We start from the raw sequence: 113,316 nt of genomic DNA, 5'->3' as shown, positions 1-113,316 counted from the left end.
GACCGCAGCGTCAGCAGCCATGTTGCTGGTGGGCTGCACCCCGGAGGAAGTACCCTCCGGCAGCGACCCGATGCCGAGCTCCGGCCCCCCGCCTTCCTCCGCGGCCGGCAGCGCACCCACCGGAAGTGCGGTTCCCGGGGCAAAAAGCCCGCTTTCCGTGCCGGAAGGAGATGCGGGGCTCACGACGGCGACCGTCACGTTCGCGTCCGGCGGCACCGAGATCAGTGGTTATCTCGCGCGGCCGGACTCCGGACAGTCCGGTCCGGCGGTGATGATCTGCCACGAAAACCGAGGGCTCACACCGCATATCCAGGACGTTGCGCGGCGTTTCGCCAAGGCCGGCTATGCTGCGTTGGCCCTGGACCTGCTGAGCCGGGAGGGCGGGACCGCCAGCCTCGACTCCGACGCAGTCTCCGGAGCACTCACCCGTGCAGGGGCCCCCCGCCACGTTGCGGACTTCGCGGCGGCTTTGGAGTACCTCCAAGGGCAGGTCTTTGTGGACCCGGAGCGGATAGCCATGAATGGCTACTGCTTTGGCGGCGGCATCACCTGGCAGGCGGCGACGGAGCTGCCCGGCCTGAAAGCCACCGCCGCGTTCTACGGACCCGCCCCGGACCTGACCAAGGTTCCCTCAATCAAGGCAGCGGTGTTCGGCGTATACGCTGAACGCGACCAGCGGATCACCGGGGCCATGCCCGCCCTCCGCGATGCCCTGGCAGCGAACAACATCACGCATCAGATCACCGTTTATCCCGGCGTCGACCACGCCTTCCACAATGATACGGGCGAGCGCTACAACGAGGCTCAGGCCACGGCAGCCTGGAACGACACCTTGGCCTGGTTCAAGCAGCACGTCTAAGCGTTGCAGCGAGTCCAGGGGACAAACATTTTAGGCGCTGCCCACTTCCGGAGCCCCCGGAGTCGGCTGTGGATACAGCCCCCGCGGGTAGTCTTGAGAGATGAGAGCTGCAGCAGAAACCACGCTGTCCTTCGAGGGCCGGTTCGCCCGCGACCTCGAAGAGCTGGCCGTTCCCTGGCAGGCGGAGGAGGCTCCGGACCCGCAACTTCTGGTCCTGAATGAGCCGTTGGCCGCTGAGCTGGGCCTGGATCCGGCTGAGCTTCGCACTCCTGAAGGGACGCGCCTGCTGATCGGCAACCTGGTCCCGGACGGTGCCACTCCTGTTGCCCAGGCTTATGCGGGCCACCAGTTCGGCGGTTACTCGCCGATTCTGGGCGACGGCCGGGCACTGCTCCTCGGGGAAATCACGGACGCCCGCGGGCGGCTCCGCGACGTTCATCTTAAGGGTTCCGGACGCACACCGTTCGCCCGCGCGGGCGACGGCCTCGCCGTCGTCGGCCCAATGCTGCGCGAGTACCTCGTCAGCGAGTCCATGCACGCGATGGGGATCCCCACCACGCGGTCCCTCGCCGTCGTCGGGACAGGGCGGGCGGTGCAGCGCGAAACGATGCTGCCCGGGGCTGTACTCACCCGGGTCGCGGGCAGCCACCTGAGGGTGGGGAGTTTCCAGTTCGCCAGGGTCAATGGCGACACTGAACTCCTCCGCCGCCTTGCCGACCATGCGATCGGCCGCCACTATCCGGCAGCGGCCAAGGCTGCACACCCCTATGTGGCTTTCTTTGATGCTGTGATAGCCGCCCAGGCGTCGCTGGTTGCTCATTGGATGCTGGTGGGGTTTGTTCACGGTGTGATGAACACGGACAACATGGCCATCTCCGGCGAAACCATCGACTACGGTCCCTGTGCCTTTATGGACGCCTTCAACCCGGCCGCCGTGTACAGCTCAATCGATCAGGGCGGGCGCTATGCCTACGCCAACCAGCCGCTTATTGCCGAATGGAACCTCACCAGGCTCGCCGAGGCACTGTTGCCCCTGCTCCATGAGGACCAGGAGCAGGCTGTTGCCATGGCCGTGGAGTCGCTCGGCGCCTTCCGCGGGGAATACAGCGCCGCTTGGCTGGCCGGGATGAAGGCCAAGCTCGGGCTGGAGGCGGCGGCCCAGGACGACGTGGTGGCGCCGCTGGCCAACGAACTCCTGGCGATGCTGGCGGAAGGGGAAGTGGACTACACGTCGTTCTTCCGCAGCCTCAGCTCAGCAGCCGGTGGAACCACTGAAGCTGTCAGTGATTTGTTTGTGGATCCCGCAGCGTTCGAGGCCTGGGCTGAACGCTGGCAGGCGCTTGCTCCGGACGCGGAACCCATGAACCGGGCCAACCCCGTGTACATCCCCCGGAACCACCTGGTTGAGGAGGCCCTCGCAGCAGCCACGGCCGGGGACCTTGGCCCCTTCAACCGTTTAGTAAATGTGCTGGCGGATCCGTATACGGAGCGGCCTGGCCTTGAGCGATATGCCGGCCCCGCGCCGGAGGACTTCGGGAGCTACCGGACTTTCTGCGGGACCTGACAAAATCAGCGGACGGCGGCGGCGGGGCTGCTTGAGGCTGCCCCGCCGCCGTTCGTTCCGGCTGGGATCACGCTACGCGGACGAAGGATGCTCCCGTGAGCCAGCTGATGGAGTGGACTTCGGTCTTGAAACCGTCCACGCCGCCGCTGACAACCTGGCCGTTGCCGGCGTAAACGCCCACGTGGCCGGCCGTGATAACCAGGTCACCGGCGGCCGGGGCCCCCACCACGCTGCCGTACTGGAAGAACTGGCCGGGGGCCAGGTCTCCCACACTCTTACCGACCGAGCGCAGTGCCTTCTCCACCATGGCGGTGCAGTCCTGCTGGATTCCCACCTGTGAGTAGGCGGACGCCAGGATGGCGGAGCCTGCTGCACCGGACGGAGCCGCGGCTGCAGGAGCTGCCGGAGCTGCCGGTGCCGCGGTGGACGCCAGCCGGATGCCGGTGTTGGTCGGGGCGGCCGGCGCAGCGACTGCCTGGGCAGGTGCCGGCGCAGCGTAGCCGGCACCAGGAATCTGGATCTGGTCGCCGGGGTAGATGATGGCAGTGATCGACAGGCCGTTGGCGGCCAGGACGTCGTTGAGGGCAACACCGTTGGCGGCGGAAATAGCGCCCAGCGTGTCACCCGAAACGACGGTGTGGACGTTGCCTGCTGCGGGAGCCGTGGCGGCTGCCGGGGCGGCAGCGGGTGCGCTGGCCTGGCCCTGGACGTTGGTGCTTCCGGCCGTGTCAGGGCCGTGGACGCCTGCCTGGGCTGCGGTGCCGGCACTGAAGAGCATTCCGGACGCGGCCACAGCGATCAGGGCTGGCCTGCCGATGGTGCGGGCGTGTGCTTTAGCTGTCGAAGACAGGCCTGTCAGCACAATAGAGCGGTTTGCAGCGGCACGATGGCGTGCGGAAGTGGTGTTCTTGGACATGGTTGATTGCCTCTCCCATGCCTGCGGGGTGAGCTGTCGGGTTCGGGTCGGAGACACCCGGCCGGCAACGCTTCCGTCAAGGACGGAGCGCTATCGACTTAACCCCAAGGCTTCCTTCGAAGCCGTGGAAACGTGGTTCCCCCGTCCCTGCCAGTTATGAGCTGGGGTCCCGGTTCAGCGGCAGGGCTCGGCATACTGACGGGAATGTCCCGGCTTTGAACCGGGGCACCGGACGACCATAACCTCTACTCGCCGGCAATGTCACATTCCGGTAACGGAATGTAAGCGGTAGAAGTGCCTCGCTTCTGCGCCTGCTTGAACACCTGACCGTCACGATGTTGCAGGTCAGGGGCGGAATGCCTTATATGCCGGGTAGGCTCACAAACTATGTCGCGTTTTCTCCAAAAAGTGAGGCTGCCTGCCATTGCAGGAACCTTGGCGCTGGCCTTTGCCGCCTCGTTATCAATCTTGCCCGCCCACGCCGGCGGCGAAGCGCCACCCGGTGGGTATCCGTCGTGGCAGGACGTGGAAAACGCCAAGCAAAGTGAGGCCGGGAAAGCCGCGGAGGTCACCCAAATCACTAACCTCCTGGGAGGTCTCCAGGAGCGCGGCGAAGAACTGGGGACCGCCGCCGTCAGTTCTGCGGCCGAGTACGCGGTCGCGGAAACAGCCCTGCAGGCCGCGGGTGCACGATTGGACGAACTGACCGCCCAGACCACCCGCGCCACCGCCGAGCTGGCACAGCACAGGAAGGACATCGGAGCGCTGGCGGCCCAGTCCTACAAGACCGGCGGCACCAATATGGGCTTCTTCGTGGCCTTGGATGCCGTGCAGACCAACAGCATCCAAGGCCTCAACATCGTTCAGATCGTGAGTGACAAGACAGCCACCCTGGTGAGTAAGGCCTCAGCTGCCGAGCGGGTGTCGCAGGCTTTGGCCGGGCAGGAGAAGGCGGCCAGGGCGGAGCGTGAGCGGTTGTCAGGAGAGGCCAGGAACAAGCTCGACGCCGCCAAGTCAGCCCAGGAAGCCACGGCCCGTCAGATCAAGGAGCAACAGGACCACGGCCAGGAGCTCACCGCACAGCTTGCATCCCTCAAAGGGACAACGGCGGCCGTGGAAGGTGAATTCAGGCAGGGCCAAGCAGCCCTCGCCGCGTACGAGAGTGCCCAGGAAGCCAAGCGCGCCGCGGCTGCCGAGCAGGCACGCCAACAGGCGGAGGCGGCTGCTGAGGCGGCCGCCCTGGCAGCCGCCCGGAAACCAGTGAACCCCGCGCCGGTGGCACCCGTTGCACCACCGCCGGCAGCACCGGCTCCCGTTCCAAGCCCGACGCCGGCTCCGCCACCCGCCGTCGTCGTGCCATCAATACCGGGCGGCGCGGTGAACGATCCGGCCGGCGCGAAGAGCTACGCCTCCGGGCGGCTGTCCGCCTACGGGTGGGGCCAGGACCAGTTCCAGTGCCTGGCCCAGCTGTGGACCAAGGAATCCAACTGGCTGACCACAGCCACCAACCCGTATTCGGGCGCTTACGGCATCCCGCAGGCGCTGCCGCCCGGAAAGCTGGGCTCTGCCGGGAGCGACTGGCTCACCAGCTACCGGACGCAGGTGGACTGGGGCCTGGCCTACATCTCGGACAGGTACAAGTCACCGTGCGGTGCCTGGAGTCATTCGGTTGCCAACAACTGGTACTGACGGCCCGCCGCGGAGGGCGGCCCGTCAGGTTCCCGGCGCCTTCGCGAATTCCGCCGCGCTGAGGAATTCAATACCCACGAAGGGCTGGTCCCCGTCCACCCAGGCGTCGTGTCCGGGCGGAATGGTGTAGGAATTGCCGGCGGTAATGCTGATGCGGTTGCCGTTCGTAGTCTCAACGCTGAGCGCTCCGGACACGCAATAACCAACATGGTTGTTCTGGCACGAGTCGGTCTGGACTACGGGCTTGATACAGTCTGACCAACGCCACCCGGGCTTGAAGGTGAAGCGTCCCACTGTGTAGTCGCCCAGGCTGACCACGTCCACTTCGGTTTTGTCCGGACGGCGCTTCTCATCCGGAGTGTCGTGGGACTTCACTGCCAGCTGGGTGACGATATTTGTAGGCATGGCGCTGACTTTCTCTGCGGGATTTGTGCCCATCAGCTGTCCGTCCCTGGCTGCCAGGCAGCATCTGAGGCGCTTACGACTGCCAGCATGCTCCTGCTGCCGGCGGTTGTCGAGCCCCTTCAGGCGGGCGCCGGGGCTAGGCTTTCCCCATGGCTGACTTCGAACGGTTCCGGCTCCTCCTCGAGGACGAGCGCGCCCGGAAACTTGCCCTGCTGCCGGCGCTCCGGGCCGATATTTCCTCGGCCAATGCGGCCCGCCAGGATTCCAATGTGGACGACGAACACGATCCCGAAGGTGCCACCATTGCCTTCGAACTGTCCCAGGCGGCCGCTCTGCTGGACCAGAGCACTTCCGGGCTGGCCGAAGTCGAAGCCGCGCTTCAGCGGATCGTGGACGGCAAATATGGGATCTGCGCCGTCTGTGGTCAGCCCATCGCGGAGGGCCGCCTGGAAGCGCGTCCCTGGACGATGTTCTGCATCAACCACGCCGCTGCCGGGCGCTACGGACGGTAAGCCATGAGCCAGAGGGTGCAGGATGCGGCGGCCTTCATTGACACCACGCTGCAGAACGAGGGCTCGTGGTACCGGGCCGATGACGTGGAAAACAGGGTTGACGGTGCCCTGGCCTCCTACGGGGCTTCAGTAGGGGCCATCCGCGGGACGGTCCGCGATGCCACGCGGAAGTTCAAAGACCTTGACCACGACGAAGTTACGGCACTCGCTTCCGTGCTTTGGGGCCAGCCCGGCCCCGGCCGGCGGCCCGTCTTTGAACGCAGGCTGGCGGCGGTGGTTCTCCTGCAGTCACGCGCTGCCCTGCTGCGCCATTCGGATTTGACCCGGGTGGAGGGGTTCATCCGTACCGCGCGGACAGCTGAGCTGGTGTCACCGCTCGTTGCAGACGTGGTCCGGCCGCTGTTGGCCACCCTGAAGGGCAAGGACAGGCAGCGCGCCGAAACTGTCGTTGGCCGGTGGCACCAGGATCCGGACGAGTGGATGCGCCACGCCGCCACACTGACGTCCGGGATCACCGCCGAGACCGCCTAGACTCAGCCCGAACCGCTTGAACTGAGGAGACAAAGATGAATGACCCCTACAACCTGGAACGCTTCGTTGAAGCCCAGGACAACTCCGGGACCTACGGCCAGGCGCTCGGAGAGCTGCAGCTCGGACAGAAGACGGGCCACTGGATGTGGTTCATCTTTCCCCAGTTCGCGGGGTTGGGTACGAGCCCCACGTCCGTCAGGTACGCCGTCACCTCGCTGCCGGAAGCGCAGGCCTACCTCAAGCACGAGGTCCTGGGCCCCCGGTTGCTGGAGTGCGCAGCGGCGATTACCACCCACGCCGGCCGGTCCGCCGCAGAGATCCTTGGCAGCATTGATGCCAGGAAACTGCAGTCCTCAATGACCCTGTTCCTGCGCGCCGCCCCGGGTGAGACCGTGTTCAAGACGGTACTGGCGCAGTTTTTCGACGGCGAGCCTGATCCCGCCACCGACGCACTCCTCGCGGAGGCCAGGGACTGATCACGCGCTGAAAAAACAACGAAATAACAACGACGACGGTGCGCCCCCCTGCTGGAGCACGCCGCCGCCGTCGGTCTTGTGTTTGCCCTCCCGTGTCAGGGCGAGGGCGTCCCGCCGTTAACGTTCAGGGTTTCGCCCACGACGAAGCTGGACTCGGCGGAGGCGAGGAAAACGTACGCCGGAGCGAGCTCGGCAGGCTGGCCGGCGCGGCCCAGGGGAGTGGACTGCCCGAACCCGGGCAGTTCGTCCTTCGGCTGGCCGCTGCTGACCTGCAGCGGCGTCCAGATGGGTCCGGGGGCCACTGCGTTGACGCGGATGCCCTGGGGCGCCAGCTGCTGGGCAAGGCCTTTGGTGAAGTTGTTGATGCTCGCCTTGGTGGTGGCGTAATCCAACAGCGTGGGGGAGGGATTGTAGGCCTGGATTGACGTTGTGTTGATGATGGTGGACCCCGCGGGCATGTGCGGAACGGCGGCTCGGGTGAGCCAGAACATCGCGTAAACGTTGGTCTTCAGCGTGTGATCGAACTGTTCATCGGTGACATCGGCGATGGATTCCTGCGCCACCTGCTTCCCGGCATTGTTGACCAGGATGTCCACGCCGCCCAGAACCGCGACAGCGGTGTCCACCAGTTCCTGGCACACCGAGGCGTCCTTCAGATCGCCGGGCACCTTGATGGCTTTTCGGCCCGCTGCCTCGATCAGGGCTGCAATCCTGGCGGCGTCCTCTTCTTCTGCCGGCAGGTAGGACATGACGACGTCGGACCCCTCGCGTGCGAACGCGATGGCCGTCGCTGCTCCAATGCCGGAATCCGCCCCGGTCACGATAGCCCTGCGCCCTTCCAGCCGGCCGGTTCCGCGGTACGTTTCCTCGCCCAGATCGGCTTTGGGCTCAAGCTCCGCGTCCAGGCCAGGCTCCGGCTGGTGTTGGACCGGCGGTGAGATTTTTTCGTAGGCCGTCACGGGGTTCCGGAAGGTGTACTGATCGGTCATGGTATTCCTCCTGTTGACTGTGGCCTCAACCGGCAGGCGGTTCGCCTGGACCAACGAAAGCTAAGCATGCTTAGGGTCCCACCCTAGGCAATGGGATGGCCCGCTGCCAACCCCTGCACGGATCGGAAGGGTCCGCCCCTGTTCCTGCTGAGCCGTCAGTCGTAATCTGGGGCTTGGAGGTGATTGCCATGGAGGCAGCGCAGGGTGACAGGATCATCGTCCACGGGAGGACCGTAGGGGCCTCGGACCGGCACGGGGTGATCCTGGAGGTGAGGGGCCAGGAAGGCCATCCACCCTATCTGGTCCGCTTCGACGACGGCCACGAAACGGTGATGTACCCCGGCGGCGATTTCGCCGTCGAGCGCGGTCACAGCAGCTGACCGTCAGCGTGCGGCGTCCGCTGCGCCGGGGCAGGGCACCTGTCAGACTGGAGTTATGGATCATTCCTTGGCTGCCACGTCTCCCGGTGCAAATCCACATGCCAGGCCCCCGCTGACCGGTCCGCGGGATCCCGGAGACGCGTGGGTGGAGGGTGCCCGCGGGAAGTTCTGGGGCAGGTTCGGTGCCGCAGGCGTTCTGGCCTATGACCCCGGCAAAGGCGTCCTGCTCCAGCACCGCGCCCTTTGGAGCCACAACGGCGGAACCTGGGGCCTCCCCGGTGGGGCGCTGCACCAGGATGAGGACGCGATTACCGGAGCACTCCGGGAGGCGCACGAGGAAGCCGCGGTACCGGCCGCGGACGTGACCGTCCTCTTCAGCTCAGTGCTTGACGTGGGTTACTGGTCCTACACCACCGTAGTGGTGCAGGTGACACGGCCGTTTGACCCGGTGATCAGTGATCCCGAAAGCCTCGAACTGAGCTGGGTTCCGGTCCCGGAAGTGCACGGCAAGGAACTGCACCCCGGTTTTGCGAGGTCGTGGCCCGAGCTACGGCCGCGGTTGCTTGACCTGTCCTCGAAGCTGTCTCAGTAGTCCTTGCCGTATTCGGCGCTGACCAGGATAGGCAGGTGGTCTGACTTGCCGCGCGGCAGGGTTTCCACGCTCTCGATGTCCAGGCCCAGGGATGTAGCAAAGTCGAAGTGGCCCTTGAAGAACTTGTACCGGGTGTAGGTGCGGCGGTCACTGAGGGACAACGCGTACCCCGTCTCCTTCATCTGGGTGTGGAGATTCTTGGTGAAGAACGGGTAGTTGAAATCGCCCACCATCAACGTCATCAGGCCGCTGCCCATGCTGAGCAGTTCTGCGTGGGCGGCGTGGATCTGCTTGCGCCGCAGTGAGTTGGATGCGGTGAGGGGTGCGGCATGGAAAGAGCCGATCACCAGCTCGTGCTGGGTTTCATTGTCCACAACACGTGTGCCGATCAGGCGCTCATGGGCAGGGGCCAACACCCTGTCGTGGAGGGACTTTTTCAGCGCGAAGGACTGCGTGTCAAGGGCAGTGAACCTGCTGGTGCGGTAGTAGATGGCAAGCCCCAGCCGGTTGCCCCTGGTGGAGTCCGCGAGATGCAGGGGCCCCAGAGTTTGGGGCAGATCGCTCGAATCGACCTCCTGCAGGCACAAGGCGTCGATATCGAAATTCCGCGCCAGGGCGAGGAGCTCGCCGCTCGCTTTGTGCTCGCGAAGGTTGTAGCTGATGACGCGCATTCTTGGAACACCTCTTCAGAGGGTTGTTGACAGGACCAGGTTTGAGTCTACCCAGCCGGCGTTCGTGCGCGCCCGCATTACGTGACGTCAGGCACAAGTCCCTGCGCCACCGGTAGAGTTAATCCTCATTCACCCGGTACCGCAGGAAGGCCCCACTTTGACCAAGGATCTGCCAGAGCTGGCTGACGGCTTCTTCTACTATCAAGCGTTGGGCGGCGGCCGCTTCCGGTCAACCATCCATGCCCAGGGTGCCTGGAACATCCACGAACAGCACATGGCGCCGGCGTCGGGACTGCTGGCCGACAGCCTGGAACGCCACGAGCCCCGCGCTGACATGCGGATGGCCCGGCTGAGCTACGAGATCCTGGGACTGATCCCCGGCGGGGAGTTCCATATCGAGACCACCACCCTTCGGCCGGGCCGGACCATCGAGCTCCTGCAGGCAGAACTGATCGCCAACGCCCGGGTGGCCATCCGGGCCACCGCCTGGCGGATGGTCACCAGCGATACCTCGGCAGTGGCAGCCATCGAGGACGCCGCCATACCCGCGCCCGATGAATGCAAACCATACGACGGGCCCAGCGTGTGGCCGGGCGGCTACATCCGGTCTCTTGAGATGCGTGCCGCCGACGGCCACCGGCCCGGTGCCGGAAAGGTCTGGCTGCGCACCGAGCACCCCCTGACGGACAAGGCGGACAGCGGAGATCTGGCCCGCCTCATCGGGCTGGTGGACACCGCCAACGGGATCGCGGCCAGGGTCCCCCCGGGAAAGGACAGCTACGCGTTCCCCAACCTGGACCTGCAGATCCACATGTACCGCAGGCCCGTGGGCGGATGGCTGGGACTGGACAATGCGGTGTCATTCGGCGCCGACGGCATCGGCCTGACCTCCACGGTCCTGCACGATCTCCAGGGCCCCTTCGGGCGTGCCGAACAGATCCTCACACTGCGCAGGACCTAGTCCAGGCCTGTTTCCTTTTTGTAGCTCCGTACCGCGTTGTGGATGGTCGGGTAGAAGTGGTCGGTGGTGAACCGGGCGGCAGCCCCGAAGCGGGTCAGCCTGTCCTTGACCGGCCCCTTCATCTCCGCGAAGACCAGGCTGATGCCCTCCTTCGCCAGTTCGTCGTCGAGCTGGACGAGTTCGTCCAGGGCCGTGGTGTCCAGATCCGTGATGGGTTCAGCGGCCACGATGACCCGCCGCACCGGCGTGGGGGCCTCGGTCACCAGGGTGCGGATGTGTTCGGTGAACACTTCACCGTTGGCAAAAAACAGCGGCGCGTCAAAACGGGCAATGACGAGGCCTTCCACCCGCTGGCCCTCCGGATGCCGGGTGATGTCGTGGAAGCCGGGAACATCGTCAAGGCTGGCAAGCTCCGTGCGGTAGGGATCCCACGCCCGGCGGACGAAGGCCATCAGGGACAGGCCAATCGCCACGACGATTCCCTCCAGGACCCCGACGAAGGCCACGCCCAGGAAAGCGGCGATGAGCAGCAACGCCTCGGTCTTGCTCATCCTGACCAGGCGGAAGAGCGCTTTGACGTCAACCAGCGATGAAGCTGCCACCATCACCACTGCGGCAAGTGTGGCGGTGGGCAAAAAGGCTGTCACTCCGGGCGCCGCCACCATAAAGACCACCACGATGGCAGCGGCCACGATACCGCTGAACTGGGTCCGGGCCCCGGCGTCGAGAACAAGGGGTGTGCGGGAGGAGCTGCCGCACACGGGGAACCCGCCGAGCAGCCCACTGGCGGCGTTGGCGATGCCCAGGGCCCCCATCTCGTGGTTCCCGTTGACCTTGATCCCGCGGCGGGCGGCGAGGCTCTTGGAGAGTGTGGAGGTATCGGCAAAGGCGATGAGGGCAATGCCCGCTGCCGGGGCAATGAGCGAGAGGACGTCGTCCACACTGATGCCCCCCAAGGCAGGTGATGGCAGGCCGGCAGGCAAAGCGCCGACCAGCGGCAGTTGTTCGGCGGTCAGGTTCAATGCTGCTGCGGCCGCGATGGACGCCGCCACCGCAACCAGCACGGCTGGGATCTTCCACGGGAGGAGGCGCCCTAGGATCATGGTCACCAGGGTGCCGGCCCCGAAGGCCAGTGCCGTGAAGTTGACATCGCCCCGGGCAACGGCGCCGGCGGTTTCTGTTAAGCGCCCCACGAGGGAATCGGAATCGACAGAGATTCCCAGCAGGCGGGACAGCTGGCTCACCATCACCGCCAGGGCAATGCCGTTGAGGTAGCCGATCCGGATCGGTTTGGACAGCAGGCCGGTCACGAACCCCAGCCTCAGGACCCGCCCGGCAAGGAGGAAGACACCGATCAGGATGGCAAGCGTGCCGGCCAGGGCCACTGCATGGTCCGGGTCCCGCCCGGCCAGGGGAAGGATTGCCGCCGCGATCATCGGCGCGAGTGACGAGTCGGGACCCAGGATAACCACCCGGGCCGGTCCGAACAGGGCGTAAAAGAACATGGGGACCACTGAGGCGTAGAGGCCTGTCACCGCTGGGAGCCCTGATGCCTCGGCGTAGGCCATGCCGGCGGGAATCAGCGCCGCACTCAGCGCGGCCCCCGCGGCAAGATCAGACTTCAGCCACGAAAGCTTGTACTTGCGCGCCACCCCAATGGCAGGGACTGCCTTGCTGATCCAGTCGCTGCGCAATCAGGGCCTCCGGAAGTAGTTGTGGTCAGGCAAGCGGCTGGTGGCCGGCAGGGGTGGATTCCTGGCTGCATTCCGCCGTTACCAGAGTGGGCAGGTGGAACCAGTTCCTGAGTCTATCCACTTGGAAGGCCAGCGCGGCCCATGGCAGGCGGCTGCCAGGTGTGTCAATGAGCCAGTGGGCTACGGCGTACCCTAAATGTGGCTTGTCTGCCGGCACTTCACCGATGTGGCTGCGGTAGAAAGGGTTCATCAGCTGCGGCCAAACGGCGTCAATGGCCGCGAACGCAACGGCGACAACAAGGAATTGCAGTATGACCATGAGGGAGCTAAGCAAGATGCTGGAGGGCCAGGCGGGACCCCGCACGCTCACCGTGGTGCGGCAGGACCGTTCACTCGGGGCCGCGCGGGACCTGGAATTTGGGCTGGAGCTGCTGAGCCAGGCAAAAGCCGGCCGCATCGGTCCCACCCTGAGGTTGTACCGGCCGGCACCCACCGTCGCTTTCGGCCAGCGTGATACCCGCCTGCCGGGCTTCGACGCCGCCGCCCAGGCCTGCCTGGACCTGGGTTTTGAACCCCTGGTGCGGAAGGCCGGGGGCCGCGCTGCCGCCTATCATGAGGGCACCCTTGTGGTGGACCACATCGAACCCCATGCCGATGCCATTGCCGGTTCCAAAAGCCGGTTCGGTTTCTTCGGCGAATTGCTGGCGCAGGCCCTGCGGAGCGTCGGGGTGCAGGCAGCTGTGGGAGAAATCCCGGGGGAGTACTGCCCGGGCGAGTTCAGTGTGCACGGCATCCATGCCGCTGAGCCGGCGCTCCGGGTCAAGCTGGTAGGCACGGCCCAGCGCGTGGTGAGCGGCGGCTGGCTATTCAGCTCAGTGATCGTGGTGGAAAATTCCGCGCCCATCCGCAGGGTGCTGACGGACAGCTATGCAGCCCTGGGCCTGGACTGGGACCCGGCCACGGCCGGTGCGGCCAATGACCTGGTCCCCGGCCTGAGGGTGGAGGATATCCAGGACGCTGTCATCGCTGCGTACGCGGGCCACGCTTCCCTCAAGGATGCCGGATTCAGCAGCTATGCCGGGGTGACCGGAGGGGAAGCGTAGCCCGCGCCGTTGTGGGGCGGGATCGCCGGGCGGGCTGTCAGTGGCCCCGGGCGATCCATTCCTCGAGGTGCGGAGCTTCCGCGCCGATCGTGGTGGTGTCCCCATGGCCCGTGCGGACCACGGTCCCGGCCGGAAGGGGCAGCAGCCAGGTCCGGATTGAATCGATGATGGTGGGGAAGTCGCTGTAGGACCTGCCCGTCGCCCCCGGACCGCCCTGGAACAGGGTGTCACCGCTGAAGACGGTGCCTTCGCCGTCGGGCCCGTCCGCCAGGTGGAAGGACACCGAACCCGGCGAGTGCCCGGGGGTGTGCAGGGCCTTCAGCTGTGCGCCGGCCACCTCGAACACGTCGCCGTGGCTGATATCGACGTCGGGATCCACTTCGGGATACACGCTGTGCCAGAGCATCCAGTCTGCCTGGTGAAGGTGGATGGGGGCCTGGATGAGGTCCCGGAAGTCACCCACTGACCGGATGTGGTCGTCATGGCCGTGGGTCAGCAGGATGGCCTTCAGGGTCCGGCTGCCCACTGCGGCGGCAACGGCCTTGGCGTCGTGGGCGGGATCGATGACAACGCATTCCTCGTCGTTGCCCACAATCCAGACGTTGTTGTCCACGTCCCACGTGCCGCCGTCGAGCGAGAATGTTCCTGAGGTGACCAGGCGGTCGATCCGGAGGCTCACAGTTCCACCACCGATCGCAGGACCGAACCGGAGTGCATCTTCTCGAAGGCTTCCTCCACCTGGTCGATGGTGATCCGCTCGGTGACGAAGGCATCCAGGTCCAGCTTGCCCTGTTTGTAGAGGCTGATGAGCATGGGGAAGTCCCTTGACGGCAGGCAGTCGCCGTACCAGGAGGACTTCAGGGATCCGCCGCGGCCGAAGACGTCCAGCAGGGGAAGCTCCAGCGTCATTTCCGGGGTGGGGACGCCCACCAGGACCACGGTGCCGGCGAGATCGCGGGCGTAGAACGCCTGCTTGTACGTTTCGGGACGGCCGACGGCGTCAATCACCACGTCAGCGCCGAAGCCGCCGGTGAGCGCGCGGATCTTCTCCACCGGATCGTTTGCGGAGGAGTCAACCGTGTGGGTGGCGCCGAGCTCCGTGGCGCGTTCCAGCTTTTTCGCGTCGATGTCCACCGCGATGATGGTGGTTGCGCCCGCGAGCGCGGCCCCTGCGATGGCAGCCACGCCGACGCCGCCGCAGCCGATGACGGCCACCGTGTCGCCGCGTTTGACCCCACCGGTGTTGATGGCGGCACCCAGCCCGGCCATCACGCCGCAGCCGAGCAGCCCGATCGCGGCAGCATCGGCGTCGGGATCCACTTTGGTGCACTGGCCGGCGGCCACCAGCGTCTTTTCGGTGAAGGCGCCGATTCCGAGGGCGGCGGACAGTTCGGTGCCGTCCTCGAGCGTCATCTTTTGGGTGGCGTTGTGCGTGTTGAAGCAGTACTGGGCCTGGCCGCGCTCGCACGCACGGCAGTTGCCGCAGACGGCCCGCCAGTTCAGCACCACCCGGTCACCCGGGGCGACGTTCGTGACATCAGGGCCGACGGCGTTGACCACGCCGGTTGCTTCGTGGCCAAGCAGGAACGGGAAGTCATCGCTGATGCCGCCGAGCTTGTAGTGCAGGTCGGTGTGGCAGACGCCGGAGGTGATGATGTCCACGAGGGCCTCACCCGGGCCGGGATCCGGGACCAGGATGGTCTCCAGGGTGACCGGGGCACCCTTGGAACGGGCTACAACACCTTTGACTTTATGGACCACGGAAGGCTCCCTTAATGCAGATAGACAGAACGGGACCAACACGGATGTTGGTCCCGTTCTGTCTACCACATGTGCGGGAGGGAGCTAGGCTGCGAGCCGGCTCTTGACCTCCGCCAGGGACGGGTTGGTGGCGGCTGTGCCATCCGGGAAGAGCACGGTGGGGACGGTCTGGTTGCCGCCGTTAAGCTGCTCCACGAGCTCTGCCGTGCCCTCCACCTCTTCGATGTTGATCTCCGTGTAGCCGATGCCCTGCGCGTCCAGCTGCTTCTTGAGCCGGTTGCAGTAGCCGCACCAGGTGGTGGAAAACATGGTGATGGTGCCGTTCTCGGGGGTAAAGTCCACGGAGCTCTCCTGAATTCGTTGAGGGGTTCGTTCCTGTCAACGGTAACCCGCAGCGGGGTATTCCCCGGTGCGGGTGGCTCCGGATGACAGTGCCCGGCAGTGATGGCAAGCTGGAGCCATGTGTGGACGCTATGTGATGGCACGTGCCGTGGGGGATCTGCTGGCGGAGTTCGACGCTCAGCTGGAAGAGGACGTGGAGCTGCCGCCGTCATGGAACGTGGCACCCACGGACGGCGTGCCCATTGTGCTGGAGCGCCTGAAGGATGATGCCACGGTGCGGCAGTTGCATGTGGCCCGGTGGGGCCTGGTCCCGTCATGGGCCAAGGATCCCGGCATTGGCGCCAAGATGATCAACGCCCGGAGCGAGACCGTGCTGGAAAAGCCGGCGTTCCGCAAGGCCGTCCAGTCCCGCCGCTGCGCCGTACCGGCGGACGGTTATTACGAGTGGAAGCAGGGCACCGGCAAAGCCAAACAGCCCTACTACGTCCACCCGGGCAAGGGGAGCGGCCTGGTGTTCGCCGGCCTGTACGAGTGGTGGAAGGATCCGTCCAAGGCAGAGGGCGAGCCCGGACGGTGGCTGCTTTCTACATCGATCCTGACGGCGGACACTCCTCCGCCCGGTGCAGAGTCCACCGTGTTCGGCAAACTCACGGCCCTGCATGACCGGGTACCGCTGCCCATGGACCGCGCCACGATGGAGTCCTGGATCGACCCGCAGATCGACGACGCCGCGTTCCTCGTGGACCTGGTCCGCGCGCACGTGAAAGAAGTGGCAGCGGACTGGCGCGTGGATTCCGTTGGCCGGGAGGTGGGAAACGTCCGCAACAATTCGCCGGAACTCATCCGCCCGGTGGAGGCACTCTTCTAAGGCGCGGGCCGTCTTAGGCGCGGGGCCCGCTAAACGATGACGTCGCCGTCGTCGTCCACTGCCCAGGTGGGGTTGTATGCAACTTCCCAGCGGAAGCCGTCCGGATCGGCGAAATAGCCGCTGTATCCTCCCCAAGGCTGGGTGATCGGCTCGGCAACCGTACTTGCCCCGGCTGCCGCGGCTTCAGCCAGGACCTGGTCCACTTCCTCCGTGCTGGCAAGGTTATGGCTCAGCGTGATGCAAGGGACCCGGCCGGGGGCGTCAACGCCTGCCTCGGCCTGCATCTGCCGGGCGTCCCACAGCGAAAGGACCAGGCCGCGGTTGACCTGGATAAACACCACGTCTCCGGGAATCTCGCGGTGGATGGGCCAGCCAAGGCCTTCAACATAGAACCGGCGGGAGGCCTCAACGCTGCGGACACCTAGTGAGATGAGGTCGACTCTGGGCTGCATGCTTCGATACTGTCAGATCATGGCGACAATACAAGGAAACGAACGGGACGCTTTGGCCGACAAGGAGCAGCTCGCTGCCGTGCGCATTGCGGTGGACGAGGTTGACGATCAAATCGTCACCCTGATCGCGCGGCGTGAACGGCTGATCCGGATTGCCGGCACCCTGAAGGGGGACGACGCAGAAGTCCGTGCTCCTGGCCGGGTGGAACGGGTTATTGAGCATGTCCGGAGCGCTGCTGAGAAGAAGGACATCGACCCGGACATCGTGGAGTCCACGTACCGGGCCATGATTTCGGGCTTTATTGAACTCGAGCTCAAGGTCCACAAAGAAACCAGCTGAGCCTTCGAAGCACTTATGCAGTGCTTCCCTTTTAGAGCGCTTCCTCGACCGGGAAGCCACCCTGGAAATCGCGGCCGTCGGCTTCGCTGAACGCCGTCATGAAGTGCCCTTTGCCAAGCCCTTGGATGGCAGCCATAGGGAAGTTTCCCGTGATGGTGTTGCCCGAATGGGTCACCCCGGACAGGTCATAGTTTTCCTCGGTGGTCTGGTCATGGCAGAACGAGTAGAAGGCGATAGCCTCCCCGTTCAGGAATTCAATACCCAGCCGTCTTTGCGAAGAATGGTCAGGACTCGACGCCACCAGTCCCACAACATACGCACCCGCCCCCGGTATATTGCCGTCGATATCAAAGTCGGCCACGAGGGTCTCGTCCTGGGCTTTGATGCTTACGTGCTTGAGGAGTGCGTCATGGGAGCTCATGGCACAATCCTGCCCTCCTGCTGGCCGTCCGTCCACCCCCGTCTAGGTTTTGCGGTGGCCCCGGCGTAGACTTCATTTATTCGAATACATATTCGAACGAATCATTGTGAACGTCTGCATCAGCCGGCTCCGGGAGGCACCCATGGGTATGTTCAGCGAGTCTGTGGACGTCCGCTGCAATCCAGCCGGTCAGCCGCTGGAGCTCTTTTGGGCCGGCCGGCACTACCTGGTGTGCGCCGAGCCTTCGCGGTGGTACGAACGCCGCCAATGGTGGGCCGAAGAAAGCCGCGCACCTCTTGGCAGCGGGCCCGGCCTGGTTGACCACGAGATCTGGCGGGTCCAGGTCCAAACTGCTCAAGGGGATACGGCAGAGCTGCTCACCCTTGACCTCACACGGCACATCGGCAGCGGCCGCTGGAGGCTGTTGCGGATCCACGACGCCCTCCAGCCCAAAACAGCATGACCTTTACGCACCTCCATGTTTCCACCGCTTTCAGCGCGCATTACGGCGTTTCCTGGCCCGACGAACTGGCCCAGGCCGCCGCCGCTGACGGCGCCACTGCCCTTGCCTGCACTGACCGTGACGGCCTCTACGGCACAGTCAAACATCTCAAAGCCTGCATGGCTGCGGGCATCGATCCAGTGGTGGGGGTGGACCTTGCGGTCTTCGACGACGACGGCGATCACCGTACCCAGCTCGCCGGGCGCGTGGTGGTCCTGGCCAGGGGCAACAACAACGGGGCAGGCTACCGGGCGCTGTGCCGGCTGGTGTCAGATGCCCATGCCCGCACCTCAGGTAAAGCCGGGGGAGCTGTGCCGGTGGCCGTCACCCGCGCTGAACTCGCCTCACGCACGCTTGATCCGAAAACCCTGAAACCGGTGCTGACCGTCCTGATCGGCCCTGATTCCGACGCCGGCCGGGCCATGGGAGGCAGGCGGTACCTGCTGCCCCGCACCCTTTTCAAGCGGTGGGTCGAGGCCATGCCTGCTGGAACCCTCGTTGCCGAGGTCGTATCCCAGCTCAGCGCCCCCGGAGCGCCCCTGAGCACCTCCCATGCGGTGCGCATGCTGAAGCTGGCGGAAGAACACCACGTCCCTGCGGTGCTTACCAATGCAGTGCGTTACTGCGCAGAGGACGGTGCCGCCACAGCGGACGTTCTCGATTCAGCCCGGACGCTCAAATCCCTGCCTGAACTTGCGGCAGAACCCCTCCTTCAGCCCAATGGGCAGGGCTGGCTGAAATCGGCAGGGCAGATGCTGCAGCTGGGCAAGGAAATCATCCATGCCGCCGGGTATGGCACAGCTGACCTTAAACAGCTGATGGCCCAGACTGAGGCGCTCGCCGATTTCTGCAGGATCGATCCGGTGACGGACATGGGCTGGAAGCAGCCGGTGGTCCCTGAGGCTTCCGTCATTGGAATAAGCCAGGACCCGCACCTGGAACTGGTGCAACGCTGCGAAGCAGGAATCGGCCGGCGCTTCCCGGGGATTTCCGGCTCTTCCCTGCAGGAGATGCGCCAACGGCTGGACCACGAGCTGGGCATCATCCTGAACCTCGGGTTCTCCTCCTACTTCCTCACCGTGGCTGAAGTGTCCCGGATGATCCAGGACATGGGGGTCCGGGCTGCTGCCCGGGGGTCAGGTGCCTCCAGCCTGGTCAATTACCTGATCGAGGTCAGCCATGTTAACCCCCTGCAGCACGACCTGATCTTTGAGCGGTTCCTGTCCCGGGACCGGGCCACCCTTCCGGACATTGATATCGACGTCGAAAGCGCTGAGCGGCACAATGTCTACCGCAGGATTTTTGACCGGTTCGGCGCCGAGCGTGTCACCCTGATGAGCATGCAGAACGGGTACCGGGCCCGCGGTGCGGTCCGTGATGCCGGGATGGCGTTGGGCATGGACGAGGGCGATGTCGGGGAGATCGCCAAGCAGCTGTGGCGGTTTTCGGCCCGGAAGTTCCGCGAAGCCCTGGCGGAGAAGCCTGAGCTCCGGGAGTTCGCCGGCAGGGTGGAGCAGCGGGACTTTACCGAAAACCAGCAGCTTGATCTGCTGGTGGACCTGACGGAACGGCTGGACCGGCTGCCCCGCCATATTTCCATGCACCCCTGCGGTGTGATCCTGGGAGACGCCACCCTCCTGGACCGGACCCCTGTCCAGCCCAGCGGACTGGGGCTGCCCATGAGCCAGTTCGACAAACACGACATGGATCCCATGGGGATGCTCAAGCTCGATGTCCTGGGGGTCAGGATGCAGAGCGCCATGGCCTTTGCCGTCCGGGAAGTGATCCGGATCCATCCCTCCAAAGCAGAGGTGGTGGCGGCAGGCAGTCATCCCACGGCCCCGGATGGAACCGGGCCGGATTACATCGCCGAGAACGGCCTGATCGACCTCAATGCTGTTCCGCTGGACGACGAACCCACGTACGAACTGATCCGCAGCACCCACACGCTGGGCTGTTTCCAGATCGAGTCACCCGGCCAGCGTGAACTGATCGGCAAGATGGCGCCGCGTGAATTCAACGACCTCATCATCGACATTTCGCTGTTCAGGCCCGGCCCGATGAAATCCGACATGGTGCGTCCCTTCCTGGAGCACCGGCACGGGTTCGCTCCGGAGGTCTATCCGCACCCTGACCTGAAACCGGTGCTGCAGGAAACCCATGGAGTCACCGTCTTCCATGAACAGATCCTCAAGACATTCGATGTGATGACCGGCTGCGGACTGGCCCGTGCTGATGAGTTCCGCCGGGCGCTTGGAAACGAAGTCCTCGAACTGAAGGTTGAAGAGTTCTTCCGCAAGGAGGCCCGGGCAAAGGGCTATTCCCCCGACGTTGTGGATAAAGTCTGGGGCACCCTGAAGGCATTCGGCAGCTTTGGCTTCTGCAAAGCCCATGGAGCCGCATTTGCCGTACCCACCTACCAGTCGGCCTGGCTCAAAACCCACCATCCCGAGGCTTTCCTCGCCGGCCTGTGGGAACACGATCCCGGCATGTATCCCAAACGGCTGCTGGTGGCCGAGGCCCGCAGGCTTGGCATCCCCATCCTGCCGCTGGACATCAACCGCAGCGACGCCGAATACAGGGTTGAGCGGGTCGCTGACGGTCCGGACAGCGGGAAGCTGGGGATCAGGCTAAGCCTGAACGGTATTTACGGCCTGTCAGGTACCGAGCTCAAACGGATTGTTGCCGGCCAGCCTTATGACTCCCTGGCGGACCTCCGGGCCCGGTCCAGGCTGAGCAAGCCGAGTATCAACAGGCTCGCCCAGCTGGGTGCCTTTGATTCCCTGCACCGGGAATCAGGCGGCGCAGCAAACCGTGCAGACCTGGTCCAGCATCTTCAGAAGCTGCAATCCGCTGGAGGAACCAGGAAGGGCCGCGACGTTATGGAGGGCCAGCTATCCCTGCCGCTGGGGGATGTGGAACTGCGGAACGTCAAGCCTGGACTGCCTGCACCCACCCTGGTGGAAAAGGTCCGGGCAGAGCTGGACCTGATGGCCATCGATGTCAGCGGGCACCTGATGGACAGCCACCGGCCCATGCTGGACAGGCTTGGGGTTACCACCGCGGACAAGCTCCTGGGGCTGCGCAACGGCACCGAAGTTCTGGTGGCTGGAGTGCGTATCGCCACCCAGACCCCGCCCATGCGTGGCGGGCGCCGTGTGGTTTTCATCAGCATCGATGACGGCACCGGCTGCATCGATTCCGTGTTTTTCCATGAAGCCCAGGAACAGGCCGGGCTCCTGTTGTTCGGCACCAGGCTGCTGCTCATCCGCGGCACCACCAGGCGAACAGGCCCGCGGGGAATCAGCCTGAGCGCCAACATGGCCTGGGACCTGAGCCGCGTGGAAACCCTGCCTTTCCCCGCGTCCCGGCCCCGGACCGCCGATGTCCCGCACCCGCTGGACGGTATCAGCCGGAGCCTGGCCATCACGGGGATGGGCGGCTGAGTGCCCGCGGGTCCCGTTGGTCGGCCTCCCGCGGAACCGATAGCATTGACGATGGCTGGCTGTGGTCCCCGTATGCCGCAAGCTATGAAGCCTAAAACTTTGAATAGGAGACACCCGTGTCAGATGCCCAGCAGATCACCCTCATCGTCGATGGCGAAGAGACCAAGGTGACTACCGGGACAACCGGTGCGGAACTCTTCTTTGAGCGCCGCGATGTTGTTGTGGCCCGCGTCAACGGCGAGCTGAAGGACCTTGACCAGGAACTGCCCGAGGGCGCCGAAATCGAGGCCGTCACCATCGGTTCCCCCGACGGCCTCAACGTCCTGCGCCACTCCACAGCCCACGTCATGGCCCAGGCAGTGCAGCAGCTGCGCCCGGACGCCAAGCTGGGAATCGGCCCGTACATCACTGACGGCTTCTACTTCGACTTCGATGTCGCCGAGCCCTTTACTCCCGAGGACCTCAAGACCCTCGAGAAGATGATGCTCAAGATCGTCAACCAGAACCAGAAGTTCGTCCGCCGGGTGGTCAACGAGGACCAGGCCCGTGAGGCCATGAAGGACGAGCCCTACAAGCTGGAACTGCTGGGCAAAAAGGACGAGGCCGCCGAAGCAGGCGAAGGCGTCAACGTTGAGGTCGGCGCCGGCGACATCACCATCTACGACAATGTGGACCGGAAGAGCGGTGACAGCGTCTGGTGCGACCTCTGCCGCGGGCCGCACCTGCCCAACACCAAGCTCATCTCCAACGCCTTCGCGCTGACCCGTTCCTCCTCCGCGTACTGGCTGGGCAACCAGAAGAACCAGCAGCTGCAGCGGATCTACGGCACCGCCTGGCCCACCAAGGATGAGCTCAAGGCCTACCAGGAACGGCTCGCCGAAGCCGAACGCCGCGACCACCGCAAGCTCGGCGTAGAGCTTGACCTGTTTTCCTTCCCGGATGAACTGGGCTCCGGCCTGCCGGTCTTCCATCCCAAGGGCGGCATCATCCGCAAGGAGATGGAGGACTACTCCCGCCAGCGGCACGTCGAGGCCGGCTACGAGTTCGTCTACACCCCGCACATCACCAAGGGCCACCTGTACGAGGTCTCGGGCCACCTTGACTGGTACAAGGAGGGCATGTTCCCGGCGATGCGCGTCGACGAGGAACTCAATGCCGACGGCACCATCCGCAAGCCGGCACAGGACTACTACCTCAAGCCGATGAACTGCCCCATGCACAACCTGATCTTCCGTTCCCGCGGACGTTCCTACCGCGAACTGCCTTTGCGGCTCTTTGAATTCGGTGCGGTGTACCGCTACGAGAAGTCCGGCGTGGTCCACGGCCTGACCCGGGTCCGGGGGATGACCCAGGACGACGCCCACATCTACTGCACCCGCGAGCAGATGAAGGACGAACTCACCAAGACCCTGAACTTCGTCCTGGACCTGCTCAAGGACTACGGCCTGAACGACTTCTACCTGGAGCTGTCCACCAAGGACCCGGAGAAGTACGTCGGAGACGACGCCGCCTGGGAAGAAGCCACCAAGACCCTTGCCGAGGTCGCGGAGGAATCCGGGCTTGACCTGGTGCCGGATCCGGGTGGGGCTGCCTTCTACGGACCTAAGATCTCCGTGCAGGCCAAGGACGCCCTGGGCCGCACCTGGCAGATGTCCACCATCCAGCTGGACTTCAACCTGCCCGAACGGTTCGAACTGGAATTCCAGGCCGCCGACGGCACGCGCCAGCGCCCCGTGATGATCCACCGCGCACTCTTCGGTTCCATCGAGCGGTTCATGGGTGTCCTCACGGAGCACTACGCCGGAGCCTTCCCCGCCTGGCTCTCACCGGTCCAGGTAGTGGCCATTCCGGTGGCCGAGACGTTCAATGACTACATGTTCGACGTCGTTGACCAGCTCAAGGCGGCCGGCATCCGTGCCGAGGTGGACACGTCCTCAGACAGGTTCCCCAAAAAGATTCGCACCGCCAGCAAGGACAAGATCCCCTTTGTCCTGATCGCCGGCGGCGACGACGCCGAGGCCGGAGCGGTGTCCTTCCGGTTCCGTGACGGCAGCCAGGACAACGGCGTGCCAGTGGCCGAGGCGGTCAAGCGGATCACAGAAGCCGTCCGCAACCGGACCAGCTAGCGGAAACGGACACAACACGGTGCAAGAGAACACAGGCGCTGGATATCCGGGCGATGCCGGCGTAACCGATGATTTTGATCTCGCGGGTGTGCCGGATGCATTCCAGCGCCTGTGGACTCCCCACCGGATGGCCTACATCAAGGGTGGCCAGCACCAGTTCAAAAACGAGAATGACTGCCCGTTCTGTGTAGGGCCCGGCCGCAGCGACGAAGAATCCCTGATCGTCCACCGGGGCAAAACCTGCTACGTGGTGCTCAACCTCTTTCCGTACAACCCCGGGCACCTCCTGGTCTGCCCGTACCGTCACGTCCCTGACTACACCGACCTGACGCTTGAGGAAACCGCGGAGTTCGCGGACATCACCCAGACGGCCATGCGCGTCCTGCGCAAAGTGGCCAACCCGGGCGGCTTCAACCTCGGTATGAACCAGGGCGTTGTGGGCGGGGCGGGGATCGCGGCCCATCTGCACCAGCACATCGTTCCGCGGTGGGGCGGCGACGGAAACTTCTTCCCCATCATCGCCCAGACCAAGGCCATCACGCAGACCCTGGACGAAGTCCGGCTGCAGGTTGCCGAGGCATGGCCCGGGGAGACGGATGCTGAATAAGCACGCGCGCGGGTTTTTTACCGCGCTGTTCTCTCCGCTTGCCCGCTGGCTCCTGAAAATCGGTGTTTCCCCTGACGCTGTAACTGTTGTGGGGACCGCCGGTGTGGTGGTTGGCGCGCTGGTTTTCTACCCTCTCGGCCAGCTTTGGTGGGGAACCCTGTTCATTACAGCGTTCATCTTTTCGGACGTACTGGACGGGATCATGGCCAGAATGCGGGACACCGGGGGGCGTTGGGGAAACTTCCTGGACTCCACCCTGGACAGGATCGCTGACGGTGCACTCTTCGCAGGCGTATCCATCTGGTTCTTCACCGGCGGTGCGGACTACGCCATCGCCGTCGCCGCCATGCTTTGCCTCGTCCTGGGCATGGTGGTTTCCTACGCCAGGGCCAAGGCCGAGTCCCTCGGGTTCACCGCCAACGTGGGCATCGCCGAGCGCGCCGAAAGGCTGGTTTCAGTCCTGGTGGTAACCGGGTTTACCGGCTTGGGGCTGCCTCCTGTGGTCCTGCTGGTGACGCTCGGACTGCTTGCGCTGGCGAGCCTTGTCACCGTGATCCAGCGCATCGTCTCTGTCCGCCGCCAGGCCCTGGCGGAGACCACCGCCACGGATTAGCACTGATTAAGCCCGCTGGCTGCGGTGGGACTAGTATTAGGACTGCCCGGTCACTGGATCCGGCAATCCGTGTGTGTGAATTTCGGCACCTCCGTGCCACTCCACGCCCGGCGAAGGTCATCTATCTACCCATAGGGGTTTTTGTGTCTACACCTGATGTAAGCAGCGAAGCCGGTTCGTCCGCGAACAGCGTCACGGGCAGCAACCGCGTCAAGCGCGGCATGGCTGAGATGCTCAAGGGCGGCGTCATCATGGACGTCGTCAACGTCGAACAGGCCCGCATCGCTGAAGATGCCGGTGCCGTGGCAGTCATGGCGCTGGAACGCGTTCCGGCCGATATCCGTGCCCAGGGCGGCGTGTCCCGCATGTCCGATCCGGACATGATCGACAAGATCATCGACGCCGTCTCCGTGCCGGTGATGGCCAAGGCCAGGATCGGCCACTTCGTCGAGGCGCAGATCCTGCAGTCCCTCGGCGTGGACTACATCGACGAGTCCGAGGTCCTGACCCCGGCCGATTACGTCAACCACATCGACAAGTGGAAATTCACCGTTCCCTTCGTCTGTGGCGCCACCAATCTCGGTGAGGCGCTGCGCCGCATCAATGAGGGCGCGGCCATGATCCGGTCCAAGGGCGAGGCCGGCACCGGCGACGTCTCCAACGCCACCGGGCACATGCGCAAGATCCGCGCTGAGATCCTCAAACTCGCGGCCCTGCCCGAAGACGAGCTCTATGTCGCGGCCAAGGAACTGCAGGCCCCGTACGAACTGGTCAAGGAAATCGCCTCCACCGGCAAGCTTCCCGTGGTGCTGTTCACCGCCGGCGGCATCGCCACCCCGGCTGACGCAGCAATGATGATGCAGCTCGGCGCCGACGGCGTGTTCGTCGGTTCCGGTATCTTCAAGTCCGGCAACCCGGCCCAGCGTGCCGCCGCCGTCGTGAAGGCCACCACGTTCTTCGATGACCCTGACGTCATCGCCAAGGCCTCCCGCGGCCTGGGCGAAGCCATGGTGGGCATCAACGTCGACGAGATCCCGCAGCCCCACCGCTTGGCTGAGCGCGGCTGGTAACAGCGCCAAAAGCAGTACGACGCCGGTCCCTCACCTTTCCTGGGTGGGGGACCGGCGTCGTTCGTTATCAGAGTTCTTAGTCGAGGCCGCGGCGCTTCAGCAGCGGCTCCAGCTTCGCGTCACGTCCCCGGAGGGCGCGGAAAGATTCCAGCGGGTCCCGGCTGTTCCCGCGGGCGAGCAGCTCCTGGCGGAAGCGCTGGCCGTTGGTGAGTGTCATGCCGCCCTGTTCGGTGAACCAGTCCACGGTTTCGGCGTCCAGCACCTCGCTCCAGATGTAGGAGTAGTACCCGGCTGCGTAGCCGTCCCCGGCGAAGATGTGCTGGAAATAGCCGGTGCGGTACCGGGGCGGGATGAGCGCATGCGCCACTCCGGCGGCTGCCAGCGCCTTCTCCTCGAAGGCGAGGGCATCGTCCGGAACGGCGGTGGCATCCAGTGTGTGCCAGGCCAGGTCCAGCAGTGCTGCCCCCAGATACTCGGTGGTTCCGAATCCCTCGCCCCAGAGCCGTGCGTCGTCCAGCCTGGCCACAGCGTCCTGTGGCAGCGGTTCACCGGTGACGTGGTGCCGCGCGTAGTTGGCCAGCACCTCCGGCCACAGGATCCACATCTCGTTGACCTGCGAAGGGTACTCCACGAAGTCCCGGGGGACTGCAGTCCCGGAGAACCGCGGGTACGTCACCTTCGAAAACAGCCCGTGGAGTGCGTGGCCGAACTCGTGGAAGGTGGTGCGCAGCTCGTCCAGTGTCAGCAGCGTTGGCTCGCCGGCGGGAGGCTTGGAGATATTGAGGTTGTTGATGACCACGGGCAGAGTGCCGAGCAGGTCCGATTGTTCCACCAGCGAGTTCATCCAGGCCCCGCCGCGCTTGGACTCCCGGGTGTAGTAGTCGCCCAGGAAAAGCCCCAGCCCGCTCCCGTCCTGGTCCCGGACCTCCCAGACACGGACATCGGGGTGGTAACCGGCGAGGTCCCCACGTTCGTGGAAGGTGATGCCGTAGAGGGAAGTGGCGGCGAAGAAGACGCCGTCCCGCAGGACACGGTCCAGCTCAAAATATGGCCGGAGAGCCTGCTCGTCCACAGCGTATTTCTCCCGCCGCACCTTGGCTGAGTAGAAGGCCCAGTCCCACGCTTCGAGAGGGTGGCCCGCGCTCTCGGCCAGGGCGGCAGCTTCGGCGTCGGCATTGCGGACAGCGGCCGGGGCCAACCTGCTAAGCATGGCCTGCACAGCCTCGAAATCGGGGGCGGTCTGGCGGTCCACCACCAGTTCCGCATAGTTGGCGAACCCCAGCAGCGCGGCCTTCTCCGCCCGCAGGCGGGCCATGGACCGTGCCAGATCCAAAACATCCAGGCTGCTGCCGCCGCTGCCCCGGCTGATGGAGGCCTCAAACAGCCGACGGCGGACGCCCCGGTTTTCGAGGGCAGCCATGGCGGGCTGGTTGCTCGGCTGGATCAGCGTCAGCAGGTATTTGCCGCCGTGGCCGGCCGCCCGGGCGGCCTCTGCGGCACTGGCGACATCATCCGCCGGCAGTCCCGTCAGCTCCTCTGCACTGTCCAGAAGCAGTGCCGCCGACTTCATGCCCTCCTTGACCCGCTGGCCGAACTCCGTGCCGAGCCTGGAGAGCTCCGCATTGATTTCCTTCAGGTGTTCCTGGCCCGCAGGATCGAGCTGGATCCCGGACTGGCGGAATTCCTTCAGGTACTCCTCCACCAGCCGGACGGACTCAGGATCAAGGCCGGAGGTATCAATCGCCGAAAAACGCTCGAACAGGGCGCGGTTGAGGAAAATATCGTCCTGGTGGGCGGCGAACCTCGGCGAGAGTTCGGTTTCCAGATCACGGATCTCATCGGTCGCATCGGCCGAAACCAGGGTGAAGAACGACGCCGCGGCCCGCTGGAGCAGTTGGCCTGCCTGCTCCATGGCCACAGCAGTGTTTTCGAAGCCGGCGGGCGCCGGGCTGGCTACAATGGCCTCGATTTCAGCCAGATGTTCCATCAGGCCCGCGTCAACGGCCTCGGCGTAATCGGAAGGGCTGACCTGGGCAAATGGCGGCAGCCCGTAGGGCAGCGGGCTGGGGCTAAGGAGCGGATTCGTCATCAGGCAAACCTTTCACACCGGCGCAGGCTTCTCAACGCGTGGAGATCCGCCCCGGGCACGGCCACCGAACCTACAATGTCGCGTATGGGGAACATAAGTGGCGGTGCCGCCCGTCGGATGCGGGCTGCGCTGCCGGCACTGACTGCCGCTGCCATGCTCGCTGCGGCACTCGCCGGCTGCGGCCTCGTGGCCGAACAGAACGGGAGCATGCCTTCCGGAGCAGCGGCCAGGGAGTCCGCCGAGGGGCGGCCCGGCCATACACCGACGGCAGTGCCCACACCAACGCCCACCCCGACGCCGGGAGCGGGTCCGGCCTGCCCCACACTGCGCTGCACCACGGTGCTGGTCACCGGCGACATGCTGGTCCACACCCAGCTCTGGCAGCAGGCCCACGATGACGCCGCTGCGGCAGGGAAGGCCGGGATGGACTTTGGGCCGCTGCTGGAAGGCCAGCGCCGGTACATCGAGCGCAGCGATCTTGCCATCTGCCACCAGGAGACGCCAGTGGCGGTGCCGGAGGGGCCTTTCTCCGCCTACCCGTCCTTCAACGTTCCACCGCAGATCATTAAGGCGGCCAAGGCAGTCGGATACCAGGCCTGCACCACCGCCAGCAACCACACGATCGACCGCAGCACAGACGGTGTCCTGCGCACCCTTGATGCCCTCGACGCGGCCGGCCTCAAGCACACCGGTTCCTACCGGACAGAACTGGAGTCGCAGGGCATCCTGATCCTGCAGACGGAGGCGGCCAGGATAGCCGTCATCAGCGGAACGTACGGCCTGAACGGACTCTTGCCGGAGTACGGCTGGCAGGTGGACCTGCTGGACGCGCCCACCATGATTGCCAAGGCGGCGAAGGCAAGGGCACTGGGCGCTGACATCGTCCTGGCGGCCATGCACGCGGGGGATGAGTACGTCAGCGAAGCCAACGTCCAGCAGCAGGAGGTGGCCCACGCCCTGGTGGACAGCGGCCAGTTCACCATGGTCTACGGCCACCACACCCACTCCGTGCTGCCGATCGAAAACTACAACGGCACCTGGATCGTTTACGGGCTGGGCAACGGGGTCACCGAGCTGTCGCCGTGGTACGTGGTCAACAACGAAGGACTGCTGGTACGGGCACAGTTCAGCCTGGACGCCGCCGGGAAGTGGTCGGCGTCGGATTTGGCGTGGGCACCCTCGGTGATCGTCCGCGATCCGTACCGCTGGTGTTCGGTGGCAGCCGATGCTCCGCAGGGTGTTTGCGCCACCCCCGAGGCTGACGCGGCAACACGTTTGCGGACCGCCACCGTGGTGGAATCCATGGGGGCCGCGGCGGCCGGAGCGCATGAGCTCCTGATCACCAGGGAACCCTGAGCGGCCGGGAACCCTGAGCAGCGGCTTCAGCGGCTTCAGCGGCTTCAGCGCGGGCGGCGGGCGGCGTGTTCGCGGGCCAGGAGGGCGAAGTGATCGTCCGGCGTGCCGGGGTCAAAGCTTCCGAACTTTCGCTCCACTGCAGTCCGGATGAGGAAGTCGGCGATGGCAGGGTTCTTGGGCAGCAATGATCCGTGCAGGTAGCTGGCCACCACATTCTTGTAGCGCGCCCCTTCATTGCCGTCCTTGCTGTTGTTGCCGGTTCCCTTGGCCACTGTTCCCAGCGGACGGACGCCGCCCCCGAGCGTCGTCTGGCCGCTGTGGTTCTCGTAGCCCAGCACTTCGCCGAATTCCGGCGTCGAAACCTTGACGTTGCCGATCAGGCGTTCGTCCGTGCCGTGGGTCTCGACGTCAAGGATGCCGATGCCCGGAATGACCGTCCCGAGACGTGTCTTGAAGAAGCGGCCGAACAGTTGGTAGAGGCCGCAGATCACCAGCATGGGCGCGCCGTCCTCAGCAAGCTCCGTCAGGGTGCCGGCACGGAGCTGAAGATCCTCCTGGATGATCAGCTGGCCGCTGTCCTGGCCGCCGCCGCCGACGACGATGTCAACGTCCGCCGGGAAGTCGTCGCCCGGGTTGTACTCCAGGAGCTCCGGCGTGTAGCCGTGCCACTGGACGCGCCGCTTCAGCACCAGGGCATTACCCCAGTCGCCGTAGATGTTCATGTCCCGCGGATAGAGCTGCAGGATCCGGATGGTGCCCTTGCTGTTGGATTCCCCGGTCATGAGACCACCTCGACTGTGGTGATTTTGGACAGCTCGCGGCGGATGGCCAGCATGGCTGTGTACGTGCAGAAAACCCGCTTAGGCTTGCCCTTGGCCTCGCGGATAAAGGCCGCCAGGGCGGGGGCGATCTCCGGGTCGACGGCGCCGATCGCCACATTGTCGTACTGCAGCCGCAGGGCCATGTCGTACGCCCGGGATCCCGTGAGCTGGTCCACGCCGCTGCTGCGGAGCGAATCAAATTCCACATCCCACAGCCAGGACATGTCCCGGCCGTCGGCGTAGTTGTCATTGATGGCGATCATGGTGGCGTAGCCGCCGGCGGAAAAGGACTTGAGGCCCAGCCGGAAGCCGCTGGGGTTCTTGACCAGCACCAGGTCCAGGGGCTGGCCGTCCACCACCAGGCTTTCGCCCCGGCCGAAGGCGGGTTCAACCTGCGAGAGTGCCGTGAGCAGGGTGCCGTGATCGGCAGTCGCGGCACCGGAACCGCAGATGCTGCGGGCGAGGGCAAGCGCGGCGGCGGCGTTGAAAATGTTGTAGACCCCGCGGAGCTTCATCGCCGTGGTGACCGTGACGCCGTCGTACTCAAAATCAGCGGTGTCCGGTCCCACCTTGCGGAGTACGACGTCGGCGTGCGGCTTTTCCGGGAGGGCTGCGGGAACGGGACTTCCGGGCGCTGCCCGCATATCGTCGTCGTTGGGGAACGTGCTCAACAGGGAATCATCGAGCCCGAAGTACTGGACCTGCTGCCCGGTCAGGGTCTCCGCAATACGTGCCACCCGCGGGTCTTCCCGGTTCAGCACCACCGTGCCGGTGGTTTTGTCCGCAACGTGCTGGAGGAGCTGGGCCGTCTTGTCGATCTCGCCGAAACGGTCCAGCTGGTCCCGCAGGACGTTCAGCAGGAGGCAGTAACGGGGCGGGACACGGTTCACGAAGTGCACGGCATGGGCCTCGTCGAGCTCCAGGACGGCCACGTCGGCATGCAGGCGGCCGCGCCAGTCCACCTCGCCCAGCAGTGCCGCGGCCACGCCTCGGGTGAAATTGCTGCCCGTGCGGTTGGTGAAGACCTTCAGTCCCTGGCTCTCCAGGAGCTCAACCACCATCTTGGTGGTGGTTGTTTTTCCGTTGGTGCCGCTGACCACGGCAACACCGTGGGGGAGGGTGGAGAGCGTCCGCTGCATAAAGCCGGGATCGATTTTTTCGACCACCAGACCGGGCAGGGCGGACCCGCCACCCCTGAGCCGGGACACCCGGCGGACCAGCTTGCCGAGCGGAACACTGATGTAAAGCATGCTCTGTAATATATCCCAGCAACGGCATGGAACCCTGCCGGGGACGGCTGTCCGGGGCCAGGCCGGGGCCGTCCGGCCATTATGCTGAATGGATGACAAACCCCCTCTCCGCCGCGTCCGCACGCGTGGGCGCAGGCCTGCGGATCGGCGTCCTGGCGCTCCAGGGCGACTTCCGCGAGCACCTGCGGGCCGTGGAAGCAGCCGGTGCCGCCGGCGTCGGAATCCGCAGGCCCGCGGAACTGGCTGGCCTCGACGGACTGATCATTCCGGGCGGCGAGTCCACTGCCATCGACAAGCTGGCCCGCGCCTTCGACCTTGCCGGACCGCTGACCGAGAGCATCCGCGGTGGCCTGCCCACCTACGGCTCCTGCGCCGGGATGATCCTCCTCGCCGATCAGATCGCCGATCCGGCCACGGACCTCTCTGGCAAACCGCAGCAGACCTTCGGCGGCCTGGACATCACGGTGCGGCGCAACGCGTTCGGGCGGCAACGGGAATCCTTCGAGACGGACCTCGACTTCAAGGGCCTCGACTTCAGCGCCACCGCTTCCGGCGTGGCTCCCGTCCACGCCGTGTTCATCCGTGGCCCGTGGGTGGAACGGGTGGGCCCCGGCGTCGAGATCCTGGCCCAGGTGGAACCGGCGGATCCGGTTCACGCGTCCCACGCGGCGAGCCTGCCGGGGACGGCTAGAATTGTTGCATTGCGTTCGGGCCACCTGCTGGCCACCTCCTTCCACCCGGAAGTGACTGGGGAGAAACGCGTACATGAACTTTTTATCCGCATGATCAGAGGAGAAGCGTAAAGCATGTCAGGCCACTCCAAATGGGCAACGACTAAGCACAAGAAGGCCATCCTCGATAGCCGCCGCGCCAAGTCGTTCGCCAAGCTGATCAAGAACATCGAAGTCGCTGCGCGCATGGGCGGCCCGGACCTCCAGGGCAATCCCGGCCTGGAACTTGCCGTCACCAAGGCCAAGAAGACCTCCGTCCCGGCCGACAACATCGACCGCGCCATCAAGCGCGGTGCCGGCCTGACCGGTGAAGTGGTGGACTACACCGAGATCATGTACGAATGCCGTGGGCCGCAGGGCTCCGCGCTGCTGATCGAGTGCCTGACGGACAACAAGAACCGTGCGGCCTCCGAAGTCCGGCTGGCCATCTCCCGCAACGGCGGAACCATCGCCGATCCCGGTTCCGTGAGCTATTTGTTCAGCCGCAAGGGTGTGGTGTCCCTGCCCAAGAAGGACCTGACCGAGGACGATGTCCTGATGGCAGTCCTGGATGCCGGTGCCGAAGAAGTCAAGGACAACGGCGACACCTTCGAAATCCACTCGGAGCCCACCGACCTCCAGGCCGTCCGCGATGCACTCAAGGAAGCCGGGATCGAGTACGACACCGACGAAGCCGAATTCGTTCCGTCGATGCAGGTCCCGCTGGACCTCGAAGCCGCCAAGAAGTTCATGAAGCTCGTGGACGCACTCGAAGAGCTCGACGACGTCCAGAACGTCTACAGCAACGCCGACCTCAGCGACGAAGTCCAGGCCGCCCTGGAAGAAGCCGAATGACCTTCCGCTTTGCGGCTTAGGGCGGTTGAGCGCCGGTGACGCTGCGCGTACTCGGGGTTGACCCGGGACTCACCCGTTGCGGCATCGGAGTGGTCGACGTCGAACGGAACCGGCGGGCCACGATGGTGGCGTTCGGCGTGGTGGGGACTTCGCCGGAGGACTCCCTGGACCAGCGGCTGCTGGTGATAGCCCTGGCCATCGACGAGTGGCTGGACCGCCACGAGCCCCATGTCCTCGCCGTCGAGCGTGTCTTCTCGCAACTGAATGTCAGCACTGTCATGGGCGTGGCGCAGGCCTCCGGCGTGGTGATCGCGGCGGCTGCCCGGCGCGGAATCCCGGTGGCGCTGCACACGCCGTCGGAAGTTAAGGCTGCTGTCACCGGCAGCGGCACCTCAAACAAGGACGCAGTGACCAAGCTGGTCACCAAGATCCTCCGGCTCGATGCCCCGCCGCGGCCTGCAGACGCTGCGGATGCCCTGGCGCTGGCCATTACCCACGCCTGGCGCGCGGGCAGCGGGGCGTCCGTTGCCACCACGGGTCCCGGCAGCCTCTCGCTGACGCCTGCCCAGCGGGCGTGGGCCGACGCCGAAGCCAAAGCGCGCCGCTCGCGGTGAATGCGGCGGCCCTTGCTAGGGTATTCGTAGATATGTTCGGATAGTCGGCTGTGCCGGCAGTTTACACAGGAGCCCGGCCTTGATCAGTTTCCTTCGCGGAACCGTAGCCCACGTAGGTCTTTCCACCGCCGTCATCGACCTCAACGGCGCAGGCATGAGCGTCAACGCCACGCCTGCGACCCTGAGCAAACTCCGCACCGGCGAGGAGGGCAAACTCTTCACTTCACTGATCGTCCGGGAGGATTCCCTCACTCTGTTTGGCTTCGCCTCCGACGACGAACGTGAAGTCTTCGATGTCCTGCTCAGCGTGAGCGGGGTTGGTCCCCGCCTCGCCCTCGCGGTGCTGGCGGTCCACGAGCCGGAGGCCATCAGGGTTGCCGCGCACACCGGCGACAGCAAGACATTCACCAAGGTTCCGGGTATCGGACCGAAGGTTGGCGCCAGGATCGTGCTGGAACTTGCCGGCAAGCTGGTGCCGCACGGCACCGCTGGTGCTGCCACCGCGGCCACACCGGCCGAGGCAGCCTGGAAGCCCCAGGTGGTTGCTGCCATGACCAGCCTGGGCTGGTCCGAAAAGGATGCAACAGCCAGCATCGACAAAGCACTGGCGGATGATCCTGAGGTTTCCTTCCGCGGCAACGTAGCGGAGATCCTGCGGACAACCCTCCGGTGGCTGGGTCAGGACGGCGCGCGGGCAGGGAACCGGGTAGGCAGCCGTGGCTGAGCCGTCCGTGGTTGCGGCGGTGGAGGAACCCGAAGACCGGGCCATTGAAGCCGCCCTCCGGCCCAAGAACCTCGATGATTTTGTAGGCCAGCACCGTGTCCGGAAGCAGCTTTCGCTGGTCCTGCAGGCGTCGCGGATGCGCGGCCGCAGCGCCGACCACGTGCTTTTCTCGGGCCCGCCGGGCCTCGGCAAAACCACCTTGGCCATGATTGTGGCGTCCGAGATGAACGCGCCCCTGCGGATCAGCAGCGGCCCCGCCATCCAACACGCCGGTGACCTCGCCGCCATCCTGTCCTCATTGTCGGAGGGCGAGGTTCTTTTCCTCGACGAGATCCACCGCATGTCACGCCCTGCCGAAGAAATGCTCTACATGGCCATGGAAGACTTCCGGGTGGACATCGTGGTGGGCAAGGGCGCCGGCGCCACCGCCATTCCGCTGGATCTTCCGCCTTTCACGCTGGTGGGTGCCACCACCCGTGCCGGGCTGCTGCCCGGGCCGTTGCGGGACAGGTTCGGGTTCACGGGGCATTTGGAGTTCTACAGCGTGGCCGAGCTTGAGCTCGTTCTCCGCCGGTCCGCCGGGCTGCTGGATCTCAAAGTGAACTCCGCGGGCTTCAGCGAAATCGCCGGCCGTTCGCGTGGTACGCCCCGAATTGCCAACCGGCTCCTCCGCCGTGTCCGTGACTGGGCCCTGGTGCACGGCATCGAGCAAATTGACGCCCGCACCGCTTCCGCGGCGCTGGACATGTATGAAGTGGACAAGCGCGGCCTGGACCGGCTGGACCGGGCGGTCCTGGAAGCGCTGATCACCAAGTTCGGCGGGGGGCCAGTGGGCCTGTCAACCCTGGCCATTGCGGTGGGGGAGGAGACCGAAACCGTGGAGACGGTGGCCGAACCGTTCCTGGTACGCGAGGGCCTCCTGGGCAGGACGCCGCGGGGCCGCATCGCGATGGCTCCCGCGTGGACGCATTTGGGCTATGCCGTCCCGGCCGGGGTTTTTTCGCAGGAGCCGCTTGATCTGTTCGAAGCCGAACCAAACAGCAGCGGGCCTGCCGACGAATGGGCACCGGACAGCCAATAGGCCCGTCCTTTCAGCTTTTCCCTTTAGACTGGGTATGACACCCGGCACGTTCGGGTCTTTGTTCCCGCCGGCGGCTCTGACCAGCCGATGCCTGCCAGGCACGATTTTCTTTCAACGTGGAACAAAGCGGACGCAGCCAAACACCCGATACGCCAGTACAGAACGGAATCTTCCCTGTGGATCCAATGAACATCGTCTTGTTCGCAATGCTCGGAATCTTTATCTTCATGATGTTCCGCCGGAACAAGAAGACCAAAGAGCAGCAGGCGCAGCTTCAGTCCCAGTTCGCCCCGGGCGTTGAGGTCATGACCACCTTCGGGCTGTTCGGCCGCATCGTCTCCATGGATGACGCCGAGAACAAGGTAGTCCTGGAGCTTTCCCCCGGAAACCTGGCCACGGTCCACCGCCAGGCCGTCACCAAGATCGTGGAGCCTGCCGTCGTTGCCGAGGACGAGCCCACGGTTGTTCCGGACGATGCTTCCTCGCTGACGGTTGGTGATGCCGGATCTTCTTCGGCTACGGCCACTCCCGCGGCCACAGCTGCTCCGACCGCCACGGCCAGCACCGCTCCCACGGCCGAGACGCCGGACGAAACCCTTAAGCGCCTCAACGACGAGGGCAAAAAGGACAGCTAGTCCGCGCCGTACGGCACGCGCTACCGATACCTTTACGGCTTGGGGATTGCCGCCGGGGGAGCATCAGCTCCCTGCGGTGGTTCTTCCGTAAATAAGAGAAAGATCTTTCAATGGCACGAACTGGCCCTAAGAAACCAGGCCTGCGGGTCCTGGTGTGGCTCGGCGTAATCCTCGCCGTCCTGACCGCCGTCCTGGCCGGCGGCACCGTTGCCGGACAGGCAAGCTGGGCACCCAAGCTGGCACTGGACCTTGAAGGCGGCACCCAGATGATCCTGGCGCCCAAGGTCGAGGGCGGTTCGGACATCAACGAAGAGCAGCTCAACCAGGCCGTGGCCATCATCCGTCAGCGCGTGGACGGCTCCGGTGTTGCGGAGGCGGAAATCAGCACGCAGTCCGGCCGCAACGTTGTGGTCAGCCTTCCCGGTACGCCCTCCACCGCCACCCGGGCCCTGATCCAGGCCTCAGCCGATATGAACTTCCGCCCGGTCATCCTGAACGGTGCCGGCGCAGCCGTGCCCGCAGAGTCCCTCACTCCTGAGGACCAGCTGCCGAAGCCCGCCGCGGAACCAGCCAACAGCAGCGACACCAACTGGATCACGCCCGAGCTCTACCGCCAGTTCGAAACCCTCGACTGTGACAACCCATCCCAGGACAAGCAGGAACGCTCCGACCCCGCCAAGCCGCTGGTCACCTGCGAGCCTGCCACTGCCACCACGCCGGCGCTGAAGTACATCCTGGGTCCCGTTGAGGTCAAGGGCAGCAACATTGTCACGTCCTCCTTCCAGCTGCAGCAGGGCTCCCAGGGCGCCGTCACGAACCAGTGGGCCGTCAACATCCAGTTTGACGACGAAGGTACCGCCAAGTTCAAGGACGTCACCCAGCGCCTGAACGAGTTCTACGTGGCCGCAGGCGGCGAGGCCGGCAACGATCCCAAGGCCCAGTTCGCCATTGTCCTGGACGATCAGGTCATCTCCGCACCGCGGTCACAGGCAGTCATCACCGACGGCCGGCCCCAGATCACCGGTAACTTCACCGAGCAGACGGCCAAGGCGCTGTCCGACCAACTGCGGTTCGGTGCGCTCCCCATCAGCTTCGAGATCCAGAGCGAGCAGCAGATTTCGGCCACCCTGGGTGGCGAACAGCTGCGCATGGGTCTCCTGGCAGGTGTCATCGGCCTGTTGCTCGTGGTGGTGTATTCGCTCTTCCAATACCGCGCCTTGGGCCTGGTCACCATCGCCTCGCTGGTGGTGGCAGGTGCCCTGACGTATCTCGCCATCGCCATCCTCGGGTGGACGGAAAACTACCGGCTCTCACTCGCCGGCGTCGCAGGCATCATCGTGGCTATCGGCCAGACCGCGGACTCGTTCATCGTCTACTTCGAACGTATCCGCGATGAACTGCGGGAGGGCCGGGGCCTGGTCTCCGCCGTCGAAAACGGCTGGAAGCGCGCCAAGCGCACGGTGCTGGCCTCCAAGGCCGTGAACCTGCTGGCCGCCCTGGTGCTCTACTTCGTCGCCGTAGGCAACGTCCGTGGCTTCGCCTTCACCCTGGGCCTGACCGCCATCGCCGACCTCATCGTCGTCTTTATGTTCACCCACCCGACGCTGCAGCTGCTGGCGCGGACCAAGTTCTTCGGCGAAGGCCATCCCTTCTCCGGCCTTGACCCCAAGCGCCTCGGCGTGGTCCCGCTTTACCGCGGGGCAGGGCGCCTCCGGACGCCGGAGGCCAAGCCCGCCGTGGTTCGGACCAAGAACACCGGCGCAGCGGCTGAGGCCGAACGCCGGATGACCATCGCCGAGCGCCGCCTCGCCGAAAAGCAGGAGCAGCTCACCGGCTCCTCCAAGGGCGCAGCCAAGGAGAACAAGTAATGTCCAGCAGCTTCGCCAATTTCGGCAACGAGCTCTACACCGGCAAGCGCTCCTACAACTTTGTGGGAGCCAAGAAAATCTGGTTCATCATCGCGGCGGTGGCGGTGGCTTTGTCCATCCTCATCCCTGTGGCCAAAGGTGGGTTCAACCTCGGCATCGAATTCCGCGGCGGTTCCGAGTTCACGGTGTCCAACGTCAAGACCACCGATGCCAACGCCGGGGAGAAGGCGGTCCAGGACGTAGTGCCTGGCGCCATTCCCCGCGTGGCGAACGTGGCCGGCAGCACCATGCGGATCCAGACCGACAAGCTCACCGAAGATGAGACTCTCAAGATCAAGGCGGGCCTGACCTCCGCCTACGGCGTTACGGACAACGAGGTGACCTCCACGTTCGTTGGACCGACCTGGGGCGCTGACGTCACCAAGCAGGCATTGATCGGCCTGGTGGTTTTCGTCCTCCTCGCTGCCGTCCTCATGGCGCTCTACTTCCGGACCTGGAAGATGTCGCTTTCGGCCATTGCAGGCATGGCCGTGACCATGTTCATAACCGCCGGCGTGTATGCGCTCAGCGATTTTGAGGTCACTCCGTCGGCGATTATCGGCTTCCTGACCGTGCTCAGCTATTCGCTGTACGACACCGTCGTGGTGTTCGACAAGATCCGCGAAAACACGGTGGATCTGTCAGCCTCCACGCGGCGCACCTTCGCCGAGGAAGTGAACCTCGCCGTGAACCAGACGCTGGTCCGCTCCATCAACACCATGATGGTTGCCATCCTCCCGGTGGGTGCCATCCTGTTCATCGGTGCCGGCCTCCTGGGCGCCGGAACGCTCCGGGACCTCTCCCTTGCACTGTTTGTGGGAATCCTGATCGGAACGGCTGCCACGATCTTTGTGGCGGCGCCGATGTATGCGTGGCTGCGGCAGAACGAACCTGAACTCGTGAAGCACGCAAAACGGGTCGAGCACCGGCGCGCCGAGGGCACTGCCCGCACGGACGCTTCGCCAGCCCCCGCAGGGGCCTGACCCCGCAATTAAAGGGCCGGCCGGCGTCGGAATACCGACGCCGGCCGGCCTTTCCGCTTTTAAGGCGCCGGTTAGAGAAGTGAACTGACGGGGAATAGACTGAGGTAATTAAACAGGTGTGAGGGGTGCTTCATTGGAAGAGCGTTCGGCGTCGGTGCCAGCGGCAGGCGGGGATGAGAATCCAGGCCACGGGCCACAGACCGGGCTTGCTGCCTCCGCACGCCCCGGGCCCGTGGTCCCGGTGGACAACTCCGGCGCACGCCCCACGTTCCCCGGCCGGCGCGAACGCACCCGCTCGCGCCTCGCCCGGCTGACGGGGTTCACGGCCGCCAGCTACTCACCCATTCTTGAACCCCTGCTCCGCACTGTCCGGGCCAACAATCCCAAGGAAGACTTCGACCTCATCCAGCGCGCCTTCGAGGTGGCCGAGCGCTGCCACCGCGGGCAAAAGCGCAAGAGCGGGGATCCGTACATCACCCACCCCGTGGCCGTCGCCACCATCCTTGCCGAACTGGGCCTCAGCGGCACCACCCTTGCCGCCGCCCTGCTCCACGACACCGTCGAGGACACCTCCTACACCCTTGCGGACCTGAAGCGGGACTTCGGTCCTGAGGTGGCCATGCTGGTGGACGGTGTGACCAAACTGGACAAAGTCAGCTTCGGCGAAGCCGCGCAGTCCGAGACGGTCCGCAAGATGGTGGTGGCCATGGCCAAGGACATCCGTGTCCTCATGATCAAGCTCGCGGACCGGCTCCACAACGCACGGACCTGGCGGTTCGTTTCCGCGGAGTCGTCGGCCAGGAAGGCCCGCGAAACCCTCGAGATCTTTGCACCCCTGGCCCACCGGCTGGGTATGAACACCATCAAGTGGGAGCTGGAGGACCTGTCCTTCGCAGCCCTCTACCCGAAGGTCTACGAGGAAATCGTGCGGATGGTGGGGGACCGCACCCCGGAGCGGGAAAAAAGCCTCAGCGTCATCCGGGACCAGATCACCGAAGATTTGCGTGCCGCCAAGATCAAAGCCACCATCACCGGCAGGCCCAAGCACTACTACTCGATCTACCAGAAGATGGTGGTCCGGGACAAAGACTTCGACGACATCAATGACCTCATGGGCGTAAGGGTCCTGGTGGACTCCGTCCGCGACTGTTACGCGGCCCTGGGCACCATGCATTCGCGGTGGAACCCGCTGCCGGGGCGGTTCAAGGACTACATCGCCATGCCGAAGTTCAATATGTACCAGTCACTGCACACCACGGTGATCGGCCCGGGCGGCAAACCGGTGGAAATCCAGATCAGGACCCACGAAATGCACCGCCGCGCCGAGTACGGTGTGGCCGCGCACTGGAAGTACAAAGACCAGCCCAACCGCACGGCAGTTGGCCCCGGCAGTCCGCGCGACGGCGACATGGGCTGGCTCAGGTCCCTGGTGGACTGGCAGCAGGAAACCTCCGATCCCGGTGAGTTCCTCGATTCGCTGCGGTTCGAGATCAACGCCCGCGAAGTCTTTGTGTTTACACCCAAGGGCGAAGTCATGGCCCTGCCGGCCGGATCAACGCCGGTGGACTTCGCCTACGCCGTCCACACGGAGGTGGGGCACCGGACCATCGGGGCCCGGGTCAACGGCAAGCTGGTTCCGCTCAACAGCGAGCTCAACCACGGCGACTGGGTGGAGATCTTCACATCCAAGGCCGAAGGCGCCGGCCCCAGCCAGGACTGGCAGCACTTCGTCAAGAGCGCCCGCGCGCGGAACAAGATCCGGCAGTGGTTCAGCAAGGAACGGCGCGAGGAAGCAATTGACCGGGGCAAGGAACTGCTGACCCGCGCCATGCGGAAGCAGAACCTGCCCCTGCAGCGGCTCATGACCCACGAGGCCCTGGCCGCGGTGGCTGCCGACTTCAAGTACGTGGACATCTCCGGGCTCTACGCCGGGGTGGGTGACGGGCATACGTCGGCCCAATCCGTCATGGAGAAGCTGGTCGAAAGCCTCGGCGGCAGCGAAAGCACCGACGAAGACGTCAGCGAAGTCAGCATCCCCACCCATGTGGCGAAGACCAAGTTCTCCGATTCCGGTGTGGTGGTGCGCGGCGTTGGCGACGTCTGGGTGAAGCTGGCCCGCTGCTGTACGCCTGTGCCGCCGGACCCGATCCTGGGGTTCGTCACGCGCGGCTCCGGCGTGTCCGTGCACCGGACCGACTGCACCAACATCTCAGACCTGAAGGACCAGCCGGACAGGATTGTGGACGTCGACTGGGCACCCACCCAGTCCAGTGTCTTCCTGGTGGAGATCCAGGTGGAGGCCTTGGACCGGAAGTCCCTGTTGTCCGACGTCACGAGGGTGCTGTCCGAGAACCACGTGAACATCCTGGCCGCCAGCGTGAACACCTCCAGCGACCGGGTGGCCATCTCAAGGTTCGCCTTTGAGATGGGGGACCCCAAGTACCTCAGTCACGTCCTCAGTGCAGTCCGGCGGATCGATGGCGTCTTCGACGTCTACCGGACCACGGGCAACAAGCGCCGGAGCTAGCAGGGCCAGCTTTTCCAGGGCGGCTTTCTTGTGGGGGACCCTGGGGGTGGCTTCGATCGCCAGGACCAGCAGGCGGAGGCGGACGTCCTTTTCCGGCCGCGCCAGCAGTCCCGTCAGGGCCGGGAGGGCGCGGTGCGCCTCCACGTGCAGGGCAATGTCCAGAGCAGTGCGGAGCGGGCTGGAGACCATGAGTCCGCCCATGCTGACGACGTCAAAAGGGCCGAGCCTGACCTCGTGGAGAGTGCAGCCCCGGGTGTTCCGAAGGCCTGAAATCCGCCGTTTCGCATCCACCAGCAGCGCCAGTTTGTCCGGTTCCGCCGCGCAGCCGTAGATCCAGGCCGCCGTCATCCGCCCGGCCACCACCCGTTGCCGTACCGCCGCGGGAACGGCATTCGCTGCTGCCCGGGCGCGCAGTTGGGGTGAAGCCGGTGCTTCGGGCAGCGTGAAGCCGTGCTGGTGGAACTGGGTCAGGATACCGTCCGCCGCCAGCGATTGAAGCTCCGGCCAAGCGAACGGACGCCCCGGTGAGTACAGCTCGGGGTATTGCGGCGGTGACGGTGTGGCCATCCGTCCATCCTGCCGCGCCTGCCCGTTAACCGCACAGGCCCGGCGCCGGTTATGTGGATAACCGGAGCCGGGCCTGGACCGCGTGGCGGCTGGTGCTAGGACAGTTCGCTGGCGGACCGCTGGATCTGGTCGAGCCAGGCCTGCCGTGCCTCGAGGGCTTCCTTGGCGGACTTGATCTTCCGCTGATCGCCCAGCTTTTCAGCCTTGGCCAGATCGTCCTGCAGGCCCGCGATAGCGGCCTCCAGCTGGGAGAGGGCGCTGTTGGTGCGCGCCTTCGTCTCGGGGTTGGAGCGCTGCCAGTTTTCCTCTTCTGCGTGGCGGACGGCGTCCTCCACCTTGCGGAGTCCGGCTTCGATCCGTCCCATGTCGGCACGGGGGACCTTGCCGGCTTCTTCCCAACGGTCACGGACGGACTGGAGTGCCTTCTTGGCGGCGGCCAGATCCCTGACGGGCAGGATGGCGCTGGCTTCGACCAGGAGGGCTTCCTTCACCGTGAGGTTGGCCGCATATTCCTGGTCGATCTCTTCGTTGGCTGCCTGCCGGTTCGTGAAGAAGACATCCTGGGCGGCACGGAAACGCGCCCACAGGGCGTCGTCGTCCTTGCGGCTGGCCCGGGGTGAGGCCTTCCACTCATCCATCAGGCGGCGGTACTCACCTGCTGCGAAACCCCAGTCCGTGGAGGAGGACAGTGCCTCCGCCTCTGAGATGAGCTTCTCCTTGGCCGTCTTGGCGGCCGAGTTGGTGCTGTCCAGCTGGGAGAAGTACGCCCGGCGGTGGCGGTCAAAGACAGTGCGGGCGGCACGGAACCGCTTCCACAACGCGTCCTCGTTGCTGCGGCCCAGCCGGACGCCGCTCTTCTGGGCGGTCTTCCAGCTTTCAAACAGCTCGTTCATCCGGGCGCTGGAGGTCTTCCACTGGATCTGCGCGGGATCCTGGCCGGAGATCTCCTCGGCCTCTGCCACGATTGACTCCCGGGCGGCGAGCTCGGCGGCGCGGACGGCGTCGTGCTCTGCCTTCTCGGACTTTTCGAGCTCCGAAATCTGCCCGGAAAGGGCATCCAGGCGGGCTTCGGCGGCGCGGAGGTCTCCCACCATGTTCCGCTCGGCCAGCTGCTCACGCAGGTGGGTGACCGTTTTCTGCATGTCCGTGCTCGGCGCCTTGGAACTGACGCGCTGCTCAAGGAGCACGATCTGGGCGACGATGTCGTCATACTTCCGTGCGAAATATCCCAGGGCTTCGTCATTGCTGACGTCGGGGTACTGGCCTACCGGGTGCTCTTCGCCGTCGAGGGTCAGAAAGACGTGACCATCGCCTTCGACGCGGCCCCAGCGGGCAGCTTCGGCCAGCGACGTGGCGGATGCGACCGGCGCAGGTGCGGCGGCGGGAGCTGCCGCTGCCGGCTTGGGCCGGGCCGCGAACGCCGCCGGTGACGGTGCGGGACGCGGTGCAGGGGCAGGAACGGCTGCAGGCGCGGGCGAAGGAACAGCCGGAGCTGCAGCCTCCTCCGCAGGGCTTTCCGCCGCCGGAGCACTGATGGCCCCGGGCTCTTCAACCTGGGCGGGGGCCTCCACGCTGCCCTGGGCCTCCGCGCGGTCCAGGGCTGTGGCCTCTTCAACAACTGCAGGCGTGGCCTGGTCGTGATCGGCACTGGCCTCGTCAACCGGGGCCGGTGTGGCCGTGCCTGCTTCAGCTACGGGTTCCTGGACTGCGCGCTCTTGTTCCACAGTTTCTTCAACCGTGGCCGGGTCAGCTGCTGCCTGGTCAACAACGGGGGCCGTTGCTTCGGTCAGGTCTGCTGCTGTTTCGTCGGATTTCTGACTGTCTGTCACCGCTAAAAGTCTTTCGCTTGGAGGGAAATACTCACGTACTGCACCGCAGCCATCAAGGCCGGGCTTCCTACTTCAGAGAAAACGAGTCTATCGTGACGGGCTGCGCAGGTGCGCCGTCCGTCGCGTTGGAACCCGGGGCAATGCCGGCGGAAGCAATGTTGGTCACCGCCTCCAGTCCGGAGGTCACCTTGCCCACCACCGTATAGCCACCGGCGGAGTCCGCCGGAATCACAGTGTCTTTATAGACAACGAAGAACTGCTTGCCGTTCCCGTAGGCGTTGTCCTGTGAGCGGGCGATGGCGATGGTCCCGGCCGGATAGGTGTTGTCAGCCGGCGTGTTCTCCAAGGGGCCCCAGGTGTAGCCGGGATCGGCGGCCGCGGTGGCCCCGCCGCACTGCAGGAGGCTGAAGGTCTCGCCGGTGGTCAGGCGGTGGCAGGCACTCCCGTTGTAGGAACCCTCGTCCGCCAGTGTTTTGAGAACCGCGGCGGCCTGCGGTGCCTTGGTGCCGTCGATCTCCAGGCCCAGCGCGTTTCCGTTGAGGGTCATTTCGCCGGTGAACACCTTGCCGGCAGCTGTGTCCGCCGCTGGAATGTTGGGTCCGTTCGTGGCCTGAGCGGACGGCGTCGCGGACGGAGCGGGGGACGCGGACGGGCTCGTCAGTCCGGCTTCCATCGCCGCGAATTCATCCTCGGTGGGGTTCCCTGCGAAGGCAGTGAGTTGAAGTACGACGGCGAGCACCACAGCGGCGGTCCCGGCACCGGCGGCGATGAGGTTGTCCCGCTTGCGCCGGGACTCCTGGTCACGCCGCAACTCGCGCTTCGCCTCCATCTGCTGGATGCGCCGTTTGGCTTCGCGGGCACCGCGTGAACTCGCCGCCAAGGATCCTCCTGTGTGTCGGGCCGTGCCTGGCCGGTTGAAGAACCGGGACACGGTTGCTGTGGGGCAGCCTTCGGGGCGCCGTCCGCCGCATTAGAGATGCAGGCGGATGGCGCATAAACTGACTGCCGCACATAAGTTTATGCATGACTGACTGGACTGCAGCCGTTCCTGGCCCGTTTCGGGGGGATTTGGCGGGCAAGTAGCGGTCACCCTGAGTAAGAGGAGAATTTCCACCATGGCACGCACAGCCTCCTTGTCCGGATTCCCCGAGTGGCTTCCCGAGGAGCGGCTGGTGGAGCTGCATGTGCTGGATACGCTCCGCAAGGTATTCGAACTTCACGGGTTCGGTTCCATTGAGACCCGGGCCGTGGAGACGGTGGGACAGCTGCTGCGCAAGGGCGAGATCGATAAGGAAGTGTACGGACTCAGCCGCCTTCAGGAGGATGAGGAGCCGGTGAAGGGCGGCAAAGCCGATCCGCACGCCCTCGCGCTCCACTTCGACCTGACGGTGCCCTTTGCGCGTTACGTGGTGGAAAACGCCGGATACCTTGCCTTCCCGTTCCGGCGGTACCAGATCCAGAAGGTCTGGCGTGGAGAACGCCCGCAGGAAGGACGCGCCCGGGAATTCACGCAGGCGGACATCGACGTTGTTGGCGATGGAGAACTGCCCTTCCGCTATGACGTGGAAATTGCCCTGGTTATCGCAGAAGCGCTCAGCGCCCTTCCCATCCCGGACTTCCGCCTCCGCATCAATAACCGGAAACTGGCCGAGGGTTTCTACCGCGGAATCGGCCTGGACGACACCGCCGGCGTGCTGCGCAGCATCGACAAGCTGGAAAAGATCGGCCCTGCCAAGGTCGCTGAGCTGCTGAAATCAGAACTCGGCGCGTCGGATGACCAAGCGCAGCTGGCTTTGAAACTGGCAGCCATCCGCACCGAAGACACCTCCTTTGTGGCCGAGGTCCGGGCACTGGGCGTCAGTAACGACCTGCTCGAGGAAGGCCTCAACGAACTCGAACAGGTCATCGATGCGGCAGTGCAGCGCGCACCCGGCAAGGTGATTGCCGATCTCAGCATTGCCCGCGGCCTGGACTATTACACCGGCACCGTGGTGGAGACCGTCCTGGTTGGCCATGAGCAGCTCGGTTCCATCTGCTCGGGTGGCCGGTATGACGCCCTGGCTTCGAAGGGCAACCGCAAGTTCCCCGGCGTCGGCCTGTCCATCGGCGTCACCCGGCTGGTCTCACGGATCCTCAGCCAGGACCTCGCCAAGGCTTCCCGCGCCGTCCCCACCGTGGTGCTCGTGGCGCTCACCAATGACGACAGCTGGGGTGCCGCGCAGGATGTTGCTGCCCAGCTTCGCAGCCGCGGCATTGCCACCGAGGTTGCGGCGAAGGCCGAGAAGTTCGGCAAGCAGATCAAGTTCGCTGACCGCCGCGGCATTCCGTTTGTCTGGTTCACGGACGACGACGGCAACCACCAGGTCAAGGACATCCGGTCCGGCGAGCAAGTGGTTGCCTTTCCGGAAATCTGGGCACCGCCGTCGGAAGATCTCACCGTTCAGGTCACCACCGTTGAGAAGGCAACGGCAGCAGCCCAGCCGGCCTGACGCATCCTAGCCCGTGCCTGACGCAGCCTGACGGCGGAACCTGAGCACCAGGAACCTGCCTGCTGCTCCGACTGCCAGGACGGCTGCCATCCCCACGACTGACGCCGGCGGCAGGGTGAAGGCCAGGAGCAGGCAGCTGAAGAAGCCCACCACGTTGAGCCATCTGGGGGCGTGGGCCGGGTGCTCCTCGAGCGTGTAGGCCGCGGCATTGGCCACCGCGTAGTAGATCAGCACGCCGAAGCTCGAGAAACCCACCACCGTCATCACATCGGTGGTCAGCAGCAGAAGCACGACGGCGGCGGCCACGGACAGTTCCGCGACATACGGAACGGTGTGCTTGCCGCCGACCCGGGCCAGCGGGCCCGGCAGATCACGTTCCCTGGCCATCGCCAGGGCCGTCCTTCCAATGCCGGTGATGAGCGCCAGTAGCGCCCCGAGGCAGGCTGCGGCCGCACCGGCCTGAACCAGCGGAGCCCCGGCCCCGAGCCGGGAGTTGACCACGGCCTCCAGCAGGGGAGCCATGGACGCCGCGAGCCGGCCGTCGGGGAGATGGTTGAGCAGGAGCAATGCCATGGCGAGATAAATGACGAAGGCGCCGGCCAAGGCGGCGAGGATGGCCCGGGGAATGGTCTTCGCGGGATCCCTGACCTCTTCGCCCAGGGTGGCGATCCGGGCGTAGCCTGCGAAGGCAAAGAACATCAGGCCGGCGGCCGGCAGCACGCCCCCGATCCCACCGGCCGTGGCAGGGCCGGCCCCCGCTCCGGCCGGATGCGGCCCGAGGATGGCGGCAGCGGCAACAAACGCAAGGGTTGCCACCACAATCCCCAGCAGGATTTTGGTCAGGAGCGCGGTGCGGGTGATGCCGAACAGGTTGACCGCTGTCAACGCCACAACAGCTGCGATGGCGATCGGCACAGCGTAGGGCGGTGCCACGTAGTATCCGAACGTCAGCGCCATGGCCGCGCAGGAGGCCGTCTTGCCGGTAACGAACCCCCAGCCGGCGAGGAACCCGGGCCACTCGCCCAGCCGCTTCCGGCCGTAGACGTACGTGCCTCCGCTGGCCGGATACCTGGCGGCCAGGGCGGCCGAGGCAACCGCGTTGCAGTACGCCACCGCACCGGCCAGGAGAACCGCGAGGACCAGGAAGTCTCCGGCGAGGCCCGCTGCCGGGGCAAAGACCACAAAGACGCCCGCCCCCAGCATGGATCCGAGTCCGATGGCTGTGGCGTCAACTGCGCCCAGCCTCCGTTGAAGCTGCTGGTGCGGTGACATTGGGGTAGGTGCGCCTTTCCAACAGGTAAACTCAGACGGGATTGTTCCCGGAACGATCCTAAGCACTTTTAGTTCTTGTTTTCCTGCTGTCTCTTTCAGAAAGGCGTGCTGTGCTGCGCACACATGACCTCGGATCCCTTCGCTCCGAGCACATTGGACAAACCGTAACCCTGGCCGGCTGGGTAGGCCGCCGCCGAGATCACGGTGGTGTCGCATTCGTGGACCTGCGCGATGCCTCCGGTGTGGCCCAGGTGGTGGTCCGTGAAGAGGAAGTCTTCCACGGCCTGCGCAACGAGTACGTCCTCCAGATCACCGGCACCGTTTCCAAACGGCCCGAGGGCAACGAAAACCCAGCCCTGGCAACCGGCCAGATCGAAGTCATGGCGGATAAGGTGGTCATCCTCAACACCTCGGATCCGCTGCCGTTCCAGATTGACGAGCACGTTGAAGTAGGCGAGGAAGCCCGGCTGAAGCACCGCTACCTTGACCTGCGTCGCCCCGGCCCCTCCCGCAACCTCCGGCTGCGCTCTGAGGCCAACCGGATTGCCCGCGAACTGCTCCACCAGGACGGTTACGTCGAGATCGAGACGCCCACGCTGACGCGTTCGACGCCGGAAGGCGCCCGCGACTTCGTTGTTCCCGCACGCTTGGCGCCGGGCTCCTGGTACGCACTGCCGCAGTCCCCGCAGCTCTTCAAGCAGCTCCTGCAGGTTGGCGGCTTTGAGAAGTACTACCAGATCGCGCGCTGCTACCGCGATGAGGATTTCCGCGCCGACCGCCAGCCGGAATTCACCCAGCTGGACATCGAAGCCAGCTTTGTGGACCAGGACGACATCATCGCCCTGGGTGAAAACATCGTCAAAGCCCTGTGGAAGCTGATCGACGTGGAAATCCCCACGCCCATCCAGCGCATCACCTACGCGGACGCCATGGCGCGCTACGGCTCGGACAAGCCGGACCTCCGGTTCGGCGTTGAGCTGACCGAGCTGACAGAGTTCTTCAAGGACACCAACTTCGGCGTCTTCAAGGCCCCGTATGTGGGTGCCGTGGTGATGCCCGGCGGTGCTTCCCAGCCGCGCCGGACCCTGGACGGCTGGCAGGAATTCGCCAAGCAGCGCGGGCACAAGGGCCTGGCATACGTTCTCTTCAAGGAAGACGGCGAACTGGCCGGTCCGGTTGCCAAGAACCTGACTGACACGGAACGTTCCGGCCTGGCCGACGCCGTGGGCGCCAAGCCCGGCGACTGCATCTTCTTTGCCGCCGGCGAGAAATCCGCCGCGCGGGCCCTGCTGGGTGCTGCCCGCGTGGAGATCGGCCACCGCACCGGCCTGATCGATCCCGGCGCCTGGGCCTTCTGCTGGGTGGTTGACGCACCCATGTTCGAACCGGCCGCCGCCGCGGTGGCTTCCGGCGATGTGGCTGTCGGTGCAGGCACATGGACCGCAGTCCACCACGCCTTCACCTCGCCCAAGCCCGAGTTCATGGACACGTTCGATCAGGACCCGGAATCAGCACTCTCCTACGCCTACGACATCGTCTGCAACGGCAACGAAATCGGCGGCGGTTCCATCCGTATCCACGAGCGCGACGTCCAGGAACGCGTCTTTGAACTGATGGGCCTGGACCGGGCGGATGCCCAGACCAAGTTCGGCTTCCTGCTGGAGGGCTTCAAGTTCGGCGCCCCTCCGCATGGCGGCATCGCGTTCGGCTGGGACCGTGTGGTGGCGCTGCTTGCAGGTGTCGAGTCCATCCGCGACGTCATTGCCTTCCCGAAGACCGGCAACGGCTATGACCCGCTGACCCAGGCCCCCGCCCCCATCACGGCCCAGCAGCGCAAGGAAGCCGGCGTCGACTTCAAGCCCCAAACCAAAACTGAAGAGCCCAGGAAGGGCGACTAGTCCTGAACTGCGCAGTCAGAAGGCTCCCCTGGAAACCGGGGAGCCTTCTGCATCGGAAAGGTAGTACGCCGTGACCGGTCCAGCCCTGGCGGAGCTTGAGGTCCTGATGGACGCTGCCTGGCCCGCCACGGACCGCGCCGAATCAGCGGGATGGGTGCTTCGCGCGGCGGCCGGCGTGACCCAGCGCGCCAACTCGGTATGGGCCCGGGATCCCGGCAGTGACCCGCACCATCAGCTGGGTGCCTTGCGGGAGGCCCGGCGGTGGTACCGGGCACGTCGGCTTCCGCTGATCTTCCAGGTGTTCGCAGATCAGCGTTCAGCTGCCTTGAATTCGCTCCTGGACGAGCAGGGCTTCACGCGGCAGTCCGAAACCCTGATTATGACCCGTGATTCTGCCGGCGCGGGCAGCCCGGAAGACATGCCATCCGGCGTCGAAATGTCCGTGACGCCGTCTGAAGAATGGCTGCAGCTCTGGTGGAGCGTTGATGGCCGGGGCGGTGCGGCCGAGCGGGAGTCAGCCCGCACCATTTTGAGGGGCTGCCCGGCACTGTATGCGCTGGTGAGGGACGACGACGGCGTTCCCGCCGCCGTCGGCCGGCTCGCGGTTCCTGACGGTGAAAGCGGTGCCGGCGGCGTTTACTGCATGGCAACGCGACCTGATCTTCGCCGTCTCGGCCATGCCCGACGGGTGCTGGCGGCTTTGTCCGCTGCGGGAGCCGCAGCCGGGACCGGCCGGTTGTGGCTGCTCGTCACCGCCCAGAACCACGGGGCGCAGGCACTCTACGCGGCAGCCGGCTTCCGCGAAGCCGGCCGCTACCTCTACCGGCAGGAACGCCCCAAGAGGCACCTGACCGGCTGTTGAGTGCCCAGGCCCCCGACTGAGAGCAAAACCACCGGCACCTCAGGGTTCGGGAACGTCAATGCTTATTCCGAAGGCTTCCCGCCGGTCCGCAGGCCCGGCGGTGCCGGCGATCATGAGCCTCTTCCCGGCGATCCCGACGGCGGAAACACTGAGGTCCTCCTGTTCGAGGGCCCTGTGGTCCAGGGGCGCTCCCGCGAACTGCCGACCGTCGGCGCTCACCATCAGAACCGGCGTGTGACGCCGTGGCAGGCCCTGGGCTGCCACCAGCACAAACCCATCGCCGTTGACAGCGATCCGGGGGAAGGCAACGTCCTGGTCAGGCGACGGAGCCTCCAGGTCCGTTCCGGGCTCCCAGGTCAACCCGTCGTCCGCACTGGAGAACGTCGAATAGCGGTCAGGTTTTCCCATGGAGCTGTGTTGTACCAGGGCGACCGTCCGCAGCGGCCCCGCCGTGAGCGACATGACACGGGCGTCCGTGTAGCCCTCAGCGTGGGGGAGCGGTACCGGCGTCCACGTCCGGGCGTCAGAGGAAACCCAAACTGATGCCGTCCGCACCTTCTCCTCCTCGACGGACCCGCCGGCCAGTACGGCTCCGCCCGGGGTCTCCGCCAACGAACCGATGTAGCGTCCCATCGATGGACTGCCTCGAAGGCCGCTGCCCTGGACATGGCTCCACGTGGTGCCGTCCTCGGAGACCGCGATTCCCGCATGGTCGGCACCATCGGCATGGAACCAGCCGGCAGCGAGGAAGCCATGACTGGAAGGCAGCAACGCCTTCACCGGAGATGCACCATTTTCAGGGCCTGCGCCGAAGATGTTGCCGGTATATTCCGACCACGCCCCGCCCCCGGGCCGCGACCAGATAGCCGGCAGGTGGCTGTTCGGTGTCCTGCTGCTGCCCAACAGCATCAGACCGCGGGGCCCGGCCGTCAGGGTGTCCAGCGTCTGGTCGTCGTCACTGACCAGGGCAGAGTAGTTGCTGAAGTCCCGTTCGCCCTCCAGCTCCCAGATGGTTGGTTGGGAACCGACCGATCCGAAGGCCAACGATTTGCCACCGCTGCTGCTGAATCCGGTGATATGCGGGTCCCGCCCGCCAGCGAGCAGCGGAGCCGCGGCCTCCAGGGCTCCATGGCGGCCGGTGATGACTCCACCGGCGTCCACGTGCCAGAGCAGGACCTGGTCGTTTCCATGCCGGGAGTCGCTGCCGGCCACCAGGAAGCCGTCGTTCACGGCAGTCACGCCGGAATAGAGGCGGAGCCCGCCCGCGGCGGGCGCAGGCAGCTGCAGTTCGGACCAGGGCTGCCCGGCCTGCTGCAGAAGTACCTTGGGCAGATCGACGCTCACCCCGCCGGCCCTTTGGGTGGCGATCGCTCCCGCAGGACCGTAGGCGACGCCGGACTGCCGGGGAAACCCCTGCGTCTGGCTGCTCCACGAAGGGTCTGCGCCCAGTTGCCATGCTCCTCCCGGGGTCCAACTGCCGGCCATGCCCACCGGGAAGTCCTTGCGAACACGGTCTGCAGGCCACGCATGCCCTGTCACCCTGAACTCTGTACCCGACCACGCGGCAGTCCATAGGCCATTACCGAGCGGGCCGACGCCCGAGCTGTCCGGACTTGTGTCCACCCAGCTGTTCCCACCGTCGGTGGAGGAGAACGCCCGGGCATACGGCGGGCGGCTGGGATGGACTTCCTGTCCCACCAGCAGCACAGCGGCTGGCCCGGCGGCCATGCTCAACGGGTGGAAGGTGCTGTCCGCCGCGGGCAGCCCCGCCGCGGTCCCATCCCGAGCGGTCCACGCTGACCCGTCTGTGCTCTGGTACAGCGTCACGGCCGTACTCGCGGACCCGCTGTGGGGCGTGGTGGCGAGGAGCCAGCCCTGGGCCGTGCCAACGATCGCGCTCAGGCTTGTGGCGGTGGTGTCAAGAATTGCTTCGGGTTGGAGGCGGAAGTCCCTCCCGTTGATGCTGGTGAAGGCGAAAACCTCGCCATGACGGTGCCCCAGCAGGAGCCATTGCCCCTCGCGGGAGGTGGGCATGCCGGCAAGTGCCATGCCCGGATCCTCGTTGCCGTCAAACAGTACCGGCAGCCAGGAAGCGCCATTGTCCGGGGAGTAGGCGGCGCGGTGACCGCTGTGGGTTGACGTGGTGATGTCAAGGACGGCGAGGACTTCCTGCCCGCGGCTCGTCATTGCCGTCAGCGAATTTCCTGTGCGGTCTTCATTCGCCAGGGCGGTGTCGATTCCTTCTGTGTGGAACGAGAGCCGGGTCCGGTCCAGCCAGCTGCCGTCGGTACAGCCGGTGCAAAGCAGTGCCAGCGCTGCCACGGCAGCCGTCAGTCTCATTTTCAAGGTCATGTCTTCCCCCGGCTTGGTTCGGGCCACGTAAACGGCCCCTGCTGGGGAGTCTAGGCAAGAACCATGGGCGGCGCTGGCGCCGGACGCCCGGTTGTGGATAACTTCCCGAGGCTGACGAACGGTATCACTGAAGTAGTTGAAGCTTCAATCAAAATGGGCTATGATATTCCCATGACGCAGACACCAGGCCTCCCTCCCGTACTCTTCCTCAGCCATGGCGCGCCGCCGCTTGCTGACGACGCCACGTGGACCCGCCAGTTGCATGACTGGTCCGGCACGTTCAGCAAGCCCAAGGACATCCTGATGGTGTCCGCGCACTGGGAAAACGCACCCGTCACGCTCAGCGCCACGCAGCGTGACCCCGGCCTGGTGTACGACTTCGGCGGCTTCGCCCAGAAGTACTACGAGGTTACGTACGACGCCCCGCAGGCGCCTGAGCTCGCAGCGGAGGTGGGCCGGCTGGTGGCAGGACACGGCCACCACGTCGAGCGTGACGAGAGAAGGGGACTGGACCACGGAGCGTACGTGCCGCTGAAAGAGATGTTCCCGGAAGCTGACGTGCCGGTTGTCCAGATGTCGATGCCCACGCTCGATCCGCAGGGCCTGTTCAACCTCGGCATGTCCCTGGCACCGCTGCGCGACCGCGGCACAATGATCGTCGGTTCAGGGTTCACCACGCATAACCTGCGCTGGTTTAACCCCGCCGGAGGTCCGGACAGCACCCCGCCGGCAGCCTCCAGCGAATTCGACCAGTGGGCCGAAGAAGCCATGGCCCGCGGGGACGTCGACTCCATCCTGGATTTCCTGCAAAAGGCCCCGGCGGCACGGGAAGCGCACCCGCGCAGCGAGCACTGGGCTCCGCTGTATGTGGCGCTCGGCGCCGCCTACGGGTCCGGAACCCTGGAGGCCAGGACGGCAATCGACGGATTCTGGTTCGGGCTGTCCAAGCGCTCCTGGACGCTCACCTGAGAAACAGGCCGTAAGAAACAAGTCAGCCAGGGTCAGTTACCTGGATCCGGATGGCGCAGGCATCTACGGCCGCCTTCCGTAGCACCGCCGACTTCGGGTCCGGCACGTCCAGGTACGCGAGCCGCGGGAGGAGTGCATAGTCCTTCAGGAGCGGGTCTTCCAGGACGAGGTCAACCAGGGTGCGGTCCCCGCCCGGTACAACGTATTCGAACGACTGGCCGCTGAACACCAGCCGGGCCTGCCCGGCCACGGCCTGCAACAAGGCATCGGCCTGATTGGCGCGGCGGCGGGCAAACCGCTGCTGCGACTGGCCGCCGGCAGCCGTCTTCGACTGCACGTACTTGGAGCCCACCTTGGACGCCACGATCAGGCCCTCACTGGCTACCCCGATCCCGTAACCTCCCCGCCGGACCAGCACAAGTCCAACCCGGCGCGGCTGGGAGGCAAGGGCTGCAAGTCTCTCCAATGCACCGCTCCCGCGCCCCGGGCGTCCATCCGCCGGCCATGGCGCCTGAAGGAGCGCACTGGCGCCGTCGGCTGCCTCGAGCCGCACGCCGTCGTCGTCCTCTCTTACCTCAAAGCCGCCGTGCGCCGCGCTGAACCGCTCCGCCCAGCCCGTCAGCCGGGGTCCCGGAACGTAGGCCGTCCGGACGGACGCCGGACGTCCGTTGCCGGCTGCAGCGTGTGCGGTCATTGCTGGACCCCTGGTGATGGACTGGGAATTGACGGACGTCCGGACGCGGAAAACGTTGGGCGAACTAGAAGTAGCCTATCTATGTGGATGATCTCTTCGGCCAAGGGCCAGGCAATGACGACGACGACGGCGACGGCCCGCCGCCGGCCGGCGGAAGCACGGCCCGCCGGAACGCATCGCCCCGCAGCCCGTTGGCGGTCCGCATGCGGCCCCGCACCCTGGACGATGTGGTGGGGCAGCAGCACCTGCTGGGCCAGGGTTCGCCGCTGCGGCAACTCGCTGCGGGCACTGACGCTGTGGGCCCGGCAGGCCCGAGTTCGCTGATTCTCTGGGGGCCGCCCGGCACCGGAAAGACCACGCTTGCCCATGTGATCGCCAAGGGGACCGGGCGGAAGTTTGTGGAACTGTCCGCAATCACCGCGGGAGTCAAGGATGTCCGGCGGGTGATGGATGACGCCCTGACGGCCCGGGACCTTTACAAAACCACCACGGTTCTTTTCCTCGATGAGATCCACCGGTTCAACAAGGCCCAGCAGGACGCGCTGCTGCCCGGAGTGGAGAACCGCTGGGTGGTGCTGGTGGCGGCCACCACCGAGAACCCGTCCTTTTCCGTGGTCTCGCCGCTGCTGTCCAGATCCCTCCTGCTGACACTCAAGCCCCTGACCGAGGCAGACATTGAGGGGCTCCTGCAGCGGGCCGTTGCTGACGAGCGCGGGCTCAACGGCAAAGTCGCCCTGAGCGCGGAAGCGCTGGCCCACCTGGTCCGGCTCTCGGGCGGTGACGCCCGGCGGGCCCTGACGGCGTTGGAGGCGGCCGCGGGGGTGGCTTTCGGCGACGCGGATGACGTTGACACGGAGGACGCTCCCGTCACTGTTGAGCTGAAACACACCGAGCGGGCGCTCGATGTGGCAGCGGTCCGCTATGACCGGGCGGGGGATCAGCACTACGACGTCGCCAGCGCCTTCATCAAGTCCGTCCGGGGCTCCGACGTGGATGCGTCCCTGCACTACCTGGCCAGGATGCTGGAGGCAGGGGAAGACCCGCGCTTCATCGCCCGCCGCATTGTCATCTCCGCCTCCGAGGACGTGGGCATGGCGGATCCCACTGCATTGCAGACTGCCGTGGCCGCCGCCCAGGCGGTCCAGCTGATCGGCATGCCGGAGGCGCGGATCGTGCTGGCCGAGGCGGTGGTCCATCTGGCCACCGCGCCGAAGTCCAATGCCGCCTATCTGGGCATCAACAAGGCAATTGCCGACGTCCGGGCGGGCCTGGGCAACGGAATCCCGGCGCACCTGCGTGATGCGCACTACCCGGGATCCAAACAGCTGGGGCACGGCCTCGGCTACAAGTACGCCCACGACTCGCCGCACTCGGTGGCAAGCCAGCAGTACCCGCCGGATGATCTTGTGGGCCGTGACTACTACGAGCCCACCGCCAACGGCGCGGAGCGGGACATTGCCGTACGCCTCGAACGGCTCCGGAAGATCATCCGCGGCGGCTGAAATGCGGGACCACGGGGAATCCTGCTAAGATTGTTCGTTGTCTGGCAAGGCACGGACGCAATCCCCAACATCCTTCAGTAATTTCTGCTGTTTGTCGGGGTAGCCCTGTGCCCAGTAGCAAAAGGCAGCGGTTGGCCGATGCTCTCCATCGTGGAGGCCAGTAACACTGACACACCGCAGATATTGGAAGGACACAAGTGGCTAACAACACTCGTGCTCGCCGTACAGCACGCCTCTCGCGTGCACTCGGCATTGCTCTGACCCCCAAGGCCGCCAAGTACATGGAGCGCCGCCCGTACGGCCCCGGTGAGCATGGCCGTGCCCGCAAGAAGCAGGACTCCGACTACGCCGTACGTCTGCGCGAAAAGCAGCGTCTGCGCGCCCAGTACGGCATCCGCGAAGCCCAGATGACCCGTGCCTTCGAAGAAGCACGCCGCACCAAGGGCCTGACCGGTGAAAACCTGATCGAACTGCTCGAAATGCGTCTTGACGCCCTCGTGCTGCGTGCAGGCTTTGCCCGCACCATCGCCCAGGCCCGCCAGTTGGTTGTGCACCGCCACATCATGGTTGACGGCATCCGCGTTGACCGCCCGTCCTTCCGCGTCGGCGAGGGCCAGCTGGTTCACGTCCACACCCGCAGCGAAACCATGGTTCCGCTTCAGGTTGCCGCGGCCGGCGCGCACCGCGACGTCCTGCCCCAGGTTCCCGCCTACCTGGACGTCAAGCTTGACGCCCTGCAGGCCCGCCTGGTTCGCCGCCCGAAGCGCTCCGAGGTCCCCGTGACCTGCGAAGAGCAGCTCGTCGTCGAATTCTACGCGCGCTAAATACCGGCAGCGTATCCAAGGAAGCCCGTGGCAAGCGCCACGGGCTTCTTTGTATGTAAGGTACTTGGGGGACATCTGCGGAACGCATCAAGGCAGCGTGCGCGGAGGTTACGGATCCACGTCAGTTTCAAGGAGATGAACGTCTATGTCTGGTGGCGATATTGCCGGCCTGATCGCGGCCGGAGTGTTTGCGCTCCTGGTGCTGCTGCTCGCTGTGCCCATCCTGAAGCTCGGCAGTGTGTTTGATGAAATCAGGACTTCCATCCGCTCCATCAGCGACGGCGCCACGCCCCTGATGGACGAGGTCACTGCCACGGTGTCAACCACCAACCAGCAGCTGAAGAAAGTGGATGGCATCGCCTCCAACGTTTCCGATGCTTCAGCTAACCTCTCCGCGCTGTCCTCACTCGTGGCTGCCACCGTGGGTTCACCCCTGATCAAGGTAGCCGCCTTCAGTTACGGCGTGCGCACTGCCCTCGCCTCCCGCAAGAAGCCAGCCGCCGCCGGCCGGCGCAGCCGCTAGAGCACCCGGAGAAACTGATATGAAACGACTTGTCTGGATGGGAATCGGCGTAGCGATCGGAGTCATCGCATTCCGAAAGGTCAGCGAAGCCCAGTCCAACCTGGGACCCGAAGGCCTCAACCGGGCGGTAGGCCGGCTGGCGGACGGCTTCTACGACTTCGCGGACGCGGTCCGGTCCGGCATGCACGAGCGTGAGACCGATCTCCGCAGTGCACTTGGCGTCGATGCCACGGCCGCTCCCTCGCGGGAAGCGGCCCGGCGCTGAACCACCGGCCGTAAAACGCGCGAGAATTAAACCAGCGGTCCGGACTTTCCGGAACGGTTCGCCGGAACTGCTGTCTGAATTAAACGCTCACGCCGCCGTGCGTGAACCAAGAAGGGTATGTAATCAGCTCATGAAGTCGCAGGAGATCACAAAGCGCTGGGTGGACTTTTTTGTCAGCAAGGGCCACACCGCCGTTCCCTCCGCCTCGCTGGTCTCCAGCGACCCCTCACTGCTGTTCACGGTGGCCGGCATGGTCCCGTTCATTCCTTACCTCACGGCCCGCGAAGAAGCGCCGTACTCCCGCGCCACCAGCGTCCAGAAGTGCATCCGCACCGGCGACATCGAGGAGGTGGGCAAGACTGCCCGCCACGGCACCTTCTTCCAGATGTGCGGCAACTTTTCCTTCGGCGATTACTTCAAGGAAGACGCCATCAAGTTCGCCTGGGAGCTGCTCACCATGAGCGTTGACGACGGCGGGTACGGCCTGCCGCCCGAGCGGCTGTGGGTGACCGTCTACGAAGAGGACGATGAAGCCAAGGAACTGTGGCTGAAGAACACCGGCGTCCCGGCTGAGCGCATCCAGCGGATGGGCAAGGCCGATAATTACTGGCACACCGGCCAGCCCGGGCCGGCCGGGCCCTGCTCGGAAATCTACTACGACCGGGGACCTGCGTACGGCGTTGAAGGCGGTCCGCTGGCCGACGAGAACCGCTACGTGGAGATCTGGAACCTGGTGTTCATGCAGTACCAGATCGACAACGTCCGCTCCAAGGACGAGTTCGACATTGTGGGTGAACTGCCCAAGAAGAACATCGACACCGGCCTGGGCATGGAACGCCTTGCCATGATCCTGCAGGGCGTCGAGAACATGTACGAGACCGATCAGGTCCGGCCTGTGATCGACAAGGCAGCGGAGCTTTCCGGCCGGGAATACACCTCGGCTGAAACGCCCGATGATCCGCACCACACGGACGACGTCAGGATGCGCGTGGTGGGGGACCACATCCGGTCCGCCCTGATGCTGATAGCCGATGGCGTGACCCCCTCAAATGAAGGCCGTGGCTATGTCCTGCGCCGCCTCATCCGCCGCGCCGTGCGCTCGATGCGGCTGCTCGGCGTGGAAAAGGCCTGCCTGCCGGACCTGCTGCCCGAATCCCGGGACGCCATGAAGGGTGTCTACCCGGTGGTGGCGACCGATTTCGACCGCATCAGCCGGATCGCCTACGCCGAGGAGCGCGCCTTCCTGCGCACCATCGCCTCGGGCACCGCACGCCTGGAGGACGCCGTCACGGAGTCCAAGGCCGCAGGCCAGCCCCTTTCCGGCGCCGACGCCTTTGCCCTGCACGACACCTATGGTTTCCCGATCGACCTCACGCTTGAAATGGCGGAGGAAGCCGGGCTCAAGGTGGATGAACCCGAATTCCGCCGTCTGATGCTTGAACAGCGCCGCCGCGCCCAGGCAGACGCCAAGGGCAAGAAGGGCGGCCACGCCGATCTCAGCGCCTTCCAGGAACTCCTGGGCCAGGGCGAGACGGTCTTCACCGGCTACTCAGATCTGGACGGGGAGTCGCGGGTCCGCGGGATCCTCAGCGGCGGCCGCCCCGTGGCACAGGCCTCCACGGGCGACAAAATTGAACTCGTCCTCGCCGAAACGCCCTTCTACGCCGAAGCCGGTGGCCAGGCTGCCGATACGGGCCTCATCACCGGTGACGGTTTTGTGGTCGAAGTCCTCGACGTCCAGCGCCCGCTGAAGGGACTCAGCGTCCACAAGGCCATTGTCCGCGAGGGCGAGATCGGCTCCGACGTCCTGGTCAAGGCTGCCGTGGACCGGGAACGCCGGCACGCTGCCGAGCAGGCGCACACCGGCACGCACATTGTGCACGCCGCGTTGCACCAGATCCTCGGGCCGGAAGCCACTCAGCGCGGCTCCTTCAACAAGGCAGGCTACCTGCGCTTCGACTTCGCCTGGGGCGAAGGGCTCAGCGCCGCCACCCGCTCCGAGATCGAGGAAGTATCCAACCTCGCCATCCGCAACAACTACCACGTGGACACAAAGGTCATGGGGCTGGCCGAGGCCAAGGCCCTTGGCGCCATGGCGCTGTTCGGGGAGAACTACGGCAGCGAGGTCCGCGTTGTGGAGATCGACGGCGCCTGGTCCCGTGAGCTCTGCGGCGGCACACACGTAGCCAACACCTCCCTCATCGGCAGCCTCTCGCTGCTGGGCGAGCAGTCCGTCGGTTCAGGAAACCGCCGGGTTGAAGCCTTTGTAGGCATGGACGCTTTCCGCCACCTCGCGGCCGAACGGGCCCTGGTGACCGAACTGACCGAACTGCTCAAGGTCCCCTCCGGCCAGCTTGCGGACCGGATTGCCAGCACACTGAACAAGCTCAAGGCCACGGAGAAGGAACTCGACCGCCTGCGGAAGGAACAGCTCTCTGCGGCTGCAGCCGGCCTGGTGGGCACCGCCAAGGACGCCGCCGGAGTCAAGGTCATCGCGCACGACGCCGGCCAGATCGGCGGCGCCGACGACGTCCGCAACCTCGCGCTGGACCTGCGCAACCGGCTCGGTTCGCAGGCGGCCACCGTAGCCGTGGCAGGTGTCAGCAACGGCCGCCCCATGATCCTGGTGGCCACCAACGAGGCAGCACGGGAATCCGGGGTTAAGGCCGGAGCCCTGGTGCGCCTTGCCGCGGGAATCCTCGGCGGCGGTGGCGGCGGGAAAGACGACGTTGCCCAGGGCGGCGGCACGGACGCCAGTAAGGTCGCACCGGCGCTTGCCGCCGTTGTGGACGCCATTTCCAGGCGATAAGGATCCAGTGACACAAGCACACGCAGCCGGCGGCTACCCCCAGGGCATCAAACTGGGTATAGACGTGGGCACGGTCAGGGTAGGCGTGGCGGTCTGCGACCGCGAAGCCATCCTGGCTACGCCGTACAAGACTCTGGATCGGAACGCCAAAAAGAACTCCGACGTCCGGGTCATTGCCACGCTCGTGGAGGAACTCGGCGCCGTTCAGGTCATTGTGGGGATGCCGCGGACCATGAAGGGCGAGGAACACGCGTCCGCCCGCATGGCAACCGACTACGCCGAACTGCTGGTGGCAGCCCTCGCCGGCCGCGGCCTTGACGTTCCCGTGAACCTGGTGGACGAGCGCCTCAGCAGCGTCACAGCCCACCGGAACCTTCACGAAGCTGGCATGAGCAGCCGGAACCACCGTAAAGTGGTGGATCAGGTTGCGGCTGCCGGTATTCTCCAGCACGCCATCGACATGCAAAAAGCCAGGGGAGCGGACGTAGGCACCCGCGTGGGCGCACCGCCCGAACACCGGCCTTCCGGAGCAGCCTCGGCAGCTGAGCGCACCGAACCCCGCCCGGAAGACCAGTCAAGATCTCAGAACACGGAAGGCTACAGTGAGCCCGTCCTATAACGGCGACGCCTCAGACACCATGGGAAACGATGGTGCCAGGCCGCTGACCCGCAAGGAACTCCGCGAACAGGAAAAGGCGTTGCAAACCGAAAGCAACGACGCCATCCCTGAGCAGGCCTACGAAACGGGTCACGACGATCCGGAAGCAGTGGAGGCACAGCCCGCTCCTGAAGCAGTGGAGGCACAGCCCGCTCCTGAAGCAGTGGAGGCACAGCCTGCTCCGGAAGCCGGGCGTGCTATTCCGGCTGTTCCTGAATCCGCCCCAACCATCGAGCACGTGGCGCCGGCGCGGCTGGAACCATCAGAGGCCCACGGCGAAGAGGCATGGCCTGAGTCCCACGGAGTCCATGATGCCCATGGAGTCCACGACGAGCATGTCCACCACGAAGACTACGGTCACCATGCGGGCTACGAAGTCCACGAGGACAGTGATCAGCACGCTGAATACCAGGCTGCTGACGGCCATTACTATGACGAACATCACGACGGATACCAGCCGGACGGCCACCACGATGTGGGCGTCATCGGAGCCGCAGCGGGGGCAACCGTAGTGCCTGGACCGTCCAAGAAGGTCCGCCGCCGCCGCCGCGTTCTCGCCCTGTTCCTGACACTTGCCGTTTTTGTCACTGCAGTTGCAATCGGGGCACAGTTCCTCAAGCCGCTGCTGGGCAACGACAAGCCCTCGGATTACCCCGGCCCGGGCTCAGGCGAAGTCACGGTATCCGTGGTGCCGGGGGAAGGCACCGGATCAATGGCCGCGAAGCTGGAAAACGAGAAAGTGGTTGCCAACGCAGACACTTTCCTGCAGGCGTTCGCCGCGTCGGGCGGCATCCTTTCGCCCGGCGACTACACCTTCAAGATGGAGATGAAAAACGCCGACGCCGTCAACGTCCTGCTCGGGACAGACAAGAGCAAGGTGATCTACTTCGCCTTGAGCGCGGGCCTGAGGATCGGCGAATCGCTGCAGGCAATCTCCGAAGGTTCGGGTGTGTCGCTGCAGCAGCTGAAGGAATTCAGCGATTCTCCGGCGCAGTTCGGGCTCCCGGCCAATGCCAAGAACCTCGAAGGTTTCCTGGCCCCGGGGGAGTACCGGTTCCCGCTGGGCACTCCAGCCAAGGAAATCCTGCAGAGCCTGGTCAAGGTCACTGTTGATGAGCTCGTGGCCCAGGGCATCACGGACCCCGCCAAGCAGTATGAGGCCGTCATTGTGGCCAGCATTGTTCAGGCCGAAGGCGGCCAGGCCGAGTACGGGGACGTCGCCGGGGCAATCTACAACCGGCTCAAGCCCAATGACCAGACCAATGGTTACCTTCAGGTGGACTCGGCTGTGACATACGGCCTCGGAACCAAAAGCTTCAACTTCACGGACGAAGAGCGCCAGGACAAGTCCAACGTGTACAACACCTACGCGAATCCGGGCCTGCCGCCGGGCCCGATCGGGTCTCCCGGCAAGACGGCAATCGATGCCGCCGCCAAGCCCAAAACCAATGACTACCTTTACTGGGTGACCATCAACCTGGACACCAAGGAGACCAAGTTCTCCAAGACGCTGGCCGAGCACAATGTCTACGTGGAGCAGTACAACACGTGGTGCACGGCCAACGTTGGCCGGTGCGCGTGAGCCCTCGGGCGGCCGTCCTTGGCCATCCGATCAGCCACTCCAAGTCGCCTGCCCTACACCTGGCGGCCTACGCCAAGTTGGGCGTTGACATCGGCTACACCGCCCTGGACGTCACCGAGCAGGAGCTGCCCGGCCTGATGGCACGGATCAGGACCGAAGAGGGCTGGCGTGGACTCTCAGTAACCATGCCGCTGAAAACGGGCATGGTGGCCGAGGTGGACGAAGTCCGGGGCGTTGCCCTGACGCTGGGCGTGGTGAACACGGTTGCCTTCGAGGAGCACCCTGGCTCGCGCCGGCGGATCGGCTACAACACCGACGTCGCCGGAATCGTCAACGCCGTGGTGAACGCCGGGGTCGCTGCAAGCCCTGACGCCGTCATTCTGGGCGGCGGCGGAACGGCAGCCTCAGCGGTCGCTGCGCTCAAGGAACTGGGCACACGGCACGCGCAGGTGTTCGTCCGCGACACCGCCCGTGCGGCGGATGCCCGTGCAGCCGCTGCCGCCGTCGGCCTTTCCATAGACGTCAGGCCGCTCGCTGAAGCCGCCGCTCCCACAGCACACGCCGACGTCGTCATTTCCACGCTCCCGCCGTACGGGGCCGACCAACTGGCCCAGGAAATCGCCGCACTGGGCGCCAGGACAGCGGGCGTGCTGCTCGATGTTGCCTACGATCCCTGGCCAAGCCGCATTGCTGCCGTGTGGCAGGATGGCGGCGGTTCGGTGGTTCCCGGGCTTGAGATGCTGCTCTACCAGGCGGTGGAGCAGGTGCGCCTGTTCACCGGTCTTGGCGAGGAAGTTAATGCAGCAGTCATAGATGTGATGTGTGACGCAGTCGGCCTTCCCCGACGGGCGATCTGAGTGCCATACGTGGCAGGATGGAAATTATGTTGCGTTGGTTGACAGCCGGTGAATCCCATGGTCCGGCTCTGATGGGAATTATTGAAGGCGTGCCTGCCGGTGTTGAAATCACCAGCGGGCAGATCGCCGATTCGCTGGCCCGCCGCCGCCTCGGCTACGGCCGGGGTGCACGCATGAAATTTGAGCAGGACGTCGTGACGATTCTCGGCGGCGTCCGCCACGGCCTCACCCAGGGCGGTCCGGTGGCCATCCAGGTGGGCAACACCGAATGGCCCAAATGGGAGCAGATCATGTCTGCTGACCCCGTGGACCCCGAAGTCCTCGCCGATCAGGCACGCAATGCCCCGCTCACCCGGCCCCGTCCCGGCCATGCCGATTTCACCGGCATGCAGAAGTACGGCTTTGACGAGGCCCGGCCCGTTCTCGAACGTGCCAGCGCCCGCGAAACAGCCACCCGCGTGGCCATGGGCACGGTAGCGTCCCAGTTCCTCAAGCACCTCGGCATTGAGCTGGTCAGCCACACCGTGTCCATCGCCAGCGTGACAGTGCCCGAAGGCCGCCCGCTGCCGGTCCCCGCCAACGTCATCGCGCTCGACGCGGATCCGCTTCGTTGCTTCGACCGCGAGACGTCCGACGCCATGGTTGCCGAAGTGGACGCCGCGCACAAGGAAGGCGAAACCCTCGGCGGCGTCGTCGAGGTTCTCGCCTACGGGCTGCCGCCCGGACTGGGCAGCTACGTCCACTGGGACCGGCGCCTTGACTCGCGCCTGGCCGCAGCCCTGATGGGCATCCAGGCCATCAAGGGTGTTGAAGTGGGCGACGGCTTCCTCACCGCTGCCCGCCGCGGTTCCGCCGCCCACGACGAAATCGTCAAGGACGCCGACGGTAAAATCATCCGCACCTCCAACCGCGCCGGCGGCATCGAAGGCGGCATGAGCATCGGAGACGTCCTGCGTGTCCGGGCCGCCATGAAGCCCATCGCTACCGTGCCCCGCGCCCTGCGCACCGTTGACGTCAGCACGGGGGAGGCGGCGAAGGCCCACCACCAGCGTTCGGACGTCTGTGCCGTACCGGCGGCGGGCGTAGTCGCTGAAGCGATGGTGGCGCTGGTGCTGGCAGAGGCCGTCACGGAAAAGTTTGGCGGCGACTCCGTAGCTGAGACCGCACGCAACATCAAGGGTTACCTGGACAATATTCCGGCATCCCTGGACTCGATTGGCCACTAGTGCCCCGGAGCAGCAAAGCCGGTGTGCCGGGTAAGAGGCCCATCGCCCTGATTGGGCCGATGGCGGTGGGGAAGTCCACCATCGGCCAGGAACTTGCCCAGCAACTGCACGTACCTTTTGTGGACACAGACGTCCTCATCGTGGAGAACCACGGCAGCATTGCCAGCATTTTCGCGGGCCGCGGTGAGCATGCCTTCCGGGAGATCGAGGCTCGGACCGTGGCGTCCGCCGTGGAGCACGCGGAAGGTACGGGCTCCGTCATTTCGCTGGGCGGGGGAGCGGTGCTGGATTCAGGAACACAGCAGCTCCTGGCCCGCTGCACCGTGGTGTATCTCGAATGCGATGAGGAAACGGTAGCCAGCCGGATCGCCCGGAACTCGGGCAGGCCCCTGCTCGCCGGAGATGGAATGACCCGCTGGTCCGCACTATTTGCCACCCGAAAGCCCGTTTACGAACGGCTGGCCGACGTCGTAATAGACGTCCGCCGCGGCTCGGTTACCGAGCTGGGACACCGGCTGAAGGTCGCCCTGAGCGACTACGCAGCCGCCAAACAGGAAGTTGAACAGTGAGCGTCGATTCAACAATCATCAAGGTCACCGGCGAATCCGCAGGGCAGAACTACGACGTCGTAGTGGGCCGTGGACTGCTGGGCAGCCTTCCGGAACTGCTGGGCGAACGCGTCCGCCGGGTCCTGGTCATCCACCCCCGGGCCCTGCGCCTGACCGGTGACGCCGTTCGGGACGAGCTGGCCGCCGCCGGCTTCACCTCCCTGACCGCAGAAATCCCCGATGCTGAGGAGGGCAAGCACATCCAGGTTGCCGCATTCTGCTGGCAGGTCCTTGGCCAGAACGATTTCACCCGTTCGGACGCCATCGTCGCCGTGGGCGGCGGGGCAGTCACAGACCTCGCGGGGTTTGTGGCCGCAACCTGGCTCCGCGGCGTGAAAGTCATCCACATGCCTACCAGCCTGCTGGGCATGGTGGACGCCTCCGTGGGCGGCAAAACCGGCATCAACACCGCCGAAGGCAAAAACCTGGTGGGCTCCTTCCACCCGCCCGCCGGGGTGCTGGCCGATCTGGACACACTCAAAACCCTGCCCCGCAATGAGATCATCTCCGGCATGGCCGAGGTCATCAAGTGCGGTTTCATCGCGGACCCGGCCATCCTGGAGCTGGTGGAACGTGATCCGGCGGCGGCCACAGACCCCGGATCGGACGCCCTGCGGGAACTGATCGAACGCGCCATAGCGGTCAAGGCCAAAGTGGTTTCCGAAGACCTCAAGGAATCCGGGCTCCGGGAGATCCTGAACTACGGCCATACCCTGGGCCACGCCATCGAGCTCGTGGAGCGATACTCCTGGCGCCACGGTGCCGCGGTGTCCGTGGGCATGATGTTCGCCGCGGAGCTTGCCCGCAGCGTGGGCCGGCTCAGCGATGCCGACGCCGACCGCCACCGGAGCATCCTGGACACCCTGGGGCTCCCGGTCACCTACCGGCGGGACAGGTGGCAGGGGCTGCTCGATGGCATGCGCCGGGACAAGAAGTCCCGCGGTGACCTGCTCCGGTTCGTGGTCCTGGACGGCATCGCCAAGCCGGGCATCCTCGACGTCCCGGACACGTCGCTGCTGTTCGCCGCTTACCAGGAAATCGCCTCCTGATGCTGGGCGACCTTGCCGGCACCGGCGACTGGCCTGAGGCAGGCTTCCCCGGCGTCCGGATCAACCCGTTGTCCCTGTTGCCGGAGATCGTCAACGAGGACGCCTGCGAGGCTGCGCTGGGTGCCTCCACGGATCCCGCGGACCGCGTATTCGTCCTGATCGCCGAGGGGCACCCGTCCGAAGCGGCCGAGCTGTTGGCAGAAGCCCGCTTCAAGGACCCGGAGTCTTTCCAGTTGCGCGCCTGCGAGGCCGAGCTGCTGCGGATCACACACCGAACCGACCGGGCCGTGGAGCTGTTCCGGCAGCTGCTGGCAGAGTCCCAGGGAACCCACCGCGAAGCCCTGGTCCTGCAGTACCTGGGCCGGGTGTACTACACGGTGGGCCACAATGCTGCCGCAGTTGAGGCCTTTGCCAGGGCGCTGGACCTGCGCGTGGCGCAGTCGGCCGACGCCGCCCTGATCTACTCTTCGACAGTGGCGCTGCAACGCGCCCGCGACGTCCTGGATCTGGCCTGCTGACTCGCCTGTCACGGCCCACGGCGTGGCCCCCGGGAGCCCACTGAAACGGGCCACCCCCGAACTACCGGTAGAATAGTTCTTGGATTTTTGATAAACACGCGCCTGGCGCCCTGTGGGGCGTGCCGGCCGGCATAGAACGTCTGACAACTGACCAGGCATTAGAAACCAGAGGAAACCAGTGGCAACCACTAACGACATCAAGAACGGCACGGTCCTGAAGCTCGAGGGCCAGCTCTGGAACATCATCGAATTCCAGCACGTCAAGCCCGGCAAAGGCGGCGCCTTCGTTCGGACCAAAATGCGCAACGTGATGTCCGGCAAAGTTGTGGACAAGACGTTCAATGCCGGACTCAAGATCGAGACCGCAACGGTTGACCGCCGCGATTACCAGTACCTGTACCAGGACGGCGCGGACTACGTATTCATGGACACCGTGGACTACGACCAAATCACGGTTTCCGGCGCCACGGTAGGCGACGCCACCAACTTCATGCTCGAGAACCAGATGGTCAATATCGCCATCCACGAGGGCAACCCCCTGTACATCGAGCTCCCGCCGAGCGTTGTCCTCGAAATCACCTACACCGAGCCGGGCCTGCAGGGCGACCGCTCCTCTGCCGGCACCAAGCCCGCAACCCTGGAGACGGGCTACGAGATCCAGGTTCCGCTGTTCGTTGAGAACAACACCAAGGTCAAGGTTGACACCCGCGACGGCAGCTACCTCGGCCGGGTCAGCGAGTAGTGAGCGCACGCGGTAAGGCCCGGACCAGGGCACTGGAAGTTCTTTTTGAAGCTGAACAGCGATCAGTGTCGGCGTTCGACGTGCTCAGGAGCCGGCGCGAACTGACTGATCAGATCGTCAACCCCTACACCCTGGAAATCGTGGAGGGCGTTGTTTCCCAGCAGACCGCCATCGACGAATTCCTGGAGACCTACTCCCAGGGCTGGACCCTGGAGCGGATGCCCTCGGTGGACCGCATCATCCTGCGCATCGGCACCTGGGAACTCCTGTACAACGATGACGTCCCGGACGGCGTGGCGGTCAGTGAGGCAGTGGCTTTGGCCAAGACGCTCTCAACTGATGAGTCGCCGTCGTTCATCAACGGCCTCCTGGGCCGGCTGCAGCAGCTGAAGCCTTCGCTGCTCGCCTAAGCGCAGCATTTCTCTTGGCAGAAAGGGACCGGCGTCCACCGCGGGGTGGGCGCCGGTCCCTTTCTGCGTTGTGGAGCTGTCAGCCCGCGACGGCGGCGCGCAGGGACACGATCCGGTGCAGTTGGTGCTGCTCTTCGGCCTGGTGCAACCCGATGTCCCGGCCGCTGAGGATCCGCTGCCTGATGAAGGCCAGCTGGGTGGCGGCATGCAGGAACGATTTCATCTGCGGCCGCCGGTTGTAGCCGGCCGCCCAATGCAACGCTGTCCGTCTGCCACGCGGCGTGGCCAGCAGCTCCACCTCGGCTGGGCTGAACCAGCCCGCGGCAGAGTATTCCAGGAGCCGCTGGCGCGTGAGCCGAATTTCAGCCACCCGGAGCAGGATGACGCCCACCACGGCCAGGACAAAAATCGGCACCTGGATGACGATGTACTCAACCAGGAACCCCTCGCCCATGCTGTTCCACCGGTTGTGCAGGATCATTGCCGGCAGCAGACCCACAAAAAATGCCACCACCGAGGCCCCTGAATGCCAGCGGCGGGCGGCGTAACCCATGATCAGTCCGGTGGTTCCGGTGAAGATGGCGTGGGCAAACGGTGACATCACGCCGCGAAGCAGGAAAATCTGCGCCAGATCGGTTGCCGGGCTTGCTGACTCTGCGATGGCCCGCCCGAAGTAGAGGATGTTTTCGGTGAAGGCGAAGCCACCGGCGATGGTGAAGGCAAAAACCACCCCGTCCACGGGACCGTCGAAGTGCTTCCGTGCCAGCAGCAGGAGCACCAGCAGGCCCAGCGACTTGGCGAACTCCTCGACCACCGGCGCCTGGACTGTGGCCATGTAGGTCTGCAGATCAGCTACGTCGCTGAACTGGAAGGTGAGCGCGAACACCGGCTGGATGAGGAGGGTGACCGCGACTGAGACGGCTGCACCCCAGGTAAAGGCGAAGAACAGGAGCCGCTTGGGTTCCGGTTCCCACCGGTCAATGGCGTGGACAGTCAGGAGCACGGCGGTCAGCGGGATCAGGGAGACAACGAACCCCACTGCGAACCCGCTGACCCCGGTGTTGGCCAGCAGGAACGGCACCACCAGGAAAAGGCTCAGGAACGCCAGGGCGGCACCGCCCACCACCAGAGCCAGGCCGGCCGAGCGCATTCCTCCGCCCGGACCGCCGCCGCCCGCCAGCGCGGGGCCAACGGAGGGAAGGGGAGCGCCGGCGTGGCCGGGAGCCGGGCGGTAATACTCCGGCTCCACCCGTCCCATCCAGCTGGGGTTGGCCTGCCCGGGAAAATATCCCTGTGATCCTGGTGACAGGCCGGGCTGGCTGGCGCGTTGACCGGCGTGGCCGGACTCGCCGGAATCGGGCTGGTGAGGGTGCATGGACATACTTGAAAGCCTATTCCGCCGCCGCCGGTGTGGTAATTTTGAAACGCAAATGATCCTTTTTTAATTCCGTCCCGTGAGGCGGGGAAAGGGGAGACAAGAGTTGACTGCTGTCACCAGCGCACCGGTTCCAGCCAGGGTTGTCCTCAACCAGGCGGACATAGACCGTGCACTCACTCGAATCGCCCATGAGATCCTTGAGGCCAACAAAGGGTCCAAAGACCTGGTCCTGCTGGGTATTCCCCGCCGGGGCTACCCGCTGGCCGTCCGGTTGGCACAGAAAATCGCCGCCGCTGATCCCACCGTTGACGCCACGGCCATCGTGGGCCAGTTGGATGTCACCATGTTCCGCGATGACCTTTCCCACCAGCCCACCAGGCCGCCGCTGCCCACCCAGCTGCCCCGCACCGGCATCGACAACAAGGTTGTGGTGCTGATCGATGACGTGCTCTACTCCGGCCGTACCATCCGTGCCGCCCTTGATGCTCTGATCGACCTCGGCAGGCCGCGGATTGTCCGGCTGGCCGTCCTGATCGACCGCGGCCACCGCGAGCTCCCCATCAGGGCCGACCACGTGGGCAAGAACCTGCCCACCTCGTCCGCGGAAAAGGTGCGGGTCCACCTTGCGGAAACCGACATTGATGCCAATGGCTCGGCCATCAACGAAGTGGTTATCGAGGGCGGCGCGTGAAACACCTGCTTTCCACCGAGGACCTCAGCCTGACCAACGCCATCCGTATTCTCGATACCGCCGAAGAAATGGCCGCCGTGGGGGACCGCGAAGTCAAGAAGCTCCCGGCCCTGCGCGGGCGCACTGTGGTGAACCTTTTCTTCGAGGACTCAACACGCACCCGAATCTCTTTCGAGGCTGCCGCGAAGCGGCTCTCCGCCGACGTCATCAACTTCGCCGCGAAGGGCTCCTCGGTCTCCAAGGGCGAGTCCCTGAAGGACACTGCCCAGACACTGGCAGCGATGGGGGCTGACGCCGTCGTGATCCGCCACTGGGCATCAGGGGCGCCGCACCGGCTGGCAGCCACCGACTGGATCGACGCCGCGGTCATCAACGCCGGCGACGGCACGCACGAACACCCCACGCAGGCACTGCTGGACGCGTTCACCATGCGCCGGCACTGGTCCAGGCTCGCCGGAAACGGATCCATTGGCGGGGACCTGAAAGGCATGCGTGTTGCCATCGCGGGCGACGTCCTGCACTCCCGCGTTGCACGGTCAAACGTGTGGCTGCTCCGCACGCTCGGCGCGGAAGTCACCCTCGTGGCACCGCCCACCCTGCTGCCCATCGGCGTCGAACAGTGGCCGTGCAAGGTCAGCTACAACCTGGATGAAACCCTTGAAAAGGGTGTGGACGCGGTGATGATGCTGCGGGTCCAGGGCGAGCGGATGAACGCCTCGTTCTTCCCGTCCACCCGCGAATATTCGCGCCGCTGGGGTTTCGATGACAACCGGCTCCGGACCCTGGACAGCCTGGGGCTGAAGGACACCATCATCATGCACCCCGGACCCATGAACCGGGGCCTGGAAATTTCCGCAGCCGCCGCCGATTCCCCCCGTTCCACCGTGCTCGCGCAGGTGCGCAACGGCGTGTCCGTCCGGATGGCCGCCCTGTACCTGCTGCTCTCCGGGGATACCCGCGAACCAGCCCACGCGAACGCCCATTCCACCAAGGAGAGCCACTGATGGCAGAGAACAACGGAACCTACCTGATCCGCGGTGCGGCGGTCCTGGGCTCCGAAGCCGAGGACCTGCTTATCCGCGACGGCGTGATCGCCGCCCGGGGGACCGGCGCAGCAACCAGCCCTGACGCGGCCGGCGCCACGGTGATTGAGGCTACGGGCCTGGTGGCCCTGCCCGGCATGGTGGACGTGCACACCCACCTGCGCGAACCCGGCCGCGAGGACGCCGAAACCGTGGAGACCGGCACCCGCGCCGCTGCACTGGGCGGCTACACAGCCGTGCACGCCATGGCCAACAGCACGCCGGTGGCGGACACCGCCGGCGTGGTGGAACAGGTCTTCAGCCTGGGCCGCGCCGCCGGTTGGGTGGATGTCCGCCCGGTTGGCGCTGTGACGGTGGGCCTTGCGGGGGAGCAGCTCGCAGAGCTCGGCGCCATGGCCGATTCCCGCGCCCGGGTCCGGATGTTCTCCGACGACGGCATCTGCGTCCACGATCCGGTGCTGATGCGCCGTGCGCTGGAATACGTCAAAGCGTTCGACGGCGTTGTGGCCCAGCACGCGCAGGAACCACGCCTCACCGCCGGGGCACAGATGAACGAGGGCGAGGTGTCCGCCGTCCTGGGTCTCACCGGCTGGCCGGCCGTTGCTGAGGAAAGCATCATCGCCCGGGACGTCCTGCTGGCGCAGCACGTGAACTCGCGCCTGCACGTCTGCCACGTTTCCACCGCCGGTTCTGTGGAGATCATCCGCTGGGCGAAGCAGCGTGGCATCAACGTCACCGCCGAGGTCACCCCGCACCACCTGCTGCTCACTGATGATCTTGTCCGCAGCTACAACCCCGTGTACAAGGTCAACCCGCCGCTGCGGACGGACGCGGACGTCCAGGCCCTCCGCGCAGGCCTGGCCGACGGCACCATCGACGTCGTGGGAACTGACCACGCGCCCCACCCCAGCGAGCACAAGGAATGCGAGTGGGCGCAGGCCGCGATGGGCATGACCGGGCTGGAAACGGCATTGTCCGTGGTCCAGCACGCCATGATTGAGACCGGCCTCATGACCTGGGCCGACTTCGCCCGCGTGACCTCCACCGCGGCGGCGCAGATCGGCAGGCTGTCCGATCAGGGCCGCCCGCTGGAAGCGGGCGAACCCGCCAACATCATTCTGGTGGACCCGGCCGCCCGCTGGACCGTGGATCCCGCCAAGATGGCCACCATGGGCCGGAACTCGCCGTTCGCCGGGCTGGAGCTGCCGGGAAGGGTGGTGGCCACGTTCTACAAGGGCCACCCCACCGTTCTGGACGGCAAGCTCAACACCCCGTACCGGCACCCGGCCGGGTCAACGGCGGGCGCCGCCTGATGGACAACCAGACCCTCACCCTGGTCATCACGCTGGCGCTGGTCGCCGTCGCACTGGTCCTGATCGGGATCGGCTGGCGCAACCGCCTCAGGCGGCAGGCCGACGTCGAGCCTTTGCCTGCCGTGCCGGAAGCCGCCGGTGTACCGGTGGCCCGCGCAGAGGGACAGTATGTTGCCTCCACCACCGCCGGAGACTGGCTGGACCGGATCGCCGTGCACGGCCTGGGCATCCGGACCAACGCTGTTCTCAGCGTGTTCTCCCACGGCGTCCTCTTCGACCGGTCCGGCGCCCAGGCCCTCTACATCCCGGCAGCGAGCCTGACCGGGGTCCGGCAGGAAAGCGGAATGGCCGGGAAATTCGTGGAAAAGGAAGGCCTCCTGGTCCTCACCTGGCACCTCGGAACACACGAACTCGATACCGGCTTCCGCACCCGCCGGGCCGCTGACAAAGTGGCCCTCGACGACTCCCTTCAGCAATTGATCGCCGCCGCCCACCAAGAACATTCCCAGGACCCCCAGAGTGGAAAGTAAGACAGTGACAGAAACAGTGACAGCAAACCCAGCGGCTTCGGCTCCTTCCACCCCGGCGGCATTCGTCCTGGAGGACGGCCGGATCTTCCGCGGCACCAGCTACGGCGCGCAGGGCAAGGCCCTGGGCGAGGCGGTCTTCGCCACCGGCATGACCGGCTACCAGGAGACCATCACCGACCCGTCCTACGCCCGCCAGCTGGTGGTGCAGACGGCCCCGCACATCGGCAACACCGGCGTGAACAGCGAAGACGCCGAGTCACGCCGCATCTGGGTGGCCGGCTACATCGTCCGCGACGCCGCCCGCCGCCCATCCAACTGGCGCTCCGAACGGTCCCTCGACGAGGAACTGGTGGAGCAGGGAATTGTGGGCATCCAGGGCGTGGACACCCGCGCCATCACCAGGCACCTGCGCGAGCACAAGACCATGCGCGCCGGGATCTTCTCCGGCGAGGCAGCCAAGGCCACGGACAAGGAACTCGTTGACGCCGTCCTGGCCAGCGCCCCGATGGAAGGCGCCCGCCTCGCTGAAGAGGTCAGCGTCGATGCGGCCTACGTCGTTGACCCCAAGGACCACGGCTGGGAGGGGGAGGCACGGTTCAGCATCGCCGCGATCGATCTCGGCATCAAGGCCATGACCCCCGTCCGCTTCGCCCAGCGCGGCGTCCGCGTGCACGTCCTGCCCGCCACCGCCACGCTGGAGGATGTGAAGGCAGTCAACCCGGACGGCTTCTTTATGTCCAACGGCCCCGGCGACCCCGCCACCGCTGACTCGCAGGTCAAGCTGCTCCGTTCAGTCCTGGACGAGAAACTCCCGTACTTCGGCATCTGCTTCGGCAACCAGATCCTCGGACGCGCGCTGGGCTTCGGCACCTACAAGCTCCGCTACGGCCACCGTGGCATCAACCAGCCGGTGATGGACCGCCGCACCGGCAAAGTCGAAATCACCTCGCAGAACCACGGCTTCGCCGTGGACGCACCGCTCGACGGCGCCACCCAGGCTCCGGAGGAGCGTTACGGCCGGGTCGAGGTCAGCCACATCAGCCTGAACGACGACGTCGTCGAAGGTCTCGCGTGCCTGGACATCCCGGCGTTCTCGGTCCAGTACCACCCTGAAGCGGCGGCCGGCCCGCACGACGCTGCTTACCTGTTCGACCGTTTCATCGACCTCATGGAAGGCACCCGCGACGGGCGCACCGCCAACCTGTCGGAAAAGCCTGCCGACGCCAAGAACACCACCGATTCCAAGACTGAGGACACCAAGTAATGCCCAAGAGAACTGACCTTAAGAGCGTCCTGGTCATCGGCTCCGGCCCGATCGTGATCGGACAGGCCGCCGAATTCGACTACTCCGGTACCCAGGCACTGCGTGTCCTCAAGGAGGAGGGCCTGCGGGTCATCCTGGTGAACTCCAACCCCGCCACCATCATGACGGACCCCGAGTTCGCCGATGCCACCTACATTGAGCCCATCACCCCCGAGGTGGTGGAGAAGATCATTGCCAAGGAGCGGCCGGACGCCATCCTGCCCACCCTGGGCGGGCAGACGGCCCTGAACACCGCCATCGCCCTGGACAAGAACGGTGTCCTGGCGAAGTACAACGTGGAACTCATCGGCGCGAACATCGCCGCAATCGAGCTCGGCGAGGACCGCGAAAAGTTCAAGGGCGTGGTGGAACGCTGCGGCGCCGAATCAGCCCGCAGCCACATCATCCACACCATCGATGAGGCACTCAAAGCTGCTGACGACCTGGGCTACCCCATGGTGGTCCGGCCTTCCTTCACCATGGGCGGCCTCGGTTCCGGCCTCGCCTATGACGAGAACGATCTCCGCAGGATTGTGGGCCAGGGCCTGCAGTACAGCCCCACGTCCGAGGTCCTGCTGGAAGAGAGCATCCTGGGCTGGAAGGAATACGAGCTGGAGATGATGCGGGACAAGAACGACAACGTGGTTGTGGTCTGTTCCATCGAAAACTTCGATCCCGTAGGCGTGCACACCGGCGACTCCATCACCGTGGCGCCGGCACTGACCCTCACGGACCGCGAATACCAGCGGCTGCGCGATATCTCCATCGCCGTGATCCGCGAAGTCGGCGTAGACACCGGGGGCTGCAACATCCAGTTCGCCGTCGAGCCGGACACCGGCCGCGTGGTGGTCATCGAGATGAACCCGCGCGTGTCCCGCTCCTCGGCGCTGGCGTCCAAGGCCACGGGGTTTGCGATTGCCAAGATCGCCACCAAGCTTTCCCTCGGCTACACCCTGGACGAGATCCCGAACGACATCACGCAGAAGACGCCTGCGTCCTTCGAGCCAACACTTGACTACGTGGTGGTCAAGGTTCCGCGGTTCGCGTTCGAGAAGTTCCCGGCCGCCGACAACACCCTCACCACCACCATGAAGTCGGTGGGCGAGGCGATGGCCATGGGCCGCAACTTCACCGAGGCACTCCAGAAGGCCCTCCGTTCCCTGGAACAGAAGGGTTCGCAGCTGGACTTCAGCTCCGTCCCCGAATGGGAGGTCGCTGAGCTCATTGAAAAGTCCAAGCGTCCCACCACCGAACGCCTTCACCAGGTGCAGCGCGCGCTCCTGGGCGGCGCCAGCGTGGAGGAGCTTTTCGAAGCCACCAAGATCGATCCCTGGTACCTGGACCAGCTCCAGCTCCTGAACGAGATCTCCCACGAGATCCGCCAGGCAGGTTCCCTGACGGTGGAGATGCTCCGGCGGGCCAAGCGCCACGGCTTCTCCGACGAGCAGATCGGTGCCCTGACGCACAACTCCGAGGCAGTGGTCCGCGGCGTCCGCCAGGCCCTGGGCATCCGTCCGGTCTACAAAACGGTGGACACCTGCGCCGCAGAGTTCGCCGCCTACACCCCGTACCACTACTCGTCCTACGACGAGGAGGACGAGATTGCGCTGCACGCCAAGCCGTCCATCCTGATCCTCGGCTCCGGTCCCAACCGCATCGGCCAGGGCATCGAGTTCGACTACTCCTGCGTCCACGCCTCGATGGCCCTGCGCAAGGCCGGCTACGAGACCGTTATGGTCAACTGCAACCCGGAAACCGTCTCCACCGACTACGACGTCTCCACCCGCCTCTACTTCGAGCCGCTGACGCTGGAGGACGTCCTGGAGGTCATCGCCGCCGAAGAGCGCACCGGCGGCGTGATGGGCGTGTTTGTGCAGCTGGGCGGCCAGACGCCGCTGAAGCTTGCCCAGCAGCTGGCCGACGCCGGTGTGCCCATCCTCGGCACGTCCCCGGCAGCGATCGACCTCGCCGAGCACCGCGGCGAATTCTCCCGCGTCCTGGACAACGCCGGCCTGATCGCCCCGAAGAACGGCACCGCTGTCTCCTTCGAGGACGCCAAGAAGATCGCTGACGAGATCGGCTACCCCGTCCTGGTCCGTCCGTCCTACGTCCTCGGCGGCCGCGGCATGGAGATCGTGTACGACGAGCCGAACCTTTCCCGCTACATCGCCAACGCCACCGAGATCACCCCGGACCACCCGGTCCTGATCGACCGATTCCTCGAAGACGCCGTCGAAATCGACGTCGATGCACTCTTCGACGGCACGGACATGTACCTCGGCGGCATCATGGAGCACATCGAGGAAGCCGGTATCCACTCCGGTGACTCCGCCTGCGTCCTGCCGCCCATCACGCTGGGCAACAACGTCCTGGAACGCGTCCGCACCGCCACCCGGGCCATCGCCGAGGGCGTGGGCGTGCGCGGCCTGATCAACATCCAGTTCGCCCTGGCCTCCGATGTCCTGTACGTCCTGGAAGCGAACCCGCGTGCCTCCCGCACCGTGCCGTTCGTCTCCAAGGCAACCGGCGTCCAGATGGCCAAGGCCGCTGCCCTGATCGGCACCGGCGTCACCATCCACCAGCTCCGGACTGCCTACAAGATGCTGCCGGAAACCGGCGACGGCTCCACGCTGCCGCTGGACGCGCCGGTATCGGTCAAGGAAGCTGTCCTGCCGTTCAGCCGGTTCCGCACCCCGGAGGGCAAGGTGGTGGACTCGCTGCTCGGCCCCGAAATGCGGTCCACCGGTGAAGTGATGGGCATCGACAAGCACTTCGACACTGCCTTCGCCAAGAGCCAGGCAGCGGCGAACAACGCGCTGCCTACCGAAGGCAAGATCTTTGTCTCGGTGGCCAACCGGGACAAGCGCTCGGTCATCATGGGCGTCAAACGGCTCTCCGATCTCGGCTTCGAGATCGTCTCCACCGGCGGCACCGCCGATGTCCTGCGCCGCAACGGCATCCAGGCCACCCCGGTCCGCAAGGTCGCCGAGGGCAGCAGCGCCGAGGGCGAAGGCACCATCGCGGATCTGGTCATTGCCGGCGAGATCGACATGGTGTTCAACACCCCGTCCGGCGGCGAAGCCCGCAGCGACGGCTACGAACTCCGGGCCGCAGCGACGTCCATCGGCATTCCCTGCATCACCACGGTGGCGGAGTTCAACGCCGCCGTCCAGGCGATTGAGGCCATGCGCACCTATGAGTGGTCGGTGACCAGCCTGCAGGAGCACGCTGCCGCGCTGACCGCCTCGCAGCACGCGGCCGCGCAGGGTGCTGCTCCGCAGGACGGAGCCCCCAAGGCAGCAGTGGCGCAGAATGCCTGAGTCCGGCACACCCGGAGCCGCCGGCCGGGAGTCCTTCGGCTCCCGGCTCGGCGCGGCCATGGCGGCCCGCGGGCCGCTCTGCGTGGGCATCGACCCCCACCCGGCTCTGCTCAAGGCCTGGGGACTGGACGACGACGCCGCCGGGCTGAGGCGGTTTTCGCTCACAGTCCTGGAGGCCGTCGGTTCACTCGCTGCCGCGGTGAAGCCACAGGTGGCGCTTTACGAGCGCCACGGGTCAGCGGGCATGGCTGTCCTCGAGGAACTCCTTGCCGAGGCCCGGGACGAGTCGGTGCTCACCATCGCCGACGCCAAGCGCGGCGATATCGGCTCTACCATGGCCGCCTACGCGGACGCCTGGCTCCGGGACAGTTCACCGCTGGCCGCCGATTCGGTGACCCTGAGCCCTTACCTGGGCTTCGAATCGCTCCGGCCCGCACTTGACCTGGCAGCCGAGACCGGCCGCGGTGTGTTTGTCCTCGCCTTGACCTCCAACCCGGAGGGGGCATCCGTGCAGCACGTGGGCGGAGCAGATTCCGTGGCGCGGCGCATTGTCGGGGCGGCAGCGGCTGAGAACCGGCGTTATCCCGGCCCGCTCGGCTCGGTGGGCCTGGTTGTCGGCGCCACGGTGGGCTCGGCGCTCTCGGACCTGCAGCTGGACCTCGGGGCCGTCAGCGGTCCCATCCTCGCTCCTGGACTGGGTGCCCAGGGTGCAACCGCGGCAGACCTGCGCAGGACCTTCGGCGCAGCCTACCCACAGGTCCTTGGAACCTCCAGCCGCGATATTCTGTCAGCCGGTCCCGCCGTCCAGGGACTCAAGGATGCCGCCCTGCGGACACTTGACGGACTGCGGGGAGAATAGGCGCCACCTTTGTTGCGCTGCAGGTGGGATGCGGGTGGGGTGCGGGCCGGATACACGCGCAATGCATTGATTCGCCGTCCCGCAAGGGGTAGGTTTCTGGACAAGTCCAATGGCGGCCGCCTTGGATGCATCCGTCCCACCGGGGGTGTCCGTTATGAGCCTGCGACCCTTGTCCGCGTCGGAACGCACGGCTGCGCTGCAGAAGGCCGCGGCTGCCCGCGCAGCCAGGGCTGCGGCGAAGGAACGGCTCAAGAACGGCCAGACCTCAGCGGCGGACCTCATCCGTTCGGCCGCCGCTGACGAGGCCCTGGCCCGGATGAGGGTGGCAGAGCTGCTTGAAGCGTTGCCGGGCATCGGCAAGGTCAGGGCTGCGGCCATCATGGAGCAGCTGGGCATTGCCGCGTCCCGGCGGGTCCGCGGACTGGGCATTCACCAGCGCCAGGCGCTGGTAGATTTTATAGACGAGAAGTAGGGCGTGCCACGGTCCGCCCCATCCGAACTCCGGCACAAAGGAATACGTGAGCAAGAAACCGGGACTGACAGTCCTCGCAGGTCCGACGGCTGTTGGCAAAGGCACCGTGTCCACCTACATCAGGGATAACTACCCCGAAGTCTGGCTTTCCGTTTCGGCAACCACCCGCGCGCCCCGGCCAGGGGAGCAGGACGGCGTCCACTACTTCTTCAAGTCCAAGGAGGAGTTCGAATCGCTGATCGCCGCCGGCGAGCTGTTGGAGTGGGCCGTAGTCCACGGCCAGAATACCTACGGCACGCTGAAAAGCACCGTCAAGGAGGCCATCGCAGACGGCAGGTCCGTCCTGCTGGAGATTGACCTGCAGGGCGCCCGGCAGGTCAAGGCGGCCGTCCCCGATGCGCAATTCGTCTTTCTCGCCCCGCCCAGTTGGGACGAAATGGTGCGCCGGCTGGTAGGCCGTGGCACCGAAACCGCCGACGAACAGCGGCAACGGCTGGAAACCGCTAAACTAGAACTTGCCGCTGAACCGGAGTTTGACCACACCGTCATCAATGATGACGTTCGCCGGGCAGCGGACGAGCTTGTTTCACTCATGGGGCTGACACCGCACCCGCACATTTAGCCGGTACCCGTCAGCCCGTTAGAATTTGGAGAATTCGTGTCCACGAACCTTGAAGGCATCATCAACCCGCCGATCGACTCACTGCTTGAGGCAGCTGATTCCAAGTACGGCCTGGTGATCTTCGGCGCCAAGCGTGCACGCCAGATCAACGCCTACTACGCCCAGCTGCACGAGGGCCTGTTCGAGTACGTCGGCCCGCTGGTCGATACCAAGCTGAATGAGAAGTCGCTGTCCATCGCCCTGCGCGAGATCAACGAAGGCAAGCTCGTTTCCACGCCGATCGAAGCCGCAGAGTAAAGCAGCGGTCCTGTCACCGAGACCACGCAGACTCACCTGTTGACGGAGCTCACGTGCGCATAGTGCTAGGAGTCGGGGGAGGGATTGCCGCCTACAAGGTGGCATCGCTCCTCCGGCTTTTTACTGAAGCCGGGCATAACGTCACGGTGATCCCCACCGAGGCCGCCACCCGCTTCGTGGGTGTGGCAACCTGGGAAGCCCTGTCCGGCAACCCGGTCACCAACAGCGTCTTCGACGAAGTCCATCAGGTCAACCACGTCAAGCTCGGCCATGAGGCCGATCTCATCGTGGTAGCCCCCGCCACAGCTGATCTGTTGGCGCGCGCAGCCACCGGCCAGGCCAGCGACCTCCTCACCAACACGCTGCTGATGGCACGCGGACCCGTACTGTTTGCACCGGCCATGCACACCGAGATGTGGCAGCACGCTGCCACCCGGGCCAACGTGGAGACACTGCGGGGCAGGGGAGTGGCCGTACTTGAACCGGCCAGCGGCCGGCTGACCGGCGCCGATACCGGCCCTGGCCGCCTGCCGGAACCCGAAGCCATCTTTGATGCCGCCATGGCCCTTGCCCAGGGCGAGCCGGACTACCAGCTTCCCCTCGCCGGGAAAACGGTCACCATCAGCGCAGGCGGTACCCGCGAACCTCTGGACCCGGTGCGCTTCCTGGGCAACAGGTCCTCCGGCAAACAGGGAGTGGCGTTGGCTGTCGCCGCCCGCAACGCCGGTGCAACTGTCCGGCTCCTCGCCGCCCATATGGAAGTCCCGCCCCCGGCCGGCGTTGACGTGGTGAAAGTGGAGACTGCCCTGCAGTTGCGCGAAGCCGCGCTGGCAGCGGCGGTGGACTCCGACGTCGTGATCATGGCAGCTGCCGTGGCGGATTTCCGTCCCGCCGAGATCTCGGGCACCAAGATCAAGAAACGCGACGATACTGCGGACCCGGTCATCACGCTGGTCCGCAACCCCGACATTCTTCAGGAACTCGTGGAACTGCGGGACCAAGCCACCGGGCACCAGGCCGCCCGCCGCGGCCAACTGATTGTTGGCTTCGCCGCTGAAACCGGTGACGGGCAGGGCGACGTCCTGGCGTACGCGGAGGCAAAGCTCAAGCGCAAGGGCTGTGACCTGCTGGTGCTCAATCACGTGGGCACGGACAAGGTCTTCGGCCAGGACACCAACTCTGTAGTCATCCTGGCTCGCTCCGGCGCCGAACCACAACTGGCCGCCGGCACCAAGACCGCGGTTTCGGCTGCCATCATTACCCGGATCGGCTTCGAGCTGAACCGCGTTTCGCCCCGCGCCTGACGCCAGGAGCGGCACGTTTCCTTAGTACGGGGACACACGCCGCCGGACGTCCGAGTCCTAACCAGTAAGGTAGTTGAGTGACTTTACCGCTGCACATTCCCCAGACCCACGGGACCACGCCTCCCGCACTCCGGCTCTTCACCTCCGAGTCGGTCACTGAAGGCCACCCGGACAAGATCTGTGACCAGATCAGCGACGCCATCCTGGATGCCCTGCTCGCGGCAGACCCGGAGTCCCGCGTTGCCGTTGAGACGATGGCCACCACGGGCCTGGTCCATGTTGCCGGCGAAGTCACCACAGACGCCTACGTGGAAATTCCGCAGATTGTCCGCGAGACCATCCTCGGCATCGGCTACGACTCATCGGCGAACGGTTTCGACGGCGCACGCTGCGGCGTCTCGGTATCCATCGGCCAGCAGTCCAATGACATCGCCGGCGGCGTCTTCAACTCCCTCGAAGCCCGCGAAGGCCGGCAGGAGGACGATTACGACCTCCAGGGTGCCGGCGATCAGGGCCTGATGTTCGGGTACGCGAGCGACGAAACGCCGTCGTACATGCCCACGCCCATCTGGCTGGCGCACCGTCTCTCCGAACGCCTTACCGAGGTCCGGAAGTCCGGCCTGCTGGCGTACCTCCGCCCTGACGGCAAGACCCAGGTCACTGTGGGCTACGACAAAGACGTTCCCGTATCAGTCGAAACCGTGGTCATCTCCAGCCAGCACGCGGAAGGCACCAGCCTGGCCCGGCTCCGGGCCGACCTCGCCTCGATGGTGATCGATCCGGTCCTCGCCGCAGCCAACCTGGACATCTCCCGCGCTGCAAACATCCTCAACCCCGCCGGCGAGTTCGTCATTGGCGGACCCGTAGGCGATGCCGGCCTGACCGGGCGCAAGATCATCGTTGACACCTACGGCGGAATGGCCCGTCACGGGGGCGGCGCCTTCTCGGGCAAAGACCCGTCCAAGGTGGACCGGTCCGCTGCCTATGCCATGCGCTGGGTTGCCAAGAACGTGGTGGCCGCCGGACTGGCCAAGCGCGCCGAAATCCAGATTGCGTACGCGATCGGCCAGGCCCGGCCCGTGGGCACCTATGTAGAGACATTCGGGACTGAAACCGTGGACCCCGCGAAGATCAGCGCCGCAATCGCCGAAATCTTCGACCTCCGTCCCCGCGCCATCATTGATGCCCTGGATCTCAAGCGTCCCATCTACGCCAAGACTGCAGCCCACGGGCACTTCGGCCGCGACGATCCCGATTTCACCTGGGAACGGCTGGACCGCGTCGACGACCTCAAGGCCTTCTTCAACGCCTAGAGCCGGCCGGCAGCGGACACGGCAGGCGGAATGTCAGAGGCCCGTGGTTGGCTTGTCGTGTCCGGACAAACCGGACCTGGCAGGTCCGGTACAGGATATTGAGGCGCAGGTGTTGAACGGGGGTAGTGGTTGTGGCCGCTCAGGAGACTGCTGGTCGGAGGAGCGCTGCATCAGCGGCCTCTGTCCGGGCGCAGCCACACTCCTCCGGTGCCGTCCAGCCATCGCTGCTGCAGGGGTTCCCCTCCAAAGCGAGGCCGGCGGGTCCGCCGCTGGCCGGGCACCTTCCCGTGGCCAGGGTCCATGTGGAGACGCCGCTGCCCCACCTGGACCGGCCCTTCGATTACAGCGTCCCTGCCGAATTGGACGAAGCCGCTCAGCCGGGCGTCCGGGTGAAGGTCAAGTTCAATGGCCAGGACCTGTCCGGATTCATCATGGAACGCACTGCGGAGTCCGATGCCGGCCACGCCCTGGTGCCGCTGCACAAAGTCATCTCACCGGTGGCCGTCCTGACGCCCACTGTGCGGGACCTCGTAGCCGCCGTCGCAGCCCGCTATGCAGGAACCGTCAGCGACGTCCTCCGGGTGGCCGTGCCGCCGCGCGTGGCCAAACTGGAGAAGGATTTCCTCGCCGGAGTATTCGCTGAGGCCGGCGCCGAAACCGCCTCGGAGGCGGTGGAACCCCACGCCGAAGCCGTCGAAACAGCGACCTCAAGCGAGCAGGCCGATGCCTGGGACGGCTACAGGAACGGCCCCGCCTTTGTCCGACACCTCCGGGATGGTGGCTCCCCGCGTGCAGTCTTCAGCCCGCTCCAAGGCTACGGTCCGGCAGCGTGGCCGCGTCTGCTGGCGCAGTCTGTGGCAGCCGTCCGCGCCTCCGGCCGTGGCGCCCTGGTAGTCGTACCCGACCACCGCGACCTGGACCAACTGGAAGCAGCGCTGCTCGAAGTACTGCCGGCCAGTGACGTCGCCCGCCTCACGGCAGAGGACGGGCCCACCCCCCGCTACCGGAACTTCCTCCGCCTCCTGGCGGGCTCGGCGCGGGTGGCCATCGGGACGCGCTCGGCCGCGTACGCCCCGGTCCGGGACGTGGGCCTGGTGGCCTGCTGGGACGACGGCGACGACCTCCACATCGAACAGCGCGCACCGTACGCCCACGCCCGCGAAGTGTTGCTGCTCCGGGCAGACCAGGAGGGTGCCGCCTGCCTGATGGCGGCCCACTCCAGGAGCACCGAACTGCAGAGGCTGGTGGAGGCAGGCTGGGCCATGCCCATCGACGCCGAACGCCCCTACCTGCGCCGCACCGTTCCGCGGGTGCTCAACACGGCCGACAGCTTTGAACAGGAACGTGACCCCCTGGCGCGGATCGCCCGGCTCCCGGGAGCCGCCTGGCGGGCAGCCAAGGAAGGGCTGGAACGTGGCCCCGTCCTGGTGCAGGTGGCGCGGGCAGGCTATGCACCGTCGCTCGTGTGCGAAACCTGCCGCGAACCGGCACGGTGCCAGGCATGCCAAGGCCCGCTGGCCCTCGCAGGCGCCAGCGGTTCCGCCTCGATTCCGCAATGCCGCTGGTGTTCCACCCCGTCTCCTGACTGGCACTGTGTCCACTGCTCAAGCCGAAGGCTCCGAAAAGGTGCCACGGGCGTCCTGCGGACGGCGGAAGAGCTGGGCCGGGCGTTCCCCGGAAAGGCCGTCGTCACATCCTCCGGAGACCACGTCAAAGCCAGCGTAGGCAGCAGTAAAGCTCTGGTGGTGGCGACGGTCGGTGCGGAACCCGTAGCGGACGGCGGTTACGCCGCCGCTCTGCTCCTTGACGGCGACTCGCTGCTGCGGCGGGAAAATCTCCGCGCCGGTGAGGACACCGTGCGCCGCTGGTTCAATGCCGCCGCCCTGGTGCGCCCTGCCTCCGACGGCGGACTGGTGGTCATCACCGCGACGGAAAGTGTCGCCGTCGGTGCGCTGTTGCGGTGGGACCCCGCCGGCTATGCACGGCGGGAGCTGGAGCTGAGGATGGAACTCCAGTTACCCCCGGCCGTCCGCGTCGCGTCGGTCACCGGTCCCAGGGCCGCCGTCGTGCATTTCACTGCTGCTGTGGAACATCAGCTGGCGGACTCGGGCCTGACGCTGCGGACAGCGGGACCGGCGCCGGTGCTGCTCGTTGGGCTGCCAACACCCCAGCGGGTCGGTGAAGACGTCCGCACGCTGTTGTTCTTCCCCTACGGACAGGCCGGTTTGGTCACCCATGTGCTGCGCTCAACAAAGGCGGCGGCCGCCGCGAAACGCAGCGAGGAGCCGGTGCAGGTCAGGCTCGACGGCGTTGATGTCCTTTAGAACGGCTGGCGGTGTCAGCTAGCGGCTGCGGCGCGCCACGATGTTGTGTGCCACGTCCACCAGCTGCCGCGCGGACTCATCCCAGCTGAACTCCCGGGCACGGTCCACGGAGCGGCGGGACACGTCCTGCCAGTGGGCGTCGTCGCGCAGTTTCCGCACTGCGGCCGCGAACTCGGCCGGTGAAGCGGGATCGACGTATGAAGCCACGTCGCCGCCGACCTCCCGGAAAATTGGGATGTCGCTGGCGATCACCGGCGTGCCCAGTGCCATGGCTTCCACCAGCGGCAGCCCGTAACCCTCTGCGTGCGAGAGGCTCACCAGGGCGGTGGCCCGCTGCAGCAGGGCCCAGTATTCGTCATCGGTGACCCCGTTGTGGAAAACCACTTTGGCCCCCGGGGGGACCATAAGCTCCAGTTCAGCCCGGCGCTCCGGTGTGATCCTGCTGAGCAGATGAAGGGTGAAGTCGGGCAGGTCCGCCATTCCGGCCACCATCGTGCCGACGTTTTTGTACGGCATGAAAGAGCCCATATAGATCAGCGAATGATCGGCCCCGGCGGACGGGTCCCGCGGGTCCTGGGCAGGCTGCGGCGCGTTGCTGATGATCCTCACAGGCCGTTTGGTCAGCCGGTACTTGGCCATCAGGGCCTCCGTGGTCCTGCTGATGGTTGCCACCACGTCCGCCCTGTTGAGGAGCAGCCGCTGGGGCCAGAAGGCCTTGTGGTAGAGCCGCCACAGGATCCGTACCGGGGCCGGGAGGAACCCCGGCGGCGCGGGGTGCTCGTAGTAGATGAGGTCGTGCAGGGTCAGGACCAGGCCGTACCTGCGCCCCCAGCTCCCCATGGTCTGCATGGGGCACACCACAACGTCGGCGCCGAGCGGGTTGACCTTGCGGGCCACAAACAGTTCCAGCGGGGACAACGGACTGTTGATCAGCGTGTACGGAACATCCGGGAGCAGGGCCAGCTGCCGGGGGTCGCTGATGAGCATGGAGACATCGGCTATTTTCGCCGTTGCCGCGATGAGGCTGGCGCCGTACCGGCTGATGCCGTCATGGTGGTCGGTCCGGGTGAAGCGGGCATCGATGACAATCTTCACGCGGGGTGGTCCTTAAGGAAGCTGCGGATGAAACCGGCGGCCGGTTCGGGCGTTTCGTAATGGATGAGATGGCCGACGCCGGGAATCACTTTGAGGACGCCGTCCGGGAGGCGCGCGGCGAGGCGGTGCTGGTCCGGGAGCATGGCTATCTCGTCCTTTTCACCGGCGATCAGCATCACCGGCAGAGTCAGCCTGTCCGCTATCTCCGCCACATGGCTGCCCACCGACGCCCTGAACGATTCCAGGAGGCTTTCCCGGTCAGCGAAGGCGCTGAAGTAGGCATGGTGCTGGCCATGGATGAACCGGCGCAGCTCCTTGTTGGTGGTCTTGGCCATGGCCTCGCTCATGACGCGGACAATCAGCGGGCTGCGCAGCAGGGCCAGTCCCAGGGCACGCGGGAGCTTGGCTGCAAGGCGGTAGTAGAGCACCGCCAGTTTCGTCATGACACCCTTCGGGCCTTCCAGGGCGGGCGCGGCGATGGGGTTGATGAGGATCAGCGGTGTGACAGTGCCGGGGTGGGCCGCCACGTAATGGGATGCGACGATTGAGCCGAAGGAGTGCCCCAGGAGAACAGTGTCCGGGCCGAGTCCCAGAGCCGCCATGAAGTCTGTGATGAAGGTGCCGTAGCTGGCCACCGAATGATCCGCGGCGGCGAACGCCTCAGAGCTGCCGAAGCCAGGCAGGTCCGGCATGATGATGCGCATTTCCGGGAGCTGGTCAGCCACCCTGAGCAGGCCGTGATGGTCGCCCCGGAAGCCGTGGATGACCAGGATGGTGCGGGTTTCCGGTGTGGCCCGGACCGGTTCGTAGGTCCAGTAGGCCACTTTGCTGCCGTTCAGCTCGATGGTGGCGGCATGGGTGCGGGCGGCCAGGGCGTCGCTGAAGTAGGACGGCGCGGGGGATGGCTGGGGAGCGGCTGTTTTCATTGAGGCTGGGTCCTAGTTGACGTTGTCCGGGTGGGAACCGGTGCGGTGGCCGCGGTCCAGCTCAGCCAGGGCAGCCATGTCCCGCGGGGAAAGTTCGAAGCCGAAAACGTCCAGGTTCTCCCGGAGCCGGGCCTCGGAGCTTGCCTTGGGGACAGTGAGGTTCCCCAGCTGGACATGCCACCGGAGGACGGTCTGGGCCGGCGTCCTGCCGTGCTCGGCCGCAAGGGCCAGGACAACGGGGTCGGCCAGCACATGTCCGCGCCCCAGCGGGCTCCAGGCTTCGGTCCGGATCCCCAGGTCCTTGTGCTTCTGGCTGAGTTCGTGCTGCTGGAGCCAGGGATGCAGCTCGATCTGGTTTACGGCAGGCACCACTTCTGCCTTCTGGAGCAGGAGGTCAAGGTGCTTCGGCTGGAAGTTGCAGACACCCACCGCCCGCACTTTTCCTTCGCGGTAGAGCGTCTCCAGGGCGCGGTAGGTCTCGGTGAACAGCCCCCGCCGGGCGCAGGGCCAGTGGATCAGGTACAGGTCCACGTAGTCCAGGCCAAGGTTGACCATGGAGGTATCAAAGGCGCGGAGCGTCCGGTCATATCCCTGGTCGTCGTTCCAGACCTTGGTGGTGACGAAAACATCCTCACGCCGCAGGCCCGGGGCAGCTTCGCCCGAGCCGCCGTTTCCGCCCTCGGTTCCGAAAGCAGAACTCAAACCCTTGGCGACGCCCGTCTCGTTGCCGTACATGGCGGCTGTGTCGAAACGGCGGTAGCCGGCTCCCAACGCCATGGACACCAGGCCTGACGCGTCCGCCGCCGGAACCTTGTAGAGCCCTAATCCCAGTTGGTCGATCAGGACACCGTTGTTCAGGCTGAGACGGGGGGAGGGTTTCATAGCATTGACTTTACCCACTGGCTCCGGCGACGCCGCGAAAGCTTGCCTGCCGCCGCGCGGTGGCATCATTGGATATTCTTCGAACGGGACCCGGCCACATCAGCCCCGGACAAGGACGTCACCATGAACCAGTACGTAATCGCGATCGACCAGGGCACCACCAGTTCCCGTGCCATCATCTTCGACCATCAGGGTGCCATCGTTTCCTCAGGCCAGATGGAACACGAGCAGATCTTTCCGCAGGCCGGCTGGGTGGAGCACCGGCCGGCTGAGATCTGGAACAACACGCGGGAGGTTATCGGTTCCGCCCTCTCCAAAGCGAACCTGACCAGGCACGATATCGCCGCCGTCGGGATTACGAACCAACGTGAGACCGCCGTGGTGTGGGACAAGACCACCGGCGAGGCTGTCTACAACGCCATTGTCTGGCAGGACACCAGGACCCAGGACATTGTGGATGAGCTGGCCAAGGACGGCGGTCTGGAGCGGTTCAAGCAGAAGGTGGGCCTGCCGCTTGCCACGTATTTCTCCGGCACCAAGATCAAGTGGATCCTGGACAATGTAGACGGCGCCCGGGCCAGGGCGGAGGCCGGTGACCTGATCTTCGGCAACACCGATTCCTGGGTCCTCTGGAACCTGACGGGCGGCGTGGACGGCGGCGTTCACGTCACGGATGTCACCAACGCCTCGCGGACCATGTTCATGGACCTGGAAACACTGCAGTGGGACGAAGAGATCCTCAGCGTTTTCGGCGTTCCCCGGAGCATGTTGCCGGCCATCAGGTCCAGTTCGGAGGTGTACGGCACCGTCCACACGTCCCAGCTGCTGCGGGAAGTCCCGGTCGCGGGGATCCTTGGCGACCAGCAGGCAGCAACGTTCGGACAGGCAGCGTTTGATGCCGGTGAAGCCAAGAACACGTACGGCACCGGCTGCTTCCTGATCTTCAACACCGGTGAGGAGATCATCCACTCCAAAAACGGGCTCCTCACCACGGTCGGCTACAAGCTCGGCGAGGGTGCACCGCACTACGCCCTCGAAGGCTCCATCGCCGTCACCGGATCCCTGATCCAGTGGCTACGCGACAATCTCGGCATGATCCGGAACGCCTCCGACGTCGAAACGCTCGCAGCAGCCGTGAAGGACAACGGCGGTGTGTACTTCGTGCCCGCGTTCTCCGGGCTCTTCGCCCCCTACTGGCGGTCGGATGCGCGCGGAGCCATCGTGGGCCTGACCCGGTTCGCCAACAAGAACCACATCGCCCGCGCCGCCCTGGAGGCCACGGCTTTCCAGGCCCGCGAGGTGCTCGACGCCGTCAACGCGGACGCCGGCGTGCCGCTGACAGAATTGAAGGTCGACGGCGGCATGGTGGCCAACGATGCGCTGATGCAGTTCCAGGCCGACATCCTGGGCGTCCCGGTGATCCGGCCCAAAGTGATTGAGACGACGGCGCTGGGTGCCGCCTACGCAGCTGGCCTCGCCGTCGGCTTCTGGAAGGACCTCGGCGAGCTCTCGGCAAACTGGTCCGAGGACAAGCGCTGGGAACCCCGGATGGACGGGGCAGAACGGGACCGCCAGCTGCGCCAGTGGAAGAAGGCGGTTACCAAGTCCATGGACTGGGTCGACGAGGACGTGCTTTAGCCCTCGTGGATTACTACCGTGCCGGCGTTGCCATCCACTGTGACCAGCTGGCCGGTGTGGAGGATCCTGGTGGCCTTCCCGGTGCCTACAACGGCAGGAATTCCGTATTCGCGGGCGACGAGGGAGGCGTGGGCGGCCAGGTTTCCGCCGTCGGTGACCACCGCTGCTGCATAGGCAAACAACGGTGTCCAGGCCGGGGCGGTCGCTTTCGCCACCAGCACCTCACCGGGTTCGAAGTCGGCGAAGTCCTCCGGCCCGTCCACCACCCGTACCCTGCCCTGGGCCCGGCCGGGACTCGCGGGGTGCCCCACCAGTGCGCCTTCCGGATGGTCCTGGCTGGTGCGGGCAAGATTGGCAAGACGGTCGAAAGCGTTGCCCACCAGCGGGGGCAGTTTCCCTGCCGTCAGCGGCGCCGTGAGCTTCCGCTGCTGCATCCACTCCCTGCGGCGCCGCTCCACATTCTCCTGCTGCTTGGGGGTGTCCATGCCCAAGGCGTCGTAGGTGAGGAAGTAGATGTCCTCGGGAGCATCGATGAGCCCCCGGTCGCGTAGGCGGGCGCCCAGTTCGGCCGTGCACCGGCGCAGCAACGGCCAGCCGAGCGTGAAATACCGGACCTGTTCCTCGCGGAGCACGGCGTAGTGCTGGGCGAGGCTGAGGAGCGCATCAAACCTGTGCAGTTGCCTCGTCCCCTTGAGCACGGCGCGGCATTGCGCCTCTGCTTGCCGCCGCCGTTCCACTGCTGTTCCAGCCGGCGGTACTGCTTCCTGCCCGATGCCGCGCCCGGGCTGCCCCCCGGTTCCCTCGCCCGCCGTCGGGAAGTACCAGTCCAGGCTGTACACCGCGTGCGGAACGGCGGCGGGCAGCACCGGCGCGAGTCCACCCAGGAGCGTCTGGTAGCCCAGGGTCTGTTCCGGCTGTGCGCTGGAGGGCGGCGCAGTGCCTGCGAGCGGGCGGGCAAGATGCCGCCGCCAGAACCGGGCCAGGGCCATCTCCATCTTCCAGGCGCCGCCGCCCGTGGCCGAAAAGAACCACAGATACTCGCCGGCTTTCCCGGTCACCTGATCCACCAGGCTGATGAGCTCGGTCCCGGCCGCTGAACCCAAGGCATCGGAAGGCGTCGCCGCTAAAGCCAGGTAAGCGGGCAGGCAGTCACTTCGCCATTCCTCTTCCAGGTCCCGCAGCACCGTCCTGTCCGCACCGGCGGGATCGAACATGGGACGGAACACGGAGTTGTAGAAGAAGGGGACGGACCGTGGCGGGCCGCCGAACAACACATGAGGAAGGTTCCGCGGGCTGGGCGGCGAGACGTAGTACCAGCCATTGATCACACCGTTCCGCATGGGAACTTCAATGCCAACAGACCGGCGCACGGCGTTGTTGTAGGCGGCGTCAATCCGGGGGATCGCCCAGTCCATGAACAACGGCGTGACGGGTTCGGAAAGCCATTCCCCCAGGCGGAAGTTCCGCAGCCAGGGGCCCTTCCCGGGCGGCTCCCAGCTGACGGGTTCCGGCAGTGCGGTCATCGGCCGCGCCTGGAGGATCAGGACGTTGCCGGTACCGTCCATCGCCCACTCGATGTCCTGCGGGCAGCCGAAGTGGACTGCCACCCGCGCCGCGAGGGCGGCGACCGCCGTCGCGCTTTGTTCCATCAGGACAGTGCCTTTGCCCGGGGTGCGGTGTGGCCGGCCGTGGCGGACGGTCCATTCCTCTCCGGTGGACACACCGGACACGAGCTTCTCACCCAGGCCGGGCACGGCCGAAATGATGATCTCGTCCCGGACGCCGGTCAGGGGGTTGGCAGTGAAAGCCACACCTGCCGCGACCGGTTCCACCATCTGTTGAACCAGGACGGCCATGGCGGGACTCGACAGGGCGGCGACCGAGGCCTCATAGGCCCTCACGCGGTCAGTATTTGCCGAGCCAAAGCATCGCTCGACGGCGGCCGGGAGGTCCTCGGTCTCCACCCGCAGGTATGACTCGTACATTCCGGCAAACGACGCGTCCGGCAGGTCTTCCGCGGCGGCGGAGGACCGGACCGCGAAGGGGCCGGGGCCGGCGGTGGACGCCGCCTTCCGCAGGTGCTCAGCCAGCGTCCGGTCCGCGGATTGCTCCTGCATTGCGGCCTGGGTGACCACAAAACCCGCAGGTACCGGAAAGCCTGCCGCGCTCAGCGCTGACAGGGCCGCTGCCTTGCTGCCGGCAACCTCCCGCGATTGCGCCGCAGCTACGCCAAGGCGGGGGAACGGGACATCGTCACTCACGGGAGTCTCCATCCCGATCAGGCAAAGCGATGGGGGAATTTCAGTTTAGTCCCAGCCCCCGGTTACGGCCTAGTGAATGTATCTGCCCGCCTGCGGCAGGTGCGCTAAAGTAGATCCATGCGTGCGATCCTTCTGCTTAGCTAGCCGCCGGTATCCGAAGACCTACGGATGGCCGTGCGGCAGCCCCTCCATGGCGAGGGGCTTTTGTGTGTCCGGGCCGGTTTGCGGCCGGACGGCGGGAGGATCAGACCGTGGTGGCAGCACCGATGCCACCACTGAACAGAAGAGGGCAGCAGTGAGCGTTCAGCCGGAGACAGACACCGGAACAGCAGCAGCGACGGCGGAAACCCCCGAAGAGGGGGCGTACAGCTTCGCGGCGATGGAGGCCAAATGGCCCCAGGTATGGGAGGACCTCAAGGTCTTCACGCCTGTCGACGACGGCTCCCGCGAGCGCCGCTACGTGCTGGACATGTTCCCGTACCCGTCCGGCGACCTCCACATGGGGCACGCCGAAGCCTTTGCCATGGGCGATGTCGTGGCGCGCTACCTGCGGCAGAAGGGCTTCGACGTCCTGCACCCGATCGGCTGGGATTCCTTTGGCCTGCCCGCGGAGAATGCTGCCATCAAACGCAACGCCCACCCGAGCGAGTGGACGTACGCCAACATCGACACCCAGGCGGCGTCGTTCAAGCGCTACGCGATTTCGGCTGACTGGTCGCGTCGGCTGCATACCTCCGATCCCGGGTACTACCGTTGGACGCAGTGGCTGTTCAAGCGTTTCTACGAGCGCGGCCTGGCCTACCGCAAGGACTCCCCGGTCAACTGGTGCCCGAAGGACCAGACAGTGCTGGCCAACGAACAGGTGGTCAACGGCGCCTGTGAACGCTGCGGCACGCCCGTCACCAAGAAGTCCCTGAACCAGTGGTACTTCAAGATCACTGAGTACGCCGACCGGCTGCTCGATGACATGGACGAGCTGCGCGGCCACTGGCCCGAGCGTGTGCTGGCGATGCAGAAGAACTGGATCGGCCGCTCCGAGGGTGCCCACGTCAACTTCGTGATCGAGGCCGACGGCGGCAAGCCCGCCAAGGATGTCACGGTCTTCACCACCCGGCCCGACACCCTGTACGGCGCCACTTTCTTCGTCGTGGCAGCCGACGCACCCCTCGCCGTCGAACTGGTGACGGAGGAGCACGCTGCCGCCCTGGACTCCTACCGCGAACAGGTCAAGGCGCTCACCGAGATCGAACGCCAGTCGACCGAGCGCGAAAAGACCGGTGTCTTCACCGGCCGTTACGCCGTCAACCCGCTGAACGGCGAGAAGCTGCCGGTGTGGGCGGCTGACTATGTGCTGGCGGATTATGGCACCGGTGCCATCATGGCAGTCCCCGCCCACGACCAGCGCGATCTTGACTTTGCCAGGACGTTCGGTCTGCCCGTCCGCGCGGTCCTGGACACCGGTGAGGAAGATCCGGCAGTCTCCGGCAAGGCCACCTCAGGGGAGGGCACCCTCATCAACTCGGGCATCCTCGACGGGCTGCCGAAGACCGAAGCCATTCCCGCCGCCATCGAAATCCTGGAGAAGCAGGGGACAGGCGAGAAGTTCGTCAACTTCCGGCTGCGTGACTGGCTGCTGAGCCGGCAGCGGTTCTGGGGCACGCCCATCCCCATCATCCACTGCCCGTCCTGCGGTGAAGTCCCCGTCCCCGACGACCAACTGCCCGTCACGCTTCCGGCGGACCTGCGCGGCGAAGACCTGTCCCCGAAGGGCACGTCCCCGCTGGCCGCGGCCGAGGCCTGGGTCAACGTGGAGTGCCCCAACTGCCACGGAGCCGCCAAGCGCGACACGGACACCATGGACACCTTCGTGGATTCGTCGTGGTACTTCCTGCGGTTCGTTTCGCCCGAGTACACCGACGGTCCCTTCGACCCCGCGAAGATCAACGACTGGATGCCGGTAGGGCAGTACGTGGGTGGCGTGGAGCACGCCATCCTGCACCTGCTCTACGCACGGTTCTTCACCAAGGTCATCCATGACCTGGGCATGATCGAGGCCGACGAGCCCTTCAGCGCCCTGCTCAACCAGGGCCAGGTCCTCAACGGCGGCAAGGCCATGTCCAAGTCGCTGGGCAACGGCGTGGACCTCGGCGAGCAGCTGGACAAGTACGGTGTGGACGCTGTCCGCCTGACCATGATCTTCGCCTCCCCGCCTGAGGACGACGTCGACTGGGCGGACGTTTCGCCGTCGGGCTCTGCGAAGTTCCTGGCGCGCGCGTGGCGGCTTGCCCAGGACGTCACCAGCGCCGCCGGAGTTGACGTGGCGTCGGGGGACCGGGCGCTGCGCTCGGTCACGCATCGTACCATCGCAGACGCCGCCGCGCTGCTGGACACCAACAAGTTCAACGTGGTGGTTGCCAAGCTGATGGAGCTGGTCAACGCCACGCGGAAGACCATCGATTCCGGTGCCGGCGGGTCTGATCCCGCCGTCCGGGAAGCAGCCGAAGCTGTTGCGGTCATCCTTAGCCTGTTCGCGCCGTACACGGCTGAGGATATGTGGAACGTCCTGGGCCACCCGGCCTCAGTGGCGAACGCAGGCTGGCCTTCCCACGACGAAGCGCTCCTGGTGCAGGAGACTGTGACCGCCGTGGTCCAGGTCCAGGGCAAGGTCCGCGACCGCCTGGAGGTCTCCCCGGAGATCGGCGAGGACGAGCTCCGTGAGCTGGCACTGGCCAGCGAAAATGTCCAGCGGGCCCTCGATGGCCGTGGTATCCGCACGGTGATCGTGCGGGCGCCTAAACTGGTCAACATCGTCCCGGCCTAATACCAAGGAAGGGCTGTGTACCGGCCACCGGATCCTTCCGGTGGCCGGCTTCGACCCAGGAGGCCACCTTGCCCGACCGCGATGCCGCCGCATGGCTTTGGCTCAGGGACCGCCTTTCCGCCCTCCGCCCCGCGGCCCGTCCCGGCGCGGCGCCTGCAGAAGCTGCCGCCGTCGTCCGTACGGCAGTGGTGACCGATTCAGCCTCTGCGCTCCCGGCTGTCTGGGTGCATGCCTGCGCCGGCGACGGCCGGCTGACGGTGATACCCATGCCGGTCATGGTAGGCGCCGAGATCTATGGCGAGGGTGAAGATGACATCACCGAAACCATCGCGCTTGCACTGGCCAGCGGGAAGTCGGTCAAGACCTCGCGTCCGTCGCCCGGCCAGTTTGAACAGGCCTTCCTGGCGGCGGAACGGCAGGGCTACGAGGGTGTAGTGTCCATCCATATTTCCGGTGGCCTCTCCGGCACTGCGGATGCTGCCCGGCTGGCGGCGGGCCGGGTGGGTATCCCGGTGGAGGTCCTCGACTCCGCCACGGTGGGGATGGCGCTGGGCATGGGCGTGCAGAGTGCCGTTCTTGCAGCGGCGGCCGGGCTCGACGCCCCGGCTGTCCGCGCCATAGCGGAAGAGCAGTTGGCACGGACCAAAGTCTATTTCTACGTCCCCAGCCTTGAGCAGCTCCGGCGCGGGGGACGGATCGGTGCAGCCGCTTCGCTGCTGGGGACCATGTTCGCCATCAAGCCCATCCTGGCGGTCGACGACGGCAAGATCATCCCGCTGGAAAAGGTCAGGTCGGCAGCGAAAGCCGTGGCCCGGCTTGAGGAGATAGCCGCGGCGGACGCCGCGTCCCGTCCTGAAGGCCGGGCCCGCCTGGCCGTCCACCATTTTGGGAACCCTGAAGAGGCGGAGGCCCTTGCTGACCGTCTCGCCGCCGCCCTGCCGCAGAGCCCCCGGGCGCAGATCAGCTCCCTGCCCGCGGTCCTGGCTGCGCACGCCGGGCTGGGGGTGCTTGCCGTGATAGTGGGGGAGAGCGGCGGGGCGGCCGCGGAACCGGAGCCGCCGGCGGTTGCCGGCTAGCCGTTCCACCCCGGGGTTTCCACATAGGGCGGCTCCGTTCTGTCGCTGGCCCCGGCGATTCCCTAGCGTGGGGGTTATGTCACGCCGGGACGCTGGAGCTGCACGCCAGGAGGCACGTCATGCCCGGGACCGGCTGCAGTCATCGCTGGGCGGCGGTGGCCTCCTCCTGACCGGCGGAGAGCCTTTCGAGTACGACGGCGGAACGCGCGAAGGAGCCGAGGGCACGGATTCCGGTGTTGGCGGTGAGCCCGGGACGGGCACGGGGCAAACCGGCCCTGCCCTGCGGTGGCGGATTGGGTTCAAGGTGGCCCTCCTTATTGGGGCGCTGGCAGTCCTGGGCGGTGGTTGGTTCTGGTGGCAGGTGGCGGCCGGGCAGCCTGAAGTGGTGCCGCTGAGTGACGTCTCACCCCAGGGCACCGTTTCCGCAGATCAGGGGGCGCTCCCTGAGAACGAGCCGGAGGGGCCGGACCCGCCCGAGGCGCCCGGTGCAGGTGGCATTCCCGGCGTTGTGATCATCCATGTGGCCGGTGCCGTCACCACGCCCGGGGTTGTGCAGCTACCGGCCGGCAGCAGGGTGCACCAGGCCATTGCGGCCGCGGGCGGCGGCACACCGGCCGCGGACCTCAACAGGCTCAACCTGGCAGCCGTGCTCGCCGACGGGGAAAAGCTCTACGTGCCCCAGGCGGGCGAACAGATCCCCGCCGGCCAGGCCGGTAGCGGCGCACAGCCGTCCGCTGGGGACGCGGGGAGCGGCGGCGCCGCAGCAGGGAAAGTCAATTTGAACACGGCAGGCGTCGAAGAACTGGACTCCCTCCCGAAGGTGGGGCCCGTCCTGGCCCAGCGGATCGTGGACTGGCGCAAGGAACATGGCCTGTTCAAAGCTGTTGAGGAGCTCGATGCCGTGGACGGTGTGGGCCCGAAGATGCTCGAAACACTCCTGCCTTTGGTGGGCATCTAGATGGCCGCCCGCAGCCGGTGGAGCCGCTTCGTCGACTCGGCAGTGCAGGGCCACGAAGCCCCTGCGGGTTCCGAGAGCGGTGGGCGCCAAGGCGCGCCGGTGACAGGGACGCGAAAACCGGGCCAGATCCGCAGCACGCATCCCGGCAGCGGGAACAGCAGCTTCGTGGGGTCAACCGGCGGCAGGCTGGGTGCTGCCAGGCTGGGTGCTGCCAGGCTGGGGGCCGCCCAACTGGGGGAGCACGTCGGGAAGAAGCTGCGGGGCCAGGAGCGGATTGCCCCGAGCGACACGCCCCGGCGAAGAACTGACGTCAGGCTGGCACTTCCTGCGCTGCTCGTCTGGGGCGCAGCCGTGGCCGGCGTCTGGTTCAGCCCGGTCGTGTTGCTGCTGGTGTGCTGCAGTTCGCTGCTCGTGGCAGCCTTCCTGCTGGGCAGGGCTGCCCGCGGCAGGACGCTTGCTGCCGGGCGGCGCAGTTTCTTGATGACCACCGCCATCGCCCTGATGCTTGCCGCCGCAACAGCCTCCCACTCTGCGGTATCTTCGTCGCAGCGCACTGACGGTCCCTTTGCCGAAGCTGTCGCGTCCGGCCGGTCCGTAGTGGCGGTCCTTGAAGTCACTGGCTCGCCGCGGGCCATGGCAGTCCCGGGGAGTTCGGGGTCCGGCCGATGGTCGGTGCCCGCGCAGACCCAGGAGGTCACTGTCAGCGGTCAGATCATCCGCACCCGCGCACGGCTGGTGGTGATGGGCGGAAAAGGGTGGGGAAACCTGGTTCCCGGCCAAGTGGTCCGCGCCGCAGGCAAACTGAAGCCTGCAGATCCCGGGCAGGAGGAAGCCGCGGTCCTCGCGGCGTCGCTCTCGCCCGGCGCCGCAGGAAGCGGGACCCTCGGCAGCGGGGCCCGGGGCTGGGAAGTCGTGGCCAAAGAGTTGCGTGGACGCTATGTGGCAGCAGCGGCTTTCCTTGCCCACGATCCTGCCGGCCTCCTGCCGGGCATGGTCACCGGAGATACCAGCGCGTTGGACGAAGGACTCAATGCCTCGATGAAAGCCGTCGGCATGACGCACCTGACGGCGGTGAGCGGAGCGAACTGCAGCCTTGTCCTGGGCGCCCTGCTGGTTCTGGCCCGAAGCCTGCGCCTTCCCCGGGTTCCCGCTGCCGGGCTGGCGCTTGCCGGCCTGGGAATGTTCGTGGTGCTTGTGGGCCCGGACGCCAGCGTGCTGAGGGCCGCGTTGATGGGCTCGATTGCGCTGGCCTCGCTGGCAGGCGGACGTACGGGCCGCGGGCTCAGCTTCCTCTGCTTGGCGGTCATGGGACTGCTGTTGCTTGACCCGGGCCTGGGAACCAGCTTCGGCTTCCTGCTGTCAGTCCTGGCCACCCTGGGCATCATTGTGCTGGGCCGCAAAATGATCGATTGGACCCCTGCCGTGGTTCCGCGCTGGGCCGCAGCAGCCGGGGCGGTACCGTTGTCCGCCCAGCTGCTGTGCGGGCCTGTCATCGTGCTCCTGCAACCGCAGTTCTCCACATACTCGCTACTGGCGAACATCCTTGCAGCCCCGCTCGTGGCGCCGGTGACGCTCCTGGGCACCGCCGCCGTGCCTTTGCTGGTGTTTGCGCCCTGGGCGGCCACCACCTTGATTGCCGTAGCGGGCACGTTCAGCGCAGGCGTTGCCGGGACAGCCCGGATGACCGCGGGTCTGCCAGGCGCCTCCCTGCCTTGGCCCGAGGGTATCTTCGGCCTGGCCACCATGGTGCTGCTCTCCGTGCTCACACTGGCCGGTGTCTGGCTTGCCGTCCGGCCGCGCCAGGTGCTCCGCATGGTCCTGGCCCTGCACGCGCGCACGGTGGCGATGCTCGAACGTGTGGAACGCTTGTTGCGAACTACGCGGGAGCAACCCAATGGGCAGCGCGGGCCCGCGAACTCAGTCCGCGGCTTGGAAGGCGCCCGCGGCCATGGCAGGCTTAGATACCGCACGAAAATTTCCGGAAGGAATCCACCATGGCCGCGGCCCAAAGCACACGAACCAAAGCGCAGCCGGCGAACACCGCCTCCTGGCGGGACGTAACCCCTGCAGCGGTTGTGCTGGTGGGCGGTCCCGAGGAATACCTTGGCATCCGCGCCATGGACCACATCCGCTCCCAGGTGCGTGCGGCCTTCCCGGACGTTGAGATCAGCAATTTGATTGCCGGCGCCTACGAGCCGGGCGCCCTCGCGATGAACGTCAGCCCCTCACTCTTCGGCGAGCAGAAACTGATTGAAGTCGAAGGCGTAGAAGCAATGAACGATGCCTTCCTGGCCGACGCCCTCGCTTACCTCGCCCACCCCGAGCCCGAAGCAGTCCTGGTCCTCAGGCACTCCGGGGGAGTCCGTGGCAAGAAGCTCCTCGACGCGGTCAAGAGCGGCGGCTGGCCGGTGGTGGACTGCCAGCCGCTGAAGAAGGATGCCGACAAGGCAGCTTTCGTCTCCACGGAATTCAGGACCGCCGGGCGGAGGATCAGCTCTGACGCTGTGCAGGCCCTGGTCAACGCCGTCGGCGCCAACCTTTCGGAGCTCGCGGCGGCCTGCAGCCAGCTGATTGCGGATGCCACCGGAGCAGTGACCCCGGAGGTGGTGGACCGGTACTACGGTGGCCGCATTGAAGCCACGGCTTTCAAAGTCGCAGATGCCGCGATGGCGGGGAACGGCCCCGTGGCGCTTTCCACCCTTCGCCACGCTTTGGCCACCGGAGCTGATCCGGTACCGATCGTGGCGGCGTTGGCAGCCAAGCTCCGGACCGTGGCAAAAGTCGCCGGCGCACACGGATCCCCGGCGCAGATCGCCCGCGAGCTGGGCATGCAGCCCTGGCTGGTGGAGCAGGCCCAACGCGATGTGCGCCGCTGGACGCCCGAAAGCCTGGTCCGCTCCATCCAGGCGACGGCAGAAGCCGATGCCCAGGTCAAGGGCCTCTCGCGCGATCCGGTGTACGCCGTTGAGCACGCTGTCACTATTATCGCAACGTCGGCGCAGCGGCACTGACGCAGTTCGTTGGCCGGCACACGCTTAAAGAGTTGAGGCCGGCACCCAGTCGGGTGCCGGCCTCAATCATCAGTTCAACAGAACTGGAAACCTTACAGTGCGTTGACCTTCTTGGAGATCGCCGACTTGCGGTTCGCTGCGTTGTTCTTGTGCAGAACACCCTTGCTGACAGCCTTGTCCAGCTTGCGGCCGGCAGCAACCAGGGCAGCAGTAGCTGCATCCTTGTCGGTGGACTCAACGGCGGTGTTGACGGCGCGGATGGCCGTCTTCAGCTCAGACTTGACTGCGTTGTTGCGCAGGCGGGCCTTCTCGTTGGTGAGGATGCGCTTCTTCTGGGACTTGATATTAGCCACGTGTGAACTCTCTTTTTAATGCGGAAATGGTCTAGAGGGCTTTCAGATTGGCCATTGACTGAGCGGCGTGGGGATACCTATGGCGGCCAACCATCAGTGGCCGTCGACCTGCACGGACACACAGCTATAAAGAATAGCAGACCCGCTGCCGGACTGGCCATTTGACCAAGTTGCTGCCAGCTGTGTCGGTGCCCTACTCCCAGCCGTGCAGGCGCCGCAGTCCAGCGGCTACCGCCTCGAAGCGCTTCCGTTCCAGCACGGCACCCTCGCGCCGGATGCTGTCCGGGCTGATCTGCAGGACCCGCACCAGGTTCGCTTCGCTGGGCCGTTGCTGCCGGTCCCAGTTGCCGGTCCCGATATCCACGTAGTCTTCGGACCTGTGGCCGCCCTGATCGTGGTCCTTGCTGGTCAGCATCAGCCCCAGCAGGTGAGGACCGTTGTGGCCGACCAAAAGAACGGGCCGGTCCTTGCCTTTGCTGTGGTCCTCTTCATACGGCACCCAGGTCCAGACGACTTCGCCCGGATCCGGGTTCCCGTCAGGATGCGGCGCGTAACGGACGGAGGAGGTGCCCCGGAAGTCGCCGGGGTAGCCGCCGGCCAATACGGGCGGAACAGCGGCCCGGCCGGCTATGGGCCGTAGAAAGCAGGGAACGCTACTTCCACTAGAGGTGCACATCCTGGAGATCGTTGAAGAGTCGAAACTCGCTGGCCGGCAGGCTTACGGCTTCTCTCTCGCCAACACACTCGCAGCAAAAGGCGGAACGATGCTGGCAGCTCACGGGACACTGTACAAAGCTTTATCGAGACTGAGTGACGCGGGGTTTTTGGAAGCCGAGTGGGAAAGCCCAGAGATTGCAGAACGCGAAGGACGTCCCCGGCGCCGCCTTTACAGCATCACAGCACCAGGGAAAGCTGCACTCCAGCTAGCGCAAGTGGCGCCAGTGCGGAACCCGGTTCCGACTCAACTGAGGCCGGCGCGCGCATGAGTGACCCGCGGCGGTACCTGGAATCGTGGACAGCAAACGCTGTTTTGTGGTGGGTCACCACCTACACCCGCTCAGTTCCAAAACAGATCGCTGAGGGCCGGCGGGAGGAGCTGCTGTCGGACCTTTACGAGCAATATGCAGCAGCAGCCAGCAGCGGTCATACGCGGAAGGCGGCCAGTCGATCCATTGCATGGCGTGCCCTCCGGGGTGCGTTGGCAGATCTGCGTTGGGGAAGAGTCCATAACCAGCGAAAGGCAGGAGCTATGCACACGACGACAGGAGGCCCTGAAAAGAGCCAGGGCTTTTTTCGAGGCATGAACGCAGTCTGGACCATTTTCGCCGTAGCCTTTGTAGTCAGCTTTGGCGCCTGGCTCCTCGAGTACTTCATCTTCAATGGTCACTTGCTGGGACACGTCGTACTCGAGGATGGGTCGGGCTATGGTATTTCCGGTCTCCTCATCCTGGGAATAGCAATTGCCTTCGTCATCGCGCGATATGCCCAGATCGTGGCTCAGCTGATAGTCCGCAAGCGGCATTCACAGAATCCAAACCTTCCCTAGTGCACTTCAGGGCCCGTGAAGATCGTGGTCATGCGGCTAGTTTGTCAGAGCTTCAGAACCGTGTCCGTAAGCCGATCCGTTAGCGGACGGTAGCTCCGGGCAGGGTGTGTCCTACGATCGAGAAGTGATAGAAGAACAGGTCAAGACGCTTCGACGACGGTATCCGGGTTACGACTGGACCCCGATCAGCGTCGGCTGCTCTGGGGCACTGGTTTATAGGCTGGATGGACCCAACGACCTGTACGTGAAGGTTGGCACCCTGACCAACCACAGGGACACCGGATTCGACTTGGGGGCCGAAGAAGAGCGTCTGCGTTGGCTTGCCCAGATTGGAATTCCCACTCCCGAGGTCGTGGACTACGACATCTCTAACGACTGCGCGTGGTTAATCACCACGGCAGTGCCGGGTCGTTCAGCTGCCGATCACTGGCCAGCCGACCAGCGCCCAAAAGTCATTGACGCACTAGCAGATTTCACTCAAACCCTGCACGGCCTACCAATCGAGGACTGCCCCTTCGAACGAAGCCTCGCCGTCACTATGCCCGCCGCCGCCCACGCAGTTGTGCAGGACCTGGTTGATTCGGACCGGCTCGACCCCGCTTATGCGCATTGGACGCCGCAACAATTGCTCGATGAGGCTTATGCCACCGTTCCCGCCTTCGAAGACCTCGTCGTCTGCCACGGCGATCTTTGCCTTCCCAACGTACTGCTCGACCCTGACACTCTCAGGGTCACCGGGCTCATCGACGTTGGCCGCCTGGGGCGTGCCGACCGTTACGCCGACCTCGCCCTGGCCACCCGGAGTATCGCCAGCGCCCAGAACCCTCAGTACAGCGTTCACCACGCTGATCGTTACCTCAGCCGTTATGGCCTAGAACAGGCTGACACAAACCGCGTCACTTTCTACCGGCTCTTGGACCAGTTTTTCTAACGAGGCGGAAGCGGCCCCTGCGTCCGGTGGAGGATCGTCCTAAGGGCGTTGGGACGCGTAGCTTCCCAATAGCAGTGGTTCATGCGGTTCGCTATAGCCTCTGACTCATGACTGAATACGATCAGCGCCTCGTTGACCTCTATGACCAGGACAATCCTGATGGGCCTGATCACGATTTCTACCGCGCCCTTGCCAATGAGATCTTCGCTCGGGAGGTGCTCGATTTAGGATGCGGAACCGGCATCCTCACAGTCACTTTCTCAGTTGAAGAACGAAACATAGTGGGCATAGACCCGTCGTCCTCGATGCTCACCTACGCACAGCACAGGCAAGGCGCTGAGAACGTCGAGTGGATCCTCGGTGACAGCAGCACTATTCCGCGCAACGGATTCGACTATGCAGTGATGACGGGTAACGTCGCCCAGCACATTCCTGACGGGCAGTGGGAGCGCACTCTCGTTGAGCTGAGACAAGCCCTCAAGCAGGGTGGAACCCTCGCGTTCGAGAGTCGCAACCCAGCAACGCGAGAGTGGGAAAATTGGGCCTCGGATGGTCGCAGTACGCGGGAAACTTCGCATGGACCTCTGACCGAGTGGCAGGAGGTTTCAGAGATCGAACCAAATGTTGTCGAGCTGAAAGCTCACAACTTGTTCGCGGATACTCAGGACATCGTGACGGAAACACTGGTCCTGACCTTCCGAAGTCGACGCCTCCTTGAGGAGCAGCTCCACGCAGCAGGATTCGATGTTGAAGCAATCAACGGGACATGGAACCGAACCCCCTTCACTGAGGACAGCCCCCTCATCATCGTGATCGCCAAGGCACGCTGAGGGATCCTCAACCGGGCGCTCGATTTATAGCCCATTCCGGTAGCCCTGAAGGTAGCGTTCGCGAACCTCGAACCAATCGTTGGGTCCGGGCTTTCCGGGATAGGGCAACGGTGTCATCGCCAACCGCGGTGAAGGAATGACGCCCACCTGCCACTGATCTTCATAAATGATCTCACCAGGATCAGCTGAAGTTTCGCATTCCCAAAAGACGCTGTTTGCGTCAAGCATCTCTAGGAGCGGCTGAAGACGGTCCGGCATATCGTCGGCCTGCTCCTTGAACCAGGTAACCGCGCCGATGGAGTTCCCATCCGCATAAAACGGCGGGTTGGGCAGGTTCTCCTGAAACCAGGCATCGGTAAGGGCGTAGCGGGTGATTTCCTCCTCGCTGAGTCGCCCCACGCGGCGAAGATGGTCCACCGCCACGAATACGCCAACAGGGGCGCCCGTGCGCCCCACATAGTTCGACTGGAATCGTTGGAATTTCGCCATACCGGCATAATTCCACCTCCAGGTCTTCGCCACCTAGCCAATCGAGCTGCACGCCCGTATACCGATGCCTGACCGGACATCACCCGAAGGTTAGTCCTCAAGCCCAAGCAGTGAGAGCCAGGAGATTGTCTGCGACGTTTAAGGGATCGAGATCGTCGGTATCAATCCGGTGCACAGAGGCAGGAGCTTCTTCGTCGAGTCGGCTCGCCATGGCAACACTTCGCCCGAACAGGCTGGAGTCGATTGCTCCGTGATTCCGTCGTTCTAGCCTCGGGCGAGTATGCCCGTCACTGCTGCGCAAAAGGACAGCAGTGACAAGTGGATCATCGCCCATCGCCGCAGTGAGGCTCGGCAGTGTCAGGACGGCCGCGGTGTTCGTGTAGATCAGCCGGTGGTAACCAAGCGATCGATAGGCCGACCACATGCCGGCAAGGTTGTGCTCGGTGAGATTCACCTCAGGGAATGCAAGGTGCGGTGCTGGGTGAGCGAGATCGAGAAAATCCCCTTCGATGACGGCGTGCCTAATGTCCAACGCGACTAATCGTTCGTGGAGGGCAAGCGCGGCGGTTGACTTACCAACGCCCGAGCGGCCGCTAATGAAAAGAACGTGAGAGCGCATTGGTCCAATGTCCTCGTTGTGGCCAGTTCCACGCAAGGCGCTGCAGTTTGAAATTGTCAGGACCCGCGGTCTTTGCGCAGAGATTTGACGTGTTTAGGTGAGTGCGCGGTCGTACCAGTCATGGCCGTCGTCGCCAGTCTCAGCAGCAGGCGTCGTCAGCGTGAATCCGGCCCTGATTGCTACTGCAGCGGAGGACACATTTCCTGGTTTGACTCGTATGAGAGCCGACCGAACAGTAGCGAAGGGACCTAAGAACGCCAGAGCGAGGTTCACAGCACGAGTAGCGAACCCGCGGCCACGCCACTGAGGGTACAGCCCATAGGCTAGATTCGCCTGATCGGATCGGTAGGTGGCTTGGTTGAGTTGGACGTCAATTGTCCCGACCAGGGACTCATCGGTGGCAAGCCGAATGGCGAAAGTAAAAATGGGTCCGTGGTTTGCCCACATCTGTTCAACGTGCTCGAAATGCCGTTGAACGGATTCCGTTGTGCCTGGTCCGCCATTGAGCCAACGAACCAACTCGGCATCTTCGCCGGAAAGGTGGTCCACCGCATCCTCAACTCTTAGAGGGCGCAGCACAATGACACCGTCACTGAGGACAACCCCGCCAATCTCCGCCATGATCCAGATTCTAGATGCACTAGAGAAGGCGAAACCTACGCAACCGCAATGCCCGTACAAGGATCCTTCACCGGACGTTCCGTGAGCGAAAGAATCAGAGATTCAGCGCGGACAGCACTCTTGAGCGAAGTAACTGGTACTCGCTGGCGTACGCTCTTGGTCCTTCTGGGGGTCGGACGACGACACGGGGCTCCCCGATGACGCGGTGTCTTCTAAGTTGCTCTCGGGTGAGGTCGATCTCAAGACCGCCGGGGAAGCGGTTCCAGTAATGGACTTCGTCCTCCTCTTCGCCGCCTGTGACATCTGCGATGAGCAGATCACCGCCAAGCAGGTCTTGAACGACGAGAGCTGTGGGTCCGCACTGACCATGTGCCGCGTTGTCGGAGTGCCACTTAGCGAGGCCCTCGGCGTCGAGACAGGTTGTGTCTGCGCCCCAAGACAAACGGAATGCTCGCTCGAGTTCGAGCAATGTATGGCTCATGGCGACAGCGTAGCAAGGGACCTGCTGAACGGTGAGGGATCCTGTCATGACCAATAACCGGGGCGAAGAGTACATACTCCTTTCGAATAGCCTGTTCAAATGAGTAAGCTCGCCGTCATCACGGGTGCAAGCAGAGGACTCGGGCGTTCTCTGGTGCAGGAATTCGTTGCGTCCGGATGGGACGTCATCGCCATCACGAAGTCACCTTGGGCCGGCATGGACGAACCTGGTCCAGAGGGCGTTTCAGTCGTGCAATGGGATGTTCGTGCTGAGCCGGGCGAAGAACTCGCAGATACGGTCGCGGGGCGGCCGGTGGATTTGATTGTCAATAACGCCGCCGTGGGGGCGCCCCATGCCCCGCTCGGCTCCATAGATCCCGAAAGAGTGCTCAACTCAGTCGATGTAAACGTCGCCGGTCCGCTGCGATTGATCCAGTTCCTATTGCCGAACCTGCTTTCCGCTCCCGACCCGATCATCGTCAACGTCACCTCGCGGCTGGGCTCGCTGACCGCACAGGCCAACGGCGACTTCGCAGATCTGCCGACGAGCTATGCCTACAAGATCTCAAAGGCTGCGCAGAACATGCTGACTGTGTCCCTGGCCCACGACCTTCAGGGCAAAGTCCGCTGCTGGGCAGTCCATCCGGGGAAACTGGCAACCGGCATGGGACAGGCTGACGCGTCCAAGGAGCCCAGCACTGCCGCGCGTGAGCTTCGCGAGCTTGTCGACTCCGCCGACAGGACCTCGCCGCGGTTCTGTTCCCTTGGAGAGCAGGACCTCAGCTGGTGATCAGCATGGAGCGGCTTGCTGCGCTACAACTGTAGGGATGGAGAATCACGCCAGAGCCACGCAACCCCCGCCGTCTTTTTCTTTCCGCGAGGGAAGAATGGCCGATCACGCACGCTGCGCAGAACTTTGGATGAATGCCCTTGCTCTTCGTGATAGCACGCCCAGAGATCCCCAAGTAAAGCAGAGAGCCCTGGCGAAACTCACGGTGCCAGGCGGAATCCTTGCCGTCGCAGAAAGTGACTCCATGGTTCACGGGTTTGCGCTGGCAACAGACAGAACTCCGCCGAATGGCGTCGCTACAGCGCACCTGACGCTCCTTGCGGTGGACCCTACGATCCAGGCGCGCGGACTGGGCCGGGCCCTGCTGGCGGACACCACTCGCTCGCTTGAAATGGCGGGCTTCGTAGAGGCGACCCTTTCAGTGCTCGAAGAGAATGTCGCAGCCCGGAAGATCTACGAGGATGCTGGGTGGCAAGTGACAGGTAAGGGTGTATTCGAAGATTCGGGTCGTCCCTGCGTCCACTACCTGCTGAGTCTCCGTCACTGAGGTAGAGCCGGGAACCAGAAGCTGGCTTCAGATCCCCAGAACAGTCTCAGCCAGCTGCGCGGGCCGCTGATGAACGGTGAGTGGCCTACCTGGATGGGAGCGGCGCTGCTGCACCTGAGGGCCATCCTTTACCGCACGAGCTCTGCCGGCAGGGCGGCAAGATGCTCTGCCGTGGTGTCCAGCACCCGTGATCTACGGCAGTTGGAACAGAGGACGGCGACTGTGAGAGTGCCTGCCTGCGGACCTGAAACGGTTGGCGACGCAATTTCGAGGTGCAAGTCGTTGTCACACGTCGGGCACCAGGGGCGTTTTCCCCGCGGCTGATGTGTGTGGCGGGGGATGTAGTTGCCTGCCGCCGGGGTTGCGGTGGGGTTCATGGCAGGGTCGGCTAGCTGGTGAGAATATAGTCGGCGGCCGCAGGTCCGGTCATGCGCACGCCTTCTCCGGGGCCGATGCGAACATCGCCTAGCTGCGGGCACATTGCGGGCCACCCAAGGCGGGATAGGCGGGCCCCAATGGCTCACTCTCGTGGGAACTTCTCGATCGCATCACCGCAAAGGGTCATCAGGCTGCTACCTACGAGGCAGATCAACTCACAGAAATCGTTCAGTTCGGGTTCGAACCCGACGTGGGTGGCCCCTGCGAGATGAATCAGCGTTTCGAATGTCGGCCGCGCGACCGTCTCAATGAATCGCTCTGTTGGCCCACCTAGCCACTGACCGTCCTCCATGAGGACGGTGCCGCCGATACCGCCGGAGTCCCCGTGAACGATGCCGTGCGCACTAGCGACGAGAAGACGTCGGTGATCCAGACCGGCAAGTTTCTCCAGTGCCTCCATACTCGGGCGCATCCGGCGCCCCTTCGCATTCATCCCCATTAGGGGAATGGCCCAGCCATAAGGCTCACGGAACTTTGAGCTCGCGTTGGACACACCGTGGGTCTGCTCGAGCGCGGCAGCCTTCTTGGTGCGCGATGCCAGCTCTGCAGGCGCGACCGGACCAATGCCGTGCTCGTCGAAGTAAGCCGTGAGCCGTCGCGTCTGCACCACGAACCCGTGATCCAGATACCGCTGCGCGAGTGTAGCGTCGCGTTCGGCGATGACTTTGGCCGTGACCGCGGTCTCGTGAAGCGCGCGCCAACGGGCGGCCGCACCGGACCAGAATCCCGCCTGAAGCAAGACCTGAATCTCCTGCAACACGATGAGAGCGTTGAACTGCTGCAGTGCGAGCACGACCCGCACTGTCTGATGTGAATCGTTAGGATCAGCCGCGTCGACCTCGTCGAGCCGCTTCAGCATCATGAGGCCGTTCTGACCCATGGCAAAGATCGCGGCGTCGAGGGCGGCTAGCCCCTCGCTCCATCGCTTGGTGATGGCCTGGTTCACCTCAGCCGCATCGGTACGCCGCTTCTCGCGAGAGTCGGCCGCCGACCTTAGCGTGTCGTGCGCCATCCCCGTGGCGTTATTCTCCAAGAACTCGCGGAGCTCAGCAAGCGTGTCGAACCGGGGCATGACACCCATTCTTCCCTGACGAATCGTAGATTCGGGGCTTTTGTCCTAAGTCGCTGGCCGTCTAACCTGCGGCGTCCGGTGAAGGATCCCGCACGGGGCACACACGGCTGGGAAGTTCGGCGCGTTCACAACCCAAGCACGGAATTCGCGATCTGCCGAGCTGCTTGTTCCGGCGTGATGTGTGTGGTGTCGATGACTTCAGCTTCATCGTGCAGCCAGCTTCGGGCTGCCTCTGCGTAAGGCTCCAAGTAGGCGAAGCGGAACGTAGAGGGACCGAGAACTTGGTCGTTCTGTATGCGGTTGCGCAGTGTCTCCTGGTCGGCATGGAGCACGAAATGCCGGATCGGTATGCCGTACTCGGTGAGACCATCGCTGATCTCCCTCCAATAGCTTTCGATTAAGACAGTCATCGGCATCACCAGTGTGCCTCCGGTGTATTCGAGAACGCGCCGTGCGGTCTCGATAACAAGCGGCCGCCAAGGCTCCCAATGCTGGAAATTGTCCGTCGCTGGAAGTCCCGGCTTGATGTCCATGAGCACCTCGCCAACTTTTTCAGCGTCGAACACACGAGCCCCAGGCAGCAATTGCTGCACGAGCGCGCTGGTCGTAGTCTTTCCTGCGCCGTGGGTGCCATTGAGCCAAACAATCATGGGCCGAACTATAGCGACAAGAAGTGTCTATCTCGGGCGCCCGTAAGCCGGTCGATCACCGTGCCGGCGGAGCATGCCGACGCGTTCCGCGCGGTTGCTGACCTGGGCCATGTACGTAAGACCCGCACGGTGATCTGCACGGTGATGGGGGGATTACTGCAACCATGATTGTTATGACTGGAATGAAGATCGGCTACGCCCGCGTCTCGACGAACGACCAGGACCTGACGGCCCAACGAAACGCTCTCCTTGCCCTTGGCGTTGAAGAGAAGCAGATCTTCGTCGATCACGGCCTGACGGGAGCTAACCGTGTGCGGACTGGGCTTCGCGAAGCGATGGCGGCGTGCCGGGCTGGCGATACCCTCGTGGTCACAAAGCTCGACCGGCTGGCGCGCTCTCTTGCTGATGCCAGAGATATAGCCGACGAGCTGACAGCCAAAGGGGTAGTCCTCAGCCTCGGCGGCAGCACCCATGATCCGACTGACCCGGTAGGCCGGTTGCTATTCAACGTCCTGGGAATGGTGGCCGAGTTTGAGGCGGATTTGATCCGGATGCGCACCCGCGAGGGCATGGCGGTCGCAAAGGCGAAGGGGCGACTGAAAGGCAAACAACCAAAATTGTCCAAGACGCAGCGGAAGTACCTTCTGACACTGCACGATGCCGGAGAGCACACGCAGGCCGAGCTGGCCGAACTGTTCGGGGTCTCGCGGACAACTGTGTACCGCGAGCTTCAAAGGCGCACCATCTGAAGTCCGACGCGGTGTCCCTGCAAAGAGGGCCCACTTAGGGCTGAAAAAAGACTGACATTAGCGCTGCGATGTAAAGAATGAGCGGAAACACCCGACCGTCCGCGTCTCGTTCTACTGCACGGACGTCGCTTCGCTCGGGCTGTAGAAGCGTTTTTCCTGTTTTTTGCTGCTGTCCTGCGGATCGTACGTGCCCGCTCCACCGGCTCAACCGTCCTGCGGACGGCTGCGCAGCCGATGCCTTGTGTCCGGCGCTCCGCTTATTTCCTCCCACAACCCATCGTCTGCTTGCCCTTCGGGTTGCCCCGGCTCCGTCGGGCACAGCTACGCGATGCTCCGCCAGCAGGCAAAAAAACGCCCGGGGGAGAGGGGACGCTGGCCGGTCGCTTGAGCCGCCCCGCCCACCGGATCCTCAGCAAAGGACGAGAGAAACCATGAACGATCGCATTGCACGCGCAGCCCTGACCCGCTTGTTCGAACCCGGCGACCGTGTCGGCCGAGCCCTTGTGGGCAGGCTCGGCGCGTACGCCGCCTTGCGGCTTGCCACGGGCGCTCAGCCTGCACACGCCGTTCCGGAGGCCACGGTCGAAGAAATTTCGGAGGCATTGAAGCGGTGGGCTCCGCGGGTGCCGGACCTCGACCCCGAGAAGGACCTGGCCACCATGGAACGCCTGGGCGGCGGCTTCCTCATCCCGGGAGATGAGCGCTGGCCGGAAGGCCTGGACGATTTGCCCGACGCCCCGTACGGGCTGTGGTACCGGGGCAACATCGACAACGGCATCCCGGCGCCTTCGAAGTGTGTGGCCCTGACAGGTTCCCGCGACTCCACCAGCTACGGCGCCTCCGTTACAGGGGATATGGCTTACGGGTTGGCTCAGCGTGGAATCTGCGTGATTTCAGGGCTGGCCTACGGCATCGATGCACACGCGCACCGGGCCGCGTTGGCCGGTAGCAAGGGAGAAGGAGCGGCAACCCTCGCGGTGCTGGCCGGAGGCCTTGACCGGGACTACCCGTCCGGTAACGCTGACCTCGCGGCCGCGATCCGCGGCAACGGCCTGACCCTCTCAGAGCTCCCGCCCGGTTCTGCCCCGACCCGGTACCGGTTCTTGCAGAGGAACCGCATCATCGCCGCCCTCGCAGGGGTGACCTGTGTCGTGGAGGCCCGCTGGCGCTCAGGGGCGCTGAACACCGCCCACCACGCCGAAACTATCGCCCGGCATGTCGCGGCCGTCCCCGGGAGCGTGCACAGCGCCAACTCGGCAGGATGCCACCGGCTTCTGAAAGAAGGCGTGGCGGTGCTGGTGTCCGATGCGGCCGAAGTGGCCGAACTCCTCGCAGGCTAAGCCCGTCATGTGGCCGTCCCCTTTGTGGGGACGGTCATCGCGGGCGGTCCGCCGTCGTGGCCGGCTTGCGCTGTGGGCCGGGGGCGGCGGACCGCCATTCGCACACTCACGACCGGCGACCTCGGAGCACGCGCGGCCGCCGCAGCCAGGGAGGCCCGAAAGCAGACCCGGGTGCTGATGGAGGGTTCGCAGAGCTCACCAGGAAATGGCGTCCGCTGGCGCGGCCGGCTGCGGAGTCCATCGCCAGCTCCGCAAAGCTCCGCCGCCCCTGGACTTGTTCTAGCTACGCCGCGTTGCGACGGATGTTCTGCTCAGCGAGCCGCCGCCACAGCACGAGGGCAACAAAGCCGTTGAGGATGGCGATAAAAACATCACCCATGGCAGGGCGGCCAATGAACAGGTCGACGGCCACCAGCACCAGGGACCCCGATGCGGCCAGCACGAACACAACAACCAGAATCCGCAGGACACGGTGAGGGCGGCCGGCACGTGCGGCAGGATCACTCATTCTGGAAAGAACCCGCCGTTGCACGTCTCCCAACAGGTTCTCATCGTAGGGCGTGCGAGGCGCGAGACCTGTGCCTGGGCGGGAGCTTACTTCGGCGACGGATGGCCATCGCCGCCGCTGTCACCGCAACAGCGGGTATCAGAAGCACGACGGCGCCGGGACTCATTAATGCGCCAGCGCTGACGTACGCCAACAGCGAGAAGGCCCAGGTAAGAGCCGCGGCATACTCTGCGAGCACAGCTACCGAACCCCGCACTGCGGGATCACGGAAGGAAAGGAAGGCGCCATTTGCCGTGTTGTCCATGATCACTCCTTGCCGTACCAGCGATGACGTGGAGTAATGACACCACGAATGCACCGAGCATGCCAGAGTCGGTAGGTTTGCCAGCGCGTTCTGCCCTGGTCGATATGCGTGTTCGCAGAGCTCACACAGGAAAAGGGCGTCCGCTGGCGCGGCCGGCTGTTGGGTCCAGTGCCGGCTCCGCAGAGCTCCGCCGGCCCTGGCCCTGTTCTGTCTACGACGTTTTGGCTGCTGTCCTGACGGATTGTACGTGTCCGCTCCGGCCCGTCTAGCCCCTCCTTCGTCGGGGCCTGCGGCGCACGAAATTTCCCTGCGGCGCTCCTTCGTCGCTGATTTCCTCCGGGAATTTCCCGCCCCTTGCCCTTACGGGTAGACAGGCCTCCGTCGGCCACAGCTCCGCAAGCTTCGCCAGCAGCCAAAACAACGGGGGGAGAGGGGACGCTGGCCGGTCACCACAGCCGCCCCACCCACCATCATCCTCAGCAAAGGACTTTCAACATGAACGACGCAATCCGCATCTCCAGCCCCGCCGACATCCTCGGTTTCATCCCGCACTCACTCGGGTTCGTACCGCGGGAATCCTTTGTGTTCCTGACGATGCGGGGCAAGACGCTGGGCGCGACACTCCGCGTGGACGCCCCTGCGTCCGCGGAACCTGCCGGTTTCGCCCGCTCCATGAGGGAGTACCTCGCACTGGACACTCAGGCCACGGCAGTCCTGTTGGCCATCTACACGGCCAGCACCCCCGCGCCCGGGCAGCCCCGCCCCTTCCACGACCACGTCGAGGCCGTCATTGAGGCGCTGGACAGCGCAGGCACCCCGCTGCAGGACGCATGGCTGGTCACCCCGTCACACTGGCAAAACCTGCTGTGCGACAGCGACGCCGGGTGCTGCCCGCCCGAATCGCTGGAATCCATCACCGACGGGCAGCTGAACGCTGAACTGGTGTTCCGTGGCAGCAGCTACCAAAAGACGCCCGGCAGCAGCTACCCGCCGTTCGCAGGCCCGGCAGGCAGGGAGGAGCAGATCCGTTACGCGCTCTCGGGAGTGCTCGGCGCGGAGCTGGCTCCGGGCCGGGAACTCTGGGCCGAGGCCCTGACCCGGGGCGGCTGGATGGATCCGGAAACGGCGGTGGAGCTGTTGGCGTGCTTCCAGCGCCCGGACTTGCGAGACACGTTGTTCTGCAACGTGATCGACCCGGAGCTGCCGGACGCCGAGGGGAGCGGGAATCTGCTCGTGGGGGAGGGTACTGCCCCGGACTGGGACCGCGTGGACCGGGCACAGGAAACCGCCCGGGACCTCATCGACGCCGCGCCGGAAGGCTACCGGGCGCCACTGCTGACCTTGATCGGCTGGCTGGCGTACCTCAAAGGCCAATCGTCGGTAGCTGCAGACCACTTCCAGCTCGCTCTGGCTGATACACCCGGCTACCGGCTCGCCGAACTGATGGACCAGCTGGTGAGCAGGGGAACCATTGCCCCGGTCGCGAAGAACCAGGCAACCGCCTATAAGCGACACCGCTAGAAGGGTGGGGGCCGGACCGGGACAGCGGTCCGGCCCCCAAGTGCGCGGGCGGCCTCCCCCGCATGCGCTCCTCCGGCCGCCGGTTACGCTGGCGCGGGCGCAGCACCACAACCAGGCAACCACCGGACACCCGGACTACAGTGG

At 65.3% G+C, this 113,316-nt stretch carries 108 protein-coding genes and 1 riboswitch (1 of these 109 only partly in view); of the genes, 74 read left to right on the top strand and 34 right to left on the bottom strand.

The features are described from left to right. A protein-coding gene (locus tag ACP7AX_RS08250) for a dienelactone hydrolase family protein (protein ID WP_426226070.1) crosses the window boundary here: on the top strand, window positions 1-859 show its 3' portion. Its footprint begins 119 nt before the window's first position; only the last 859 of its 978 coding nucleotides appear in the window; its start codon lies beyond the left edge, outside the window; its stop codon occupies window positions 857-859. Window positions 860-959: 100 nt separating this feature from the next. Further along, window positions 960-2,423 (top strand): protein adenylyltransferase SelO, encoded by a 1,464-nt coding sequence (locus ACP7AX_RS08245; RefSeq protein ID WP_426226069.1) that lies wholly within the window; start codon window positions 960-962, stop codon window positions 2,421-2,423. A 67-nt stretch (window positions 2,424-2,490) separates the two neighbouring features. Here the strand turns inward: ACP7AX_RS08245 and ACP7AX_RS08240 are convergent, their stop codons facing one another. Continuing rightward, on the bottom strand, window positions 2,491-3,339 hold the full coding sequence (locus ACP7AX_RS08240) for a LysM peptidoglycan-binding domain-containing protein (RefSeq protein WP_426226068.1): 849 nt from the start codon (window positions 3,337-3,339) through the stop codon (window positions 2,491-2,493). Window positions 3,340-3,342: 3 nt separating this feature from the next. Next, a riboswitch (cyclic di-AMP (ydaO/yuaA leader) is annotated at window positions 3,343-3,529 on the bottom strand. Window positions 3,530-3,726: 197 nt separating this feature from the next. Here ACP7AX_RS08240 and ACP7AX_RS08235 point away from each other — a divergent pair. Continuing rightward, window positions 3,727-5,028, top strand: coding sequence for a lytic transglycosylase domain-containing protein (locus tag ACP7AX_RS08235; RefSeq protein WP_426226067.1), 1,302 nt, complete (start codon window positions 3,727-3,729; stop codon window positions 5,026-5,028). A gap of 24 nt (window positions 5,029-5,052) precedes the next feature. On the opposite strand, the gene ACP7AX_RS08230 is transcribed toward ACP7AX_RS08235, so the two are convergent. Continuing rightward, a complete protein-coding gene (locus ACP7AX_RS08230; RefSeq protein WP_426226066.1) occupies window positions 5,053-5,433 on the bottom strand; it encodes a cupin domain-containing protein in 381 nt (126 codons plus the stop codon). Between the two features lie 149 nt (window positions 5,434-5,582). On the opposite strand from ACP7AX_RS08230, the gene ACP7AX_RS08225 reads away from it, so the two are divergent. From ACP7AX_RS08225 to ACP7AX_RS08215, 3 genes are read left to right on the top strand one after another with little or no spacing between them, the layout of a single operon-like run. Then, complete coding sequence (locus ACP7AX_RS08225) at window positions 5,583-5,945, top strand: TraR/DksA C4-type zinc finger protein (protein ID WP_131684012.1); 363 nt, start codon at window positions 5,583-5,585, stop codon at window positions 5,943-5,945. Window positions 5,946-5,948: 3 nt separating this feature from the next. Further along, the gene (locus tag ACP7AX_RS08220; RefSeq protein WP_426226065.1) at window positions 5,949-6,476 is read left to right on the top strand and encodes a DNA alkylation repair protein; all 528 of its coding nucleotides are present in this window, start codon (window positions 5,949-5,951) and stop codon (window positions 6,474-6,476) included. A gap of 35 nt (window positions 6,477-6,511) precedes the next feature. Further along, window positions 6,512-6,952, top strand: a complete 441-nt coding sequence (locus ACP7AX_RS08215) for a DUF1810 domain-containing protein (RefSeq protein ID WP_426226064.1) — start codon at window positions 6,512-6,514, stop codon at window positions 6,950-6,952. 95 nt (window positions 6,953-7,047) lie between these two features. Here the strand turns inward: ACP7AX_RS08215 and ACP7AX_RS08210 are convergent, their stop codons facing one another. Continuing rightward, on the bottom strand, window positions 7,048-7,941 hold the full coding sequence (locus ACP7AX_RS08210; RefSeq protein ID WP_131684015.1) for a glucose 1-dehydrogenase: 894 nt from the start codon (window positions 7,939-7,941) through the stop codon (window positions 7,048-7,050). Between the two features lie 188 nt (window positions 7,942-8,129). On the opposite strand from ACP7AX_RS08210, the gene ACP7AX_RS08205 reads away from it, so the two are divergent. Together ACP7AX_RS08205 and ACP7AX_RS08200 are read left to right on the top strand one after the other, a co-directional pair. Continuing rightward, on the top strand, window positions 8,130-8,321 hold the full coding sequence (locus ACP7AX_RS08205; protein WP_108599271.1) for a DUF1918 domain-containing protein: 192 nt from the start codon (window positions 8,130-8,132) through the stop codon (window positions 8,319-8,321). A 55-nt stretch (window positions 8,322-8,376) separates the two neighbouring features. Continuing rightward, window positions 8,377-8,913 (top strand): NUDIX domain-containing protein, encoded by a 537-nt coding sequence (locus ACP7AX_RS08200; RefSeq protein ID WP_426226063.1) that lies wholly within the window; start codon window positions 8,377-8,379, stop codon window positions 8,911-8,913. Here ACP7AX_RS08200 and ACP7AX_RS08195 read toward each other — a convergent pair. After that, window positions 8,907-9,584: an endonuclease/exonuclease/phosphatase family protein gene (locus tag ACP7AX_RS08195; RefSeq protein WP_131684017.1), complete on the bottom strand. Its 678-nt coding sequence runs from the start codon at window positions 9,582-9,584 to the stop codon at window positions 8,907-8,909. The genes ACP7AX_RS08200 and ACP7AX_RS08195 overlap by 7 nt on opposite strands. A 157-nt stretch (window positions 9,585-9,741) precedes the next feature. Between ACP7AX_RS08195 and ACP7AX_RS08190 the strand changes: the two genes are divergently transcribed. Next, the gene (locus ACP7AX_RS08190; protein ID WP_131684018.1) at window positions 9,742-10,545 is read left to right on the top strand and encodes an acyl-CoA thioesterase domain-containing protein; all 804 of its coding nucleotides are present in this window, start codon (window positions 9,742-9,744) and stop codon (window positions 10,543-10,545) included. Here ACP7AX_RS08190 and ACP7AX_RS08185 read toward each other — a convergent pair. Both ACP7AX_RS08185 and ACP7AX_RS08180 read right to left on the bottom strand, forming a co-directional pair. After that, window positions 10,542-12,239 carry a SulP family inorganic anion transporter gene (locus ACP7AX_RS08185; protein WP_426226062.1) on the bottom strand — a complete coding sequence of 566 codons (1,698 nt, stop codon included), beginning with the start codon at window positions 12,237-12,239 and terminating at the stop codon, window positions 10,542-10,544. The two genes, ACP7AX_RS08190 and ACP7AX_RS08185, sit on opposite strands and share 4 nt — an antisense overlap. 25 nt (window positions 12,240-12,264) lie before the next feature. Continuing rightward, window positions 12,265-12,558, bottom strand: a complete 294-nt coding sequence (locus ACP7AX_RS08180) for a DUF2177 family protein (RefSeq protein WP_131684020.1) — start codon at window positions 12,556-12,558, stop codon at window positions 12,265-12,267. On the opposite strand from ACP7AX_RS08180, the gene ACP7AX_RS08175 reads away from it, so the two are divergent. After that, entirely contained in the window at window positions 12,551-13,342 is a 792-nt protein-coding gene (locus ACP7AX_RS08175) for a lipoate--protein ligase family protein (protein WP_426226061.1), read from the top strand. The two genes, ACP7AX_RS08180 and ACP7AX_RS08175, sit on opposite strands and share 8 nt — an antisense overlap. A 37-nt stretch (window positions 13,343-13,379) precedes the next feature. On the opposite strand, the gene ACP7AX_RS08170 is transcribed toward ACP7AX_RS08175, so the two are convergent. From ACP7AX_RS08170 to ACP7AX_RS08160, 3 genes are all read right to left on the bottom strand, one after another. Continuing rightward, window positions 13,380-14,021 (bottom strand): MBL fold metallo-hydrolase, encoded by a 642-nt coding sequence (locus ACP7AX_RS08170; RefSeq protein WP_426226060.1) that lies wholly within the window; start codon window positions 14,019-14,021, stop codon window positions 13,380-13,382. Further along, window positions 14,018-15,103, bottom strand: coding sequence for an S-(hydroxymethyl)mycothiol dehydrogenase (locus tag ACP7AX_RS08165; RefSeq protein WP_426226059.1), 1,086 nt, complete (start codon window positions 15,101-15,103; stop codon window positions 14,018-14,020). The genes ACP7AX_RS08170 and ACP7AX_RS08165 overlap by 4 nt, the downstream gene beginning before the upstream one ends. An 84-nt stretch (window positions 15,104-15,187) precedes the next feature. Then, window positions 15,188-15,445 carry a mycoredoxin gene (locus ACP7AX_RS08160; protein ID WP_108599279.1) on the bottom strand — a complete coding sequence of 86 codons (258 nt, stop codon included), beginning with the start codon at window positions 15,443-15,445 and terminating at the stop codon, window positions 15,188-15,190. A gap of 118 nt (window positions 15,446-15,563) precedes the next feature. Here ACP7AX_RS08160 and ACP7AX_RS08155 point away from each other — a divergent pair, with 118 nt between their 5' ends. Further along, entirely contained in the window at window positions 15,564-16,313 is a 750-nt protein-coding gene (locus ACP7AX_RS08155) for an SOS response-associated peptidase (RefSeq protein WP_426226058.1), read from the top strand. Window positions 16,314-16,342: 29 nt separating this feature from the next. Here ACP7AX_RS08155 and ACP7AX_RS08150 read toward each other — a convergent pair whose 3' ends face one another. After that, window positions 16,343-16,765 (bottom strand): VOC family protein, encoded by a 423-nt coding sequence (locus ACP7AX_RS08150; protein WP_426226057.1) that lies wholly within the window; start codon window positions 16,763-16,765, stop codon window positions 16,343-16,345. Between the two features lie 19 nt (window positions 16,766-16,784). Between ACP7AX_RS08150 and ACP7AX_RS08145 the strand changes: the two genes are divergently transcribed. Beyond that, window positions 16,785-17,105: a chorismate mutase gene (locus tag ACP7AX_RS08145; RefSeq protein ID WP_131684025.1), complete on the top strand. Its 321-nt coding sequence runs from the start codon at window positions 16,785-16,787 to the stop codon at window positions 17,103-17,105. 31 nt (window positions 17,106-17,136) lie between these two features. On the opposite strand, the gene ACP7AX_RS08140 is transcribed toward ACP7AX_RS08145, so the two are convergent. Beyond that, window positions 17,137-17,526: a hypothetical protein gene (locus ACP7AX_RS08140; RefSeq protein ID WP_131684026.1), complete on the bottom strand. Its 390-nt coding sequence runs from the start codon at window positions 17,524-17,526 to the stop codon at window positions 17,137-17,139. Between the two features lie 142 nt (window positions 17,527-17,668). Between ACP7AX_RS08140 and ACP7AX_RS08135 the strand changes: the two genes are divergently transcribed. The 6 genes from ACP7AX_RS08135 (at window position 17,669) to pdxS (ending at window position 25,890) form a co-directional block, all read left to right on the top strand. Further along, window positions 17,669-17,989, top strand: coding sequence for a DUF6504 family protein (locus tag ACP7AX_RS08135; protein ID WP_426226158.1), 321 nt, complete (start codon window positions 17,669-17,671; stop codon window positions 17,987-17,989). Continuing rightward, on the top strand, window positions 17,986-21,474 hold the full coding sequence (locus ACP7AX_RS08130; protein ID WP_426226056.1) for a DNA polymerase III subunit alpha: 3,489 nt from the start codon (window positions 17,986-17,988) through the stop codon (window positions 21,472-21,474). Before ACP7AX_RS08135 ends, ACP7AX_RS08130 begins: the two co-directional genes overlap by 4 nt. Window positions 21,475-21,590: 116 nt before the next feature. After that, window positions 21,591-23,600, top strand: coding sequence for a threonine--tRNA ligase (thrS, locus tag ACP7AX_RS08125; protein ID WP_426226055.1), 2,010 nt, complete (start codon window positions 21,591-21,593; stop codon window positions 23,598-23,600). A gap of 19 nt (window positions 23,601-23,619) precedes the next feature. Then, window positions 23,620-24,207 carry an HIT domain-containing protein gene (locus ACP7AX_RS08120; protein WP_131684029.1) on the top strand — a complete coding sequence of 196 codons (588 nt, stop codon included), beginning with the start codon at window positions 23,620-23,622 and terminating at the stop codon, window positions 24,205-24,207. Further along, window positions 24,197-24,820 (top strand): phosphatidylinositol phosphate synthase, encoded by a 624-nt coding sequence (pgsA, locus tag ACP7AX_RS08115; RefSeq protein WP_426226054.1) that lies wholly within the window; start codon window positions 24,197-24,199, stop codon window positions 24,818-24,820. Before ACP7AX_RS08120 ends, pgsA begins: the two co-directional genes overlap by 11 nt. Before the next feature lie 143 nt (window positions 24,821-24,963). Then, window positions 24,964-25,890 (top strand): pyridoxal 5'-phosphate synthase lyase subunit PdxS, encoded by a 927-nt coding sequence (gene pdxS / locus ACP7AX_RS08110; RefSeq protein ID WP_131684031.1) that lies wholly within the window; start codon window positions 24,964-24,966, stop codon window positions 25,888-25,890. 76 nt (window positions 25,891-25,966) lie between these two features. On the opposite strand, the gene ACP7AX_RS08105 is transcribed toward pdxS, so the two are convergent. After that, window positions 25,967-27,979: a M3 family metallopeptidase gene (locus ACP7AX_RS08105; RefSeq protein ID WP_426226053.1), complete on the bottom strand. Its 2,013-nt coding sequence runs from the start codon at window positions 27,977-27,979 to the stop codon at window positions 25,967-25,969. A gap of 84 nt (window positions 27,980-28,063) precedes the next feature. On the opposite strand from ACP7AX_RS08105, the gene ACP7AX_RS08100 reads away from it, so the two are divergent. Beyond that, complete coding sequence (locus ACP7AX_RS08100; RefSeq protein WP_426226052.1) at window positions 28,064-29,335, top strand: CapA family protein; 1,272 nt, start codon at window positions 28,064-28,066, stop codon at window positions 29,333-29,335. A gap of 44 nt (window positions 29,336-29,379) precedes the next feature. Here ACP7AX_RS08100 and ACP7AX_RS08095 read toward each other — a convergent pair whose 3' ends face one another. Then, window positions 29,380-30,117: a type 1 glutamine amidotransferase gene (locus ACP7AX_RS08095; protein WP_426226051.1), complete on the bottom strand. Its 738-nt coding sequence runs from the start codon at window positions 30,115-30,117 to the stop codon at window positions 29,380-29,382. Next, the gene (locus ACP7AX_RS08090; RefSeq protein ID WP_426226050.1) at window positions 30,114-31,406 is read right to left on the bottom strand and encodes a MurT ligase domain-containing protein; all 1,293 of its coding nucleotides are present in this window, start codon (window positions 31,404-31,406) and stop codon (window positions 30,114-30,116) included. The genes ACP7AX_RS08095 and ACP7AX_RS08090 overlap by 4 nt, the downstream gene beginning before the upstream one ends. A gap of 92 nt (window positions 31,407-31,498) precedes the next feature. On the opposite strand from ACP7AX_RS08090, the gene pdxT reads away from it, so the two are divergent. The 9 genes from pdxT to ACP7AX_RS08045 all read left to right on the top strand — a co-directional run bounded on the left by pdxT (window position 31,499) and on the right by ACP7AX_RS08045 (window position 41,442). After that, window positions 31,499-32,209, top strand: a complete 711-nt coding sequence (pdxT, locus tag ACP7AX_RS08085) for a pyridoxal 5'-phosphate synthase glutaminase subunit PdxT (protein WP_426226049.1) — start codon at window positions 31,499-31,501, stop codon at window positions 32,207-32,209. 3 nt (window positions 32,210-32,212) lie between these two features. Further along, a complete protein-coding gene (locus ACP7AX_RS08080) occupies window positions 32,213-32,971 on the top strand; it encodes a YebC/PmpR family DNA-binding transcriptional regulator (protein ID WP_131684036.1) in 759 nt (252 codons plus the stop codon). A gap of 35 nt (window positions 32,972-33,006) precedes the next feature. After that, the gene (gene ruvC / locus ACP7AX_RS08075; protein ID WP_108597353.1) at window positions 33,007-33,585 is read left to right on the top strand and encodes a crossover junction endodeoxyribonuclease RuvC; all 579 of its coding nucleotides are present in this window, start codon (window positions 33,007-33,009) and stop codon (window positions 33,583-33,585) included. Between the two features lie 79 nt (window positions 33,586-33,664). Beyond that, window positions 33,665-34,309: a Holliday junction branch migration protein RuvA gene (gene ruvA, locus ACP7AX_RS08070; protein WP_426226048.1), complete on the top strand. Its 645-nt coding sequence runs from the start codon at window positions 33,665-33,667 to the stop codon at window positions 34,307-34,309. Continuing rightward, window positions 34,302-35,390 (top strand): Holliday junction branch migration DNA helicase RuvB, encoded by a 1,089-nt coding sequence (gene ruvB / locus ACP7AX_RS08065; protein WP_426226047.1) that lies wholly within the window; start codon window positions 34,302-34,304, stop codon window positions 35,388-35,390. The genes ruvA and ruvB overlap by 8 nt, the downstream gene beginning before the upstream one ends. Before the next feature lie 185 nt (window positions 35,391-35,575). After that, window positions 35,576-36,025, top strand: coding sequence for a preprotein translocase subunit YajC (yajC, locus tag ACP7AX_RS08060; protein WP_426226046.1), 450 nt, complete (start codon window positions 35,576-35,578; stop codon window positions 36,023-36,025). Between the two features lie 110 nt (window positions 36,026-36,135). Next, window positions 36,136-37,893 (top strand): protein translocase subunit SecD, encoded by a 1,758-nt coding sequence (gene secD / locus ACP7AX_RS08055; RefSeq protein ID WP_131684040.1) that lies wholly within the window; start codon window positions 36,136-36,138, stop codon window positions 37,891-37,893. Continuing rightward, on the top strand, window positions 37,893-38,915 hold the full coding sequence (gene secF, locus ACP7AX_RS08050) for a protein translocase subunit SecF (RefSeq protein WP_426226045.1): 1,023 nt from the start codon (window positions 37,893-37,895) through the stop codon (window positions 38,913-38,915). Before secD ends, secF begins: the two co-directional genes overlap by 1 nt. 133 nt (window positions 38,916-39,048) lie before the next feature. Continuing rightward, window positions 39,049-41,442, top strand: coding sequence for a RelA/SpoT family protein (locus tag ACP7AX_RS08045; protein WP_426226044.1), 2,394 nt, complete (start codon window positions 39,049-39,051; stop codon window positions 41,440-41,442). On the opposite strand, the gene ACP7AX_RS08040 is transcribed toward ACP7AX_RS08045, so the two are convergent. From ACP7AX_RS08040 to ACP7AX_RS08030, 3 genes are all read right to left on the bottom strand, one after another. Further along, window positions 41,323-42,009 (bottom strand): type IV toxin-antitoxin system AbiEi family antitoxin, encoded by a 687-nt coding sequence (locus ACP7AX_RS08040; protein WP_426226043.1) that lies wholly within the window; start codon window positions 42,007-42,009, stop codon window positions 41,323-41,325. The two genes, ACP7AX_RS08045 and ACP7AX_RS08040, sit on opposite strands and share 120 nt — an antisense overlap. A 95-nt stretch (window positions 42,010-42,104) precedes the next feature. Next, window positions 42,105-43,838: a DUF349 domain-containing protein gene (locus tag ACP7AX_RS08035; RefSeq protein ID WP_426226042.1), complete on the bottom strand. Its 1,734-nt coding sequence runs from the start codon at window positions 43,836-43,838 to the stop codon at window positions 42,105-42,107. A 67-nt stretch (window positions 43,839-43,905) separates the two neighbouring features. After that, window positions 43,906-44,718, bottom strand: a complete 813-nt coding sequence (locus ACP7AX_RS08030) for a peptidylprolyl isomerase (RefSeq protein WP_131684043.1) — start codon at window positions 44,716-44,718, stop codon at window positions 43,906-43,908. Window positions 44,719-44,953: 235 nt separating this feature from the next. On the opposite strand from ACP7AX_RS08030, the gene hisS reads away from it, so the two are divergent. Then, the gene (gene hisS, locus ACP7AX_RS08025) at window positions 44,954-46,327 is read left to right on the top strand and encodes a histidine--tRNA ligase (protein ID WP_131684044.1); all 1,374 of its coding nucleotides are present in this window, start codon (window positions 44,954-44,956) and stop codon (window positions 46,325-46,327) included. Between the two features lie 6 nt (window positions 46,328-46,333). On the opposite strand, the gene ACP7AX_RS08020 is transcribed toward hisS, so the two are convergent. Next, a complete protein-coding gene (locus ACP7AX_RS08020) occupies window positions 46,334-47,599 on the bottom strand; it encodes an APC family permease (protein ID WP_426226041.1) in 1,266 nt (421 codons plus the stop codon). Window positions 47,600-47,709: 110 nt separating this feature from the next. Between ACP7AX_RS08020 and aspS the strand changes: the two genes are divergently transcribed. Further along, window positions 47,710-49,497, top strand: a complete 1,788-nt coding sequence (gene aspS, locus ACP7AX_RS08015) for an aspartate--tRNA ligase (RefSeq protein WP_426226040.1) — start codon at window positions 47,710-47,712, stop codon at window positions 49,495-49,497. A 70-nt stretch (window positions 49,498-49,567) separates the two neighbouring features. Beyond that, window positions 49,568-50,359, top strand: a complete 792-nt coding sequence (locus ACP7AX_RS08010) for a GNAT family N-acetyltransferase (RefSeq protein WP_426226039.1) — start codon at window positions 49,568-49,570, stop codon at window positions 50,357-50,359. Window positions 50,360-50,398: 39 nt separating this feature from the next. Here ACP7AX_RS08010 and ACP7AX_RS08005 read toward each other — a convergent pair whose 3' ends face one another. Continuing rightward, window positions 50,399-52,711, bottom strand: coding sequence for a hypothetical protein (locus tag ACP7AX_RS08005; protein ID WP_426226038.1), 2,313 nt, complete (start codon window positions 52,709-52,711; stop codon window positions 50,399-50,401). A gap of 171 nt (window positions 52,712-52,882) precedes the next feature. On the opposite strand from ACP7AX_RS08005, the gene ACP7AX_RS08000 reads away from it, so the two are divergent. Then, the gene (locus tag ACP7AX_RS08000; RefSeq protein WP_426226037.1) at window positions 52,883-53,680 is read left to right on the top strand and encodes a DODA-type extradiol aromatic ring-opening family dioxygenase; all 798 of its coding nucleotides are present in this window, start codon (window positions 52,883-52,885) and stop codon (window positions 53,678-53,680) included. A gap of 22 nt (window positions 53,681-53,702) precedes the next feature. On the opposite strand, the gene ACP7AX_RS07995 is transcribed toward ACP7AX_RS08000, so the two are convergent. Then, window positions 53,703-54,374 (bottom strand): acVLRF1 family peptidyl-tRNA hydrolase, encoded by a 672-nt coding sequence (locus ACP7AX_RS07995; protein WP_426226036.1) that lies wholly within the window; start codon window positions 54,372-54,374, stop codon window positions 53,703-53,705. 83 nt (window positions 54,375-54,457) lie between these two features. On the opposite strand from ACP7AX_RS07995, the gene ACP7AX_RS07990 reads away from it, so the two are divergent. The 14 genes from ACP7AX_RS07990 to nusB all read left to right on the top strand — a co-directional run bounded on the left by ACP7AX_RS07990 (window position 54,458) and on the right by nusB (window position 67,947). Next, the gene (locus ACP7AX_RS07990) at window positions 54,458-55,876 is read left to right on the top strand and encodes a replication-associated recombination protein A (RefSeq protein ID WP_426226035.1); all 1,419 of its coding nucleotides are present in this window, start codon (window positions 54,458-54,460) and stop codon (window positions 55,874-55,876) included. Between the two features lie 197 nt (window positions 55,877-56,073). Beyond that, complete coding sequence (gene rpsD / locus ACP7AX_RS07985) at window positions 56,074-56,700, top strand: 30S ribosomal protein S4 (RefSeq protein WP_056340296.1); 627 nt, start codon at window positions 56,074-56,076, stop codon at window positions 56,698-56,700. 145 nt (window positions 56,701-56,845) lie between these two features. Beyond that, entirely contained in the window at window positions 56,846-57,223 is a 378-nt protein-coding gene (locus ACP7AX_RS07980) for a DUF948 domain-containing protein (RefSeq protein WP_108598960.1), read from the top strand. 19 nt (window positions 57,224-57,242) lie between these two features. Next, on the top strand, window positions 57,243-57,488 hold the full coding sequence (locus ACP7AX_RS07975) for a DUF6167 family protein (protein ID WP_426226034.1): 246 nt from the start codon (window positions 57,243-57,245) through the stop codon (window positions 57,486-57,488). A 130-nt stretch (window positions 57,489-57,618) separates the two neighbouring features. Continuing rightward, window positions 57,619-60,297 (top strand): alanine--tRNA ligase, encoded by a 2,679-nt coding sequence (gene alaS / locus ACP7AX_RS07970; RefSeq protein ID WP_426226033.1) that lies wholly within the window; start codon window positions 57,619-57,621, stop codon window positions 60,295-60,297. A 7-nt stretch (window positions 60,298-60,304) separates the two neighbouring features. Beyond that, complete coding sequence (gene ruvX / locus ACP7AX_RS07965; protein WP_426226032.1) at window positions 60,305-60,916, top strand: Holliday junction resolvase RuvX; 612 nt, start codon at window positions 60,305-60,307, stop codon at window positions 60,914-60,916. Between the two features lie 19 nt (window positions 60,917-60,935). After that, complete coding sequence (gene mltG, locus ACP7AX_RS07960; protein ID WP_426226157.1) at window positions 60,936-62,537, top strand: endolytic transglycosylase MltG; 1,602 nt, start codon at window positions 60,936-60,938, stop codon at window positions 62,535-62,537. Beyond that, window positions 62,534-63,394, top strand: coding sequence for a shikimate dehydrogenase (locus tag ACP7AX_RS07955; protein ID WP_426226156.1), 861 nt, complete (start codon window positions 62,534-62,536; stop codon window positions 63,392-63,394). Before mltG ends, ACP7AX_RS07955 begins: the two co-directional genes overlap by 4 nt. Window positions 63,395-63,420: 26 nt before the next feature. Further along, window positions 63,421-64,620, top strand: a complete 1,200-nt coding sequence (aroC, locus tag ACP7AX_RS07950; protein WP_131684054.1) for a chorismate synthase — start codon at window positions 63,421-63,423, stop codon at window positions 64,618-64,620. Further along, window positions 64,620-65,189, top strand: a complete 570-nt coding sequence (locus tag ACP7AX_RS07945; RefSeq protein WP_131684055.1) for a shikimate kinase — start codon at window positions 64,620-64,622, stop codon at window positions 65,187-65,189. The genes aroC and ACP7AX_RS07945 overlap by 1 nt, the downstream gene beginning before the upstream one ends. Continuing rightward, window positions 65,186-66,277, top strand: a complete 1,092-nt coding sequence (gene aroB, locus ACP7AX_RS07940) for a 3-dehydroquinate synthase (RefSeq protein WP_426226031.1) — start codon at window positions 65,186-65,188, stop codon at window positions 66,275-66,277. Before ACP7AX_RS07945 ends, aroB begins: the two co-directional genes overlap by 4 nt. Beyond that, entirely contained in the window at window positions 66,277-66,795 is a 519-nt protein-coding gene (locus tag ACP7AX_RS07935) for a tetratricopeptide repeat protein (protein ID WP_426226030.1), read from the top strand. The genes aroB and ACP7AX_RS07935 overlap by 1 nt, the downstream gene beginning before the upstream one ends. A gap of 178 nt (window positions 66,796-66,973) precedes the next feature. Beyond that, window positions 66,974-67,537, top strand: a complete 564-nt coding sequence (efp, locus tag ACP7AX_RS07930) for an elongation factor P (RefSeq protein ID WP_108600500.1) — start codon at window positions 66,974-66,976, stop codon at window positions 67,535-67,537. Continuing rightward, a complete protein-coding gene (gene nusB / locus ACP7AX_RS07925) occupies window positions 67,537-67,947 on the top strand; it encodes a transcription antitermination factor NusB (RefSeq protein ID WP_426226029.1) in 411 nt (136 codons plus the stop codon). Before efp ends, nusB begins: the two co-directional genes overlap by 1 nt. A gap of 79 nt (window positions 67,948-68,026) precedes the next feature. On the opposite strand, the gene ACP7AX_RS07920 is transcribed toward nusB, so the two are convergent. Then, the gene (locus tag ACP7AX_RS07920) at window positions 68,027-69,328 is read right to left on the bottom strand and encodes a PrsW family intramembrane metalloprotease (protein WP_426226028.1); all 1,302 of its coding nucleotides are present in this window, start codon (window positions 69,326-69,328) and stop codon (window positions 68,027-68,029) included. 100 nt (window positions 69,329-69,428) lie between these two features. Between ACP7AX_RS07920 and pyrR the strand changes: the two genes are divergently transcribed. The 13 genes from pyrR (at window position 69,429) to ACP7AX_RS07855 (ending at window position 84,716) form a co-directional block, all read left to right on the top strand. Beyond that, the gene (gene pyrR / locus ACP7AX_RS07915; protein ID WP_426226027.1) at window positions 69,429-70,016 is read left to right on the top strand and encodes a bifunctional pyr operon transcriptional regulator/uracil phosphoribosyltransferase PyrR; all 588 of its coding nucleotides are present in this window, start codon (window positions 69,429-69,431) and stop codon (window positions 70,014-70,016) included. After that, on the top strand, window positions 70,013-71,020 hold the full coding sequence (locus ACP7AX_RS07910; RefSeq protein WP_426226026.1) for an aspartate carbamoyltransferase catalytic subunit: 1,008 nt from the start codon (window positions 70,013-70,015) through the stop codon (window positions 71,018-71,020). Before pyrR ends, ACP7AX_RS07910 begins: the two co-directional genes overlap by 4 nt. Continuing rightward, window positions 71,020-72,372: a dihydroorotase gene (locus ACP7AX_RS07905; RefSeq protein WP_131684062.1), complete on the top strand. Its 1,353-nt coding sequence runs from the start codon at window positions 71,020-71,022 to the stop codon at window positions 72,370-72,372. Before ACP7AX_RS07910 ends, ACP7AX_RS07905 begins: the two co-directional genes overlap by 1 nt. After that, window positions 72,372-72,902, top strand: coding sequence for a hypothetical protein (locus ACP7AX_RS07900; RefSeq protein WP_131684063.1), 531 nt, complete (start codon window positions 72,372-72,374; stop codon window positions 72,900-72,902). The genes ACP7AX_RS07905 and ACP7AX_RS07900 overlap by 1 nt, the downstream gene beginning before the upstream one ends. A gap of 16 nt (window positions 72,903-72,918) precedes the next feature. Next, window positions 72,919-74,166, top strand: coding sequence for a glutamine-hydrolyzing carbamoyl-phosphate synthase small subunit (gene carA, locus ACP7AX_RS07895; protein ID WP_426226025.1), 1,248 nt, complete (start codon window positions 72,919-72,921; stop codon window positions 74,164-74,166). After that, window positions 74,166-77,525 (top strand): carbamoyl-phosphate synthase large subunit, encoded by a 3,360-nt coding sequence (carB, locus tag ACP7AX_RS07890; protein WP_426226024.1) that lies wholly within the window; start codon window positions 74,166-74,168, stop codon window positions 77,523-77,525. The genes carA and carB overlap by 1 nt, the downstream gene beginning before the upstream one ends. After that, the gene (gene pyrF / locus ACP7AX_RS07885) at window positions 77,518-78,384 is read left to right on the top strand and encodes an orotidine-5'-phosphate decarboxylase (protein ID WP_426226023.1); all 867 of its coding nucleotides are present in this window, start codon (window positions 77,518-77,520) and stop codon (window positions 78,382-78,384) included. The genes carB and pyrF overlap by 8 nt, the downstream gene beginning before the upstream one ends. Before the next feature lie 154 nt (window positions 78,385-78,538). Next, window positions 78,539-78,856, top strand: a complete 318-nt coding sequence (mihF, locus tag ACP7AX_RS07880; protein ID WP_426226022.1) for an integration host factor, actinobacterial type — start codon at window positions 78,539-78,541, stop codon at window positions 78,854-78,856. 46 nt (window positions 78,857-78,902) lie between these two features. After that, complete coding sequence (gene gmk, locus ACP7AX_RS07875) at window positions 78,903-79,478, top strand: guanylate kinase (RefSeq protein WP_426226021.1); 576 nt, start codon at window positions 78,903-78,905, stop codon at window positions 79,476-79,478. A gap of 36 nt (window positions 79,479-79,514) precedes the next feature. Further along, complete coding sequence (rpoZ, locus tag ACP7AX_RS07870; protein WP_003800778.1) at window positions 79,515-79,775, top strand: DNA-directed RNA polymerase subunit omega; 261 nt, start codon at window positions 79,515-79,517, stop codon at window positions 79,773-79,775. A gap of 53 nt (window positions 79,776-79,828) precedes the next feature. Then, window positions 79,829-81,079, top strand: coding sequence for a bifunctional phosphopantothenoylcysteine decarboxylase/phosphopantothenate--cysteine ligase CoaBC (gene coaBC, locus ACP7AX_RS07865; protein ID WP_426226020.1), 1,251 nt, complete (start codon window positions 79,829-79,831; stop codon window positions 81,077-81,079). A gap of 77 nt (window positions 81,080-81,156) precedes the next feature. Continuing rightward, window positions 81,157-82,392: a methionine adenosyltransferase gene (gene metK, locus ACP7AX_RS07860; RefSeq protein WP_131684069.1), complete on the top strand. Its 1,236-nt coding sequence runs from the start codon at window positions 81,157-81,159 to the stop codon at window positions 82,390-82,392. Window positions 82,393-82,616: 224 nt separating this feature from the next. Continuing rightward, window positions 82,617-84,716: a primosomal protein N' gene (locus tag ACP7AX_RS07855; RefSeq protein ID WP_426226155.1), complete on the top strand. Its 2,100-nt coding sequence runs from the start codon at window positions 82,617-82,619 to the stop codon at window positions 84,714-84,716. Window positions 84,717-84,734: 18 nt separating this feature from the next. Here ACP7AX_RS07855 and ACP7AX_RS07850 read toward each other — a convergent pair whose 3' ends face one another. From ACP7AX_RS07850 to ACP7AX_RS07840, 3 genes are read right to left on the bottom strand one after another with little or no spacing between them, the layout of a single operon-like run. Next, on the bottom strand, window positions 84,735-85,811 hold the full coding sequence (locus tag ACP7AX_RS07850; RefSeq protein ID WP_426226019.1) for a glycosyltransferase family 4 protein: 1,077 nt from the start codon (window positions 85,809-85,811) through the stop codon (window positions 84,735-84,737). Then, a complete protein-coding gene (locus tag ACP7AX_RS07845) occupies window positions 85,808-86,737 on the bottom strand; it encodes an alpha/beta fold hydrolase (protein ID WP_131684072.1) in 930 nt (309 codons plus the stop codon). The genes ACP7AX_RS07850 and ACP7AX_RS07845 overlap by 4 nt, the downstream gene beginning before the upstream one ends. A 12-nt stretch (window positions 86,738-86,749) precedes the next feature. Then, window positions 86,750-87,619, bottom strand: coding sequence for an aldo/keto reductase (locus tag ACP7AX_RS07840; protein WP_426226018.1), 870 nt, complete (start codon window positions 87,617-87,619; stop codon window positions 86,750-86,752). Window positions 87,620-87,742: 123 nt separating this feature from the next. Between ACP7AX_RS07840 and glpK the strand changes: the two genes are divergently transcribed. Further along, window positions 87,743-89,257, top strand: a complete 1,515-nt coding sequence (glpK, locus tag ACP7AX_RS07835) for a glycerol kinase GlpK (RefSeq protein WP_426226017.1) — start codon at window positions 87,743-87,745, stop codon at window positions 89,255-89,257. On the opposite strand, the gene ACP7AX_RS07830 is transcribed toward glpK, so the two are convergent. Further along, the gene (locus ACP7AX_RS07830; protein ID WP_426226016.1) at window positions 89,254-91,518 is read right to left on the bottom strand and encodes a PEP/pyruvate-binding domain-containing protein; all 2,265 of its coding nucleotides are present in this window, start codon (window positions 91,516-91,518) and stop codon (window positions 89,254-89,256) included. The genes glpK and ACP7AX_RS07830 overlap by 4 nt on opposite strands. A 295-nt stretch (window positions 91,519-91,813) precedes the next feature. On the opposite strand from ACP7AX_RS07830, the gene leuS reads away from it, so the two are divergent. The 5 genes from leuS to holA all read left to right on the top strand — a co-directional run bounded on the left by leuS (window position 91,814) and on the right by holA (window position 99,384). After that, window positions 91,814-94,339: a leucine--tRNA ligase gene (gene leuS / locus ACP7AX_RS07825; RefSeq protein ID WP_426226015.1), complete on the top strand. Its 2,526-nt coding sequence runs from the start codon at window positions 91,814-91,816 to the stop codon at window positions 94,337-94,339. Between the two features lie 68 nt (window positions 94,340-94,407). Then, on the top strand, window positions 94,408-95,415 hold the full coding sequence (locus tag ACP7AX_RS07820; protein ID WP_131684077.1) for a DegV family protein: 1,008 nt from the start codon (window positions 94,408-94,410) through the stop codon (window positions 95,413-95,415). 76 nt (window positions 95,416-95,491) lie between these two features. Continuing rightward, the gene (locus ACP7AX_RS07815) at window positions 95,492-96,373 is read left to right on the top strand and encodes a ComEA family DNA-binding protein (protein WP_426226014.1); all 882 of its coding nucleotides are present in this window, start codon (window positions 95,492-95,494) and stop codon (window positions 96,371-96,373) included. A gap of 99 nt (window positions 96,374-96,472) precedes the next feature. Next, window positions 96,473-98,434, top strand: a complete 1,962-nt coding sequence (locus ACP7AX_RS07810) for a ComEC/Rec2 family competence protein (protein ID WP_426226013.1) — start codon at window positions 96,473-96,475, stop codon at window positions 98,432-98,434. Continuing rightward, on the top strand, window positions 98,368-99,384 hold the full coding sequence (holA, locus tag ACP7AX_RS07805; RefSeq protein WP_426226012.1) for a DNA polymerase III subunit delta: 1,017 nt from the start codon (window positions 98,368-98,370) through the stop codon (window positions 99,382-99,384). Before ACP7AX_RS07810 ends, holA begins: the two co-directional genes overlap by 67 nt. Before the next feature lie 92 nt (window positions 99,385-99,476). Here holA and rpsT read toward each other — a convergent pair whose 3' ends face one another. Beyond that, the gene (gene rpsT, locus ACP7AX_RS07800; RefSeq protein ID WP_108598327.1) at window positions 99,477-99,737 is read right to left on the bottom strand and encodes a 30S ribosomal protein S20; all 261 of its coding nucleotides are present in this window, start codon (window positions 99,735-99,737) and stop codon (window positions 99,477-99,479) included. Between the two features lie 193 nt (window positions 99,738-99,930). Beyond that, on the bottom strand, window positions 99,931-100,413 hold the full coding sequence (locus tag ACP7AX_RS07795) for a type II toxin-antitoxin system PemK/MazF family toxin (RefSeq protein ID WP_426226011.1): 483 nt from the start codon (window positions 100,411-100,413) through the stop codon (window positions 99,931-99,933). On the opposite strand from ACP7AX_RS07795, the gene ACP7AX_RS07790 reads away from it, so the two are divergent. The 4 genes from ACP7AX_RS07790 (at window position 100,367) to ACP7AX_RS07775 (ending at window position 103,044) form a co-directional block, all read left to right on the top strand. Further along, a complete protein-coding gene (locus ACP7AX_RS07790; RefSeq protein WP_131681551.1) occupies window positions 100,367-100,723 on the top strand; it encodes a PadR family transcriptional regulator in 357 nt (118 codons plus the stop codon). The genes ACP7AX_RS07795 and ACP7AX_RS07790 overlap by 47 nt on opposite strands. Before the next feature lie 314 nt (window positions 100,724-101,037). Beyond that, window positions 101,038-101,283, top strand: coding sequence for a hypothetical protein (locus ACP7AX_RS07785; protein WP_131681550.1), 246 nt, complete (start codon window positions 101,038-101,040; stop codon window positions 101,281-101,283). A 127-nt stretch (window positions 101,284-101,410) separates the two neighbouring features. Then, window positions 101,411-102,214 (top strand): APH(3') family aminoglycoside O-phosphotransferase, encoded by an 804-nt coding sequence (locus ACP7AX_RS07780; protein ID WP_131681881.1) that lies wholly within the window; start codon window positions 101,411-101,413, stop codon window positions 102,212-102,214. 107 nt (window positions 102,215-102,321) lie between these two features. Next, window positions 102,322-103,044 (top strand): class I SAM-dependent methyltransferase, encoded by a 723-nt coding sequence (locus ACP7AX_RS07775; RefSeq protein ID WP_131681549.1) that lies wholly within the window; start codon window positions 102,322-102,324, stop codon window positions 103,042-103,044. Window positions 103,045-103,068: 24 nt separating this feature from the next. On the opposite strand, the gene ACP7AX_RS07770 is transcribed toward ACP7AX_RS07775, so the two are convergent. The 4 genes from ACP7AX_RS07770 to ACP7AX_RS07755 form a co-directional block, all read right to left on the bottom strand. After that, window positions 103,069-103,533, bottom strand: a complete 465-nt coding sequence (locus ACP7AX_RS07770; protein ID WP_426226010.1) for a hypothetical protein — start codon at window positions 103,531-103,533, stop codon at window positions 103,069-103,071. Between the two features lie 97 nt (window positions 103,534-103,630). Then, a complete protein-coding gene (locus ACP7AX_RS07765) occupies window positions 103,631-104,152 on the bottom strand; it encodes an adenylyl-sulfate kinase (RefSeq protein WP_426226009.1) in 522 nt (173 codons plus the stop codon). Window positions 104,153-104,245: 93 nt separating this feature from the next. Continuing rightward, a complete protein-coding gene (locus ACP7AX_RS07760; protein WP_426226008.1) occupies window positions 104,246-104,773 on the bottom strand; it encodes a GNAT family N-acetyltransferase in 528 nt (175 codons plus the stop codon). Between the two features lie 94 nt (window positions 104,774-104,867). Continuing rightward, the gene (locus ACP7AX_RS07755) at window positions 104,868-105,254 is read right to left on the bottom strand and encodes a YunG family protein (protein WP_131681548.1); all 387 of its coding nucleotides are present in this window, start codon (window positions 105,252-105,254) and stop codon (window positions 104,868-104,870) included. 99 nt (window positions 105,255-105,353) lie between these two features. On the opposite strand from ACP7AX_RS07755, the gene ACP7AX_RS07750 reads away from it, so the two are divergent. Both ACP7AX_RS07750 and ACP7AX_RS07745 read left to right on the top strand, forming a co-directional pair. Next, on the top strand, window positions 105,354-106,043 hold the full coding sequence (locus ACP7AX_RS07750; protein ID WP_131681547.1) for an SDR family NAD(P)-dependent oxidoreductase: 690 nt from the start codon (window positions 105,354-105,356) through the stop codon (window positions 106,041-106,043). Window positions 106,044-106,080: 37 nt separating this feature from the next. Continuing rightward, window positions 106,081-106,590, top strand: a complete 510-nt coding sequence (locus tag ACP7AX_RS07745) for a GNAT family N-acetyltransferase (protein ID WP_131681546.1) — start codon at window positions 106,081-106,083, stop codon at window positions 106,588-106,590. Between the two features lie 520 nt (window positions 106,591-107,110). Here ACP7AX_RS07745 and ACP7AX_RS07740 read toward each other — a convergent pair. Then, on the bottom strand, window positions 107,111-108,100 hold the full coding sequence (locus ACP7AX_RS07740) for a DUF5677 domain-containing protein (RefSeq protein ID WP_426226007.1): 990 nt from the start codon (window positions 108,098-108,100) through the stop codon (window positions 107,111-107,113). A gap of 125 nt (window positions 108,101-108,225) precedes the next feature. Further along, the gene (locus ACP7AX_RS07735) at window positions 108,226-108,750 is read right to left on the bottom strand and encodes an AAA family ATPase (protein ID WP_131681544.1); all 525 of its coding nucleotides are present in this window, start codon (window positions 108,748-108,750) and stop codon (window positions 108,226-108,228) included. A 173-nt stretch (window positions 108,751-108,923) separates the two neighbouring features. Here ACP7AX_RS07735 and ACP7AX_RS07730 point away from each other — a divergent pair, with 173 nt between their 5' ends. Next, a complete protein-coding gene (locus ACP7AX_RS07730) occupies window positions 108,924-109,499 on the top strand; it encodes a recombinase family protein (protein WP_426226006.1) in 576 nt (191 codons plus the stop codon). Window positions 109,500-109,930: 431 nt separating this feature from the next. After that, window positions 109,931-110,839, top strand: coding sequence for a DNA-processing protein DprA (dprA, locus tag ACP7AX_RS07725; RefSeq protein ID WP_426226005.1), 909 nt, complete (start codon window positions 109,931-109,933; stop codon window positions 110,837-110,839). A gap of 283 nt (window positions 110,840-111,122) precedes the next feature. Here dprA and ACP7AX_RS07720 read toward each other — a convergent pair whose 3' ends face one another. Continuing rightward, on the bottom strand, window positions 111,123-111,347 hold the full coding sequence (locus ACP7AX_RS07720; RefSeq protein ID WP_364275805.1) for a hypothetical protein: 225 nt from the start codon (window positions 111,345-111,347) through the stop codon (window positions 111,123-111,125). Window positions 111,348-112,146: 799 nt separating this feature from the next. On the opposite strand from ACP7AX_RS07720, the gene ACP7AX_RS07715 reads away from it, so the two are divergent. Further along, the gene (locus ACP7AX_RS07715; RefSeq protein WP_426226004.1) at window positions 112,147-113,172 is read left to right on the top strand and encodes a DUF4192 domain-containing protein; all 1,026 of its coding nucleotides are present in this window, start codon (window positions 112,147-112,149) and stop codon (window positions 113,170-113,172) included. Window positions 113,173-113,316: the final 144 nt, after the last annotated feature.

It is taken from the genome of Pseudarthrobacter sp. DSP2-3-2b1 (assembly GCF_049895945.1).
In the GTDB taxonomy this organism is placed as follows: Bacteria; Actinomycetota; Actinomycetes; order Actinomycetales; family Micrococcaceae; genus Arthrobacter.
The sequence above is the reverse complement of the archived record's forward strand: the minus strand, read 5'-3'. Positions and strand labels throughout refer to the sequence as shown.

Bases quoted from the DNA above. Each gene is read 5' to 3' on its own strand.
- ACP7AX_RS08005 (WP_426226038.1), bottom strand. From the start codon at position 52,711: ATGACCTTGAAAATGAGACTGACGGCTGCCGTGGCAGCGCTGGCACTG.
- ACP7AX_RS08180 (WP_131684020.1), bottom strand. From the start codon at position 12,558: ATGGTCATACTGCAATTCCTTGTTGTCGCCGTTGCGTTCGCGGCCATT.
- ACP7AX_RS07715 (WP_426226004.1), top strand. From the start codon at position 112,147: ATGAACGACGCAATCCGCATCTCCAGCCCCGCCGACATCCTCGGTTTC.
- ACP7AX_RS07755 (WP_131681548.1), bottom strand. From the start codon at position 105,254: ATGAGCCATACATTGCTCGAACTCGAGCGAGCATTCCGTTTGTCTTGG.
- pdxT (WP_426226049.1), top strand. From the start codon at position 31,499: ATGACAAACCCCCTCTCCGCCGCGTCCGCACGCGTGGGCGCAGGCCTG.
- ACP7AX_RS08230 (WP_426226066.1), bottom strand. From the start codon at position 5,433: ATGCCTACAAATATCGTCACCCAGCTGGCAGTGAAGTCCCACGACACT.
- ACP7AX_RS08000 (WP_426226037.1), top strand. From the start codon at position 52,883: ATGACGCAGACACCAGGCCTCCCTCCCGTACTCTTCCTCAGCCATGGC.
- glpK (WP_426226017.1), top strand. From the start codon at position 87,743: ATGAACCAGTACGTAATCGCGATCGACCAGGGCACCACCAGTTCCCGT.
- ACP7AX_RS08235 (WP_426226067.1), top strand. From the start codon at position 3,727: ATGTCGCGTTTTCTCCAAAAAGTGAGGCTGCCTGCCATTGCAGGAACC.
- ACP7AX_RS08210 (WP_131684015.1), bottom strand. From the start codon at position 7,941: ATGACCGATCAGTACACCTTCCGGAACCCCGTGACGGCCTACGAAAAA.
- ACP7AX_RS07730 (WP_426226006.1), top strand. From the start codon at position 108,924: ATGACTGGAATGAAGATCGGCTACGCCCGCGTCTCGACGAACGACCAG.
- ACP7AX_RS07745 (WP_131681546.1), top strand. From the start codon at position 106,081: ATGGAGAATCACGCCAGAGCCACGCAACCCCCGCCGTCTTTTTCTTTC.
- ACP7AX_RS08175 (WP_426226061.1), top strand. From the start codon at position 12,551: ATGACCATGAGGGAGCTAAGCAAGATGCTGGAGGGCCAGGCGGGACCC.
- ACP7AX_RS08220 (WP_426226065.1), top strand. From the start codon at position 5,949: ATGAGCCAGAGGGTGCAGGATGCGGCGGCCTTCATTGACACCACGCTG.
- ACP7AX_RS07975 (WP_426226034.1), top strand. From the start codon at position 57,243: ATGAAACGACTTGTCTGGATGGGAATCGGCGTAGCGATCGGAGTCATC.
- ACP7AX_RS08200 (WP_426226063.1), top strand. From the start codon at position 8,377: ATGGATCATTCCTTGGCTGCCACGTCTCCCGGTGCAAATCCACATGCC.
- ACP7AX_RS07935 (WP_426226030.1), top strand. From the start codon at position 66,277: ATGCTGGGCGACCTTGCCGGCACCGGCGACTGGCCTGAGGCAGGCTTC.
- ACP7AX_RS08095 (WP_426226051.1), bottom strand. From the start codon at position 30,117: ATGACCGGGGAATCCAACAGCAAGGGCACCATCCGGATCCTGCAGCTC.
- pyrF (WP_426226023.1), top strand. From the start codon at position 77,518: ATGCCTGAGTCCGGCACACCCGGAGCCGCCGGCCGGGAGTCCTTCGGC.
- ACP7AX_RS08135 (WP_426226158.1), top strand. From the start codon at position 17,669: ATGGGTATGTTCAGCGAGTCTGTGGACGTCCGCTGCAATCCAGCCGGT.
- ACP7AX_RS08240 (WP_426226068.1), bottom strand. From the start codon at position 3,339: ATGTCCAAGAACACCACTTCCGCACGCCATCGTGCCGCTGCAAACCGC.
- ACP7AX_RS08040 (WP_426226043.1), bottom strand. From the start codon at position 42,009: ATGGCCACACCGTCACCGCCGCAATACCCCGAGCTGTACTCACCGGGG.
- ACP7AX_RS07845 (WP_131684072.1), bottom strand. From the start codon at position 86,737: ATGAAAACAGCCGCTCCCCAGCCATCCCCCGCGCCGTCCTACTTCAGC.
- ACP7AX_RS07740 (WP_426226007.1), bottom strand. From the start codon at position 108,100: ATGCCCCGGTTCGACACGCTTGCTGAGCTCCGCGAGTTCTTGGAGAAT.
- ACP7AX_RS07795 (WP_426226011.1), bottom strand. From the start codon at position 100,413: ATGTGCACCTCTAGTGGAAGTAGCGTTCCCTGCTTTCTACGGCCCATA.
- ACP7AX_RS08205 (WP_108599271.1), top strand. From the start codon at position 8,130: ATGGAGGCAGCGCAGGGTGACAGGATCATCGTCCACGGGAGGACCGTA.
- ACP7AX_RS08155 (WP_426226058.1), top strand. From the start codon at position 15,564: ATGTGTGGACGCTATGTGATGGCACGTGCCGTGGGGGATCTGCTGGCG.
- dprA (WP_426226005.1), top strand. From the start codon at position 109,931: ATGAACGATCGCATTGCACGCGCAGCCCTGACCCGCTTGTTCGAACCC.
- ACP7AX_RS07720 (WP_364275805.1), bottom strand. From the start codon at position 111,347: ATGAGTGATCCTGCCGCACGTGCCGGCCGCCCTCACCGTGTCCTGCGG.
- mihF (WP_426226022.1), top strand. From the start codon at position 78,539: ATGAGCCTGCGACCCTTGTCCGCGTCGGAACGCACGGCTGCGCTGCAG.
- hisS (WP_131684044.1), top strand. From the start codon at position 44,954: ATGGCACGCACAGCCTCCTTGTCCGGATTCCCCGAGTGGCTTCCCGAG.
- mltG (WP_426226157.1), top strand. From the start codon at position 60,936: ATGGGAAACGATGGTGCCAGGCCGCTGACCCGCAAGGAACTCCGCGAA.
- ACP7AX_RS07900 (WP_131684063.1), top strand. From the start codon at position 72,372: ATGGACAACCAGACCCTCACCCTGGTCATCACGCTGGCGCTGGTCGCC.
- ACP7AX_RS07760 (WP_426226008.1), bottom strand. From the start codon at position 104,773: ATGGCGGAGATTGGCGGGGTTGTCCTCAGTGACGGTGTCATTGTGCTG.
- ACP7AX_RS07735 (WP_131681544.1), bottom strand. From the start codon at position 108,750: ATGATTGTTTGGCTCAATGGCACCCACGGCGCAGGAAAGACTACGACC.
- ACP7AX_RS08105 (WP_426226053.1), bottom strand. From the start codon at position 27,979: ATGACGAATCCGCTCCTTAGCCCCAGCCCGCTGCCCTACGGGCTGCCG.
- ACP7AX_RS07920 (WP_426226028.1), bottom strand. From the start codon at position 69,328: ATGTCCATGCACCCTCACCAGCCCGATTCCGGCGAGTCCGGCCACGCC.
- ACP7AX_RS08080 (WP_131684036.1), top strand. From the start codon at position 32,213: ATGTCAGGCCACTCCAAATGGGCAACGACTAAGCACAAGAAGGCCATC.
- ACP7AX_RS08140 (WP_131684026.1), bottom strand. From the start codon at position 17,526: ATGAGCTCCCATGACGCACTCCTCAAGCACGTAAGCATCAAAGCCCAG.
- ACP7AX_RS07750 (WP_131681547.1), top strand. From the start codon at position 105,354: ATGAGTAAGCTCGCCGTCATCACGGGTGCAAGCAGAGGACTCGGGCGT.
- ACP7AX_RS07775 (WP_131681549.1), top strand. From the start codon at position 102,322: ATGACTGAATACGATCAGCGCCTCGTTGACCTCTATGACCAGGACAAT.
- ACP7AX_RS08225 (WP_131684012.1), top strand. From the start codon at position 5,583: ATGGCTGACTTCGAACGGTTCCGGCTCCTCCTCGAGGACGAGCGCGCC.
- ACP7AX_RS07790 (WP_131681551.1), top strand. From the start codon at position 100,367: ATGGGCCGTAGAAAGCAGGGAACGCTACTTCCACTAGAGGTGCACATC.
- ACP7AX_RS08150 (WP_426226057.1), bottom strand. From the start codon at position 16,765: ATGCAGCCCAGAGTCGACCTCATCTCACTAGGTGTCCGCAGCGTTGAG.
- ACP7AX_RS07840 (WP_426226018.1), bottom strand. From the start codon at position 87,619: ATGAAACCCTCCCCCCGTCTCAGCCTGAACAACGGTGTCCTGATCGAC.
- ACP7AX_RS08145 (WP_131684025.1), top strand. From the start codon at position 16,785: ATGGCGACAATACAAGGAAACGAACGGGACGCTTTGGCCGACAAGGAG.
- holA (WP_426226012.1), top strand. From the start codon at position 98,368: ATGGCCGCGGCCCAAAGCACACGAACCAAAGCGCAGCCGGCGAACACC.
- ACP7AX_RS07785 (WP_131681550.1), top strand. From the start codon at position 101,038: ATGAACGCAGTCTGGACCATTTTCGCCGTAGCCTTTGTAGTCAGCTTT.
- carB (WP_426226024.1), top strand. From the start codon at position 74,166: ATGCCCAAGAGAACTGACCTTAAGAGCGTCCTGGTCATCGGCTCCGGC.
- ACP7AX_RS07770 (WP_426226010.1), bottom strand. From the start codon at position 103,533: ATGGCGAAATTCCAACGATTCCAGTCGAACTATGTGGGGCGCACGGGC.
- ACP7AX_RS07995 (WP_426226036.1), bottom strand. From the start codon at position 54,374: ATGACCGCACACGCTGCAGCCGGCAACGGACGTCCGGCGTCCGTCCGG.
- secF (WP_426226045.1), top strand. From the start codon at position 37,893: ATGTCCAGCAGCTTCGCCAATTTCGGCAACGAGCTCTACACCGGCAAG.
- ACP7AX_RS07765 (WP_426226009.1), bottom strand. From the start codon at position 104,152: ATGCGCTCTCACGTTCTTTTCATTAGCGGCCGCTCGGGCGTTGGTAAG.
- ACP7AX_RS08090 (WP_426226050.1), bottom strand. From the start codon at position 31,406: ATGCTTTACATCAGTGTTCCGCTCGGCAAGCTGGTCCGCCGGGTGTCC.
- secD (WP_131684040.1), top strand. From the start codon at position 36,136: ATGGCACGAACTGGCCCTAAGAAACCAGGCCTGCGGGTCCTGGTGTGG.
- ACP7AX_RS08130 (WP_426226056.1), top strand. From the start codon at position 17,986: ATGACCTTTACGCACCTCCATGTTTCCACCGCTTTCAGCGCGCATTAC.
- alaS (WP_426226033.1), top strand. From the start codon at position 57,619: ATGAAGTCGCAGGAGATCACAAAGCGCTGGGTGGACTTTTTTGTCAGC.
- yajC (WP_426226046.1), top strand. From the start codon at position 35,576: ATGAACATCGTCTTGTTCGCAATGCTCGGAATCTTTATCTTCATGATG.
- pgsA (WP_426226054.1), top strand. From the start codon at position 24,197: ATGCTGAATAAGCACGCGCGCGGGTTTTTTACCGCGCTGTTCTCTCCG.
- ACP7AX_RS08100 (WP_426226052.1), top strand. From the start codon at position 28,064: ATGGGGAACATAAGTGGCGGTGCCGCCCGTCGGATGCGGGCTGCGCTG.
- aroC (WP_131684054.1), top strand. From the start codon at position 63,421: ATGTTGCGTTGGTTGACAGCCGGTGAATCCCATGGTCCGGCTCTGATG.
- ACP7AX_RS08195 (WP_131684017.1), bottom strand. From the start codon at position 9,584: ATGCGCGTCATCAGCTACAACCTTCGCGAGCACAAAGCGAGCGGCGAG.
- ACP7AX_RS07815 (WP_426226014.1), top strand. From the start codon at position 95,492: ATGTCACGCCGGGACGCTGGAGCTGCACGCCAGGAGGCACGTCATGCC.
- ACP7AX_RS08245 (WP_426226069.1), top strand. From the start codon at position 960: ATGAGAGCTGCAGCAGAAACCACGCTGTCCTTCGAGGGCCGGTTCGCC.
- ACP7AX_RS08020 (WP_426226041.1), bottom strand. From the start codon at position 47,599: ATGTCACCGCACCAGCAGCTTCAACGGAGGCTGGGCGCAGTTGACGCC.
- ACP7AX_RS07905 (WP_131684062.1), top strand. From the start codon at position 71,020: ATGGCAGAGAACAACGGAACCTACCTGATCCGCGGTGCGGCGGTCCTG.
- ACP7AX_RS08215 (WP_426226064.1), top strand. From the start codon at position 6,512: ATGAATGACCCCTACAACCTGGAACGCTTCGTTGAAGCCCAGGACAAC.
- ACP7AX_RS07980 (WP_108598960.1), top strand. From the start codon at position 56,846: ATGTCTGGTGGCGATATTGCCGGCCTGATCGCGGCCGGAGTGTTTGCG.